Source organism: Fulvimarina uroteuthidis, from assembly GCF_034321785.1.
Classification (GTDB): Bacteria; Pseudomonadota; Alphaproteobacteria; order Rhizobiales; family Rhizobiaceae; genus Fulvimarina; species Fulvimarina uroteuthidis.
The window spans coordinates 337,496-452,838 of sequence record NZ_JAXLPB010000003.1 but is presented as its reverse complement, the minus strand read 5'-3'; the positions used below and the strand labels follow the sequence as shown (position 1 = coordinate 452,838).

General features: G+C 65.2%; 99 protein-coding genes and 2 tRNA genes (2 of these 101 running past the window's edge). 49 read left to right on the top strand and 52 right to left on the bottom strand.

Annotated elements, in window-relative coordinates; all coding sequences use genetic code 11:
* Positions 1-252, top strand: the 3' portion of a protein-coding gene (locus tag U0C82_RS11805) for a Crp/Fnr family transcriptional regulator (RefSeq protein WP_322187319.1). Its footprint begins 546 nt before the window's first position; the window shows 252 of its 798 coding nt (coding positions 547-798); its start codon lies beyond the left edge, outside the window; the stop codon is at positions 250-252.
* A 148-nt stretch (positions 253-400) separates the two neighbouring features.
* On the opposite strand, the gene U0C82_RS11800 is transcribed toward U0C82_RS11805, so the two are convergent.
* The gene (locus U0C82_RS11800) at positions 401-1,030 is read right to left on the bottom strand and encodes a hemerythrin domain-containing protein (RefSeq protein ID WP_322187318.1); all 630 of its coding nucleotides are present in this window, start codon (positions 1,028-1,030) and stop codon (positions 401-403) included.
* An 86-nt stretch (positions 1,031-1,116) separates the two neighbouring features.
* On the opposite strand from U0C82_RS11800, the gene ccoN reads away from it, so the two are divergent.
* The 10 genes from ccoN (at position 1,117) to ald (ending at position 11,881) form a co-directional block, all read left to right on the top strand.
* On the top strand, positions 1,117-2,793 hold the full coding sequence (ccoN, locus tag U0C82_RS11795; protein ID WP_322187316.1) for a cytochrome-c oxidase, cbb3-type subunit I: 1,677 nt from the start codon (positions 1,117-1,119) through the stop codon (positions 2,791-2,793).
* Between the two features lie 41 nt (positions 2,794-2,834).
* A complete protein-coding gene (gene ccoO / locus U0C82_RS11790) occupies positions 2,835-3,608 on the top strand; it encodes a cytochrome-c oxidase, cbb3-type subunit II (RefSeq protein ID WP_322187439.1) in 774 nt (257 codons plus the stop codon).
* 4 nt (positions 3,609-3,612) lie between these two features.
* A complete protein-coding gene (locus U0C82_RS11785; RefSeq protein ID WP_322187315.1) occupies positions 3,613-3,768 on the top strand; it encodes a cbb3-type cytochrome oxidase subunit 3 in 156 nt (51 codons plus the stop codon).
* A 3-nt stretch (positions 3,769-3,771) separates the two neighbouring features.
* Positions 3,772-4,668, top strand: coding sequence for a cytochrome-c oxidase, cbb3-type subunit III (gene ccoP / locus U0C82_RS11780; RefSeq protein WP_322187314.1), 897 nt, complete (start codon positions 3,772-3,774; stop codon positions 4,666-4,668).
* A 164-nt stretch (positions 4,669-4,832) separates the two neighbouring features.
* The gene (ccoG, locus tag U0C82_RS11775; protein WP_322187313.1) at positions 4,833-6,407 is read left to right on the top strand and encodes a cytochrome c oxidase accessory protein CcoG; all 1,575 of its coding nucleotides are present in this window, start codon (positions 4,833-4,835) and stop codon (positions 6,405-6,407) included.
* 24 nt (positions 6,408-6,431) lie between these two features.
* On the top strand, positions 6,432-6,935 hold the full coding sequence (locus tag U0C82_RS11770; RefSeq protein ID WP_322187312.1) for a FixH family protein: 504 nt from the start codon (positions 6,432-6,434) through the stop codon (positions 6,933-6,935).
* Positions 6,932-9,232 (top strand): heavy metal translocating P-type ATPase, encoded by a 2,301-nt coding sequence (locus tag U0C82_RS11765; RefSeq protein WP_322187311.1) that lies wholly within the window; start codon positions 6,932-6,934, stop codon positions 9,230-9,232. Before U0C82_RS11770 ends, U0C82_RS11765 begins: the two co-directional genes overlap by 4 nt.
* Positions 9,229-9,375 carry a cbb3-type cytochrome oxidase assembly protein CcoS gene (gene ccoS, locus U0C82_RS11760; protein ID WP_322187310.1) on the top strand — a complete coding sequence of 49 codons (147 nt, stop codon included), beginning with the start codon at positions 9,229-9,231 and terminating at the stop codon, positions 9,373-9,375. The genes U0C82_RS11765 and ccoS overlap by 4 nt, the downstream gene beginning before the upstream one ends.
* Before the next feature lie 180 nt (positions 9,376-9,555).
* On the top strand, positions 9,556-10,659 hold the full coding sequence (locus U0C82_RS11755) for a diguanylate cyclase domain-containing protein (RefSeq protein WP_322187309.1): 1,104 nt from the start codon (positions 9,556-9,558) through the stop codon (positions 10,657-10,659).
* A gap of 106 nt (positions 10,660-10,765) precedes the next feature.
* Positions 10,766-11,881, top strand: a complete 1,116-nt coding sequence (gene ald / locus U0C82_RS11750; protein ID WP_322187308.1) for an alanine dehydrogenase — start codon at positions 10,766-10,768, stop codon at positions 11,879-11,881.
* Positions 11,882-11,909: 28 nt separating this feature from the next.
* Here ald and U0C82_RS11745 read toward each other — a convergent pair whose 3' ends face one another.
* A complete protein-coding gene (locus U0C82_RS11745) occupies positions 11,910-13,298 on the bottom strand; it encodes an aminotransferase family protein (RefSeq protein ID WP_322187307.1) in 1,389 nt (462 codons plus the stop codon).
* A 176-nt stretch (positions 13,299-13,474) separates the two neighbouring features.
* Between U0C82_RS11745 and U0C82_RS11740 the strand changes: the two genes are divergently transcribed.
* Positions 13,475-14,833: an NAD(P)-dependent oxidoreductase gene (locus U0C82_RS11740; protein ID WP_322187306.1), complete on the top strand. Its 1,359-nt coding sequence runs from the start codon at positions 13,475-13,477 to the stop codon at positions 14,831-14,833.
* Between the two features lie 15 nt (positions 14,834-14,848).
* Here the strand turns inward: U0C82_RS11740 and U0C82_RS18960 are convergent, their stop codons facing one another.
* Positions 14,849-15,085: a type II toxin-antitoxin system HicA family toxin gene (locus U0C82_RS18960; RefSeq protein ID WP_416186668.1), complete on the bottom strand. Its 237-nt coding sequence runs from the start codon at positions 15,083-15,085 to the stop codon at positions 14,849-14,851.
* A gap of 1 nt (position 15,086) precedes the next feature.
* Positions 15,087-15,317 carry a type II toxin-antitoxin system HicB family antitoxin gene (locus tag U0C82_RS11735; RefSeq protein ID WP_322187305.1) on the bottom strand — a complete coding sequence of 77 codons (231 nt, stop codon included), beginning with the start codon at positions 15,315-15,317 and terminating at the stop codon, positions 15,087-15,089.
* A gap of 187 nt (positions 15,318-15,504) precedes the next feature.
* Here U0C82_RS11735 and preA point away from each other — a divergent pair, with 187 nt between their 5' ends.
* The 5 genes from preA (at position 15,505) to U0C82_RS11710 (ending at position 20,900) form a co-directional block, all read left to right on the top strand.
* A complete protein-coding gene (preA, locus tag U0C82_RS11730) occupies positions 15,505-16,842 on the top strand; it encodes an NAD-dependent dihydropyrimidine dehydrogenase subunit PreA (protein ID WP_322187304.1) in 1,338 nt (445 codons plus the stop codon).
* A 108-nt stretch (positions 16,843-16,950) separates the two neighbouring features.
* Positions 16,951-17,877: a class I SAM-dependent methyltransferase gene (locus U0C82_RS11725; RefSeq protein ID WP_322187303.1), complete on the top strand. Its 927-nt coding sequence runs from the start codon at positions 16,951-16,953 to the stop codon at positions 17,875-17,877.
* Positions 17,874-18,608 carry a pseudouridine synthase gene (locus U0C82_RS11720; protein ID WP_322187302.1) on the top strand — a complete coding sequence of 245 codons (735 nt, stop codon included), beginning with the start codon at positions 17,874-17,876 and terminating at the stop codon, positions 18,606-18,608. Before U0C82_RS11725 ends, U0C82_RS11720 begins: the two co-directional genes overlap by 4 nt.
* Positions 18,609-18,870: 262 nt before the next feature.
* On the top strand, positions 18,871-20,064 hold the full coding sequence (locus U0C82_RS11715; protein ID WP_322187301.1) for a hypothetical protein: 1,194 nt from the start codon (positions 18,871-18,873) through the stop codon (positions 20,062-20,064).
* 2 nt (positions 20,065-20,066) lie between these two features.
* The gene (locus U0C82_RS11710; protein WP_322187300.1) at positions 20,067-20,900 is read left to right on the top strand and encodes a mechanosensitive ion channel family protein; all 834 of its coding nucleotides are present in this window, start codon (positions 20,067-20,069) and stop codon (positions 20,898-20,900) included.
* A gap of 25 nt (positions 20,901-20,925) precedes the next feature.
* On the opposite strand, the gene U0C82_RS11705 is transcribed toward U0C82_RS11710, so the two are convergent.
* Positions 20,926-21,567: a TetR family transcriptional regulator C-terminal domain-containing protein gene (locus tag U0C82_RS11705; RefSeq protein WP_322187299.1), complete on the bottom strand. Its 642-nt coding sequence runs from the start codon at positions 21,565-21,567 to the stop codon at positions 20,926-20,928.
* A gap of 169 nt (positions 21,568-21,736) precedes the next feature.
* Here U0C82_RS11705 and U0C82_RS11700 point away from each other — a divergent pair, with 169 nt between their 5' ends.
* From U0C82_RS11700 to U0C82_RS11665, 8 genes are all read left to right on the top strand, one after another.
* The gene (locus U0C82_RS11700) at positions 21,737-22,984 is read left to right on the top strand and encodes a Zn-dependent hydrolase (protein WP_322187298.1); all 1,248 of its coding nucleotides are present in this window, start codon (positions 21,737-21,739) and stop codon (positions 22,982-22,984) included.
* A gap of 33 nt (positions 22,985-23,017) precedes the next feature.
* Positions 23,018-23,221, top strand: coding sequence for a hypothetical protein (locus tag U0C82_RS11695; protein ID WP_322187297.1), 204 nt, complete (start codon positions 23,018-23,020; stop codon positions 23,219-23,221).
* A complete protein-coding gene (locus U0C82_RS11690; protein ID WP_322187295.1) occupies positions 23,206-23,589 on the top strand; it encodes a type II toxin-antitoxin system PemK/MazF family toxin in 384 nt (127 codons plus the stop codon). Before U0C82_RS11695 ends, U0C82_RS11690 begins: the two co-directional genes overlap by 16 nt.
* A gap of 2 nt (positions 23,590-23,591) precedes the next feature.
* On the top strand, positions 23,592-25,043 hold the full coding sequence (hydA, locus tag U0C82_RS11685) for a dihydropyrimidinase (protein ID WP_322187294.1): 1,452 nt from the start codon (positions 23,592-23,594) through the stop codon (positions 25,041-25,043).
* Between the two features lie 208 nt (positions 25,044-25,251).
* On the top strand, positions 25,252-26,025 hold the full coding sequence (locus U0C82_RS11680) for an ABC transporter ATP-binding protein (RefSeq protein ID WP_322187292.1): 774 nt from the start codon (positions 25,252-25,254) through the stop codon (positions 26,023-26,025).
* Positions 26,018-26,968, top strand: a complete 951-nt coding sequence (locus U0C82_RS11675) for an ABC transporter permease (protein WP_322187291.1) — start codon at positions 26,018-26,020, stop codon at positions 26,966-26,968. Before U0C82_RS11680 ends, U0C82_RS11675 begins: the two co-directional genes overlap by 8 nt.
* Positions 26,965-27,933: an ABC transporter permease gene (locus U0C82_RS11670; protein WP_322187290.1), complete on the top strand. Its 969-nt coding sequence runs from the start codon at positions 26,965-26,967 to the stop codon at positions 27,931-27,933. The genes U0C82_RS11675 and U0C82_RS11670 overlap by 4 nt, the downstream gene beginning before the upstream one ends.
* A gap of 60 nt (positions 27,934-27,993) precedes the next feature.
* Positions 27,994-28,995 carry an ABC transporter substrate-binding protein gene (locus tag U0C82_RS11665; protein ID WP_416186673.1) on the top strand — a complete coding sequence of 334 codons (1,002 nt, stop codon included), beginning with the start codon at positions 27,994-27,996 and terminating at the stop codon, positions 28,993-28,995.
* Between the two features lie 42 nt (positions 28,996-29,037).
* On the opposite strand, the gene U0C82_RS11660 is transcribed toward U0C82_RS11665, so the two are convergent.
* From U0C82_RS11660 to U0C82_RS11630, 7 genes are all read right to left on the bottom strand, one after another.
* Positions 29,038-29,868, bottom strand: coding sequence for a tetratricopeptide repeat protein (locus U0C82_RS11660; protein WP_322187288.1), 831 nt, complete (start codon positions 29,866-29,868; stop codon positions 29,038-29,040).
* A complete protein-coding gene (gene ilvD, locus U0C82_RS11655) occupies positions 29,855-31,579 on the bottom strand; it encodes a dihydroxy-acid dehydratase (protein WP_322187287.1) in 1,725 nt (574 codons plus the stop codon). The genes U0C82_RS11660 and ilvD overlap by 14 nt, the downstream gene beginning before the upstream one ends.
* 253 nt (positions 31,580-31,832) lie before the next feature.
* Complete coding sequence (locus tag U0C82_RS11650; RefSeq protein WP_322187286.1) at positions 31,833-33,254, bottom strand: long-chain fatty acid transporter; 1,422 nt, start codon at positions 33,252-33,254, stop codon at positions 31,833-31,835.
* 263 nt (positions 33,255-33,517) lie between these two features.
* Positions 33,518-36,415 (bottom strand): valine--tRNA ligase, encoded by a 2,898-nt coding sequence (locus U0C82_RS11645; protein WP_322187285.1) that lies wholly within the window; start codon positions 36,413-36,415, stop codon positions 33,518-33,520.
* A gap of 140 nt (positions 36,416-36,555) precedes the next feature.
* Positions 36,556-37,680 (bottom strand): DUF2497 domain-containing protein, encoded by a 1,125-nt coding sequence (locus tag U0C82_RS11640; RefSeq protein WP_322187283.1) that lies wholly within the window; start codon positions 37,678-37,680, stop codon positions 36,556-36,558.
* Positions 37,681-37,884: 204 nt separating this feature from the next.
* Positions 37,885-39,423: a TolC family outer membrane protein gene (locus tag U0C82_RS11635; RefSeq protein WP_322187282.1), complete on the bottom strand. Its 1,539-nt coding sequence runs from the start codon at positions 39,421-39,423 to the stop codon at positions 37,885-37,887.
* 196 nt (positions 39,424-39,619) lie between these two features.
* Positions 39,620-40,273, bottom strand: coding sequence for a protein-L-isoaspartate O-methyltransferase family protein (locus tag U0C82_RS11630; RefSeq protein ID WP_322187281.1), 654 nt, complete (start codon positions 40,271-40,273; stop codon positions 39,620-39,622).
* A 223-nt stretch (positions 40,274-40,496) separates the two neighbouring features.
* Here U0C82_RS11630 and U0C82_RS11625 point away from each other — a divergent pair.
* Positions 40,497-40,570 (top strand) — tRNA-Cys (locus U0C82_RS11625).
* A 112-nt stretch (positions 40,571-40,682) separates the two neighbouring features.
* Here U0C82_RS11625 and U0C82_RS18955 read toward each other — a convergent pair.
* Positions 40,683-41,087, bottom strand: a complete 405-nt coding sequence (locus U0C82_RS18955; protein WP_416186667.1) for a hypothetical protein — start codon at positions 41,085-41,087, stop codon at positions 40,683-40,685.
* Between the two features lie 187 nt (positions 41,088-41,274).
* Between U0C82_RS18955 and U0C82_RS11615 the strand changes: the two genes are divergently transcribed.
* Positions 41,275-41,349: transfer RNA gene (locus tag U0C82_RS11615), tRNA-Asn, on the top strand.
* 138 nt (positions 41,350-41,487) lie between these two features.
* Positions 41,488-42,966 (top strand): cryptochrome/photolyase family protein, encoded by a 1,479-nt coding sequence (locus tag U0C82_RS11610; protein WP_322187279.1) that lies wholly within the window; start codon positions 41,488-41,490, stop codon positions 42,964-42,966.
* A 299-nt stretch (positions 42,967-43,265) separates the two neighbouring features.
* Here the strand turns inward: U0C82_RS11610 and U0C82_RS11605 are convergent, their stop codons facing one another.
* The 13 genes from U0C82_RS11605 to U0C82_RS11545 all read right to left on the bottom strand — a co-directional run bounded on the left by U0C82_RS11605 (position 43,266) and on the right by U0C82_RS11545 (position 53,937).
* The gene (locus U0C82_RS11605) at positions 43,266-43,424 is read right to left on the bottom strand and encodes a hypothetical protein (protein WP_322187278.1); all 159 of its coding nucleotides are present in this window, start codon (positions 43,422-43,424) and stop codon (positions 43,266-43,268) included.
* Complete coding sequence (locus U0C82_RS11600; RefSeq protein ID WP_322187277.1) at positions 43,421-44,677, bottom strand: amidase family protein; 1,257 nt, start codon at positions 44,675-44,677, stop codon at positions 43,421-43,423. Before U0C82_RS11600 ends, U0C82_RS11605 begins: the two co-directional genes overlap by 4 nt.
* 24 nt (positions 44,678-44,701) lie before the next feature.
* Entirely contained in the window at positions 44,702-46,120 is a 1,419-nt protein-coding gene (locus tag U0C82_RS11595) for a TRAP transporter large permease (RefSeq protein ID WP_322187276.1), read from the bottom strand.
* Complete coding sequence (locus U0C82_RS11590) at positions 46,117-46,701, bottom strand: TRAP transporter small permease subunit (RefSeq protein ID WP_322187275.1); 585 nt, start codon at positions 46,699-46,701, stop codon at positions 46,117-46,119. Before U0C82_RS11590 ends, U0C82_RS11595 begins: the two co-directional genes overlap by 4 nt.
* 129 nt (positions 46,702-46,830) lie before the next feature.
* On the bottom strand, positions 46,831-47,973 hold the full coding sequence (locus U0C82_RS11585; RefSeq protein ID WP_322187274.1) for a TRAP transporter substrate-binding protein: 1,143 nt from the start codon (positions 47,971-47,973) through the stop codon (positions 46,831-46,833).
* A 339-nt stretch (positions 47,974-48,312) separates the two neighbouring features.
* Positions 48,313-48,855 (bottom strand): isoprenylcysteine carboxyl methyltransferase family protein, encoded by a 543-nt coding sequence (locus tag U0C82_RS11580; RefSeq protein ID WP_322187273.1) that lies wholly within the window; start codon positions 48,853-48,855, stop codon positions 48,313-48,315.
* Positions 48,848-49,906: a type III polyketide synthase gene (locus tag U0C82_RS11575; protein WP_322187271.1), complete on the bottom strand. Its 1,059-nt coding sequence runs from the start codon at positions 49,904-49,906 to the stop codon at positions 48,848-48,850. The genes U0C82_RS11580 and U0C82_RS11575 overlap by 8 nt, the downstream gene beginning before the upstream one ends.
* 202 nt (positions 49,907-50,108) lie before the next feature.
* A complete protein-coding gene (locus U0C82_RS11570; protein WP_322187270.1) occupies positions 50,109-50,345 on the bottom strand; it encodes a hypothetical protein in 237 nt (78 codons plus the stop codon).
* Between the two features lie 176 nt (positions 50,346-50,521).
* Positions 50,522-50,854 carry a chorismate mutase family protein gene (locus U0C82_RS11565; RefSeq protein WP_322187269.1) on the bottom strand — a complete coding sequence of 111 codons (333 nt, stop codon included), beginning with the start codon at positions 50,852-50,854 and terminating at the stop codon, positions 50,522-50,524.
* A gap of 12 nt (positions 50,855-50,866) precedes the next feature.
* Positions 50,867-52,348: an Asp-tRNA(Asn)/Glu-tRNA(Gln) amidotransferase subunit GatA gene (gene gatA / locus U0C82_RS11560; protein WP_322187268.1), complete on the bottom strand. Its 1,482-nt coding sequence runs from the start codon at positions 52,346-52,348 to the stop codon at positions 50,867-50,869.
* Complete coding sequence (locus tag U0C82_RS11555; RefSeq protein WP_322187267.1) at positions 52,345-52,815, bottom strand: GNAT family N-acetyltransferase; 471 nt, start codon at positions 52,813-52,815, stop codon at positions 52,345-52,347. The genes gatA and U0C82_RS11555 overlap by 4 nt, the downstream gene beginning before the upstream one ends.
* 6 nt (positions 52,816-52,821) lie before the next feature.
* On the bottom strand, positions 52,822-53,109 hold the full coding sequence (gene gatC / locus U0C82_RS11550; protein WP_322187266.1) for an Asp-tRNA(Asn)/Glu-tRNA(Gln) amidotransferase subunit GatC: 288 nt from the start codon (positions 53,107-53,109) through the stop codon (positions 52,822-52,824).
* A gap of 126 nt (positions 53,110-53,235) precedes the next feature.
* Positions 53,236-53,937, bottom strand: coding sequence for a metal-dependent hydrolase (locus U0C82_RS11545; protein ID WP_322187265.1), 702 nt, complete (start codon positions 53,935-53,937; stop codon positions 53,236-53,238).
* Between the two features lie 179 nt (positions 53,938-54,116).
* Between U0C82_RS11545 and ruvX the strand changes: the two genes are divergently transcribed.
* Positions 54,117-54,599 carry a Holliday junction resolvase RuvX gene (gene ruvX / locus U0C82_RS11540; protein WP_322187263.1) on the top strand — a complete coding sequence of 161 codons (483 nt, stop codon included), beginning with the start codon at positions 54,117-54,119 and terminating at the stop codon, positions 54,597-54,599.
* On the opposite strand, the gene U0C82_RS11535 is transcribed toward ruvX, so the two are convergent.
* Both U0C82_RS11535 and U0C82_RS11530 read right to left on the bottom strand, forming a co-directional pair.
* The gene (locus U0C82_RS11535; RefSeq protein WP_322187262.1) at positions 54,558-54,914 is read right to left on the bottom strand and encodes a DUF6105 family protein; all 357 of its coding nucleotides are present in this window, start codon (positions 54,912-54,914) and stop codon (positions 54,558-54,560) included. The two genes, ruvX and U0C82_RS11535, sit on opposite strands and share 42 nt — an antisense overlap.
* 2 nt (positions 54,915-54,916) lie before the next feature.
* The gene (locus U0C82_RS11530) at positions 54,917-55,441 is read right to left on the bottom strand and encodes a hypothetical protein (protein WP_322187261.1); all 525 of its coding nucleotides are present in this window, start codon (positions 55,439-55,441) and stop codon (positions 54,917-54,919) included.
* A gap of 144 nt (positions 55,442-55,585) precedes the next feature.
* Here U0C82_RS11530 and U0C82_RS11525 point away from each other — a divergent pair, with 144 nt between their 5' ends.
* The 4 genes from U0C82_RS11525 to dprA are packed head-to-tail and all read left to right on the top strand — an operon-like array spanning position 55,586 to position 59,618.
* Positions 55,586-56,536, top strand: coding sequence for an aspartate carbamoyltransferase catalytic subunit (locus U0C82_RS11525; RefSeq protein WP_322187260.1), 951 nt, complete (start codon positions 55,586-55,588; stop codon positions 56,534-56,536).
* The gene (locus U0C82_RS11520; RefSeq protein WP_322187259.1) at positions 56,533-57,864 is read left to right on the top strand and encodes a dihydroorotase; all 1,332 of its coding nucleotides are present in this window, start codon (positions 56,533-56,535) and stop codon (positions 57,862-57,864) included. Before U0C82_RS11525 ends, U0C82_RS11520 begins: the two co-directional genes overlap by 4 nt.
* A gap of 15 nt (positions 57,865-57,879) precedes the next feature.
* Positions 57,880-58,482: a glycerol-3-phosphate 1-O-acyltransferase PlsY gene (gene plsY, locus U0C82_RS11515; protein WP_322187258.1), complete on the top strand. Its 603-nt coding sequence runs from the start codon at positions 57,880-57,882 to the stop codon at positions 58,480-58,482.
* The gene (gene dprA, locus U0C82_RS11510) at positions 58,479-59,618 is read left to right on the top strand and encodes a DNA-processing protein DprA (protein WP_322187257.1); all 1,140 of its coding nucleotides are present in this window, start codon (positions 58,479-58,481) and stop codon (positions 59,616-59,618) included. Before plsY ends, dprA begins: the two co-directional genes overlap by 4 nt.
* Here dprA and U0C82_RS11505 read toward each other — a convergent pair.
* Positions 59,585-59,923 (bottom strand): hypothetical protein, encoded by a 339-nt coding sequence (locus U0C82_RS11505; RefSeq protein WP_322187256.1) that lies wholly within the window; start codon positions 59,921-59,923, stop codon positions 59,585-59,587. The two genes, dprA and U0C82_RS11505, sit on opposite strands and share 34 nt — an antisense overlap.
* A 137-nt stretch (positions 59,924-60,060) precedes the next feature.
* Here U0C82_RS11505 and topA point away from each other — a divergent pair, with 137 nt between their 5' ends.
* From topA to U0C82_RS11480, 5 genes are read left to right on the top strand one after another with little or no spacing between them, the layout of a single operon-like run.
* The gene (topA, locus tag U0C82_RS11500) at positions 60,061-62,802 is read left to right on the top strand and encodes a type I DNA topoisomerase (protein ID WP_322187255.1); all 2,742 of its coding nucleotides are present in this window, start codon (positions 60,061-60,063) and stop codon (positions 62,800-62,802) included.
* A 5-nt stretch (positions 62,803-62,807) separates the two neighbouring features.
* The gene (gene rnr, locus U0C82_RS11495) at positions 62,808-65,069 is read left to right on the top strand and encodes a ribonuclease R (RefSeq protein ID WP_322187254.1); all 2,262 of its coding nucleotides are present in this window, start codon (positions 62,808-62,810) and stop codon (positions 65,067-65,069) included.
* Positions 65,066-65,506, top strand: coding sequence for a DUF983 domain-containing protein (locus U0C82_RS11490; RefSeq protein ID WP_322187253.1), 441 nt, complete (start codon positions 65,066-65,068; stop codon positions 65,504-65,506). Before rnr ends, U0C82_RS11490 begins: the two co-directional genes overlap by 4 nt.
* Complete coding sequence (locus U0C82_RS11485) at positions 65,503-66,249, top strand: NUDIX hydrolase (RefSeq protein WP_322187252.1); 747 nt, start codon at positions 65,503-65,505, stop codon at positions 66,247-66,249. The genes U0C82_RS11490 and U0C82_RS11485 overlap by 4 nt, the downstream gene beginning before the upstream one ends.
* A 26-nt stretch (positions 66,250-66,275) precedes the next feature.
* Positions 66,276-67,469 (top strand): MFS transporter, encoded by a 1,194-nt coding sequence (locus tag U0C82_RS11480; protein ID WP_322187251.1) that lies wholly within the window; start codon positions 66,276-66,278, stop codon positions 67,467-67,469.
* A 33-nt stretch (positions 67,470-67,502) separates the two neighbouring features.
* On the opposite strand, the gene U0C82_RS11475 is transcribed toward U0C82_RS11480, so the two are convergent.
* From U0C82_RS11475 to U0C82_RS11465, 3 genes are all read right to left on the bottom strand, one after another.
* The gene (locus U0C82_RS11475) at positions 67,503-67,997 is read right to left on the bottom strand and encodes a cupin domain-containing protein (RefSeq protein WP_322187250.1); all 495 of its coding nucleotides are present in this window, start codon (positions 67,995-67,997) and stop codon (positions 67,503-67,505) included.
* A gap of 194 nt (positions 67,998-68,191) precedes the next feature.
* Complete coding sequence (locus U0C82_RS11470; protein ID WP_322187249.1) at positions 68,192-68,620, bottom strand: Ros/MucR family transcriptional regulator; 429 nt, start codon at positions 68,618-68,620, stop codon at positions 68,192-68,194.
* A 1,088-nt stretch (positions 68,621-69,708) separates the two neighbouring features.
* Positions 69,709-70,077 carry a flagellar export protein FliJ gene (locus U0C82_RS11465; protein ID WP_416186666.1) on the bottom strand — a complete coding sequence of 123 codons (369 nt, stop codon included), beginning with the start codon at positions 70,075-70,077 and terminating at the stop codon, positions 69,709-69,711.
* 363 nt (positions 70,078-70,440) lie between these two features.
* Here U0C82_RS11465 and ctrA point away from each other — a divergent pair, with 363 nt between their 5' ends.
* Together ctrA and U0C82_RS11455 are read left to right on the top strand one after the other, a co-directional pair.
* Positions 70,441-71,133 carry a response regulator transcription factor CtrA gene (gene ctrA / locus U0C82_RS11460; RefSeq protein WP_322187248.1) on the top strand — a complete coding sequence of 231 codons (693 nt, stop codon included), beginning with the start codon at positions 70,441-70,443 and terminating at the stop codon, positions 71,131-71,133.
* 269 nt (positions 71,134-71,402) lie between these two features.
* On the top strand, positions 71,403-72,677 hold the full coding sequence (locus tag U0C82_RS11455; protein WP_322187247.1) for an MFS transporter: 1,275 nt from the start codon (positions 71,403-71,405) through the stop codon (positions 72,675-72,677).
* Between the two features lie 6 nt (positions 72,678-72,683).
* On the opposite strand, the gene U0C82_RS11450 is transcribed toward U0C82_RS11455, so the two are convergent.
* Genes U0C82_RS11450 through U0C82_RS11440 form a run of 3 tightly spaced genes read right to left on the bottom strand, consistent with a single transcriptional unit; the run spans position 72,684 to position 75,580 of the window.
* Positions 72,684-73,625, bottom strand: a complete 942-nt coding sequence (locus U0C82_RS11450; protein WP_322187246.1) for a prephenate/arogenate dehydrogenase family protein — start codon at positions 73,623-73,625, stop codon at positions 72,684-72,686.
* A 2-nt stretch (positions 73,626-73,627) separates the two neighbouring features.
* On the bottom strand, positions 73,628-74,716 hold the full coding sequence (gene hisC, locus U0C82_RS11445) for a histidinol-phosphate transaminase (protein ID WP_322187245.1): 1,089 nt from the start codon (positions 74,714-74,716) through the stop codon (positions 73,628-73,630).
* Positions 74,717-74,758: 42 nt separating this feature from the next.
* Positions 74,759-75,580: a chorismate mutase gene (locus tag U0C82_RS11440; protein WP_322187244.1), complete on the bottom strand. Its 822-nt coding sequence runs from the start codon at positions 75,578-75,580 to the stop codon at positions 74,759-74,761.
* Positions 75,581-75,825: 245 nt separating this feature from the next.
* Between U0C82_RS11440 and U0C82_RS11435 the strand changes: the two genes are divergently transcribed.
* Positions 75,826-78,543: an ATP-dependent helicase gene (locus U0C82_RS11435; protein WP_322187243.1), complete on the top strand. Its 2,718-nt coding sequence runs from the start codon at positions 75,826-75,828 to the stop codon at positions 78,541-78,543.
* Positions 78,544-78,556: 13 nt separating this feature from the next.
* Here U0C82_RS11435 and U0C82_RS11430 read toward each other — a convergent pair whose 3' ends face one another.
* Positions 78,557-79,477 carry an NAD(P)-dependent oxidoreductase gene (locus U0C82_RS11430; protein WP_322187241.1) on the bottom strand — a complete coding sequence of 307 codons (921 nt, stop codon included), beginning with the start codon at positions 79,475-79,477 and terminating at the stop codon, positions 78,557-78,559.
* Between the two features lie 218 nt (positions 79,478-79,695).
* Here U0C82_RS11430 and denD point away from each other — a divergent pair, with 218 nt between their 5' ends.
* Positions 79,696-80,664 carry a D-erythronate dehydrogenase gene (denD, locus tag U0C82_RS11425; protein WP_322187239.1) on the top strand — a complete coding sequence of 323 codons (969 nt, stop codon included), beginning with the start codon at positions 79,696-79,698 and terminating at the stop codon, positions 80,662-80,664.
* Here the strand turns inward: denD and U0C82_RS11420 are convergent.
* Both U0C82_RS11420 and U0C82_RS11415 read right to left on the bottom strand, forming a co-directional pair.
* Complete coding sequence (locus tag U0C82_RS11420; RefSeq protein WP_322187238.1) at positions 80,657-81,595, bottom strand: 2-hydroxyacid dehydrogenase; 939 nt, start codon at positions 81,593-81,595, stop codon at positions 80,657-80,659. The genes denD and U0C82_RS11420 overlap by 8 nt on opposite strands.
* Positions 81,596-81,681: 86 nt before the next feature.
* A complete protein-coding gene (locus tag U0C82_RS11415; protein ID WP_322187237.1) occupies positions 81,682-82,749 on the bottom strand; it encodes an aldose epimerase family protein in 1,068 nt (355 codons plus the stop codon).
* 153 nt (positions 82,750-82,902) lie between these two features.
* Here U0C82_RS11415 and U0C82_RS11410 point away from each other — a divergent pair, with 153 nt between their 5' ends.
* The 4 genes from U0C82_RS11410 (at position 82,903) to U0C82_RS11395 (ending at position 89,237) form a co-directional block, all read left to right on the top strand.
* On the top strand, positions 82,903-83,772 hold the full coding sequence (locus U0C82_RS11410) for a DMT family transporter (protein ID WP_322187434.1): 870 nt from the start codon (positions 82,903-82,905) through the stop codon (positions 83,770-83,772).
* 108 nt (positions 83,773-83,880) lie between these two features.
* Entirely contained in the window at positions 83,881-85,122 is a 1,242-nt protein-coding gene (locus U0C82_RS11405; protein WP_322187236.1) for a metallophosphoesterase family protein, read from the top strand.
* A 9-nt stretch (positions 85,123-85,131) separates the two neighbouring features.
* Positions 85,132-88,596, top strand: coding sequence for an AAA family ATPase (locus tag U0C82_RS11400; protein WP_322187235.1), 3,465 nt, complete (start codon positions 85,132-85,134; stop codon positions 88,594-88,596).
* Positions 88,597-88,889: 293 nt separating this feature from the next.
* The gene (locus U0C82_RS11395; RefSeq protein WP_322187234.1) at positions 88,890-89,237 is read left to right on the top strand and encodes a hypothetical protein; all 348 of its coding nucleotides are present in this window, start codon (positions 88,890-88,892) and stop codon (positions 89,235-89,237) included.
* Positions 89,238-89,612: 375 nt separating this feature from the next.
* Here the strand turns inward: U0C82_RS11395 and U0C82_RS11390 are convergent, their stop codons facing one another.
* The 7 genes from U0C82_RS11390 to U0C82_RS11360 form a co-directional block, all read right to left on the bottom strand.
* The gene (locus U0C82_RS11390; RefSeq protein WP_322187233.1) at positions 89,613-90,935 is read right to left on the bottom strand and encodes an HlyD family type I secretion periplasmic adaptor subunit; all 1,323 of its coding nucleotides are present in this window, start codon (positions 90,933-90,935) and stop codon (positions 89,613-89,615) included.
* Between the two features lie 95 nt (positions 90,936-91,030).
* Positions 91,031-92,848, bottom strand: coding sequence for a type I secretion system permease/ATPase (locus tag U0C82_RS11385; RefSeq protein ID WP_322187232.1), 1,818 nt, complete (start codon positions 92,846-92,848; stop codon positions 91,031-91,033).
* Between the two features lie 171 nt (positions 92,849-93,019).
* A complete protein-coding gene (locus U0C82_RS11380; protein WP_322187231.1) occupies positions 93,020-98,206 on the bottom strand; it encodes an Ig-like domain-containing protein in 5,187 nt (1,728 codons plus the stop codon).
* 86 nt (positions 98,207-98,292) lie between these two features.
* Positions 98,293-98,583: a hypothetical protein gene (locus U0C82_RS11375; protein WP_322187230.1), complete on the bottom strand. Its 291-nt coding sequence runs from the start codon at positions 98,581-98,583 to the stop codon at positions 98,293-98,295.
* A 503-nt stretch (positions 98,584-99,086) separates the two neighbouring features.
* Positions 99,087-101,264, bottom strand: coding sequence for a molybdopterin oxidoreductase family protein (locus U0C82_RS11370; RefSeq protein WP_322187229.1), 2,178 nt, complete (start codon positions 101,262-101,264; stop codon positions 99,087-99,089).
* 90 nt (positions 101,265-101,354) lie between these two features.
* Positions 101,355-103,523, bottom strand: coding sequence for a DUF1217 domain-containing protein (locus tag U0C82_RS11365; RefSeq protein ID WP_322187228.1), 2,169 nt, complete (start codon positions 103,521-103,523; stop codon positions 101,355-101,357).
* A 281-nt stretch (positions 103,524-103,804) separates the two neighbouring features.
* Complete coding sequence (locus U0C82_RS11360; protein ID WP_322187227.1) at positions 103,805-104,914, bottom strand: alkene reductase; 1,110 nt, start codon at positions 104,912-104,914, stop codon at positions 103,805-103,807.
* Between the two features lie 160 nt (positions 104,915-105,074).
* Between U0C82_RS11360 and U0C82_RS11355 the strand changes: the two genes are divergently transcribed.
* The 3 genes from U0C82_RS11355 to U0C82_RS11345 all read left to right on the top strand — a co-directional run bounded on the left by U0C82_RS11355 (position 105,075) and on the right by U0C82_RS11345 (position 107,275).
* The gene (locus U0C82_RS11355; protein WP_322187226.1) at positions 105,075-105,908 is read left to right on the top strand and encodes a 23S rRNA (adenine(2030)-N(6))-methyltransferase RlmJ; all 834 of its coding nucleotides are present in this window, start codon (positions 105,075-105,077) and stop codon (positions 105,906-105,908) included.
* A gap of 82 nt (positions 105,909-105,990) precedes the next feature.
* Entirely contained in the window at positions 105,991-106,536 is a 546-nt protein-coding gene (locus tag U0C82_RS11350) for a hypothetical protein (protein WP_322187225.1), read from the top strand.
* Positions 106,537-106,675: 139 nt separating this feature from the next.
* Entirely contained in the window at positions 106,676-107,275 is a 600-nt protein-coding gene (locus tag U0C82_RS11345) for a glutathione S-transferase N-terminal domain-containing protein (RefSeq protein WP_322187224.1), read from the top strand.
* Between the two features lie 57 nt (positions 107,276-107,332).
* Here U0C82_RS11345 and lpxB read toward each other — a convergent pair whose 3' ends face one another.
* The 7 genes from lpxB to rseP form a co-directional block, all read right to left on the bottom strand.
* Complete coding sequence (gene lpxB, locus U0C82_RS11340; RefSeq protein WP_322187223.1) at positions 107,333-108,481, bottom strand: lipid-A-disaccharide synthase; 1,149 nt, start codon at positions 108,479-108,481, stop codon at positions 107,333-107,335.
* Positions 108,478-109,365 carry an LpxI family protein gene (locus tag U0C82_RS11335; RefSeq protein WP_322187222.1) on the bottom strand — a complete coding sequence of 296 codons (888 nt, stop codon included), beginning with the start codon at positions 109,363-109,365 and terminating at the stop codon, positions 108,478-108,480. Before U0C82_RS11335 ends, lpxB begins: the two co-directional genes overlap by 4 nt.
* Positions 109,366-109,371: 6 nt before the next feature.
* The gene (gene lpxA, locus U0C82_RS11330) at positions 109,372-110,187 is read right to left on the bottom strand and encodes an acyl-ACP--UDP-N-acetylglucosamine O-acyltransferase (protein ID WP_322187221.1); all 816 of its coding nucleotides are present in this window, start codon (positions 110,185-110,187) and stop codon (positions 109,372-109,374) included.
* Positions 110,184-110,654, bottom strand: coding sequence for a 3-hydroxyacyl-ACP dehydratase FabZ (fabZ, locus tag U0C82_RS11325; protein WP_322187220.1), 471 nt, complete (start codon positions 110,652-110,654; stop codon positions 110,184-110,186). The genes lpxA and fabZ overlap by 4 nt, the downstream gene beginning before the upstream one ends.
* Complete coding sequence (gene lpxD, locus U0C82_RS11320; RefSeq protein ID WP_322187219.1) at positions 110,647-111,708, bottom strand: UDP-3-O-(3-hydroxymyristoyl)glucosamine N-acyltransferase; 1,062 nt, start codon at positions 111,706-111,708, stop codon at positions 110,647-110,649. Before lpxD ends, fabZ begins: the two co-directional genes overlap by 8 nt.
* A 187-nt stretch (positions 111,709-111,895) precedes the next feature.
* Positions 111,896-114,373 carry an outer membrane protein assembly factor BamA gene (bamA, locus tag U0C82_RS11315; RefSeq protein WP_322187218.1) on the bottom strand — a complete coding sequence of 826 codons (2,478 nt, stop codon included), beginning with the start codon at positions 114,371-114,373 and terminating at the stop codon, positions 111,896-111,898.
* A 193-nt stretch (positions 114,374-114,566) separates the two neighbouring features.
* Positions 114,567-115,343, bottom strand: the 3' portion of a protein-coding gene (gene rseP, locus U0C82_RS11310) for an RIP metalloprotease RseP (RefSeq protein WP_322187217.1). 369 nt of this gene lie beyond the right edge of the window; 777 of the gene's 1,146 nt are visible here — the last part of the coding sequence; the start codon falls outside the window, past its right edge; its stop codon occupies positions 114,567-114,569.

The following is a 115,343-nucleotide window of genomic DNA, read 5'->3' as shown; positions in this document are numbered from 1 at the left end:
GAAAAGGTCGCGAGCTTCCTCTATCTGATCGCCACCCATATCGATCCGGAGGTCGACCTCGTCCATGGCGGCATCCGCTTCGATCTTCCGTTGAAGCGTGCCGACATCGCCGATTTTCTCGGCCTGACCATCGAGACCGTGTCGCGCCAGCTCACCAAGTTGCGCAAGGCGAACATCATCGAGATCGAGATGAACCGCACGGTGATCGTGCCGAACGTCGAACGGCTCAAGGCTGCCTGCGCGGCAAGCTGAGCGAGCCGGATGGCCTGGCTGACGCCTGATGCGGCGAAAAAGGGCTGTCGCCGCGCGGTCGATTTCGCAAACGCCGCGGCTCACGTCGCCAGGACCGAAACGGTGACCGCCGGCCGGCCAGACGCATGAGACGTGCGCACGGGGCCGGTCAGACGTGGGTCGGACCCGTCTCGCTGGCGATAAGGCGCGGCAGAACGCATTCCCGCTCGAAGGCGATGTGCCGGCGCATGGATTCGAAGAAGCCGCGAAGCATGTAGCCGAGCCCCTCGCTCCGGGAGGTCTCGAGGGTCTGCAGCCGCCGCATCGAGATGGCTTCCGCGATCTCGTCGGCATAGCTCTCGTCCTCCATATGTTCCCATTCCAGGCGCGCGATCGACTGGACGATCCCGTCGTCTGCGTTCGCGCCCTTCGACAGGAGCGGAAAGATGCGTTCCTCCTCGAACCGGTGCGCCTTGCGCACGGCGAGGCCGAGACTGCTGGCGAGCCTGTCGCAGCGCAGCCAGCACACGCCGTTCGGCAATTCATCGGCGACCGCCTCGAGCTGGTCGCAGAGGCGCTCCTGCTGGTCGAGCAAATCGACGAACTGCTCGGAGAGGCTCGCCCGCGGCACATGGGTGCCGATCGCCATCTGGGTCATGCCGGGCTTGCGGTGAAGGATGACGACGTCGCCGTGCATGATGGTTTGAAACTCCTGGTCGAACCGTTCGACACCCCGACTGTTCATGATCGCTGCCCCGGCCGCATTGATCCAGATCAATGCGGCCGGCGCTCTTGCCATGCGATCGGTTCGGCCAGCGCCGCAGCCGAGGCATTCCCACCCTTCAGAGCGGAATGATCGGCGCGGCTGTTCGGAGACCATCAGCCATGAAACACCATACCGAAGCGATCGGCCTCTTGATCGCCACCCTTGTTGCCTTCGTAGCGGCCGGATACGCCGAGGATGCGGGCTTTGCCGCCCACGCCTGGGTGCTGTTTTTCGTGTTCGCGGCCGCATCCCTCGTCCTGCTCAACCGCGTCTCGTTCGACGAGCAGAAGGCAATTCCCTTCTCGTCCGGTGCGCACGCACGCACCGACGCCGTCCACGGCACGTCGCTCGCCGCACAGGATCGAACGGCCGGCTATCAGGACGATGTCGTCCGCTTCGGCATCATCGCGACGGCGCTGTGGGGCACGGTCGGATTTCTGGTCGGCACGATCGCGGCGGTGCAGCTTGCCTGGCCCGACTTCAACATCGAGCCCTGGCTCAACTTCGGGCGTGTGCGACCGCTCCATACCTCGGCGGTGATCTTCGCATTCGGTGGAAACGCCCTGATCGCGACTTCGTTCTACATCGTCCAGCGGACCTCCCGGGCGCGGCTGTGGGGCGGCAATCTGGCCTGGTTCGTCTTCTGGGGATACCAGCTCTTCATCGTCCTGGCGGCGACCGGCTATCTTCTCGGCATCACCCAGAGCCGCGAATATGCCGAGCCCGAATGGTATGTGGATCTCTGGCTCACGATCGTCTGGCTCGCTTATCTCGCGGTCTTCGTCGGCACGCTGGTGAAGCGCAAGGAGCCGCACATCTATGTGGCGAACTGGTTCTTTCTCGCCTTCATCGTCACCATCGCCATGCTGCACGTGGTCAACAATCTGGCCGTGCCGGTCTCCTTCCTGGGGGCGAAGAGCTACTCGGCCTTCTCGGGCGTCCAGGACGCGCTGACCCAGTGGTGGTACGGCCATAACGCGGTCGGCTTCTTCCTGACCGCCGGCTTCCTCGGCATGATGTATTACTTCATTCCCAAGCAGGCCAACCGGCCGGTCTATTCCTACCGGCTGTCGATCATCCACTTCTGGAGCCTGATCTTCCTCTACATCTGGGCGGGCCCCCATCACCTTCACTACACCGCCCTGCCCGACTGGGCGCAGACGCTGGGCATGGTGTTCTCGATCATGCTGTGGATGCCCTCCTGGGGCGGCATGATCAACGGCCTGATGACGCTTTCGGGCGCGTGGGACAAGCTCAGAACCGATCCGATCCTGCGCATGCTCGCAATGTCGGTCGCCTTCTACGGCATGTCGACCTTCGAGGGGCCGATGCTCTCGATCAAGGCGGTGAACTCCCTCAGCCACTATACCGACTGGACCATCGGGCACGTGCATTCGGGCGCGCTCGGCTGGAACGGCATGATCACCTTCGGCGCGATCTACTTCCTCGTTCCCAGGCTGTGGAACCGCGAACGGCTCTACTCGCTGCGGCTGGTCAACTGGCACTTCTGGCTCGCGACCCTCAGCATCGTGATCTACGCGGCCGTCATGTGGGTCTCGGGCATCATGCAGGGCCTGATGTGGCGCGAATACGGGACCGACGGCTACCTCGTCTACTCCTTCGCCGAGACCGTCGAAGCCATGCATCCCTACTACGTCACGCGGGCCTTCGCCGGCGTTCTCTTCCTGTCCGGCGCGCTGGTGATGCTCTTTAACATCTACAGGACGATCCTCGGCGACGTGCGGGTCGAAGAACCGATGGGCGGCCGCAGGGCCGTCCTCCAACCGGCCGAATGAGGGGCGAACCCATGTCAGAAAAACCAGACGCCCACGATCCGATGGATGGCGCACGGCCGATCGTGAAGAAGGACCCCGTGGCGCGCTCGATCCTGACGCGCCACGACAGGATCGAGAAGAACGTGACCCTGCTCCTCGTCCTCTCCCTGGTGACCGTCACCATCGGCGGTCTGGTGGAGATCGCGCCGCTGTTCTATCTCGACAACACAATCGAGAAGGTCGAAGGCATGCGGCCTTACTCGCCGCTGGAGCTGGCCGGACGCAACATCTACGTCCGCGAGGGCTGCTATGTCTGCCATAGCCAGATGATCCGTCCCTTCCGCGACGAGGTGGAGCGGTACGGCCATTATTCCCTGGCCGCCGAAAGCATGTACGACCATTCGTTCCAGTGGGGCTCCAAGCGGACCGGGCCGGACCTTGCCCGCGTGGGCGGGCGCTATTCCAACGAATGGCACGTGCAGCATCTGGCAGAACCGCGCTCGGTCGTGCCGGAATCGATCATGCCGGGCTACGGCTTTCTCGGCACCACACCCTTGGTCGTCGAAGATCCCGAAGGCCACCTGAAAGCCAATCGCGCCGTCGGCGTTCCCTATTCGGACGCGATGATCGGGGCCGCGCAGGCCGATCTCCTGACCCAGGCGAGCGCGACCGCCGACAATACCGGGCTTCTCGAGCGCTATCCCAAGGCGGTGACCGGAGACTTCGACGGCAATGCCGACGCCGTCACCGAGATGGATGCGCTGATCGCCTACCTGCAGATGCTCGGGACTCTGGTCGACTTCTCGACCTTCGAGCCGGAAACCACGGGACGCTAGCGAAATGGATTTCGATTATCAGGCCCTGCGCACCTTCGCGGACAGCTGGGGCCTCCTCTACATGCTGGCGATCTTCCTGATCGTCGTCGTCGTCGCATTTCGCCCGGGCTCGCGGTCCATCGCACAGGATGCGGCGAACATCCCATTCAGGGAGGAATGAGCCGTGGCTGACAAGGACAAGCCGGTCGACGAGGTCACAGGCGTCGAGATGACCGGCCATGAATGGGACGGCATCACCGAACTCAACAATCCTCTGCCCCGCTGGTGGCTGACCCTCTTCTACGCCTGCATCGCGTTCGCGGCCGTCTATACGCTTCTCTACCCCGCCTGGCCGCTCGTGAACTCGGCGACCGCCGGCCTTCTGGGCTGGTCGAGCCGCACCACCTACGAGGGCCGGGCCACCGAAGCCGAAATGCGCAAGGAAGGCATTCTCGAACGCATCGCCGAACGTTCGCCGGAAGAGATCGCGGCCGACCCCGAACTGCGGATCCACGCGATCGCGGCGGGACGGGCAGCCTTCAAGGTCAACTGCGTGCAGTGCCACGGCTCGGGCGCGGCGGGCGGGGGCGGCTATCCCAATCTCAACGACGACGACTGGATCTGGGGCGGCTCGCTCGACGCGATCTACACGACGATCCTGCACGGCATTCGCTATGGCGCGGACGAGGATTCGCGGATCTCCGAGATGCCGGCGTTCGGGCGGGACGAAATCCTTGCCCGCGACGAGATCGTCGCCATCGCCCATCACGTCCGGGCCCTGTCCGGTCAGGAGGCGGATGCGGCATTGGCGACACGGGGCGAGACGCTCTTTGCCGACAATTGCGCCGCCTGCCACGGCGAGACCGGCGGCGGCGGTCCCGAGCTCGGCGCCCCTGCCCTCGACGATGCGATCTGGCTCTATGGCGGCTCGCTGCAGGCCATCAGGGCGCAGATCCAGGCGCCGCAGCATGGCGTCATGCCCGGCTGGGTCGACCGTTTGGGTGAGACGAGCGTGAAGCAACTGGCCGTCTACGTGCATTCGCTGGGTGGCGGCGAGACCGAGACAGCCGAGGCCCGGTAAAGTCCGGGCCTTCGTTCGGGCGGCGACGGGTCCCGACCCGCTCGCCGCCTCGGCCCCGACCGGCAAAACCCTTGATCGAGATCAAGGCAAGCCTCCCGTTTCCCGTCCAAGCACGGGAGACGAACGCCCCTTCGCGGGGCTCATCAGACGAAGCGGCGGCAGACATGGACAGCCAGACGGACGGACGAGACGCGAACGATGTCCAGACCTTCACCGACAGCGCCACCCATGCGGTCGGTGCCAGCGCGCCGCTCTACGCCAAGCGCACCAAGATCTTTCCCAAGCGCGCGGAGGGCCGCTTTCGCCGGCTGAAATGGATCGTCATGGCGGCGACGCTCGGCGTCTACTATTTGACGCCCTGGCTGCGCTGGGATCGCGGACCCTACGCCCCCGATCAGGCGGTGCTTCTCGATCTCGCCAACCGGCGCTTCTACTTCTTCTTCATCGAGATCTGGCCGCAGGAATTTTTCTACGTCGCCGGCCTTCTGGTGATGGCGGGCATCGGCCTTTTTCTCGTCACGTCGGTCGTCGGGCGGGCGTGGTGCGGCTATGCCTGCCCGCAGACGGTCTGGACCGACCTGTTCCTCACGGTGGAACGGGCGGTGGAAGGCGACCGCAACGCGCGCATGCGCCTCGACAAGGCACCCTACGACGCTGCCAAGATTGCGAAGCGCGTGCTGAAGCACGCGATCTGGATCGTGATCTCGGTCGCCACGGGCGGCGCCTGGATCTTCTACTTCGCCGACGCCCCGACCCTGATGCGCGACGTGGTAACGCTGAACGCGCCCTTCGTCGCCTACGCCACGATCGGCATCCTCACCTTCACCACCTACTGCCTCGGCGGCCTGATGCGCGAACAGGTGTGCATCTACATGTGTCCCTGGCCACGCATCCAGGCGGCGATGCTCGACGAGCATTCGCTGACGGTCACCTACAATGACTGGCGCGGCGAGCCGCGCTCGCGCCATCGCAAGCGGGCGGCGGCGGCCGGCGAACCGGTCGGCGACTGCATCGACTGCAATGCCTGCGTGGCCGTCTGCCCGACGGGCATCGACATTCGCGAGGGCCAGCAGCTCGGCTGCATCACCTGTGCCCTGTGCATCGATGCCTGCGACGCGGTGATGGACAAAATCGGCAAGGAACGCGGGCTGATCGCCTACGCCACCTTCAACGATTACGAGACCAACATGGCGCTGGCGAGCGACCCGGTCACGGGCCAGATCGTGCCGTCGCGCGTGCGCGATGCCTCCGGTCGTTTCGCGAAGGCGTTCAGGCATTTCGACTGGCGGATCATGATCCGGGCGCGCACCCTGATCTATCTCGCCGCCTGGTGCGCCATCGGTCTCGCCCTCGTCACCGCCCTGTCGCTGAGAAGCCGCCTCGACCTCAACGTGCAGCACGACCGAAACCCTGTCTTCGTCACCCTGAAGGACGGCTCCACCCGCAACGGCTACACCGTGAAGCTGCTGAACATGGTGCCCGAGCCGCGCACACTCACGCTCGCCATTGCCGGTCTCGACGGAGCCCTGATGAGCATTCCCGATCTCGGTCTCGACGGGGTAAGCGAGGCGGACGTCCCGGTCGAGCCGGATCTCCTCCGCAGCATCAAGGTGTTCATCTCCCAAGCGCCGGACGCGGCCGAGCCGGGGTCGAGCGAATTTCGCTTCACGGCCGTCGACAGGGCCTCCGGCGAGGCCGATCGCTACGACGCGATCTTCGAAACCCCCGACCGGCCCTGAACCGGGCCACCAAGGATCGTCAGCATGCTCGATATTCTTCTCGCACGGCGCGCATTCACCGGCTGGCACATGCTGGCCATCATGGTCCTCTTCTTCGGAACCGTCATTACCGTCAACGTCTACATGGCGTCCCGGGCCCTTTCCACGTGGAGCGGGCTCGTGGTGGAAAACAGCTATGTGGCAAGCCAGACCTTCGACACCGATGTCGCCGACCGGCGGCGGCAGGTCGAGCTCGGCTATGCGCTCGAAGCGTCCTATGCCGACGAGACCGTGACCATCGCCCTGATGCGGGACGACACGCCCCTCAGGATCGCCTCGGCGGAAGGGTTCGCCGGGCGGCCCGTGACGGCCATGGAGGACCGGCCGCTCGCCTTCACGATCGACGGAACGGGAACCGCGACCGCCGCGATGCACCTGCCGTCGGGAAGCTGGAAGGCCGACGTGACGGTCGTCACCATCGATGGCGAAATCCTGCGGCGCGCACTGCGCTTCGTCGTGACCGAAGCCGAAGCAAGGGTGGCACGATGAGCTGTTGCAGCGCGGCCCTCGCCGGCGACATCGCGGGCCTCAATGCCGACCCGCAGGCCATGCGCCGGCGCGAAGAGCTCCGCCATGCCGGGCGCGTCCTGGCGGACGGCGGCGCGGACTATGTCCTCTCAGTTCCAGCCATCCATTGCGGGAAATGCATATCCGTCGTCGAGGACGGGCTCGCGGGCCTCGACGGGGTCGAGACGGTGCGGGTCAATCTTACCTTGAAGCGCGTCAGCGTCCGGGTCGCCGCATCGCTCGCCGCCGATCCGCTTGCCCTTCTTGAGAGGCTCGACGCGCTCGGCTATCCCGCGACGCCGGTCGACCTCGGCGATCTCTCGGCGCATGGCGAGGCGCTTCATTCGACCGAACTCCTCAAGGCGCTGGCGGTCGCGGGCTTCGGCAGCGCCAACGTGATGCTCCTGTCGGTCTCGGTCTGGTCCGGCGCCGACGCAGCGACGCGCGACGCGTTCCATCTCGTCTCCGCCCTCATCACCGTGCCCGCCATCGCCTATAGCGGCCGCGTCTTCTTCCGCTCGGCGATCTCCGCCCTTCGCCAGGGCCGGCTCAACATGGACGTGCCGATCTCGCTCGCCATTCTCCTCGCCGTCGGCATGAGCCTGGGAGAAACCCTGACCGGGGGCAAGACGGCCTATTTCGATGCCGCCCTGATGCTGACCTTCTTCCTGCTGATCGGGCGCTGTCTGGACGAGCGCATGCGCGAGCGGGCGCGGAGCGCCGTCACGGCCCTGGCGCGACTGTCGGCCAAGGGCGCGACGATCGTGGAGGGAAACCAGCTGCGCTATGCGCCCCTCGACGAGATCCGGCCCGGCACGCGGCTTCGCTTCGTCGCGGGCGAGCGGCTCGCCGTGGACGCGGTCGTCGTCGCCGGTACGGGCTTCATCGATCGATCGCTCGTCACGGGCGAAAGCGTGCCGGTCGCCGTCCAGCCGGGCGACCGTCTGGAAGCGGGCGTCCTGAACCTTTCGGGACCCATCGAGGTCGAGGCGCTGCGCGATGCGGGGCACTCGTTCCTCGCCGAGATCCAACGCATGATGACGGCCGCCGAAGTCGGTCGCGGTCGCAGATCGCGCATCGCCGACGAGATCGCGCGGATCTACGCCCCGGCCGTCCACCTGATCGCCGCCGCGACGTTCCTTCTCTGGATCATTGCCGGCGGCGGCTGGTACGAGGCGACCTATGCGGCGATTTCGGTTCTCATCGTCACATGTCCCTGTGCGCTCGCCCTTGCGGTTCCCGTCGTCCACGTGGTGGCCGCGAGCCGGTTGTTCGAGCACGGCATCCTGATGAAGGACGGCACGGGCCTCGAAAAGCTCAACGGCATCACCCACGCCATCTTCGACAAGACGGGAACGCTCACCCAGACGGTTGCCCAATCGCCGATCACCGTCCTGCCCTTGCGCGAAAGACGGATCGCCGCCGCCCTCACCCGCTCCTCGTCGCATCCGGTCTGTCTTGCCCTCGCCGATCGCCTGAAGACGGAACAGCGCGTGGCGCTCGACGCCGTCCGCGAATATCCGGGCCTCGGCCTCGAGGCCCGCTATGGCGCCCTGCGCGTCCGCCTCGGTCGTGGCGACTGGGTCGCGGAAATCGCCGCCGATCCGTCCGGCGCCATCGACATGATCGACGGGACGGCTCTGGCCATCGAAGGCGAGACGGTGATCGGCCTGGCGATTGCGGAGCGTCTGCGCGACGGCGCGCGGGACACGATCCCAGAGCTCGCGTCGAAAGGCATTTCTGCCGAGATCCTGTCCGGTGATGCCGACGGGCCCGTGCGCCGCATCGCCTCGCTCCTGAAAATCCCGTATCGCGCGGGGCAGACGCCGAAGCAGAAGCTCCTGCGGATCGAAGCCTTGAAGGGTGCCGGCGCGCGCGTCCTGATGGTCGGCGACGGCCTCAACGATGCGCCGAGCCTGTCGGCCGGCGATGTCTCGATGGCACCGGGATCGGCCTGCGACATCGGGCGGCTCGCCGCCGATTTCGTGTTCACGCGCGACGATCTGTCGAGCGTGACGACGGCGCTGGAGATCGCACGCAGGGCCCATCGCCTCGTCGCCCAGAACTTCGCGATGGCGTTCGGCTACAATGTGATCGCCGTACCGCTCGCGGTCGCCGGTCTCATCACGCCGCTCATCGCCGCCATCGCCATGTCGCTCTCCTCGATCCTCGTCGTCGCCAACAGCCTGCGGCTCGCATCGACCGGCGCCCCATGGCCGGTGAAGACGCAGGTCCGCGCGCCGTCCGTTTCCCTGAAGACCGCAGAGGTGAGCGCTTGAACGTCCTGATCTATCTCGTGCCGATCGCCCTCGGTCTCGGAGGGCTCGGCCTCGCCGCATTCTTCTGGAGCCTGAAGAGCGGCCAGTATGACGATCTGGAGGGCGCGGGAGAGCGCGTCCTCAAGGATGACGACGCCCTCTAGGACAAGCCGCGCAGAACGGGTCCAAGCCTCATGGACCGCCGGACGTCGCGTTTCGATCGCGGCGCCGCGTTCTTCCGAAGCGAAAGGGGTTTTCGTCAGCAAAGCGCATAATCAGTCGGTTTACGTTGACTTTAGGCGCACGGGCTAACCTATGATCCGGCGAACATATCGAACTGGGTCGTGAGCTTGTCCAACAGTCCATCCTATCACGCGGTACGGTCCGGCAAGCGGACTCCCGACCATTCGCTCGCACGCCCATCGCTCCTCGCATCGCTGATCGATCGGGCAAGGGGATGGAAGGTCGAGTTCAACCGCAAGAACGCGCTCATCCAGCAGCAAAAGGCGGAGCTCGCGCGCAGCCGCAAGATCTTCGATCGCGCATCGGAAGCTGCCCGGATCGGCGTATGGGAATGCGAGTTGAGCGATTGCAGCTTGCGCTGGACCGACGTCGTCTACGACATTTTCGAGCTTCCCCGGGGATCCGCCCTCGATCGGTCGGCCACGCTCCAATTCTATCCCGAGGCCTCGCGCGCCCGCCTCGAAGACATTCGCTCGCGGGCGATCGCCGAGAAGACCGGCTTTACGCACGACGCCCTGATCACGACCGCAAACGGCAACAAGCGCTGGATCCGCATCACCGCGTCGGTGGAATGCGAAGACGGGGAACCGGTCCGCATCTTCGGCATGAAGCAGGACATCACCGCCGAGAAGACCGCCGTGCTGCGGCTTCGGCACCTCGCCGATTTCGATTCCCTGACCGGGCTTGCCAGTCGCAGCCGCTTCCAGACCCATGTTGCGGGCGATCCCGACGGTGGCATGGCCGCCGCGCCGCTGAGCGCCATCGTGCTGATCGATCTCGATCGGTTCAAGGCCGTCAACGACGAGTTCGGCCATGTGGTGGGCGACGAATGCCTACAGGAAACGGGCCGGCGGCTCGCACTGCTGGAGCCCCGGGCGGATCTCCTCGCACGCATCGGCGGCGATGAATTCGCGGCGGTCTTCGGCCCGGCTGCCTCGCGGGAAACGGTCGGACGCTTCGGGGAATCTGTGGTCCGGATCATGCGGCGACCGATCCAGGCATCCGGTCATTCGATCGGCCTCGGCGCATCGGTCGGCATCGTGTTTTCCAGTGACGCGGCCGACTATGCCCGGGCCGATGCCGCACTGTACCGGGCGAAAGCCGCCGGTCGCGGCACGGTGTGCGTCTTCGGCGAGGAGGAAACGTCACGCCCGGCGCCAGGACCTGTCGCAAGCAAAGCCGCAAAACCCGGTGGTCCGGCATGAGCGACGCGGCGCGCGGCGCGCGAAATGCGGAACGTCCGCCAAGACATTTCGCGCAGGCCGATGCACAATGGCCGGGCCTTTCACACTCGCCCAAAGGGATGAAGTCATGCGCGTCGGTTGCCCGAAGGAAATCAAGAATCACGAATACCGGGTCGGCCTGACGCCGGCAGCCGTCCGCGAATATGTGGCGCATGGTCATCAGGTGCTGATCGAGACGGGCGCCGGCGCCGGCATCGATGCGGCCGACACTGCCTACGAAGCCGCAGGCGCCGCCATCGTGGGAACCGCCGAGGAAATCTTCGCAACCTCGGACATGGTCGTGAAGGTGAAGGAACCGCAGCCGGGCGAATGGGCGCAACTGCGCGAGAACCAGATCCTCTACACCTACCTTCACCTCGCTCCGGATGCCGAACAGACCAGGGGCCTCGCCGGATCCGGCGTCACCGCCGTCGCCTACGAGACCGTGACGGATTTACGCGGCGGGCTTCCGCTGCTCGCGCCCATGTCGGAAGTCGCCGGCCGGCTTTCGGTCCAGGCCGGTGCCCGTGCGCTGGAGAAGGCCCATGGCGGGCGTGGCGTACTTCTGGGCGGCGTTCCCGGCGTCGGCGCCGGCAAGGTCGCGATCATCGGCGGCGGCGTGGTCGGCAAGGAAGCGGCGAAGATGGCGATCGGCCTCGGCGCCATCGTCACCATTCTCGATCGTTCGATCCCGCGCCTCCGCGAACTCGAGGACCTGTTCGAAGGCCGGGTGATGACGCGCTTTTCGACGCCGACGGCCATCGACGAGTGCGTCTTCGACGCCGATCTCGTCATCGGCGCCGTGCTCATTCCGGGTGCCGCCGCACCCAAACTGGTGACGCGCGCGATGCTCTCGTCCATGAAGAAGGGCGCCGTGCTCGTCGACGTGGCGATCGACCAGGGCGGCTGCTTCGAAACATCCCACGCCACCACCCATGCCGAACCCACCTTCGAGGTCGACGGCATCGTCCACTATTGCGTCGCCAACATGCCGGGCGCGGTGCCGATCACCTCGGCCTACGCGCTGAACAATGCGACGCTGCCCTTCGGGCTTTCGCTCGCCGACCGGGGGCTGGACGCGCTGGTCCAGGACCCGCACCTTTTAGCCGGTCTCAACGTCCATCGCGGCATGATCACCAACCGCGCCGTCGCCGACGCGCTGGGACGGGAATTCACCGAAGGTCTGTCGGCCCTCCAGGGCTGAGACGCCGTCCGTTTCGCGCGCCCGTGCGTCAGTGCGTGAAGACGCGTCCCAGCGCGTGGTCCACGCAATCGGTGATCGCGTCGATATCGTCCTTCGTCGCGATCAGGGCGGGGGCGAACAGCAGCGCATTGTTCATGCCGCCGGCCAGCGATCGGTTCTGGGCGCCGATCATCACGCCGTTCGCCATGCATTCGGCAACGACAGCCTTGACCATCGCTTCGGGGACCGGCTCCTTCGTCGTGCGGTCGGCCACCAGTTCGAGGCCCGCGAACAGCCCCTTGCCGCGGGCCTCGCCGACGACCGCGTGCTTTTCCATCAGGCCCTGGAGATTGGCGAGCAGCCGATCGCCCATCCTCGCCGAATTCTCGAGAAGATTCTCGTCCTCCAGGATCCGCATGTTCTCGAGCGCCGCCGCCGGCCCGGAGGTGCAGCCGCCGAAGGTGGAGATGTCGCGGAAGAAGCTCAGCGGATCGTCCGCATCGTCCTTGAAATGGTCGAACACGGCTTCGCTCGTCACGGTGCACGAGATCGCGGCATAGCCGGAGGCCACGCCCTTCGCCATGGTGACGAAGTCCGGCTCGACGCCGTAATGCTGGTAGCCGAACCATGTTCCGGTGCGGCCCATGCCGCAAACCACTTCGTCGATATGCAGGAGGATCTCGTACCGGCGGCAGATCTCCTGGACCCGCTCCCAATAGCCGGCCGGCGGCACGATGGCCCCGCCCCCCGCGGTGATCGGCTCGAGACACAGGCCGCCCACCGTGTCCGGCCCTTCGCGCAGGATCACCGCCTCGATCGCATCGGCGGCACGCTCCCCGTAATTTTCGATCGCACCCCACTGGCTGCGATATTCCAGACAGTGGGGCACTTCGACGAAACCGGGCACGAAGGGGCCGTACTGGGCATTGCGCTGGGCATGGCCGCCGGCGGACAAGGTGCCGAACGTCGTGCCGTGATAGTCGCGCTCGCGGAACAGGATCTTGGCCTTGCGGCCGCCATGGTGGCGGTGCGAGATCTGCCGGATCATTTTCCAAACCTTCTCGTTCGCCTCCGATCCGGAGTTCGAATAGAAGACCCGGCTCATGCCGGGCATTTTCCCGACCAGCCGTTCGGCGAACAGCGCTCCGGGAACGGTGCCGGCGGCACCGGCGAAATAGTTCAGCTTCAGCACCTGATCGCGGATGACGTTCGCCATGCTCTCGCGGCCATAGCCGATGTTCACCGTCCACACGCCGCCCGAAACCGCATCGAGGATCTCCTTGCCGGTCGCGTCCCAGACGCGCATGCCGCGCCCCTCGATGATGACGCGCGGATCGCTCGTCTCGTAGGGCTTGTGCTGGGTGAGATGGTGCCAGACATGGCGCCGATCCGCCTCGACAACGGCGCTGATATCGTTGGGTGCTGTGTGCTGGTTCACGTCGATCCCCTTTGGCTGACACCCATCCGGACCGAGGCGGCCAGGCGGGATCGGTCCATTCTGCCTCTATACGGGCACTTTAGCGAATTGCACAAAATACGGAAGAAATGAATTTGACCTTTCGGTAAAAAATGACAGAGTGCGGGACTGGCCCGCGACACTCCGGAGACGCCCCCATGAGCACACTGTCCACGCCGCAGGATATCCGCCCGGGCCGACTGGACGCCGAGACCCTGGCGACGAACTTCTCCGATCTTCATCCCGCCCTCACCCGCCACGAAGCGCTGGTCGAGGCCGACCGGTGCTATTTCTGCTACGATGCGCCCTGCCTGAACGCCTGCCCGACCGGCATCGACATCCCGCTCTTCATCCGGCAGATCGGTGCGGACAATCCGACGGGCGCTGCCCGGACCATTCTGGAGGAAAACATCTTCGGCGCCATGTGCGCCCGGGTCTGCCCCACGGAAACGCTGTGCGAGGAGGTGTGCGTCCGCGAGATCGCCAAAGGCAAGCCTGTGCGCATCGGCGATCTCCAGCGTTACGCGACGGATCATCTGCTGGCGACAGCGACGCGCCATCCGTTCGAGCGGGCGGACCCGACGGGCAAGCGGATCGCCGTCGTCGGCGCGGGACCGGCGGGGCTTTCCTGCGCCCATCGACTGGCCATGCGCGGCCACGCGGTGACGGTGTTCGAAGCGCGCGAGAAGCCGGGCGGCCTGAACGAGTACGGCATTGCCGCCTACAAGGCGACGAGCGCCATCGCAGAGGCCGAAGTCGCGTTCCTCCTCGGCATCGGCGGCATCACCGTCGAGACCGGCATGGCGCTCGGCCGGGATCTTCACCTCAATGCTCTCGCGCGCGACTACGATGCCGTCTTCCTCGGCATGGGCCTTGCCGGCGTCAACGCGCTCGCCGCCGACGGCCACGACGCCGAAGGTTCGATGGACGCCGTCGGCTGGATCGCCAACCTGCGCCAGACGAGCGATCTGGCAAGCCTGCCGGTCGGGCGCCGCGTCGTCGTCATCGGCGGCGGCATGACGGCGGTGGACGCGGCGGTCCAGGCGAAGAACCTCGGGGCAGAAGAGGTGACGATCGCCTATCGCCGCGGCCGCGACGCCATGGGCGCTTCCGCATACGAGCAGGAGGTCGCCGCCACGCGCGGCGTCCACCTTCGCTTCAATCTCCAGCCCTTGCGCATCCATGCGCAGAGCGGCCTCGTCACCGGGATCAGCTTCGAGAAGACGGTGACAGGCTCCGATGGCACGCTTGCCGGAACCGGCGAGACCGTGACCATCGAAGCCGACCAGATCTTCAAGGCGATCGGACAAAGCTTCGTGCCGGACGGCGTATCGCAGGAAGCGGCGAAACTGGAACTTCAGTCGGGCCGCATCGCCGTCGACACCGATCGGCGCACCTCGATGGCGAACGTCTGGGCCGGCGGCGACTGCATCTTCGGAGGCTCCGACCTCACGGTCGTTGCTGTCGAAGACGGCAAGCGGGCGGCGGAGAGCATCCATGCGGTGTTGGTGGGATGAGATGACCAGCCGGCCTCAAAGGAGCGCGGTGAACTCTTCCGGGCTGAGGCCTGCCTGCTCGAGAATCCCGTCCAATGTGCCAATCTTCAAGGGGTTGGATCCGTGTTGGGGAACGGTCGTCTTTCGTGTGGCGTCTTCTGCATGGACAAGCCTGACATGGCTGCCTTTCTGCCGAACGACCTCGAAGCCAGCCTTTTTGAGCGCACGAGTGACATCTCGCCCTGTCGCGACAGGCAAACGCCGCGGGTTCATGCTACGCGGCCACGTGCAAGTCCTCGACGACAGGCCTGACATTTTCGGGCGCTTCACGACCTTCGTCACGGTAACATTCCAGAACGAGTTCGATCGCTTCACGGGCCATGGCGAGCGCTTCTTCCCGCGTTTCGCCCTCCGTCACCACTTCCGGCAAAGCCGGCACGCGAACGGTATAGCCACCCTCGGCTTGGGGAATGAGCGTGACGGTGTAGTCTCGACCTTCAGCCATCTGTGCAATCTCCAGCCGCTCTTACGTCGTTCTTACCATCGCCTAAGATGCCACGCCAGCTCACAGGACGCGTGGCAAGAAGACGGCCCAGGGAACGGTTCGGCCCGTGGCAGGCCTTCCACATCGCCGACCTTCGTCCACACATTAGCACCGCCCTCAGCGACCCGCCAGAACAGGAGCCGCCCCCATGGCTGACCTTTCCACCTCCTTCCTCGGCATCTCCTCGCCCAACCCGTTCTGGCTCGCCTCCGCGCCGCCGACGGACAAGCAGTACAATGTGGAGCGGGCGTTTCGGGCCGGCTGGGGCGGGGTCGTCTGGAAGACCCTCGGCGAGGCGGGTCCGCCCGTCGTCAACGTCAACGGCCCCCGCTACGGCGCGATCCACGGCGGCGACCGCCGGCTTCTCGGCCTCAACAACATCGAACTGATCACCGATCGCGATCTCGACACCAACCTTCGCGAGATCGAAGCGGTCAAGAAGGCCTGGCCGGACCGGGCGATGATCGTGTCGCTGATGGTCCCGTGCGAGGAGGACGCCTGGAAAGCGATCCTGAAGCGGGTGGAAACCACCGGCTGCGACGGGGTGGAGCTCAATTTCGGTTGTCCGCACGGCATGAGCGAGCGTGGCATGGGCTCGGCCGTCGGCCAGGTGCCCGAATATATCGAGATGGTCGCGCGCTGGTGCAAGCAGCATTCCGCGCTGCCGGTCATCGTCAAGCTGACGCCGAACATCACCGACATTCGCCAGCCGGCCGAAGCGGCCCGACGCGGCGGGGCCGATGCCGTATCCCTGATCAACACAATCAACTCGATCACCGCCGTCGATCTCGACAGCTTCGCCCCTGAACCCACCATCGACGGCAAGGGCAGCCATGGCGGCTATTGCGGACCGGCGGTCAAGCCCATCGCCCTTTCCATGGTCTCGGAAATCGCCCGCAATCCGGCGACGCAGGGGCTGCCCATTTCCGGCATCGGCGGCGTCACCACGTGGCGCGATGCGGCCGAGTTCATCGCGCTCGGCTGCGGCACGGTGCAGGTCTGCACGGCGGCGATGACCTACGGGTTCCACGTGGTGCAGGAGATGATCACCGGCCTTTCCAACTACATGGACGAGAAGGGCTTCTCCTCGATCGAGGCGTTCCGGGGTCGCGCGGTTCCGAACGTCACCGACTGGCAGCACCTCAATCTCAGATATGTGACGAAGGCGCGGATCGACCAAGATCTCTGCATCAAGTGCGGGCGCTGCCACATCGCGTGCGAGGATACCTCGCATCAGGCGATCACCCGGCAGGTCGATGGCCGGCGCCACTTCGAGGTGATCGACGCCGAATGCGTCGGCTGCAATCTCTGCGTCAATGTCTGCCCGGTCGAGGACTGCATCACCATGGAAGCCATCTCCGGCATCGACCCGCGCACCGGCAAGCCGGCGAACGACGGCTACGCCAACTGGACGACCCATCCCAACAATCCGTCCGCGCGGCCGACGGAGCATGCGCTTCAATTCGCGCCGGATGCCGCGGAGTAGTCCGGCGCGGCGTGGCGCACCGGCGGACGGGGTGAAAATAGACGGGGAGCGGCTCGACCTCGGCCGAGCCGCTTTTTCCAACCGCGCCAAAGCTGCTATGGCACGGCCATGAAGAATATCGATCGCTCTTCGCCGCCCCAATCTGCCGTTTACGGCGCGCCGCCAACGGACCTCGTGGAGGTGCCGGACGGCGCCGTGCAGCTTTCGCCCCTGCGGCCCGGAGCACAGGCGCTCGAAGCGCTGCCCGATGCATGCCTCGATGCCATCACCGTCGCGGCGCCCGCCGGTTCGGTCGAGCGCTCCTTCGTGCTGGCGCACGCTCTCCGTGTGCTCGCGCCGGGCGGAACGGTGACGGCCACAGCGGCCAAGGACAAAGGCGGCCTTCGCCTTCGCCGCGAGTTGGAAGGCTTCGGGTGCGCCGTCGCCGAGCGCTTCAAGGCCCGGCAGCGCATCTGTACGGCGCACCGGCCGCACACGCTCGTCGGCGTTGCGGACGCGATCGCGGCGGGCGGGCCCGTCTGGATCGACGAGATCGGCTTTTACTCGCAGCCCGGCATCTTCGCCTGGAACCGGGTGGATGCGGGAACGGCGTTTCTGCTGAAGCATCTTCCCCCCCTCGCCGGGCGCGGGGTGGATCTGGGCGCAGGTCTCGGCATTCTGTCGCGCGCCGTTCTCGCATCGCCGACGGTGACGGCGCTGACGCTCGTCGAACTCGATCGACGCGCGGTCGAGGCGGCGAAGGCGAACGTGAAGGATCTACGGGCGCGCTTTTCCTGGTCCGATGCCCGCGAGGCCGGGTTCACCGATCTCGATTTCGTCGTGTCGAACCCGCCCTTCCACGCCGAAGGACTGGAGGATCGCACGCTCGGCCAGGCCTTCATCGCGTCCGCTGGACGGATGCTGCGCCGGTCCGGCTCGTTCCATCTCGTCGCCAATCGGCATATGCCCTACGAGGATGGGCTGCGCGCAGCGTTCCGAAGCGTCAAGACACTGGCGGACGAAGGCGGCTACAAGGTGATCGAGGCCCGCAAGTGACCAAGGCGCCAACCTCCCGGCTCGACAAGCTGCTTTCAAACATGAGCTATGCCTCGCGCCGCGAAATCCAGCTCCTGGCCAGGAACGGGCGCATCCTGCTCGATGGCGTCCCCGTGCAAAGAGCCGACATGCGGATCGCGCTGACGCCGGATCTCGAAACCCGGCTCCTCGTCGACGGCGAGGCGCTCGATCCCCTGCCCGGTTTTGCCCTGATGCTGAACAAGCCGCTGGGCGTCACCTGTTCGCGAAAGGAGGCGGGACCTCTGGTCTACGATCTCCTGCCGCCGCGCTGGCGCTGGCGCGACCCTGCCATCTCGACGGTCGGCCGCCTCGACAAGGAGACCTCGGGCCTCCTGCTGATGACCGACGACGGCGCGCTTCTTCACCGCATCATCTCGCCGAAGCACCATGTCGCCAAGCGCTACCGCGTTCAGCTTGCCCGCCCGATGGCCGGCGGCGAGGCCGCGCTCTTCGCATCCGGCACCCTGATGCTCGAAGGCGAGGACAAGCCCCTCGCCCCGGCCGAGCTCGTCGTGATCTCTCCGCAGGAAGCGGTGCTGGAGGTGCGCGAGGGACGCTATCATCAGGTGCGCCGCATGTTCGCGGCAGCCGGCAACCATGTGGAGGCGTTGCATCGCGAATCGATCGGCGCACTCGCCTTGCCCGCCGATCTTTCGCCCGGCGAGATCCGCCGCCTGAGCGATGCGGACCTTGCGGCGATCTTTCGATGAAGGCAGGGCGGGAGCCGTCGATGGCTCCGCGCGGGTCGCCTCCGCCTTCGCGCCGAACGCAGGCGCAACCCGCCGCTCGCGGACCGGTGCCGACCGCCGTTCGCAAGCCCGACGACGATGAAGGCTGGATAAGTCGGCATGCGAGCCCATCTGTCGTCGGATCGAACGATGAGGGGGCGGACACGCGGCATGCCGCTGGCCCCGATCGCCTCGGCCCGAAGCAGAACGACAAGATCAGACGCCAGACCGGTCCTTCCCAGCCATGACATCACCTCCCAGCACCGGCGCTGCGGGAAAGCCCGCGACATTCATTCCGATCGACGAATATCGGCGACCGCCCCTGCCGACCGAGGAGACGTTCCGGCGGCTCTATTCGAAGATCCTGGCAATGGTCCAGCGCTCGAAGCCCGACCCGATCATGGCCGAGGAGCAGCTGCAGAAGGCGACGCTCGAACTTCTCGACGATGTCGTCGCCCCCCCGGCGGCCGGACCGGTCATCGGCGAGCTGCAGGCGACGCTCGGGCCCTGGCTCGCCGAGAAGAAGCCAGTGCGCCACATCGCGACGATCGTGCTGCCGCCTTGCGACGAGAACGGCATCATCGAGACCTGGGCCCGCCGCCACGGCCACGGGATCGTCGAAGCACCTGCGCGCGGCGATCTGCTGTCGTCCTTCGGCGACCCCGTGCTGCCCGATCTGACCGGCGAAGGGCCGCTCGTGATCCCCCGGCTGGAGCGATGGTTCCTGCGCCATCGCGACGGGCTGAAGACGGTTCGCGGGCTTCTGGCGGCAATCGACGTGGTCGACCGACAGGTCGTCGTGGGGTGCAACAGCTGGGCGTTCGAATTCCTTTCCATGGCTGTCGGCGCCAACATGATCCTGCCCGAAGGCAAGACGTTCCAGGCCTTCGACGAAATGCGGCTCTACGACTGGATTTCGGAGCTTTCGCAGGCGGAAGAAAGCACCAACATCACGTTCCGCCTGCCGCAGAACGGGAAGAACGTGATGGACCTCGACGAGGACGGGACATTGCGCGCCGATACGTTCAAGACCCTTGCCGGCAGGAGCCTCGGCATTCCGTGGGTCGCGTGGCATATGTGGCGTCGCAGCCTGCGCCTGGGCAGCGACCCGGATCTTGAGATCGAAACCGACGCGGACGGCCGATCAGAGACCGACGAGCAGGTTCTCTGGGTCGCCGCGCTCGACGAATATGTGCTTCCCGCCGACCGCGACCAGACGGTCCTGCTCGTGCTTCATGCCCTGATTCTGCATGGCGGACTGACGGCCGACGAGCTTCGGCTGGTGCTTCCGTCCGTCGGCGAGAGCAACGTCGTCTCGGCGCTGATCAGCGCCGGCTTTGTCCAGCGCCACGACACCCTCCTGAAATGCCGGGCCGCCGCCTATCCGGCGATCCGCGAAGGATTGATGTCGGCAGGCTTCCCGATGGACAGGCTCTGACGATGGACGGTTCGGACCAGAGCGGCGAGCAGGCCGCCAAACTCCTCAACGATCTGCAGGACATCAGCTTCTGGCAGATCGGGCTCGTCATCGTGACCGCCTGGCTGGTCATCGCCGGGGCGCGGCTGATCCTTCCTTACGTCGCCGACCGGGGACCGAGCCAGTTCCGCCTCTACTTCCTCGGCGCGGTGCCGATCGTGCGCCTCGTCGTCCTGTTCGCGGCGATCCTGTGGATCATCCCGATCGTCTTCGACATCACGTTCCAGAACTTCCTCGTCATCGCCGGCGCGGCCAGCGTTGCGATCGGTTTTGCATTCAAGGATTATGTCTCGAGCCTGATCGCGGGCCTCGTCGCCGTGTTCGAACGGCCCTACCGTCCCGGCGACTGGGTACAGATCGGCGATGATTACGGGGAAGTCCGCAAGGTCGGCATGCGCGCGGTGAGCATCCAGACACCCGCCGACAACGCCGTCACCATTCCCCATTCCCGGATCTGGACGGACAATATCTCCAACTCCAACGACGGTGCCCGCACCTTGATGTGCATCGCCGATTTCTACCTTGATCCGCGCCACGACGCTGCCTTGATGCGCTCCGTCCTCAAGGATGTCGCGCTCACGAGCGCCTATCTCGATTATGCAAGGCCGGTGCTCGTGATGCTCAGCGAGAAGCCGTTCGGCACCCATTACCAGCTGAAGGCCTATCCGTTCGACCAGCGCGACCAGTTCGACTTCGTCAGCGATCTCACCGTGCGCGGCAAGCTGGCGATCGCGGCCGCCGGTGGCAAGGAAAGCGTCGCCGCCGCGGTCGCCGACATGACCTCCGCCGCCGGCTGATCCGCCGCGCGACTGATGTCTCGGCTCAGCGCGGCGTGACGCCGTTCAGGACGAGGCCGAGAACCGCCTCCGCAGCCTCCTCCCGAAACCCCGGCCTGCCGGCCCGGTCCCCGAGGACCGCGCGGATCTGAGCATCGAAATCGGCATAGTGCTGGGTGATCGCCCAGATGGCGAAGATCAGATGATGCGGATCGATCGGCGCGAGCCGGCCCTGCGCCACCCATGCTTCGATCGTCCTGGCCTTGCGGGCCACGATGTCCCTCAGCTCCGTCGAGAGAAAGCCATGGATGTTCGGCGCGCCGGCGATGATTTCGCCGGCAAACAGCCGCGACGCCTGGGGATGCATGTTCGAAAGCTGCATCTTCGCGACGATGTAGCGCCGAAGCTCCTCGACCGGATCGCCCTCGGGATCGAGCGCATGGAGCGGCGAGAGCCAGTCGGCCAGCACCTCTTCGAGAACGGCCTTGTAAAGATCGGTCTTCCGGCGAAAGTAGTAGAGAAGGTTGGGCTTGGACATGCCGGCGGTGCGGGCGATCTCGTCCAGCGTCGCGCCCCGCAGGCCATGACGCGCAAACACTTCGCGCCCGGCCGAAAGGATTGCCTCGCGGTTGCGAGCCTGGATGCGGGTCGGAACCTCGTCGGCGGCGGAAACGTTCGGCAGATCCATCAAAGGCGTCCCTTTTTCCCAACCGGACCCCCTCCGCTGCACAACGGAGAGGCAGCCTCAAGCGGCGCACAATAAGAGAGCGAACGCGCCTTGACCGGTCGCGCCTGCTTTCATAGGTTCGTTTTTGACCAAACAGTCAAGAACATCCCTGCCGTCGAAGAGGTGCCCGATGAGCCTTCAGTCCAACATGCGGATCGACGCGGACCGGCTCTGGAACAGCATTCACGAAATGGCGAAGATCGGCCCGGGCATTGCCGGCGGCAGCAATCGCCAGACATTGACGGATGATGATGCGAAGGGTCGCAAGCTCTTCCAGACATGGTGCGAGGATGCGGGCCTCACCATGGGCGTGGACCAGATGGGCACGATGTTCATGCGCCGCGAGGGAACCGACCCTGACGCGCTGCCCGTCTATGTGGGCAGCCATCTCGACACCCAGCCCACGGGCGGTCGCTACGATGGCGTGCTGGGCGTTCTCGGCGCGCTCGAGATCGTGCGGACCCTCAACGATCTCGGCATCAGGACCCGGCACCCGATCGTCCTCACCAACTGGACGAACGAGGAAGGCACCCGCTTTGCCCCGGCGATGATGGCATCGGGCGTCTTTGCCGGCGTCATGTCGCTGGAAGAGGCCTACGCGAAGACCGATGCCAAAGGCGCGACCTTCGGCGACGAGCTCGCCCGCATCGGCTGGAAGGGCGAGGAGGCGGTCGGCGCGCGCAAGATGCGCGCCTTTCTCGAACTTCATATCGAACAGGGTCCGATCCTGGAGGCCGAACAGGTCGATATCGGCGTCGTCACCCATGGCCAGGGCCTGCGTTGGATCCAGTGCACGGTGACCGGCAAGGAGAGCCATACCGGTTCGACCCCCATGCCCATGCGCAGGAATGCCGGGCGCGGCCTTGCCCAGATCATCGAGCTCGTCCACGCGATCGCCATGGACAACGTCCCGAACGCCGTCGGCGCGATCGGTCATATCGACGTCTATCCCAATTCGCGCAACATCATTCCCGGCAAGGTCGTCTTCACGATCGATTTCCGCTCGCACGAAATCGACCGGCTGAACGCCATGGTGGAGCGCTTCGAACGGGAAGCGCCGAAGCTGTGCGAGGCGCTCGGCGTTGAGCTTGCCTATGAAACCGTCGGCCAGTTCGACCCGCCGGCGTTCGACAGGACCCTCGTCCAGTCGATCCGCGATGGGGCAGAGCGGCTCGGCTACAGCCACAGGGACATCGTCTCGGGCGCCGGCCACGATGCCTGCTGGATCAACAATGTCGCGCCGACCGCGATGATCATGTGCCCCTGCGTCGACGGCCTGTCGCACAACGAAGCCGAAGAGATCACAAGGGACTGGGCCAAGGCCGGGGCCGATGTGCTGCTGCATGCGGTGCTGGAGACGGCGGAGATCGTGGAGTAGGGTATCAACACCCGCTATTTGGGAGAGATCTCTATGGACGACCCATCAGACGTTACGACAATCGCTTCGCAAAACGAAAACATCTCCACCGTTGCGCAATGGCGCGCTGCGAAACACGCTGCGAGCTATCTCGAAACTGCCGATCATCAAGCGCGTTCAGCCGCTCAAGCCGATGTGGAAGACCGGGTGATGGAATGGTGTGAGGGCATAGCCGCAGAAGCTTGGGACGACCTTTGAATTTGCGGCGGGGAGACTTTGTGACGGCAAGCTTTCCAGGCGACCTGAAGAAGCCACGGCCGGGGCTCATCATCCAGGCAGATGAATTCATCGACGGACATCGAACGCTTCTCCTTTGCCCTCTGACAACTTTCGCATCCGAATCGCGTTTGTTTCGACCGGTTTTCCTGCCGTCTGCGCAAAACGGCCTCGAACATCGATCCGAAGCGATGATCGACAAGCTCAGCCCGGTTCGAAAGGACGGAATTCGTCAACGCATCGGTACCGCAACCCATGAAGAACTGCTGACGGTCGAACTCGCGCTGATTACGATAGCGGGATTGGACCGATATCTCGTTTTCGACGACCCGATTGAGAAGGAAGCTTAACCATGACACTCGTCATCAAGGGCGGCACGATCGTCACCGCCGATCTCACCTACGAGGCCGACATTCTCGTCTCGGACGGCAGGATCGCCCAGATCGGTCCGGACCTTGCCGGCGATGAGATCGTCGATGCCTCGGGCGCCTACGTCATGCCGGGCGGGATCGATCCGCACACCCACATGGAGATGCCCTTCATGGGCACGTTCTCGGCGGACGATTTCGACAGCGGCACGGCGGCGGCGCTGGCCGGCGGCACGACGATGACGGTGGATTTCTGCCTGCCGGGACCGGACGAGAGCCCGCTCGAGGCGCTGCAGACCTGGTTCCAGAAGGCCGGCCCCGCCCGCACCGACTACGGCTTCCACATGGGGGTGACCTGGTGGGGCCGGCAGTTCTTCGACGAGATGCCGAAGGTGGTCGAAGCGGGCGTCAACACCTTCAAGCACTTCATGGCCTACAAGGGCGCGCTGATGGTGAACGACGACGAGATGTTCGCCTCGTTCTCGCGCTGCGCCGAGATCGGCGCGATGCCGCTGGTCCACGCGGAAAACGGCGACGTCGTCGCCTTTCTTCAACAGAAGCTGATGAGCGAGGGCAATGACGGGCCGGAAGGGCACGCCTATTCGCGTCCGCCCGAAGTCGAGGGAGAGGCCACCAATCGCGCGATCATGATCGCCGATCAGGCCGGCGTCCCGCTCTATGTGGTGCACACCTCCTGCGAACAGAGCCACGAGGCGATCCGCCGGGCGCGCCAGAAGGGCATGCGGGTCTACGGCGAACCGCTGATCCAGCATCTGGTGCTCGACGAGAGCGAATACGCCCATCCCGACTGGGACCATGCGGCCCGCCGGGTCATGAGCCCGCCCTTCCGTGACAAGAGCCACCAGGATTCGCTCTGGGCCGGGCTTGCGAGCGGGTCGCTGCAGGTCGTCGCGACCGACCATTGCGCCTTCACCACCGAGCAGAAGCGCATGGGCCTCAACGATTTCACCAAGATCCCCAACGGCACCGGCGGGCTGGAAGACCGGCTCGCCGTGCTGTGGACCAAGGGCGTGACCACGGGGCGCCTGACCATGAACGAGTTCGTCGCGGTCACCTCGACCAACATCGCCAAGATCCTCAATGTCTACCCCCGGAAGGGCGGGATTCTCGTCGGCGCCGACGCCGATCTCGTCATTTTCGATCCGGCCGCGACGAAGCGGATCTCCGCCAAGACCCAGAAATCGGCCATCGACTACAATGTCTTCGAAGGCCTCGAAGTCACGGGCCTGCCGGTGATCACCATCTCGCGCGGCAAGATCGCTTACAAGGAGGGCGATGTGCGCGCCGAAAAAGGCGACGGCCGCTTCGTCGAGCGTCCGGCGAACGCACCTGTGAACAGGGCGCTTTCCACATGGAAAGAGCTCACCGCGCCCCGTAAGGTGGTGCGCACGGGCATCCCCATGAGCGGAGTTTGAGTGTGGACCAGATCGCCATCGCCACCATAGCGCGATCCGGCATGGGCGCCGGAGCCGTGCGCGGACTTGTCGACGACGGGTTCGAGGTCGCGTCCCCATGGGGACGAGATCAACGGAGCGGCGTCATGTCGGTGGCCACCGCGTCGGACGGCGCCAGGTCCATCACCGGAGGACATCTGCGCGTCGCCGGGGGTTTGACACGGTTCGTATGAGCGTCATCTCCGCCGAAAATCTCGATCTCGTCTTCCAGACCGACGACGGTCCGGTCCAGGCGCTGTCCGCAATCGACCTCGACATCGAAAAGGGCGAATTCGTCTCGCTGATCGGCCCCTCGGGCTGCGGCAAGACGACGTTGCTGCGCGTCATCGCCGATCTGGAAACACCGACCGGCGGCACGATCACCGTCAATGGAATGACGCCGGGCGAAGCGCGCGAGAAGCGCGCCTACGGCTATGTCTTCCAGGCTTCCGCCCTGTTTCCGTGGCGCACGATCGCGGCCAATATCGCCCTGCCGCTCGAGGTGATGGGCATCGACAGGGCCGAGCGCGAACGCCGGATCGAGGACAATCTCGCCCTCGTCGATCTGTCCGGCTTCGGCAACAGGTTTCCCTGGCAATTGTCCGGCGGCATGCAGCAGCGGGCATCGATCGCCCGCGCTCTTGCCGTCCAGCCGGACATGCTCCTGATGGACGAACCGTTCGGCGCGCTCGACGAGATCGTCCGAGACCATCTCAACGAAGAGCTGCTGAAGCTCTGGGCGAAGACCGGCAAGACCGTCGTCTTCGTCACCCATTCGATCCCCGAGGCGGTGTTCCTGTCGACACGGATCGTCGTGATGAGCCCGCGGCCCGGCCGCATCCACGAAATCGTGAACTGCGATCTCGGCCCCGACCGGCCGCTCGACATTCGCGATACGCCCGAATTTCTGGCGATCGCCCATCGGGTTCGAGACGGTCTGCGCGCCGGTCACGGCTATGACTGAGGCGGGCGCGCCGATCGCTGAGCCGGGTGCCGGCATCGGCTATCAGGGGCCGCTCCGGCGATTGGGAACGCGGTTGGCGGCCGGGCGTACCGTGCCGATCCTGACGGTGCTCGCCGCAATCGTCGTCCTCTGGTACGCCGCCGCCATCGGCATGAACTTCGCGACGGAGACCGCCAAGCTCGATCGGGCCGCCGCGCCCTACACTCTCGCCGACACGATTGCCGCGACGTGGGGTTCCGAACGCCCGATTCTGCCCGCGCCGCACCAGATCGTCGTGGAGCTCTACACCTCGACGGTCCTCGTCAGGCCGTCGTCGCCGCGCTCGCTGCTCTTCCATGCCTGGGTCACCCTGTCCTCAACCCTTCTCGGCTTCGTGCTCGGCACGCTCCTCGGAGTGGCGCTCGCCATTGGCATCCTGCATTCGCGCACGCTCGACAAGAGCCTGATGCCCTGGATCATCACCTCCCAGACGATCCCGATCCTCGCCATCGCGCCGATGATCATCGTGGTGCTGAACGCGGTCGGCGTTCAGGGGCTTTTGCCGAAGGCGTTCATCTCGACCTATCTGTCGTTCTTTCCTGTCACCGTCGGCATGGTGAAGGGCCTGCGCTCGCCCGACCGGATGCTGATCGACCTGATGCACACCTATTCCGCAAGCCGGAGCCAGACGCTCGTGAAGCTGCGCTGGCCGGCGTCCATGCCCTTCCTGTTCACCTCCATGAAAGTCGGCGTCGCCGCTGCCCTCGTCGGGGCGATCGTCGGCGAGCTGCCGACCGGCGCTGTCGCCGGGCTCGGCGCCCGGCTTCTTGCCGGCTCCTATTACGGACAGACGATCCAGATCTGGTCTGCGCTGTTTGCCGCCGCCTTCATGGCCGGCATTCTCGTCTGGCTGGTCGGCCTTGCCGAGACAGCGTCGCTCAAGCGCATGGGAGCGAAGCGATGAGCGCGGCGCCAAACCCTTCTCCTGCGACTTTGGCGAATCTTCTGCTCACCGGGCTTCTGGCACTCGGCGTTCTGGCGGCGGCGTTTGCCGTTCTGGCCTCCGGCGGCTGGCTGCTCCTCATCCTGGCGCTGCTCTTCTGGGCTCTCGCATGGCGGCTGACGGCGGCGCTGTCGGCGATCGAACCGTCGAGCCGAGGCGCCAGAACCGCCCTCGCCATTCTCATCCCGGCACTGTTCGGGGCGACGCTTCTCCTCCTGTGGGAACTTGCCGTACGCGGGCTCGCGGTTCCGTCGATTCTCCTGCCCCCGCCATCGGCGATCGGTGAGACCATCGCCGCCACCACCTCGCTTCTATGGGCCGATTTCGTCCAGACCGTGCTGAAGGCGGTGCTGGCGGGCTATGCGATGGGGTGCGGTGCGGGCTTTATCACCGCGCTTCTCGTCGACCGCTCGCCGTTCATGAAGCGGGGGCTCCTGCCGATCGCCAATCTGATGTCCGCCCTGCCGATCATCGGTGTCGCGCCGATCATGGTGATGTGGTTCGGCTTCGACTGGTCGTCGAAAGCCGCGGTCGTCGTGGTGATGACGTTCTTTCCGATGCTCGTGAACACGGTCGCGGGACTCGATGCCGCCGGATCCATGGAGCGCGACCTGATGCGCACCTATGGCGCAAGTCCCGGCCAGAGCCTCCTGAAACTGCGGCTCCCGGCCGCCATGCCCTTCATCTTCAACGCCCTCAAGATCAACACGACGCTGGCGCTGATCGGGGCCATCGTCGCCGAATTCTTCGGCACGCCCATCGTCGGCATGGGTTTTCGCATCTCGGCGGAGATCGGACGCATGAACACGCCCATGGTATGGGCGGAGATCGCGGTCGCCGCGCTCGTCGGCTCGCTCTCCTACGGTCTCGTCGCCTTGCTGGAACGCCGCGTCACCTTCTGGCATCCTTCCGTGCGGAGGGACTGACCCTTCGCCTTCGCATCGCCCTGCAACAACAAGGACAATCTTATGCCGAACCTCTCGATGATGACGTCCGCCGCCGCCCTCGCCCTCGGGCTTTCCGCCGTCGCGATGCCGGCCTTCGCGCAGGATGCGACGCCGCTGACCCTGCAGCTCAAATGGGTCACGCAAGGCCAGTTCGCCGGCTATTACGTGGCCCAGGAGAAAGGCTTCTACGAGGAGGCCGGACTTGACGTCACGATCAAGCCGGGTGGCCCGGACATCGCCCCCGAACAGGTGATCGCGGGCGGCGGTGCCGATATCATCGTCGACTGGATGCCCGCCGCGCTCGCCGCCCGCGAGAAGGGTCTCGACATCGTCAACATCGCCCAGCCGTTCAAGAAATCCGGCATGGAGCTCACCTGCCGGAAGGACACCGGCATCGAGACGCCGGAGGATTTCAAGGGCAAGACGCTCGGCGTCTGGTTCTCGGGCAACGAATATCCGTTCCTGTCCTGGATGTCGAAGCTCGGCCTGTCCACCGAAGGCGGCCCGGACGGCGTCACCGTCATCAAGCAGGGATTCAACGTCGATCCGCTGATCCAGGAGCAGGCCGACTGCATCTCGACGATGACCTACAATGAATATTGGCAGGTCATCGATGCCGGCATTCCCGAGAGCGAGCTGACGGTCTTCAAATACGAGGATCAGGGCGTCGCAACGCTCGAAGACGGGCTCTACGTGATGGGCGAGGACCTGTCCGATCCCAAGATGGTGGAGGCCTACGCCAAGTTCGTCGCGGCTTCGATGAAGGGCTGGGCCTATGCTGCCGAAAACCCGGACGAGGCCGCGACGATCGTTCTCGACAACGACATGACGGGCGCCCAGACCGAACAGCACCAGAAGCGGATGGTCTCGGAAATCAACAAGCTGGTCGACGGGTCCGATGGAACGCTCGACACGTCGGCGGCCGAGAACACGGTCGCTGTGCTGATGGGGGGCGGTTCGGACCCGGTCATCACCAAGCAGCCGGAAGGTGCCTGGGTGTCGACGGTGACGGACAAGATGAAGGAACTCTCGCCGCAGTGATCCGAGGGGACGAAAGACGCGCCGACCGGTCGTCGGCGCGTCTCAGTTCTGCAGCAGGGGCCCGCTCGCGGACGCCATCTGCTGGTCGGCGTAGGACTGCGCGGTCCGGCGGGTCGCCTCGCTCGCAATGCCGAAGGCCTGTTCCTGCAGACCGCGGATCCAGGCCCGGTCGTCGGGTTTGGCGCGCTTCAGCGCCATGGTGAGCATGGCGAGCCCGCGCACCGGTTCGGCTTCGATCGCGATGGTCTTGCCGTCGAAGAGAAGATAGCCGAGCAGCGCCTGCGCGCCGATATGCCCCTTGGACGCGGCCAGCTTCAGCCAGCGCGCCGCTTGCTTGGAATTGACCCGGCCGCCCTCGCCCTCCAGCATCATGCGGCCGAGTTCGAACTGGGCTTTCGGATTGCCGAAATAGCTCGCGGCATGAAAGTAGAACTGGCGCGCGCGCGGCAGGTCGGTCTCGACATGGCCCGGAATGCCGCGGCGCAGATAATCGCCCAACGCGACCACCGCGCTCGCAACGTAGGCCGCATTGGTGCCGTTGGCACCGGTCTCCTCGGGATCGCGGACGATCGTCTCGAAGAGGCGGAACGCTTCGTAATCGTCCTCGGGAACGCCGTCGCCGTCCGCATACATGCGCGCCAGCTTCCAGCAGGCGCCGCGATGGCCCTTGTCGGCGGCATATCTGAGGCTCTGGAACGCGACATCCTTTTCGCCGCGCTTGTAGGCCTGGAACCCGTGAGCGAAGAGCTCGATCGGGCTCGCATTCGGATCGGCCATGGCGCCCGGATCGAGGGCGAAGGCTTTCGCCGCCGGGACGGCCGCAAACAGCGTCCCCGCGACGCAGGCCAGGAGAAGGCGACTAGATGTCCGCATAACAATGCTTTTCGGCAGCGCCGCCGGGATGGGTAACTGCGCCGAGACGCGCGGTACCGACCTGTTGGGCATATTTCCACAATGCGCCCGACTGATAGTCGGTTTCTCGCGCCGTCCACGCCTTCCGGCGTGCTTCGAGTTCCTCATCGCTCAGTTCGACTTCCAACGTTCCCGCCTCGGCGTCGATGGTGATCGTGTCACCGTCCTTCAGCAGCCCGATCGGGCCGGCGACTGCCGCCTCCGGTCCGACATGGCCGATGCAGAAGCCGCGGGTCGCGCCCGAGAAGCGACCGTCGGTGATCAGGGCGACCTTATCGCCCATGCCTTGGCCGTAGATTGCGGCGGTGGTCTGCAGCATTTCGCGCATGCCGGGGCCGCCCTTCGGGCCTTCGTAGCGGATGACGAGAACCTCGCCTTCCTTGTAGTCGCGCGCCGACACCGCCTTGAAGCATTCCTCTTCCGAATCGAAGCAGCGCGCCGGCCCGGAAAACTTGAGCGACTTCATGCCCGCGACCTTCACGATCGCGCCGTCCGGCGCCAGATTGCCCTTCAGCCCGACGACGCCGCCGGTCTTCGTGATCGGGTTGTTGGCCGGACGCACGACGTCCTGTTCGTCGTTCCAGGCGACCTTTTCCATGTTTTCCGCAAGCGTGCGGCCGGTCACCGTCATGCAATCGCCGTGCAGATAGCCGTGCTCGAGCATGGTCTTCATGAGGAGCGGAATGCCGCCGGCCTCGAACATGTCCTTCGCGACGTATTTTCCGCCGGGCTTGAGATCGGCGATATAGGGCGTCTTCTTGAAGATCTCGGCGACGTCGAACAGATCGAACTCGATACCGCACTCGTGGGCGATGGCCGGCAGATGCAGGGCGCCATTGGTCGAGCCGCCGGTCGCGGCCACCACCGCCGCCGCGTTTTCCAAAGCCTTGCGGGTCACGATGTCGCGCGGCCGGATATTGCGCTTCAACAGCTCCATCACGATCTCGCCGGACGCGTAGCAGAACCGGTCGCGGATCTCGTACGGGGCCGGTGCGCCGCAGGAATATGGCAGGGCAAGGCCGATCGCCTCGGCGACCGTCGCCATGGTGTTGGCGGTGAACTGGGCGCCGCAGGAGCCGGCGGACGGGCAGGCGACCTGTTCGATCTCGTCGAGATCCTCATCGGACATCTGGCCGGCCGAATGCTGGCCGACGGCCTCGAAAATGTCCTGGACGGTGACCTGGCGTCCCTTGAAGGTGCCGGGAAGGATCGAACCGCCATAGATGAAGACCGACGGCACGTTGAGGCGCACCATCGACATCATCATGCCGGGCAGCGACTTGTCGCAGCCGGCCAGGCCGACGAGCGCATCGTAGGAGTGGCCGCGCATCGTCAGCTCGACCGAGTCGGCGATGAGGTCGCGCGAGGCCAGCGAGGACTTCATGCCCTGGTGGCCCATGGCGATGCCGTCGGTGACGGTGATGGTGCAGAATTCCCGCGGCGTGCCGCGAGCGGCCGCGACCCCCTTCTTGACGACCTGCGCCTGGCGCATCAGCGAGATGTTGCAGGGCGCCGCTTCGTTCCAGCAGGATGCGACACCGACCAGCGGCTGATGGATCTCTTCCTTCGAAAGACCCATGGCGTAGAGGTAGGAGCGATGCGGGGCGCGGGTCGGCCCTTCCGTCACGTGACGGCTCGGCAAATTGCTCTTGTCGATTACGGTCGTGCCCATCATGTCCTCGCTTGCAAGTCTTTTTCTTGATCTGGTCTTGGTCCCGATTCCGCCGAACGACGGGACACCCTATGAAGTGTCGGTGTTTTGTGGCGGCAACGGGGCATGTTCGAATGGTTCCCGACGACGCGATGCAACAGCGCAATACTGTTGCGGGAACATCACGTTTCCAGGCACGCGCAATGGAAGACGCCGCAGCGGGAACGTCCCAACTGCGGCGTTGTCACCTAGAAATATGAATGCGTTCAGAAGCTTACCAGGTGAACTTCAGGCTCGCATTGCCGGCATAGACGACATCGTCGCCGACCGTACCGTTGAAGTACGCGCCTTCCGACGTGTTCTGTTCGCCATCCGTCCAGTAGCCGACGAGCGCGCCGACGCGGATTTCAGCCCATTCCGCACCCTTGAGCGAAAGGCCGCCGGAGAGGGAATAGAGATCGGTATAGGTGGTTTCCGCGCCGGTCGAGACGCCGCGATCGTAGCCGACGGAAAGCGCACCGGAAATCTGCTCGTTGAACGCGCGGCCGATTCCCAGCGAACCGGTATAGCCGTCACGCCAGAAGTATGGCTGGTAGGACGATGTGGTTCCGAGGCGGCTGGACAGCGTGTTCACCACCGCATTGTTCGTGCTCCAGTCGGTCCAGCGGAAGGCGGCGAGAAGCAGCGTGCCCTCGGCAATGCCGGTCTGGAGCTTGACGTCGAGATATTGCGGGCTCGTCACGTCCGACAGGGAGGCCGAGAAATCGGTGGCGTTGATCCCGGCCGTGGCCTGGGCGCCTGCGCCGGCAATGCCCAGAAGCGCAACATTCGGCAAAGGCACGCTCGTGCGCACGCCGTTGACGGAGACGAAGGCGGTATCGACGACCGACACGTCGGCCGTGCCGGAAATGCCGTCATGGATCACTTCGGACCGGTAGAGGACCTGCGCCCGCAGCGCGATGTCGGGCAGTTCGTAGGCCGCACCGACGCGCCAGCCCGTGTCGAACCCGCTTTCGACATTCGTGTCGATGCGGGTCGGCAGCGTCGCCTGCAGACCGGACCGGTTCAGGAGACCGGCGAGAAACGCGCCCTGCGGGCCGCCATTGGCGATCTGCGGATTGAGATTGGTGAAGCCGAAGCTCGAACCTTCGAACTGGAAGTTCTCGAAGAAGACGCCGCCCAGAAGGCTGAACCGGCCGTAATCATTGGCGTAGCTGGCGCGGCAGGTCGAACCGAACTCGTCCGATTCGAAGTCGATGGTGCGGGTGCGCGACAGGGACGCGGCGCCCGGATTGCTCGCCACGAGACGGTCGGCATTGTTTGCGCTTTGGGTCGAGGACACCTGCAGCGGCAACGCGCCGCCGGGCGATCCCGTATAGTCCGCCTCGGCCGCGAACGACTTCGTGTAGTGGACCGAACAGGCGAGATTCTCGCCGCCGAACGACAGGGACATGGAGGGAATGGTGTATTCCTGGACGTAATCGTCGTAATTGCCGCTCTGGCCTTCGATGCTGTCGAACCCGCGCTGCGGATCGACATAGGTCAGCCCCCAACGCAGGGACGTCGTGCCTGGCTCGAACAGGACGTCCGTGTCCGGCGTGCCGCGCTGGAAACCTGCCGCAAGTGCGGAAGAAGCCATGAGCGTTGCGATCATCGCGCCGCCCAGAACGGTTTTACTCAAAGAATTCATAGCCATCCCCAAGAGACGTTCGTCTCGTTACCGGCTCCCCCAAACGAGCCGTTGACGAAAACGTAACTTGGAAAGACGCGGGACGAAAGAACCGGCTTTCGCCCGACGGCAGATCTGTGGCCAAATCGTCACGGAAACTTGGTGCTTTCGGGTTACACCAAGCAAACCCGAACGCATCCGCCGGCCGAGGAGAATAGGCGGACCGGTTACACTGCAGCGCAGCATGGCTGACGCAACAGACCGGCCCGCCCAGTCTTCGGCACGGCAGATTATCCGAGCCGTGCCAGCGCCGCCTTCAGGCTTTCCGTTTCCAGCCGATACGCATCGCGCTTCTCGCGCTCCTGCTCGACGACCTCGTCCGGCGCGTTCGCCACGAACTTGTCGTTGCCGAGCTTCTTGTCGATCCGCGAAACCTCGCCTTCGTTCTTCTTTACCGCCTTGGCAAGCCGCGCCTTTTCCGCCTCGATGTCGATGACACCGGCGAGCGGAATGGCGAAGGTGATGCCGTCGACGACGATCTGGGCCGACTGCCCCGGAACCTCGCCGGAGGTCTCGACGGCCTCGAGCCGGGCAAGCCGCGTCAGCTGCGGGCCGTGTCGCTTCAGCCGGTCCGCGGTGAGCGGATCGGGCGAGATCGCGACCATGGTGACCTTCGCCGATGCTGGAACGTTCATCTCGGCACGCACGGAGCGGACGGCGCTGACGATCTCGATCAGCCAGTTGATGTCGTCGGCCGATTCGGGCGCGTTGAAGTCGATGCCCGCCCACTCCGTGTGGCACAGCAGCGTCTCGCGTTCGCCGTCCATTGTCTCGGCCCACAGTTCCTCGGTCAGGAACGGCATGAAGGGATGCAGCAGCACGAAGATCCGGTCGAGAACGTAACCGGTCACCACGCGAACCTCGCCGGCAGCGTCCGCATCGGACCCGGAAAGGGTCGGCTTGGAGAGCTCCACATACCAGTCGCAGAACAGGTTCCAGACGAAGCGGTAAAGCACGGCCGACGCGTCGTTGAAGCGGAAGGCTTCCAGTGCCGCGGTCGTCTCGCGCTCGGCTTTCGAAAGCTCCGTGACGATCCAACGGTTGAGCGGCAGCTGCAGCGAGGCAGGTTCCACCCGAATGCCGTGGCGAGCCTCGTTGAGCTGCGCAAATCGCGTCGCGTTCCAGAGCTTGGTGCAGAAATTGCGATAGCCGGAGATCCGCGCCGGATCGAGCTTCACGTCGCGCCCCTGAACCGCGAGCGCGGCGAGCGTGAACCGCAACGCGTCGGCGCCCACCTCGTCGATCAGCTCCAGCGGATCGATGCCGTTGCCCTTCGACTTCGACATCTTGGCGCCGGTCTTGTCGCGCACGAGCGGGTGCATGTAGACCGTGTGGAACGGCTCGGTTCCGGTGAAATGCAGGCCCATCATCATCATCCGGGCAACCCAGAAGAAGATGATGTCGAACGCGGTCGAAAGCACGGAGGTCGGATAGTATCTCTCGAGCTCGGCGGTGTCCTTCGGCCAGCCCATGGTCGAGAACGGCCAGAGCGCGGACGAGAACCAGGTGTCGAGAACGTCCTCGTCGCGTGCAAGCGCGACGCGGGCGCCGTAATGGGCGTCCGCTTTTTCGTAGGCGGCGTCTTCGCTGCGCGCGACGAACACCGCCCCGTCCGGCCCGTACCATGCCGGAATGCGGTGGCCCCACCAGAGCTGGCGCGAGATGCACCAGGGCTGGATGTTCTCCATCCAGTGAAAATAGGTGTTCTCCCATTGCTGGGGCACGAACTTGGTGCGGCCCTCGCGCACCGATGCGATCGCGGGCCGTGCCAGCGTCTCGGCATCGCAGAACCACTGATCCGTCAGCATCGGCTCGATGACGACGCCGGAGCGGTCGCCGAAAGGCTGCATGATCTTCTTGGCCTCGACCAGCGGCACCAGAGCGCGCGTTTCCCCGCCCTCCTCCGGCGCGACCGGCGCCTTGACGGGGCCGAGGCGCGGATCGGTTTCCGGCACCATGATGGCCAGACCTTCGGCCGTGATGGCGGCGACGACCCTGTCGCGCGCCTCGAACCGGTCGAGACCGCGATACTCGTCCGGAACGAGATTGATGGTGTCCACATGCGCCCTGTCCGGCGTGCCGCCCGCCTCGCGCACCGCTTTCGCCATCGCGACGGCATCGGCATAGGGTGCGCCGTCGGCCCGCATGGCGGCGTGCTCGTCCATCAGACGATAAAGCGGAATGCCGTTGCGCTTCGCCACGCCGTAATCGTTGAAGTCGTGAGCGCCGGTGATCTTCACCGCACCCGAACCGAAATCGGGATCGGGATATTCGTCGGTGATGATCGGAATCAACCGGCGATGCTCCTTCGGTCCGACCGGGATCTCGCACAGCTTGCCGACGATCGCCGCATAACGGGCGTCCGACGGGTGGACGGCGACCGCGCCGTCGCCGAGCATCGTCTCGGGCCGCGTCGTCGCAATCGCGATATAGTCGCGCGTCTCCCGGAACAGGACGTTGCCGTCTTCGTCCTTCTCGACATATTCGTAGGTCTCGCCGCCCGCCAGCGGATATTTGAAATGCCACATATGGCCGTCGACTTCGCGGCTCTCGACCTCGAGATCGGAGATCGAGGTCTGGAAATGCGGATCCCAGTTGACGAGGCGCTTGTCGCGATAGATCAGGCCTTCCTCGTGCAGCCGGACGAAGACCTCGAGCACGGCTTCGGAAAGCCCCTCATCCATGGTGAAACGCTCGCGCGACCAGTCGAGCGAAGCGCCGAGGCGCTTCAACTGGTTGGCGATATTGCCGCCGCTCTCGGCCTTCCATTGCCAGATGCGTTCGACGAACGCCTCGCGGCCCATATCCCGGCGGGAGCGGCTTTCGCCGCTGGCCGCCATCTGGCGCTCCACCACCATCTGGGTCGCGATGCCGGCATGGTCGGTGCCGGGCTGCCACAGCACGTCCTTGCCGCGCATGCGCTCGAAGCGCACGAGAATGTCCTGCAGCGTGTTGTTGAGCGCATGGCCCATATGCAGGGAACCGGTGACGTTGGGCGGCGGGATGACGATCGAGAAGGCGGGCTCGCCATCCCGCTTGCCGGCTCCGGCCTTGAAGGCTTCGGCCTCGGTCCAGCGGGCGGAAATGCGCGGCTCGATCGCCGCTGCGTCATAGGTCTTGTCGATCATGAAATGTCCAGTCGCGCGCAATTCTCTGCGATTCTCGCGCCGGATTTGGACCGAACCTTCCGGACTGTCAACGCGCGAAAGGCGCCTCGCCTGCCCGGCGACGCGCCTTTCCCATCAATGGCGGAACGGTCTCTTCAGGCTCAGGCGCGGCGCGGACCGCGGGCGACCCGCTCGATTTCCTCGCGCACGAGGCGCTCGACGATCAGCGGAAGATTGTCTTCCAGCCAGTCGCTCAGCATCGGCTGCAGCATGTCGCGGACGGTTTCGTCCATGCGCTGCCTCTGCTCGTCGCGAAGGACGGTGGCAAGCTCGGTGAAGGACGAATTGATCTTCGATTCGGCATTGCCCGAAATCAGGGAAACGAGCATGCCCTGCGTCGCCATATCGGCCGCGTCCGGCGAAGTGGCGGCCTCTGGCGCAGTGGCGAGGGACGGCGATGGTGCCTCGGTCGCCTCGTCCGCGATCGCATGCGTGTCGGCGGCGTCGGCGCTCGTCTCGACCCGGTCGAGCGTCGCCGCGTCGATGGCGAACGGCAGGGAGGTTTCCGCCTCGACCTCTTCGGCGGGGCTCTGGGGATAAGCCAGGCGAAGCTTCACCGCTTCGGCGGGGGCGACCGAAGCCGGCTGATCGTGATATTCGGGCAGCAGACCGGCATTGGCCAGCAGCTCGTTCGCGAAGGCGGTTTCATCGAACTCGTCGACAAAGGCGTTGGCGGCCCGTTCGATCGGAGCCTCATCGGGCGCGATCCCGCGCTCGTCGCCCCGACCATTGCGCCGGAAGCCACGCACGGCGTCTTCGAGCGAAGCTGCCCTCATCCGCGCAACCGAAAGCGTCGCGAGCTCTTCCATCTGTGAGGCGACTTCGCGCTCGACGGCCGACGTCTTCGAACCGGCGAAGGGCGTCGTGCCCTCATCGTTCACGGCTTTCGGGACAAGCGGGCGGGCGGGCGGCACCTCGGCGCCGGCGGGCACGCTCCGGGCTTCCGGCGCCACGATCGGCGCGGTGTCGACCAGGGGGGGCTTCAAAGCAGGGGCTTCGGAAACGGCGTGTTCGGCAAGGCTGGCCAGCGCGGGACCGGTCGATGGAACGGCGGCTTCAGCGCGATGCGATACGGTCTCGGCCTGGCCTTCGGCCCTTGCCGGATCGGCGGCGGAGGCGAGCGCCTCGACGGCCTTCAGCTCGGACTTCCTGGCAGGCAGCGGCGCAAGCTCGGGTTCGTCACGCCCTTCGATAATACGGCGAATGGAGGCGAGGATTTCATCCATCGTCGGCTCTTGTACCGGTAGCGCGTTACCCATCGGCTGGCTCCTGCGTGATCATCACCAAAACCGTTAGCGATCGAATCATGCGCGAAACCTACGGCTCCCCAGGGCCGAAGTGAATCCTCCCACGGCAGGTTTCGCGAATTTTCCCGTGATTTCGCGTGCCGGCGGACAAGGGAGACCGCAAAGGGGAAAAGCGGCAGACGATCACCGGCCGTCTGGCGTGCGAAGACCGAACCATTTGTCCTCGACCTGAACGTAATGGTCGTTCGGCTGGTATGTCTTGCCCGAAAGCGTGAGCCGCTCCTTGGACAGACGACCGATCGACGACAGAAGCGCGAAGCCAGCGACGACTTCGTCGCGTTGGGATCCGACGAGGAGGATGCGCGCCGTGATCACGTCGGCCTGAGCGTCGAGAACGTCGAGCGTCGTGCGCTGACCGACGTTCCGCTCCTCGATGACACCGTTGAGCGCGAGCTGCGCGGCGCGCACCTGCGCATTGTAGCCCGCGATATTGGCTTTCGCGGCCTGGAACTGCGCCCAGGAGGTCGCGACGGCCGCCCTCACCTGATCGCGGGTTCCGTCGACCTCGATCCGGCGCTGGCCCAGCACTTCCTTCTGCTGGCGAACGACGGAGGACGCCAGCCCGCCCTGATAGATCGGAACGGTGAGCTGCGCCCCGATCGTGGCGCTGAGTTGGTTCTGGTTCTGCGAGGAATCGACGATGATGCGCGAACCGCGCGTGCTGTCGACGCCCGGCAGATTGTTGATGTTGCCCGATGAGAACTGGTTGGTGGACTGGTCCTGGCCCGTGTCGGAATATTCGTTCTGAACGGAGGCCTGAAGCTCCACGGTCGGCAGGAGCGCGCCCTCTGCGGACTTCACCTGGAACGCGGCGGCATCGACGGCGGCGAGCGTTGCCCGGATCGCCGGATGCTCGCGCTGCGAGATTTCATAGGCCGTCGTCACGGAATCGGGAAGACCGGCCGGAATGCGCCCGGCATCCAGTTCGCGCGGCGCATCGCCGATCACGTCGAAATAGGTCGCTTCGCTCGACGCCACCTGGGACAGCGCGCTGTTGAGCAGCGCCGTCGCCAGCGCCTCCTGCGATTCGGCCTGGCTGACGTCGGTCCGGGTGCCCTCGCCCACTTCGAAACGCGCGCGGGCCGCACGGACCTGCTCGCTGAGGAAGGACAGGTTCTGCCGGCGCAAGGCCGCGATCTGGCGGTCGCGGAGCACGTCCATATAGGCGGACGCGGCGTCGAACAGCGTGTTCTGCTCGGTGTTGGACAGATTGTACTGTCCGGCACGAACCTGCGCCTGTGCGGCGCTGACATTGTTCGGCGTCCGGAAGCCGTCGAACAGGGTCTGGCTCAACTGGATCCCGACGGTCGCCGAGAGAACGTCGGATTCTCCGTTGACGACGCTTTTCTGGAACTGGCTGAGATTTTGCGACTGGCCACCGGAATTGATGTTCTGGCGGGTCCGGGACGTGGACGTGGAATCGGTGTTGATCCGGCTGGCCGAGGCGCTGCCGATGCCGGTGACGCGCGGCCGCATGCCCGCCCGGGCCTGGGTGACGTTCTCATCGGTCGCGCGCAATCCGGCACGCGCCCCGTTCAGGTCCTGACTGTTCTGGTACGCCTTTGCGAGCGCGCCCTGCAGCGATTCCGCGTTGGCCGACACGGGCACGGCCAGCAGAAGTCCGACCGTGGCAAGCGTTCTGAACAATGATTTTGCGGACAAATGTGTAACTCCAGTCAGATACCCCACCGTCGCGCCTCCGCGTGCCGCTGGGATGGAGGCACGGTCGGGCGATGGCAGGCTTGCCCCATTCATCAGGTGAAGCTGTCAACAATCAACCTATTTCGGGACGGCCGGAGCAGATTGGGACCGGAGCGGGGCAATCATGCAACGAAAACTTGCTCGGGACTTGTCCCTCCTAGAAGACGAATTCCGCCGCCTTGGAAAAGCCCGGCAAGGGTTTGATCGCGCAATTGAAACCGAATCGATCCGAGACGTTCCCCTCATCGTCCTTGACGAACAGGCGGGCCTGCGCCGAAAGTCCGCGCCCGATGACGGCGACCATGCGCCCACCGGTCTTCAGCTGATCCAGAAAGGTCTGCGGAAGCGTCTCGATGGAGCCTTCGAACACGATGACGTCGAACGGCGCCTCGTCCTTGTAGCCCTCGTTGAGCGGACCGGTGACGACCGTACAGGTGACGAAATCATGGCGGTTCAGAACGTCCGTCGCCGTTGCCGCGAGTTCCTCGTCCTCCTCGAGCGCGACGACCGCGCTCGACAGCATCGACAGGATGGCCGCGCCATATCCCGTGCCGCATCCGACGTCGAGAACCACGTCGTCCTCGGAAATCGCGGCGAGCTGGAGCAGCTTGGCGAACGGCGAAGCTTCCATCAGGTAACGGCCGTTGCCGATCGCCAGGTCCTCGTCGATATAGGCGAGCGGCCGCTTGGCGGCGGGTACGAACTCCTCGCGGGGCACGGTCAGGAACGCGGTCAGGATCGGATGGGACGATACGTCGGTCGTCCTGATCTGATTGTCGACCAGTTTTGTCCGGGCGTCTTTGAAATCCATGAGACCGTCGATCCTCTTGCTTCGCCCTGGCCGAGCGCGCCATGGCTGACGACCTCCATATTATCACGCTTGCCCGACCGCAAGGCGACAGACGCCGACAGTGGTCGCCTCCGGGCGACCACGAACGCGAACCCGGCCGCCGATCCGGGCGGGGCGACCGTGTCCGATCGGCAAAACGCCCCTTGCACAACAGGAAGGGACTGAGTAGGTAGACGCCGCACGGGGCCTCGTGGCGGAGTGGTTACGCAGAGGACTGCAAATCCTTGCACGGGGGTTCGATTCCCTCCGAGGCCTCCAGCACTTCAGCACTTCAGCATTCGACTTTTCCCGGACCGTCCCATCCGTTGCCATCGGCCGATAGCGCGGGTTTGTCACGATGATGCGACATCGGGCGCAACGCACCGGTCGGTCAGCGCCGCGCGCGCTTGGCCCGCCATGCCTTGTATTTCCGGATTCCCCAGACTTCGAATCGCCGGCGGAACCGCCGCACGTAAGGCAGGTCGATCGACAGAACGACGAGACCGACAGGGACCATCCAGAAGCCGAGAATCGGCAGGAAGCCGAGAAGCCCCCCGAGGACCATGAGGACGCCGATCGTCATGCGCAGCCACCGGCTCTGCGGCAGCGGGACGCGTCGTCCGAGGATCGACATGGATTTCAGCGCCGGCAACACGGCTTCCGGCTCGACCGTCGGCGTCCTGGCGCTCTCGCGGCCATCGGGCCCTTCGATCGCGCGGCCGTTCCGGGCGCGGTCCTGAGACGAAGGGGGCTTTGAAGGTTCCCCGGCCTTCGTCTGGTTCAGTCGCTCATCCATCGTCCGCTGCCTCAACGCCCCGTCATCGCGATAAACTCTATGAGGCCGAAAGGGTTCGATGTCCTGCGTTTTCTTGCAAAGACGAGAATGTCGAAAATTTCCGGCTTCCATGGCTTGGCAAATCGCCCGGCTCTTTGCTATAGCCACCTCAACGCACTGCAGCGCCCCGCGCCGCACCGCTGCGTATTCCCCGGTAGCTCAGTGGTAGAGCACTCGACTGTTAATCGATCGGTCGCTGGTTCGAATCCGGCCCGGGGAGCCACTTTCTCTTTTCATTGCAACAGTCTGTCGCGGTTTTCTCGCAAACCCGTGCGGCATTCCAACTCAGGCACGGGTTCCAAGGCCCGATCGCGGCCACAGTTATGGCGTCGGCAGATCAACCGACACGAAACGAGATGGCATGACGCGCGAGACGACCCCGGAAATAAGGACGGCGGACAAGGATGACGGACCCATCGTCGTCTGGCTTCGCGACGATCTGAGACTCGACGACAACCCCGCCCTCGCATTGGCCGCCGAGACCAAGCGTCCGATCGTTCCGCTGGTGGTTCTCGACGAAGAATCGGACGGTGTTCGGGCCCTTGGCGGCGCGCACAAATGGTGGCTGCACCATTCGCTCGAACGCTTCGCCGCCTCCTTGCGCGGGATCGGATCGCAATTGACGCTTCGGCGCGGCAAGGCGCTGGACCACGTCACGCAGATCGTCGAGGAGACCGGCGCGACTGCCCTCTTCTTCAACCGCCGTTACGATCCGGCTTCCCGGGCCGTCGACGATGCGATCGAAGAAGCGCTCGGCGGCGACGTCGTCGTCGAACGGTTCACCGCCAATATTCTGCACGACCCCGAAAACGTCCAGACAAAGACCGGTGGCTATTACAAGGTCTACACGCCGTTCTGGAAGAACGTGTCGCAGAGCGAACCGCGCGATCCGATGGATCCGCCCAAGGGCCTCAAACAGCCGGACGGGTTTCCGAAATCGGACGATCTGGCGGACTGGAACCTCCTGCCGTCCAAGCCCGACTGGTCCGGCGGGTTTTCGGACCTCTGGGAACCCGGCGAAAAAACCGCGCATGAACGGTTCGAGACGTTCTGCGACGATCTTCTCGAAGACTACCACAATGGCCGCGAGCGCCCGCGCGACGACGCGACCACACGCATGTCGCCCCATCTGCGCTGGGGCGAGATCTCACCCTACCGGCTCTGGCACTCCGCGCGCACCTATTCGAACCGGCGCAAGACGATACCGGAGGAGGCGATCAAGACGTTTCTCCAGGAGCTCGTCTGGCGCGATTTCAACTATCATCTGCTGTTTCATTTCGGTGCGCTTGCGACCGACAATTTCAACGACCGCTTCGACACGTTTCCCTGGCGCTCGTCGAAACAGGACCTGACGGCCTGGCAGAAGGGGTTGACCGGCTATCCGATCGTCGATGCCGGCATGCGCCAGCTCTGGCAGAAAGGATGGATGCACAACCGCGTGCGGATGATCGTCGGATCGTTCCTGACGAAGGACCTGCTGATCGACTGGCGCGACGGAGAGCGGTGGTTCTGGGACACGCTGGTCGATGGCGACATCGCCTCGAACACCTCGCAGTGGCAATGGATCGGCGGATCGGGCGCCGATGCGCAGCCCTTCTTCCGCATCTTCAACCCCATCACGCAAAGCGAGCGCTTCGACAAGAAGGGCGCGTATATCCGCCAGTTCGTCCCCGAACTGCGCGACATGCCGGACAAGCACATCCACGCGCCGTGGAAGGCCGGACGGGACGTTCTGGAAAAGGCAGGCGTCAAGCTCGGCGAGACCTATCCCGAACCCGTGGTCGATCACTCGGACGCACGCGACCGGGCGCTCTCGGCCTATGACGAGGTCAAGGGCTGAGCGGCGATCGTTCGCCGGCCCTCCGGCCTACCGCCTCGGGCGACATATCAACATCGCCCGAGACTGTAGGCTTATCGCCTGGCGCGCCGGGCCGGTCGACAAACCGAATTCCGTTTTTCGCCCGGCGCTCCACCTGACGGACGCGCGGATTTCCGCCGCGCGGCGGCGTCTCGCAGGTTGGCCGAGGGCGCGCGCTCCGGCATGGAAGCGTCGCTCGGCACCCGCATCGCGGGGTTCCGTTCACGACTTGCCACGCGACACGACAGCAAAACGCCGGGCCTCGACCAGACAGGGCGAACTCACTCCGGCTTGTGGATGAACAAATCGTATGCGGCCAGAAGCAAGGTCACTGCGAGAACGGCACCGAGATCGAGCAGTGGCACATATCGGATCAGAAACGACAGGAACACGCACAGCAGGATAAAGGCAACGATCGACAGGAATTTCTCAAGGCTCATGCGTCCTCTCCATTCAGGGTCTGCAGCAGCCAGGCTGCCGTCTGTATCAGGCGGGCGTCCTCACCGTCGCGTGCGATCAGCGTCACGCCAAGAGGTTTTCCGTCGGGCGCTTCGAGAATGGGCAATGTCACGGCGGGCAGGCGCAGGAAGGCGGCCAGCGATTCGCCCGAAACCCCACCCCCCTCGCCCGCGATGGGCCCGATCATGGCGGCGACGTTGCAGCGGGCGAAGATTTCCGTCATCCCGGCACGAAGCACGGGTATGAAATCGAGCGCACGCAGATAGTCGACCGCGCTGATTGCCTCGCCCTCGGTGATGAACGTCCGAATGCGATCCGGAAGCGCGTCCGTGAACCGACGCTCGAACGGCTTCAGGCATTTGGCGCCCTCCGCCTTGATCACCCGCTCGCCTTGCGGCCCGACTTCCTCGAAGAGCGTGGGGAGCGGAACCTTGAAGGCGCGCTCGCCGAAGAGCCCGGCGAGCTCTCCGGCCGCTGCATTTGCGTTCTCACGTCCATCGGTGAGGAAGCCGATCGTCGGCGCCATCGGCGGCGGGGTCCGGCTCGCATCGTCCAGTCGGGGTTTCGGCAACGGCTCGGATCGGGCGTCGCCCGCGTCGAACGTCGCCAGTACGTCGCCCAGCGCGGCGACATTGCCGAGTTCGCCCGCAAGCAGCGTCACCGCGTCGAGGCTCGGCGCGATATCGAGAAGGCCCGTCCTCGGCACCATGCCGGCACTCGGCCGGTACCCGAAGACGCCCGAAAGCGCCGCCGAGCGCAGCGCGCCGCCATCGGCATCGACGCAAACGGCGAGCGGGAAGCAACGACGCGCGACCAGCGAAGCGGCACCAGGATCGCCTTCCCCGACCCGCAGGGCGGGGATCGCCGACTTGGCGAACAGTTGGGCGCCCGCCGCCCGAAGGCTGGAGGCAACGGCGGAGTCGCGCTCGCTCAGGGCCCCTTCGAGCGCCGCGAACCCCCTCGTCATCGGCACGCGGGCGATGTCGAACGCATCGTCGACGAGCACCGGCACCCCGTGGAGGGCGCCCAGCGCCTTTGCCCTGCCCCGGAACGCGTCCCGGCTTCCGGCAACGCGCCGAGCATAGTCCTCGTCGAGCCATGCAAGCTGCGCCGTGCCCTCTTCGAGGGAGGCGATGCGCTTGAGCACCGCCTCGGTCACCTCCACCGAACGGGCCGCGCCCTTTGCGAGACGTTCGCGCAGGACCGGCAACGGAAGATCGATGATCTGCGCCATGCCGCTCACGATGCCCACCCTGCCTTACCGGCCATAGAAGTACTCGGGCAGGTAATAGACCGATTGCGGGACGATGTAGACGATCGCCATCGCGATGAAGACCATGGCGAGGAACGGCAGGATCCCCTTGAAGATGTCGGTCAGCTTCACTTCGGGCGGTGCGATGCCCTTCAGATAGTAGGCCGACATCGCCATGGGCGGCGTCAGGAACGAGGTCTGCAGGTTGAGTGCGACGAGGACGCCGAAGAACAGCGGATCGACGTCGAACATCGCGAGCAGCGGCAGGAAGATCGGCACGAAGATGATGATGATCTCCGACCATTCCAGCGGCCAGCCGAGCAGGAAGATGATCAGCTGGGCCAGAAGCAGGAACTGCAGCGGCGTCAGGTCGAGCCCGGTGACGAACTCGGAGATCAGTTCCTCTCCGCCGAGATAGGAGAAAACGGCCGAGAACACGTAGGAACCGACGAACAGCCAGCAGACCATCGCCGTGGTGCGGACGGTCAGATAGACCGATTCACGCAGGCGTTGGAAGGTGAGAGCCCGGTAGCAGATCGCCAGGATCAGGCCGCCGAGCGCACCGATGGCGGCCGCTTCGGTAGGGGTCGCGAAACCGCCGAGGATGGAGCCGAGAACCGCGAGAATGAGCACGGCGAGCGGCAGGAACGAGGTGGCGATCATCCACAGGAGCTTGCCCAGCGGCACGTCCGGCACTTCCTCGCGTGTCGGCTTCGGCGCGACCGAAGGCTGGAGAATCGACCTTGTCACCACATAGGTCATGTAGAGCGCGACGAGGATGAGGCCGGGGATCATCGCGCCGGCGTAGAGCTGCACGATCGAAACGCCCGATGCCGCCGCATAGACGATCAGCATGATCGAGGGCGGGATGAGGATGCCGAGCGTGCCGCCCGCGCAGATGATGCCGGCGGCGAACGAGGGATCGTATCGCGCCTTCAGCATCGCCGGCAGGGCCAGGAGCCCCATCAGCGTGACGACGGCGCCGACGATGCCGGTCGCGGTCGCAAACAGCGCGCAGGTGACGAGCGCCGCGACGCCCATGGATCCCGGCACGTTCTTCGACGCGATGTTGAGGGTGGTGAACAGGCGGTCGACGATATTCGCCCGCTCGACCACATACCCCATGAAGAGGAACAGCGGCACCGCCGTCAGCACCTCGTTGGCCATGACGGTGTAGGTCTGGTTCACGAACAGGTCGAAGACCCGGTTGCTGATGAACCCGTCGAGCCAAGTGGTCCAGCTTTCCCAGCCGGACGCCGTTTCATCGAGACGCTCGAAAGCGCGCCACATGCGCGAGCCGTCGAAATAGGCGTAGTAGCCGAAGCCGATGCCCATCGCCATGAGCGTGAATGCGATCGGAAAGCCCAAGAATACCAGGACGATGAACAGTCCCAGCATCGTCAATGCAAGTTGTGGATCGGTCATGGATGCGGATCGCTTTCGGCTTTGGCTGCCTCTTTCATGATGACATTTTCGGTTTCCTGGACGTCCTCATCGGGCTTCGTCCAATATCCGTCGCGAATGCACTGAATTGCGCGACAGACCTCGGCCAGCCCCTGGATGAAGAGCAGAATACCGGCTGCGACCATGACGGCCTTGAACTGGAAGATCGGAATGCCGGCGGGGCTGTTCACGCTGACCTCGCCATAGCCGTAGGACCGGTCGGCATATTTCCAACCGGCGAGGATCAAGGCGAGGACGCCGGGGAAGAAGAAGAAGAAGTAGAGAACGAGGTCGACCGTCGCCTGGGTCCGCTGGCTCCACAGACGGTAGAGAAAGTCGCCGCGCACGTGGCCGCCGCGCGACAGCGTATAGGCGCCGCCCATCATGAACAGCGTGCCGTACATGATATAGGAGATGTCGTAGGCCCAAGGTGTCGGCGCGTTCATAATGTAGCGCACGAACACTTCGTAGCTCGTACCAAGCGTCATCAACATGATGAGCCAGGCAAACGTCTTGCCGAACGCGGCTGAGAGCGCGTCGGCAAATCGGATGAATGCCAGCATGAAAACCGTTCCGGTTCAGGACGCTACGCGGGCCAGGATCGAGCCTGCCGGCGAAGCTGTCCAATCCTTCTAAAAACGCCCGGCAGCTAGAGCCACCGGGCGCGTTCCAGATGCGATGCTACTCGGGGCTTACGACTGGGTCGGAAGCTTGCCCGGGAAGAAGTGTTCGTAGGCCTTGCGGTAGCTTGGCGTATTGACCAGCTCATAGTAGGTCACGCGCTCGACGAACGAACGCTGCGAGTCGAGGACCTTCTTGATGAACGGGTCTTCCTCAAGCTGAGGAATCATGGCGGACCATGCCTCGAGCTGGGCGTCGAGGATCGCCGGAGGCGTCTCGAGAATGTTCACGCCGTCTTCGTCGCGCAGCTTGGCGAGATCGCTCGAATAGTTCTCGAGCGCGAAGGTCGTGTTCTTGGTCGAGGAGGCCTCGACGGCATGTTCGACGATCGCCCGGAGATCGTCGTCGAGATCTTCCATGAAGTCGCGGTTGAACAGGAACTCGAACGCCTCGGAGGCCTGGTGATAGGAACCGAGATAATAGTTCTTCGCCACGTCCTGCGCGCCGAAGCGACGATCGGACGAAGGATTGTTGAACTCGAACGCGTCGATGACGCCGCGCTCCATCGCCGGAACGATTTCGCCGCCCGGAAGCTGCGTGACGCTCATGCCCATGGACTGCATCAGATCGGCTGCGAGACCGACGGTGCGGTACTTCAGGCCCTTGATGTTCTCGACCGATTCGACCGGGTTGGTGAACCAGCCGAAGGGCTGCGGCGGCATCGGGAAGCCGAGCATGCCGATGACGTTGAGGCCCATATTGTCCTGGGTCAGCTCGCGGAAGAACTCCTGTCCGCCGCCCTCGTAGAACCAGGCCATCATCGTGGTCGGATTGCCGCCGAACACCGGGCCGGTTCCGAACAGGGACGCGGCCTTGTTCTTTCCGTACCAGTAGGCCGAGACCGAATGCGACACGTCAAGAACGCCGTCGGACACGGCGTCGATGACCTGGAATGCGCCCACCACGGCACCGGCCGGAAGGAGATCGACCTTCAGACGGCCACCCGACATCGCCTCGACGCGGTCCGCATATTGCTGCGCCATCGTCTGCCAGATGTCGGATGCGGGCCAGGACGTCTGCATCTTGATGGTCAGGGGCGCCTGCGCGAGCACCGCCGGTGCTGCAAGCGTGGACGCCGCGATCGCGCCACCGCCGATGACGCCCTTCTTCAGGAACGAACGGCGATCGACGGACTTCGTGTTGGTCTCTGTCATGAAATTCTCCTCCCAGTGGTTCCGTGAGCGAACCAGGTCTTTCAAAGGCAAGCCGTACATCGCCCTCCGCAACCCAAGCCGAACGAGAACCGATGCGCCTGCTGCGACGCAGGCGACGGGCGGGTTCGTTCGATCGGGGAGAACAGCGTGAGGGTGATCGATGACGAGCCTCCCAATTCGTCATCGTCGGCAAGCGTATGCGAGCAAGGCCGCCACGACAAGCCCAACGTTGGCCACGATACCGATGAGTAGCCGGACTTTCACCCTGAGATGAATGTCGGGGCGTCCGGTTGCGAAGAAATCCGATCGCCGGCCTTCACACCCTGCGAAACGGCGCTCTCACCCCTCGGGATGATTCGCGGAATAATCCGCGAGCGCGCGGCTTTCGGCAGGGATTCGAATGGCCATCGCCCCGGCGTTCAGCAGCGTGAAGAGGATCGCGATCGCGTAAAGCTGGAAGACGCAAGGCAGGATCGCAATCTCGAGTGCGACGACCAGATAGTTGGGATGGCGCAGGAAGCGGTACGGACCGCGCCGCACCAGCGTTTCGCCGCGCAGTACAATGATCCGCGTCGTCCAGCGGCGGCCGATCGAGGCGAGCGTCCAGATGCGCAGGAGCTGGATGGCCGCGAACACGCCGAGAAGAACGAGATCGACCGGCTCTCCGGGCGCGGTGACCCAGAGCAATGCCAGCCAGGCCATGTGCATCGCGACGATCAGAAAATAATGGGCGGGCGCGATTTCCACGGCGCCCCGCAATTTCAGCCGTGCGGTGTTGCGACGCGCGAACCAGAGTTCGAACACGCGCTGCAGGGTCACGTAACCCAGAATCAGGATCGCCGGCCACACCGGCAGGCCGGCGGCATTATCCACATCAAGCATCGAGACGCACGAAGCTCCCTGTGAAGCCCGGCCCGAGCGCCGAGAGGATACACTTGCCTTGAAGGTCGCCCGCAAGCTTTCTCTTCAGCACGAAGAGAGCGGTCGGCGCGGACATGTTGCCATGGTCGCGAAGAATGTCGCGCTCCGCCGACAGCGCCCCGTCACCGAGCGCGAACGATCGTTCGAGCGCTTCGATGACCTTTCGGCCGCCCGGATGAAAGGCGAAGCCGTCGAGGTCCTGCGGCACCTCGCCGCGTGTCTTCAGGAAAGCGGCGACGGCCGCGTACATCTTCTCGTCGACGAGATCGGGGATCGACGAGGAGAAGATCGCGCCGAACCCGAGCGGATCGACCGACCAGCCCATGATGCCGAGCGTGTCGGGCCACATATGCTCGCCGCTCGCGACGATCCGCGGTCCCTCGCCCGCGTCCGCGGTCAGGACGGCGGCCGCCGCCCCATCGCCGAACAGGGCCGTCGCGACGATATTGCTCTTGGTGAGTTCGTCGGCGCGGAACGCCAATGTGCAGATCTCGACGGCGACGAGGAGCACGCGCGAGCCCGGCACGGAGTCCGCAAGTCTCGACGCGAGCGCAAGACCGGTGACGCCGCCTGCGCAACCGAGACCGAACACCGGCACGCGCCTGACGTCGGCCCGCAGGCCCAGCCGGGCCGATGCGCGCGCCTCGAGCGAGGGCGTGGCGATCCCGGTCGAGCAGACCGTGACCACCGTGTCGATCTCGTCAGCGCGAAAGCCCGAACGCGCGAGTGCGCCCGCAGCGGCCGCGACGAACAAGTCCGTCGCGCCTTCGAGAAACGCGCCGGTCCGGGTCTTCCAGTCCTGCGCCTCGTGAAACCATTCGATGGGCCGCACGGAATATCGGGTGTCGATGCCCGTGTTCTCGAAGACCGGCCGCAACCGTTCGAAATCTCGAAACCGGCGTCCGAATGTCTCGGCGGCATGCGCGACGACGTCTGTCTGCGGTAGCGCGTACGGCGGTAGGCTCGTGGACAATCCCGCAATCCGCGGGTGCAGTCGGTGATCGTGGGTCATGTTCGTTCCAACATGCGACGGGAAAGCCGACGCCTGTCGCAAAGCTAGCGCCGGGGCGTGCCTTTGCGAGCGGCATGGAACGATAAGATGCCGTTTCCACAACGGAATTCGTCACGGGAAAGATCGATGTCAAGAACGGTTCGCGGGCATCCGGGCCCGCGCAGCCCCGGCGGATCTGCCGAATGTCCCGACGGATCGTGCCCTAATGCGCAATCTGCCGCTTGATCTCGTCGCGCTCTTCCTGGAGCGATCCCCTTGCATGGGGCCGGTTGGCGCGATTGTACCAGTAGTCGGCGTTGCCGCGGTCACCTTCGAGACGATGCAGATGGGCGTGGATCCACGCCGCTTCCGGCGAGCAGTCGGCCTGCACGATCTCGTGCGCCCTGTCCCAGTTTCCGGCGTCCAGTGCTTCGAGCGCCGTTGTCAAATCTCTTGCCACAATATCTTCTCCCCGATCAGCGTTTCGAGGCTGCCGCCCGGTCTTGCGACCGGCTCGTGCGCGTTCGGGCCTCCCAGCCCGCGCGTCGATCTGTGGATTCCGGTCGGAGCGACACGCCTTTCAACGAGAAACGTCGTGGGTCGCGCGTTGAAAATCAAGCAGAAATCCGGTCGAACTCATTTGCCCCGGGGGTCGGGCGTCGATGGTTCGCCCAGCATCACCTCTTCGGTCTCGATCGCCCGCGCCACGAGGCGTTCCCAGAAGGAGCCGTAGAGATCGGGATCGAGGCCGCGCGCTTCGGCGTGTCGCCGGGCATTCTCGACCACCGTGCGCACCCGTTCGGGCACGTCCGCCGGAATATTCGACGGCGCCTTGATGGCCGGCGCACGGTGAATATAGGCCATCCGCTCCGCGAAGAGATCGAACAGGGCCGCGTCCACCCGGTCGATCTCGGCGCGCAGTTCGCCCATCGTCTCGCAATCCTGCGGTTCGCGCCGATGCTCACTCATCGGTAAAGCACCTCACCACCACTTCTTCGGCGTGAAGCGCCCGGCCGCCTTTTCGATCACGGAGCCCACCGCAAACAGCGTCTCCTCGTCGAACGGACGCCCGATCAACTGCAGGCCCAGCGGCAGGCCGTCGCCGGAAAGCCCGGCCGGGACCGCTATTCCGGGAAGCCCCGCCATGTTCACGGTCACCGTGAAGATATCGTTGAGATACATCTTCACCGGATCCGAGTTCATCTCTTCGTCGCCGATCCCGAACGCCGCCGAAGGCGTCGCGGGCGTCAGGAGCGCGTCGATGCCGTCGGCGTAGACCGTCTCGAAGTCGCGCTTGATCAGCGTGCGGACCTTCTGGGCCCGCAGGTAATAGGCGTCGTAATAGCCGGCCGAGAGAACATAGGTGCCGATCATGATGCGACGCTTCACCTCGCGACCGAAGCCTTCGGCGCGGGTGTTCTCGTACATCTCCGCAATGTTGCTGCCCGGCACGCGCAGGCCGTAGCGAACCCCGTCATAGCGCGCCAGATTGGACGAGGCCTCCGCCGGCGCGACGATGTAATAGGCCGGCAGCGCGTATCGGGTGTGAGGCAGGGACACGTCGACGATCTGCGCGCCCGCATCCTTCAGCCAGTCGATCCCCTGCTGCCACAGGGTTTCGATCTCGCCCGGCATGCCCTCGACGCGATATTCCTTCGGGATGCCGATCTTCAGGCCCCTCACCGAACGCCCGACGGCCGCCTCGTAGTCCGGAACGGGCCGATCGACGGATGTCGTGTCCTTGGCGTCGGTCGAAGCCATCGAGGTCAGCATGATCGCCGCATCGCGCACGTCGCGCGATATCGGTCCCGCCTGGTCGAGCGAGGACGCGAAGGCGGCGATGCCCCAGCGCGAGCAGCGGCCGTAGGTCGGCTTGATGCCGACGGTTCCGGTGAGCGCCGCCGGCTGGCGGATCGAGCCGCCCGTATCGGTCGCCGTGGCACCCGCACAGAGGTGGGCGGCAACCGCGGCGGCGGAGCCGCCGGACGAGCCGCCCGGGACGAGATCGACGGTCGAGCCGGTCTTGCGCCACGGGTTCTTCACCGGGCCGTAATAGGACGTCTCGTTGGACGAGCCCATGGCGAACTCGTCCATGTTCAGCTTGCCCAGCATGACGGCCCCATCGGCCCACAGGTTCGCCGTGACGGTCGATTCGTAGCGGGGCTCGAAGCCGTCGAGGATGTGGCTGGCGGACTGGGTGTGGACACCCTGCGTCGCATAGAGATCCTTGATGCCGAGCGGGATGCCTTCGAGCGCCCCGGCCTCTCCCCCGGCGATCTTCTCGTCGGATGCTTTCGCCATCGCGCGCGCCTTGTCCGGCGTGATGCAGACATAGGCGTTCAGCGCGCCGTTGGCGCCCTCGATGGCGTCGATGTAGGCTTCGGTCAGTTCGGCCGCGCTGATCTCTTTGCGGGTCAGCTTTTCGCGCGCTTCTGCGATGGTGAGGCTGGTGAGATCGGTCATGCTTCAAGGGTCTTTTCGTAATAGCGGCTGTGGTCCGTGACGGCGTAGTCGAGCACCGTGTCGCAGGGTGTGAAACCGAAACTTTCGTAAAGGATACGGGCGGGACGATATTCTTCCTGCGCCCCCGTCTCGATGACGAGCCGCGTCATGCCGCGCGCCATGGCGCTGTCGATGATGGCCTTAAGGATCTTGCGGGCGAGACCGCGCCGGCGCAGCGCCGGATCGGTATACATGCGCTTCACCTCGCCCGTGCCGCACGGATGCGTCTTCAGCGTTCCCATCGCCACGGCCTCGCCCTCGGAATTGCGGCAGACGAACACCTTGAAGTCGCGGCGCGTCATCTCCTCGAAATTGAGGCCGAACCGGTATTTTCGCGGCGCCACGGGCCGCAGGTCGTCGTCGAGCTTGATGACGAGCCCCCTCACATCGTCTCCGAGGAAACGCTCTGCACGAACGGCAAACGTCATGCTCGGCTACTCCACCACTTTCGGAACCATGAAGAAATTGTCTTCCGAGACCGGCGCGTTGGCGACGATGTCCGCGGCCTTGTCGCCATCCGTGACCTCGTCCTTGCGCTTTTTCATTTCCATCGGCGTGACCGAGGTCATCGGTTCGACGCCGGAGACATCGACTTGCGAAAGCTGCTCGACGAAGCCGAGGATCGCGTTGAGTTCGGCCTGCATGGCAGGCACGTCCTCTTCGGGAACTGCGATACGGGCGAGCCGGGCTACGCGGCGGACGGTAACGGCGTCGACGGACATGCCTCACCTTTCCTCATGCAAATGTCTTGAATGGCTGGCGGGAGCTATAAACACCGCGTTCGCAACGCGCAACGCCGGTGCCGCATGGTTGGCGCGGCACCGGCCCCGATCACGCAAGGCGTGCCGTCAGACCTCGAACGGCTCGCCGATGGCCGGCGTCTTCACCTTCGTGCTCTCGCCCTCCATGGCGGCGACGAACCGGTCCGGATTGTCGTCGAGGATCGGCAAGGTGCCGTAATGCGCCGGAATCACCATATCGAAGTTGAAATAGCGCCGGCAGGCGATCGCAGCGACGGCGCCGCCCATCGTCAGCCGGTCGCCGACGGGCACGATGCCGATCTTCGGCTGGTGCAGCTCCTCGATCAGGGCCATGTCGCCGAAAATGTCGGTATCGCCCATGTGATAGAGCGTCGGTCCATTGTCGAAATGAAGGACGATCCCGTTCGGCTGGCCGAGATAGGTGACCGTGCCGTCCTCCTCGACGTGACCGGAGGAGTGGAACGCCTGGACGAGCGTGGCGGTGAAGTCGTCGAACTTCGCCGTGCCGCCCGTGTTGGCGGGCTGCGCGTTCTCGACGCCTTTCTTCGCGAGCCATTGCGACAGCTCGAAGGTCGCGACGACCGTCGCGCCGGTGCGCTTGGCGATCTCGACGGTATCGCCGACATGATCGAAATGGCCGTGGGTCAGGACGATGTGCGTCGTGCCCTCGGTCGCGGCCTTGGCGTCACCCTCGAAATGGGGATTGTCGCTGAGGAATGGATCGATCAGGATGACGGACGATCCGGTGTCGATCCTGAAGGCGGAATGGCCGAAATAGGTGATTTTCATAAGGTGACATGCCTTTTGCAGTTCTGATCGCAAGGTCTGGGCGAGCCCCGTCGGACGCCCGATGGCGCTCGCCCTTGCGCGGGTAAGTGCGGAGGGCTAGCCACGCGTCAAGATATCAGGACATGCGCCGACGCCCGGAGCGAGGGTCCGGCGTCGTCACAACCAGAGACGAGTTCGACATGGCGATCGTGACGATCGAGGAGTTTTCAGAGGGCCTGACCTCGGGCCGGCCGATCGCCGGCCTCGATCTCGGCACCAAGACGATCGGCATCGCGGTATCGGATCGATCCTACGCCTTCGCCAATCCGCGCCCGGTGCTGTCGCGCCGGAAGTTCACCGAGGACGCCGTGCGACTGAAGGCGATCCTCGACAGGGACGAGGTGACGGCGATCGTTCTCGGCCTGCCGCTCAACATGGATGGTTCGTCCGGACCGCGGGCGCAGGCCACCCGGACGTTCGCCCGGCTTTACGGACCGATCGACGACCGGCCTCTTCTCCTGTGGGACGAACGGCTCTCAACGGTCGCCGCGGAACGGAACCTGCTCGAGATGGACATGTCGCGGAAGAAGCGGGCGACGCGGATCGATTCGGCGGCCGCCGCCATCATCCTGCAAGGCGTGCTAGACCGCCTCGCCCATCTTGCCCGACCTGTCGGCGATTGAATCGAGCCTGCGCGCGTAGCGTGCGCCGGCTGCTTCCGGGGCGGCGGTCCGGAAACTGCGCACAAAGGCGATGATCTTCCTGCGACGACGGAACGCCAGGATGGCGAGAATGATGGCGCTGTCGAGAATGATCGCATCGAGAATCAGCCAGGCGATCTGATCGGAGTTGAGGCCGAGCATTCTCTCATAGACCGCGAATGTCTGGTCGAAGACCTCGCGCGAGAACAGGACGAAACCGAGATCGGCCTTCGCGCCGAAGAACCAGCCCCAGAAGGCGGCGAGCGGGAGAACCCAGAACAGGAAGAACTTGCGCATGATCAGAGGTCTCCATTGTCGTTGTTGCCGTTCGAGCGGTTCTCGATCCGGCGCATCACCGCCTCGAATGCTTCGTCGCTCTCGCTTTCGTCGGCGTGCATCATGTGATCGAACACCAGCGCGCCGAGCGTGACGGCGAGCGCCAGACAGACGCCCGAGCCGCTGCCGAACAGCGTCGCGATCGGCGAGCCGGCGATTTCGGCCGACAGCCAGAAGGCGAAGATCGCCGCAAGTCCGGCCATCGCCGTCTGCTCGCCGGTGGCTGCGATCGGGCGGTGCCAGGAGTTCAGTCGGACGATCGAGGCACCCAGGACGATCGCGATCGCGACCAGGAGACCGGAGAACGCAAGCACGGCGGATGCATCGATCCCGACCGGACCGCCCTGCCGCGCCATCAGCATCAGTTCGTCGCCGAGAGTCTGGAGCCCGGCGGGCAAGGCCCCCGCCTCGATGAGAAGCCGCATCGCACCGATCGCGAGAAAGGCGGTCCAGGCGGCCAGACATACCGTTGAAGCCGTTCGCAGCACTGACTGTCTCCCGTTCCCGAAAAAGCTAACGAAGTCTTAACGCCGTTGTCGCGCTTCGGGTCCCGGCCATCAAGCTTAAGCTTCCGTTAACCCTAACGGCCGGCGCTTGCCTGCCACGCCCGGCTCGCTTATTCACCGCAGCCAATGAGCACCCTCGACAGCCCTTTCGATCACCGCCACCTGCTTGGCATCAACGGCCTCCAGCCGCACGAGATCCTTTATCTTCTCGACCGTGCCGACGAGGCGGTCGCGATCAGCCGCCGGCCGGACAAGAAGAATTCCATCCTGAAGGGCCGAACCCAGATCAACCTGTTCTTCGAAGCCTCGACGCGGACGCAGGCAAGCTTCGAGATCGCCGGCAAGCGCCTCGGTGCCGACGTGATGAACATGTCGGTCGCGAACTCGTCCGTGAAGAAGGGCGAGACGCTGGTCGACACGGCGATGACGCTCAATGCCATGCGGCCCGACATCCTGATCGTGCGTCACCATTCGGCCGGCGCGGTCGCCCTCCTCTCCCAGAAGGTGGCGTGCTCGGTGGTCAATGCGGGCGACGGCCAGCACGAGCATCCGACGCAGGCCCTGCTCGATGCGCTGACCATCCGCCGGCACAAGGGAACGCAGTTCGAACACCTGACCGTCGTCATTTGCGGCGACGTCCTGCACAGCCGCGTGGCGCGCTCGAACATCCTCCTTCTCAACGCCCTCGGGGCGCGCGTGCGCGTGGTCGCGCCGACCACCTTGTTGCCGCGCGGGATCGAACGGATGGGCGTCGAGATCTTCCAGGACATGCGACAAGGGCTACAAGGCGCCGACGTGGTCATGATGCTGCGGCTGCAACGCGAGCGGATGGAAGGCGCGTTCGTGCCCTCGGTTCGCGAATATTTCCGCTATTTCGGCCTCGATGCCGAGAAGCTGACCTTCGCCAAGCCCGATGCCCTCGTCATGCATCCCGGCCCGATGAATCGCGGCGTCGAGATCGCTTCCGACGTCGCCGACGGCCCCCAGAGCGTGATCGAGGAACAGGTGGAGATGGGCGTTGCGGTGCGCATGGCCGTCATCGAAACCCTGTGCGGACAGATGGGAGCTCCCCAATGATCGCCTCCGCCCACCGGCTCCCACCGCAGCAACCGGACCGGCCGCTTCTCGTCGAGAACGTCCGCATCGTCGATCCGTCGCGCCGGCTCGACGGGATCGGCAGTCTTCTTACCACGGACGGAACCATCGTCGCCTGCGGCCCGGACGCTGCGAACCAGGGCGCGCCGGACGGCACGAAGCGCATCGATGGCAGGGGCCTGACGCTCCTGCCCGGTCTCGTCGACGCGCGCGTCTTCATCGGGGAGCCCGGCGGCGAGCATCTCGAAACGATCCGGACGGCCTCCCTCGCCGCTGCCGCCGGCGGCGTCACCTCGATCCTCACCATGCCCGACACGAAGCCGGTGATCGACGACGTGGCCATCGCCGAGTTCGTCATGCGCACGGCACGGGACAATGCGGTGGTCAACGTCTTCCCCGCCGCGGCCCTCACCAAGGGCCTCGAAGGCCGGGACATGACCGAGATCGGTCTTCTGAAGGATGCCGGGGTCGCCGCGTTCACGGACGGTCGCCACACCATCTCCGATCCGGCTCTCCTGCGCCGCATCATGACCTATGCGAAAGACCGCGACGCGCTCGTCATGCATTCGACGCAGGATGCCCGCCTCACCGGACGCGGCGTCATGAACGAGGGGCTGTTCGCCTCCTGGCTGGGGCTTCCTGGCGCACCCGGCGAGGCCGAGATCATACCGCTCGAGCGCGATCTGCGGCTCGCGGCGCTGACGGGATGCCGCTATCACGCGGCCGAACTCTCGCTCGCCGAATCGGCGCAGGTTCTACGAACCGCCAAGCGGCGACACGTGAACGTATCGGGCGGCGTCTCGATCAACCATCTGTCGCTCAACGAAAACGATATCGGCGAATATCGCACCTTCTTCCGTCTCTCCCCGCCCCTGCGCGGCGAGGACGACCGGTTGGCCCTCGTCGAAGCGGTTCGGGACGGGACGATCGACGTCATCCATTCCGCCCACGACCCGCAGGACGCCGAGGGCAAGCGCCGTCCGTTCACCGAGGCCGAGAGCGGCGCGATCGGGCTCGAGACCCTGCTGGCGGCGGCGCTGCGGCTTCACTTCACGTCCGACGTGTCCCTGATGCGCCTCGTCGAGACGATGAGCACGGCACCGGCCAGGCTGCTGGGCCTCGACCGCGGAACCTTGCAGCCCGGCCGGCCGGCCGATTTCGCCCTGGTCGACCTCGACGCGCCGTTCCTCTTCGACGAGACGATGATCCGGTCCAAGTCGAAGAACACCGTGTTCGAGAACGCTCGATTCCAGGGTCGCGTCGTGCAAACCTATGTCGGTGGGCACCTCGTCTACGACGCCGAATCATAAGGACAGGACCGACGCATGGACATGCTGGCCGAACCGTTGCAATGGGCACTGGCAGCCTTCGTCGGCTATCTCTCCGGCTCCGTGCCCTACGGTCTCCTGTTCGCGCGGCTCTTCGGTCTCGGCGACATCCGCAAGATCGGCTCGGGCAATATCGGGGCGACCAACGCGCTGCGCACCGGCAACAAGACGATGGCCTTCCTCACCCTTCTGGGCGACGTGTTCAAGGCGACCGTGCCGGTTCTCATCTTCATGCCGTACGGCGTCACGCTCGCCGCCATCGCCGGCCTTGCCGCCTTCATCGGCCATTGCTACCCGGTCTGGTTGAGATTCGGCGGCGGCAAGGGCGTCGCCACCTATATCGGCGTTCTGTTCGGACTGTCGCTCTGGCTTTCCCTCGTCTTCGCGCTCGTCTGGATCGTCCTTGCCTATGTGTCGCGTTACTCGTCACTGGCCGCCCTGGCGGCCACGCTCGCCGTGCCTCTGGCGGCGCTGATGCTCGGCCTGCCCGTCGTCGCGCTCTATACCGGGCTGATGACGGCCCTCGTCTTCTGGCGCCACCGGGCGAACATCAGACGGCTCGTCGACGGCCGCGAGGGCAAGATCGGAGCCAAGGGATGAACGTGGCGGGCGGCCGCAAGAAGGGCGTCCCCTTCAGCCGCGACATGCAGATCGCCTGGCTGCGCCTGTTCCGAAGCGACAATGTCGGCCCCGTCACCTTCCGCCAGCTGATCAACCGCTATGGGGGCGCCGATGCCGCCCTCGATGCCCTGCCAGGCCTTGCCGAACGAGGCGGCCGGCGAATCGAGGTCGCCGACCGCGGCTCGATCGAACGCGAGTTCGAGCGGGCGACGAAAATGGGCGCGGTGTTCTCATGTCTCGGCGAGCCCGACTTCCCGCAGATGCTGGCGCAGGACGCGCACGCTCCGCCCGTGATCGCACGAATGGGCGACCCTGCCCTCTTCGCACGTCCGGCGGTCGCCGTCGTCGGCGCACGCAACGCGTCGCTGTCGGGTATCAAGCTGACGAAACGCTTTTCGGCGGACCTCGGCCAGGCCGGCTACGTCATCGTCTCCGGCTTTGCCCGTGGCATCGACGCCGCCGCCCACGAGGCGTCCCTGCCCACGGGCACGATCGGCGTGTTCGCCGGCGGGCTCGACAAACCCTACCCGCCCGAGAACAAGCCGCTGATGCGCCGGGTCGTGGACGAGGGTGGCTGTATCGTGTCCGCGCGCCCGTTCGGCTGGGAGCCCCGCGCAAAGGATTTCCCGCGACGCAACCGGATCGTGGCGACGCTGTGCCACGGCCTCCTGGTCGTCGAGGCGGCCCAGCGTTCCGGCTCGCTGATCTCGGCCCGCGTCGCCAACGAGATCGGCCGGCTGGTCTTTGCCGTACCCGGCTCGCCGCTCGATCCGCGTGCCGGTGGCAGCAACCAGCTGCTGAAGGACGGGGCGATCCTCGTGACCCAGACCAGCGACATCATCGAGGCGCTGCGCCCGCTCGACCACCGGATCCGGGCGCTCGGCCAGGACGATCTCGACGAAGCGGAAGGCGGCATGATCGATATGAGCGACGAACCGGCCGAAGACGAACGGGCACGCATCCAAGAGACCCTTGGCCCGACACCCGTCTTCATCGACGACATCGTGCAGCACACCGGAGCGTCGCCCGGGGCGGTCCAGCTCGTGATCATCGAACTCGAACTGGCCGGCCGGCTGGAGCGTCACGGCGACGGATCGGTCTCGCTGCTGCTCTGATCGGCCGTACCCGCCAACGGCTTCGTCCGCCGTTCGATCTCGAATTCGACCTCCATCCGGGCCATGTCGAGGAGATGGGGCAGCACGGTGCCGTGCGGCATTCCGACGATCTTTTTCAATTGCGGAAGCATTTCGCGAACATAGCGAAGCGCCGCCACCGAATTATCGTCCTGTCCGTCCTGCATCGCGCCCATGCCTTTCACCGTGCTCCTCTGCTCCCGGCGATCTGCAATCGACGGATACAGCGAGCAAACTAGACGCGAAAGTGATAATATAAATCTACCATTGGTTGCAACCATTCCCATGCGGTTTTCCGCGCGCTCTTGACCGTGAGAGGCGCTGTGTCCATGTGACATTGCGATCTGAGCCGATGTTCGGACGCGAGAAGCAGGCGGCAGGCGCTCGCTTTCATGGTCACCATTATTTGCAGGACATTGTTTTCATGGATGTTGTCATCGTCGAATCGCCGGCAAAAGCGAAGACGATCAACAAATATTTGGGCAGCGGGTACACGGTGCTCGCTTCCTACGGGCACGTGCGCGATCTTCCGCCGAAGGACGGTTCCGTGCGGCCGGACGAAGATTTCCAGATGAGCTGGGAGGTCGGGAAGCCGTCCCAGAAACGCATGACCGAAATTGCACAGGCTGTCCGCTCGGCCGACGCCGTCATTCTCGCGACCGATCCCGATCGCGAGGGAGAGGCGATCTCGTGGCATGTGCTGGAGGTCCTGAACCAGAAGAAGGTGATCGGCTCGAAGCCGGTCAGCCGCGTCGTCTTCAACGCCATCACCAAGAAGGCGGTACTCGATGCGATCGCCAATCCACGCCAGATCGACGGGCCGCTGGTCGATGCCTATCTGGCGCGCCGCGCGCTCGACTATCTCGTCGGCTTCACGCTGTCGCCGGTTCTGTGGCGCAAGCTGCCCGGCGCCCGGTCGGCGGGGCGTGTGCAGTCCGTGGCGCTACGCCTCGTCTGCGACCGCGAGAACGAGATCGAGCGCTTCAAGCCGCAGGAATACTGGCAGGTGGTGGCTCATCTTGCGACGGAGCGCGGCGAGGCGTTCGACGCACGCCTGACGGCCTTCGGCAGCGACCGCATCCAGCGCCTGACCGTGAACAATGGCGAGCGCGCGAACGACATCAAGGCGATGCTCGAATCGGCGTCGTTTTCCGTCGAGAGCGTCGAGGCGAAGCCCACCCGCCGCAATCCCGGCCCGCCCTTCACCACGTCGAGCCTCCAGCAGGCGGCGTCGGCAAAGCTCGGCTTTTCGGCCTCGCGGACCATGCAGGTCGCCCAGAAGCTCTATGAGGGGTTCGACATTGGCGGCGAGACCACCGGTCTCATCACCTATATGCGAACCGACGGCGTGCAGATGGCGCCGGAAGCCATCGACAATGCCCGCGAAGCGATCGGCGAGGGTTTCGGCAAGCGTTACCTTCCCGAAAAGGCACGCCACTATTCCACCAAGGCAAAGAACGCCCAGGAAGCCCACGAAGCCATTCGCCCGACGAGCTTCACGCGCGCCCCCAAGGATGTCGAGAAATATCTCGATCGCGACCAGATCCGCCTCTACGAGCTCATCTGGAAGCGCGGCATCGCCAGCCAGATGGCATCGGCCGAGATCGAGCGGACGACGGTGGAGATTCTCGCCGAATCCAACGGTCGCACCGCCAAGCTCCGTGCCAGCGGGCAGGTGATCAAGTTCGACGGCTTCCTCGCCGCCTATGTCGACCACCGCGACGATTCGAAGAACGCCTCCGACACTGACGACGAAACCGAGGACGACGCCAACCGCCTTCCCGCGATCAATGCAAAGGAGCGTGCGGAGCGCAGGTCGATCGATGCGAGCCAGCACTTCACCGAGCCGCCGCCGCGCTATTCAGAAGCCTCGCTGATCAAGCGGATGGAAGAACTCGGGATCGGCCGTCCGTCCACCTACGCCGCGACGCTCCAGACGCTGCAGGACCGCGACTACATCGTCATCGACAAGCGCAAGATCCTGCCGGACGCAAAGGGTCGGCTCGTGACCGCCTTCCTGCAGAACTTCTTCGATCGGTATGTCGAATATGATTTCACCGCCGATCTGGAGGAGAAGCTCGACAAGATCTCGGCCGGAGAGCTCGACTGGAAGGACGTCCTGCGGGAGTTCTGGAGGGATTTTTCGGTCCACGTCGACAGCACGAAGGAACTGCGCGTCTCCGACGTGCTCGACGCTCTGAACGAGGACCTCGCCCCGCTCGTCTTCCCCGAGCGGGAGGACGGAACGGAGCCGCGCGCCTGCCCGCGCTGCGACAGTGGCAAGCTGTCGCTCAAGCTCGGCAAGTACGGCGCGTTCGTCGGTTGTTCCAACTATCCCGAATGCGGCTTCACGCGGCAGTTGGGAACGAGCCTTGCCGTAGACGGCGCGGATGCGGGGACCGACGACGGCCCGCGCGATCTCGGCGTCGATCCCGAAACCCAGGAGCCGGTCACCCTGCGCACCGGCCGCTTCGGCCCCTATGTGCAGCGCGGCGAGGGCAAGGAAGCCTCGAGAACGTCGATCCCGAAGGGATGGGAGGTCGCGTCCATCGATCTTGAGAAGGCGCTGAAGCTCCTGACGCTGCCGCGCGAGGTGGGCAAGCATCCCGAAGACGGCGAACCCATGATCGTCAATCTGGGACGCTACGGCCCCTACGTTCAGCATGGGAAAACCTACGCCAATGTCGACACGGTGGAGGACCTGTTCGAGATGGGTGCCAACCGCGCCGTCGCGCTGATCGCGGAAAAACGCGAAAAGGGCGGACGGGGACGCGGCGCACCGGCTTCCCTCAAGTCGCTCGGCGAACATCCGACGTTCGGGGGCACGATCGAGGTGAAGGACGGCAGGTTCGGACCTTACGTTACGGTCGCGAAGATCAACGCGACCCTGCCCAAGGGCACCGATCCGCAATCCGTCACGCTCGAACAGGCCGTCGAGCTGATCAACGCGCGCGCCGAGAAGACCGGCAAGACGCCGGCCGCGAAGAAGAAGGCGGCGCCGAAGAAGACGCCCGCCAAGAAGGCGGCTGCGAAATCGGGCGACGCGGCGAAGACGGCGCCGAAGAAGAAGGCGGCACCGAAGAAGGCGCCCGCCGCCAAGACGGCTTCGAAAGCGAAGGCAAAGGTGGATACGAGCGACGACAACGTGCCCTGGGGCGCCGATTGAGCGCCATGGCACGCAAGGGACCCCGCTCGCAGACACCCGAGTTCAACCGCGAATCCGTGCTTCGGTTCATCGCCGACAATCCCGGACGCTCCAGCAAGCGCGACATTGCGAAAGCGTTCGACATCAAGGGCGATCGCCGGATCGTCCTGAAGGATCTTCTGGCCGATCTGCAGGCCGAGGGGCTGTTGTCCGGTTCGCGCAAGAGCTTCCAGCGGCCGGGCGAACTGCCTTCGGTCACGGTTCTGGAAATCCGCTCGCGCGATGCCGACGGCGGGCTCCTCGCCGAGCCCGCCGAATGGGACGAGACGCAGGGCGAGCGCCCTCGCCTGCCCGTTCGCCAGAACGACAGGACGCAGACCGCCGGGCTCGGCGAACGCATCCTCGCCAAGATCGAGGACGCGGAGGACGGCACGAAGCTCGCCCGCGTCATCCGCGTCCTGCAGAAATCCCGTTCGCTTATGCTCGGCGTGTTTCGCGCCGACAAGCATGGCGGGGGGCGCGTCGAACCCGTCGAACGCAAGCAGAACGAGATTCTCATCCGGCCGGGCGATGAGAACGGCGCCCGGGACGGAGATCTCGTCGAAGCCGACACGCCGAAACAGAAGCGGCTGGGACTTGCCCTCGGGCGCATCGTCGAAGTCGTCGGCTCGTCGGGCTCCGAGCGTGCGATCTCCGCGATCGCGCTTCACGCGCATGGCATTCCCCACATCTTTCCGGAAAACGTGCTGAGCGAAGCGGATGCGGCGACCGCGGCGACGATGGAGAACCGCGAGGACTGGCGCAGCCTGCCGCTGGTGACCATCGATCCGGTGGACGCGAAGGACCACGACGACGCCGTTCATGCCGTCCACGACGAGGATCCGGCCAATCCCGGCGGCATGATCGTGACCGTCGCGATCGCCGACGTGTCGGCCTATGTCAGATCCGGCACGAAGCTCGATGCCGAAGCAAGGTTGCGCGGCAATTCGGTCTACTTCCCGGATCGGGTCGTGCCGATGCTGCCCGAGCGCATCTCCAACGACCTCTGCTCGCTGAAAGAGGGCGTCGACCGCCCGGCCCTCGCGGTGCGCATGGTGATCGGCGGCGACGGCAGGAAGCGTTCGCACAGTTTCCACCGCATCATGATGACCAGCCGGGCCAAGCTCGCCTACGAGGCCGCCCAGGCCGCCATCGACGACACGCCCAACGAGGTGGCGGACGAGGTTCGCGAGACGATGCTCCGTCCGCTCTGGGACGCCTATCGCCTGGTCTCGCGCGCCCGCGACGCGCGCGGGCCGCTTGCGCTGGAATTGCCCGAACGCAAGCTGAAGCTCGACGAGACCGGCCGCGTCAAGCATGTGGTGACGCCCGAGCGTCTCGACGCCCATCGGCTGATCGAGGAGTTCATGATCCTGGCCAACGTCTCGGCGGCCGAGACGCTCGAAGCCAAGCGCCAGGCGCTGATCTACCGCGTCCACGACACGCCGGCGCTCGCCAAGCTCGAATCCTTGCGCGAGTTCCTGAAGACGCTGGAAATTTCGTTGGCCAAGAGCGGTGCGCTGCGCCCCTCCCATTTCAACGGCATCCTGCAGCAGGTGAAGGCGACCGACCATGAAAGCCTGGTTAACGAGGTCGTTCTGCGCACTCAGTCCCAGGCCGTCTACCAGCCCGAGAATATCGGCCATTTCGGCCTCAATCTCGCACGTTACGCCCACTTCACCTCGCCGATACGCCGCTATGCCGACCTGATCGTCCACCGTGCGTTGGTGACGGCGCTCGATCTGGGCGACGACGGGCTGACGAAGGCAGAGGAAGCCGATCTGGTCGAAACGGCCGAAGCCATCAGCCAGGCCGAGCGGCGCGCCATGGCGGCCGAGCGCGACACGGTCGACAGGCTGATCGCGCATTTCCTTGCCGATCAGGTCGGCGAGGATTTCGCCGGCCGCATCACCGGCGTGACGAGAGCCGGTCTTTTCGTCGCACTTCCGGCCTATGGAGCGGACGGATTCGTCCCCATATCGACCTTGGGCGCGGAATATTTCCGCCATGACGAAGCGGCCCGCACGATCGCCGGCGAACGCAGCGGCAAGGGCTGGCGACTCGGCGACGCGGTCGAGGTGCGCATTGTCGACGTCGTGCCCTTGGCCGGCTCGATGCAGTTCGAGATGTTGACGGAGCCCCGCGCGCTGCCGCGTGGGACCCAGTCCTTTCACAAGGCCCAGCGAAGCACGCGCAATCACCAGCGCGCCGCCAAGAGCCCGGGCGCAAAAGCGAGAAAACGCCGATGAGCGATATCAGCCATTACAGTGCGAGCCGCAGCGCCGTTCGAAGCGCGAACGATCTTGAGGCGGAACGCAATCTCGGCAGCGCGCTGCTGCGCGGCCTTGCCTGCAAGTGCCCGAACTGCGGCGAGGGCAAGCTGTTCAAGGGGTTCGTCAAGAGCGTCGACGCGTGCGAGGCCTGCGGGCAGGAGATCCATCACCACCGCGCCGACGATCTGCCCCCCTACATCACGATCTTCATCGTCGGGCACATCGTCGTGGCCCTGTTCATGGGGGCGGAGGCCGCGGTCGAACTGTCGCTCTGGGCCCATCTCGCCATCTGGGTTCCCGTCACCATCCTCCTGTCGCTCGTCCTCATGCAGCCATTCAAGGGTGCAACCATCGGGCTTCAGTGGGCGCTGCGGATGGGCGGTTTCGGCGGGGCGAGCGAGGACCCCGTGTGACCGCCACCGCCGGTTCGTCGATCGACCGGAGGAGCGCTCCCGAGACGAAGGCCGTGCCGGTCTCACCCTTTGCGGTACCGCGACATGCGGCAAGCCTCATCGCGGTGGACGAAGGCGGAGGGGCGCCGCGCTTCCTGATGGGGTGCCGCAACCGCGCGCACCGGTTCATGCCCGGCGTCTACGTCTTTCCGGGCGGCGGGGTCGAAGCGGGCGACATGACGTTGAGCCTGACGGCGCGCCTTTGCGAAGCGGTCCGTCTGCGTCTGTCGCCATACGCGGCTCTCGACGAGCGCCATCTCGCCGCGCTTCCGCTCGCAGCGATCCGTGAAACCTTCGAGGAGACAGGCTTCCTCTTGGGCTCACCGGCAGTGTTCGACGATGCTCCGGCGAACTGGCGGGACTTTGCCAAAATCGGGTTTCGTCCCGCCTACGAACATCTCGTTCCGGTCGGCCGTGCGATTACCCCGCCCCATTACCCGGTTCGTTATGATGCACGGTTCTTCGCCGTCTCGCGCGCTCGTCTTCTCGCGCCGCAGGAAAAGCCCTGCGACCCATCGGACGAACTCGACGATATCGGCTGGTTCAGTCTCGACGAACTCGGCGGAATGCCGCTTGCTGACATCACGCGGCGTATCCTAAGTGACGTCGCAGACCGCATCGCAGCGGCGACACTGTTCGACCCGCTGCTGACGATGCCCTTCTATAGCCACGAGGATGGCGTCTCGAAGCGCAATCTCATCTGACGCGTCCGGGCCAGGAGGCCGGCTCCATGGCAAAGCCGAAATCGGAAACGATCATCGACGAGGCGGAAGCCCGTCTGGAGCGGATCGACTGGCTGTCCGCATCCGCGGCCATCGCATCGATCAGCGCGGTCGGCATCGCCCTCGGCCTCGGGCTGCCGCTGCTCAGCGTGATTCTCGAACGACGGGGCATCTCGGCCAGCCTCATCGGCCTGAACACGGCCGTCGCCGGCTTTGCCTCGATCATCGCCGCCCCTCTCATCACCCCGATCGCCCGGCGCTTCTCCGTGCGCCTCACCATGCTGGTGGCGATTTTCGCCAGCGCCCTGTCGGCGGTCGGCTTCTACGTCTTCGAAGCGTTCTGGACCTGGTTTCCGCTCCGCCTCGTCTTTCATTTCTCGATCACCGCCCTGTTCATCCTGTCGGAGTTCTGGATCAGCGCGGCCGCCCCGCCGCGATCGCGCGGCTTCGTGCTCGGCATCTACGCAACCGTCCTTTCGCTCGGCTTTGCCGCCGGCCCCTACATCTTCTCGATCGTCGGATCGGAGGGATTCCTGCCGTTCGGCATCGGCGCGAGCGTCATCGCCTTTGCCGCAATTCCGCTGATTCTGGCCTGGAACCGGCAACCTGCGCTCGACAGGCGCGGCAACGATCGCTCGTTCTGGCGCTATATCTGGCTGATCCCGACGGCCACGGGCGCCGTTCTCGTGTTCGGTGCCGTCGAGGCCGGCGGCTTCGCGTTGTTCCCGGTCTTCGGCAATCGCATCGGCTTCACCGAAGCCGAGGCGGCTCAGCTTCTCACCGCCATCGGCCTTGGAAACGTGCTGATGCAGATTCCGATCGGACTGATGTCCGACCGGGTCAAGGATCGACGCTCGCTGCTGCTGGTCTTCGCCGTGGTCGGCTTGACCGGATCCTTGTTCCTGCCCTCGCTGTCGACCGACTGGACGATGATGGCGGCTGTCCTGTTCCTGTGGGGCGGCGTCGTGGCGGGCCTCTACACGGTCGGGCTCGCCCATCTGGGCTCCAAGCTTTCCGGCTCCGATCTTGCGGCAGCCAATGCCGCGTTCATCTTCTGCTATTCCGCCGGAATGCTGGTCGGTCCGCAGGTCATCGGGTCCAGCATGGACATTTTCGGCCCCGACGGCTTTGCCTGGGCGCTCGCCCTGTTCTTCGGCCTCTATCTCATCCTGGTCGGAAGCCGGCGCCTGTTCTCGCGCTGATCCGGGCGGGCTGCGAGCAGGGCCGCCCGCGTCTCAGGCCGTGTCCGGATGGGCGTGGATCGGATCGATCCAGTAGACCTCTTCCGGCTTTTCCACCGGTTCGACGCCCTCGATGTTCACCACGACCGCGTCGTTGCCGGACCGCATGAGGATGCATTCGAGCGTTTCGTTCGGTTCCGCGTTGATTTCCTGATGGGGCACGAAAGGCGGGACGAAGATGAAGTCGCCGGGACCGGCCTCGGCGACATATTCGAGATGCTCGCCCCAGCGCATCCGCGCTCTGCCGCTCAGCACGTAGATGACGCTCTCGAGTTCGCCATGATGATGGACGCCGGTCTTGGCGTCCGGCGCGATGGAGACGGTTCCGGCCCAGATCTTCTGAGCGCCGACGCGCGCCTTGTCGATCGCGGCCTGGCGGTACATTCCCGGCGTCTGGGGCGTGTTGTCGTCGAGCGCGTCGCCCCGGATGACCTTGACGCCGTTCCGTTTCCAGTCGGTGTGTGAATGGTCGGTTGAATGGGTTCCCATCGTCGCGCCTTTCCTGCGATATCGTGCATTTTCCGCAGACAAGCACGGAACAGGAGGCGTGCCTATCGCAAAGCGCGCGACATCCGTCGGCCAGACCTCACGCGCACACGAAAAAAGCGCGGCCGATGGAGCCGCGCCTTGAATGGCGATGGGGAACCGGGCCCGAAAAGCCCGGTTCGAAATCGGACGTCTTCCTACCGCCCGCGACGGCGCTTGTGGCCGAGGCCCATCTGCTTGGCGAGGCGCGAACGGGCGGCCGCATAATTGGGAGCGACCATCGGATAATCGGTCGGCAGATCCCACTTCTCGCGATATTCTTCGGGCGAGAGGCTGTAATGCGTCATCAGGTGACGCTTCAGCGATTTGAACTTCTTCCCGTCTTCGAGACAGATGATGTAATCGTCCGTCACGGACTTCTTCACCGGCACTGCGGGCTTCGGCTTCTCGGCCTGCGGCTCCTGCGCAGGCGCGCTCGTGCGGCCGAGCGCGCCGTAGACATCGGAGATCAGCGCCGGAAGCTCCGAAACCGGCAAGGAATTATTACTGACGTAAGCGGCGACAACTTCAGCAGTCAGCTCCATCAGCATTTCGTTGTTGTCTACCAATGGCTCGATCTGATCCATGTCGGGCGTCCTTATCTCTTCAATCGGCCCCAATTCACGGGACATTGTTGTCCGGTCCGTGGTTCGCAGATCTCAACTGAGAAAGGCCGCGCCAAATGTCCGGTGTAATCGGCTGTTCCCAATGGTATTGTTATTCCATTACTTTCTGTCAAGCCCCGATAGCGTTTTTCCATAGGTTTGCTTCGTCACTTTTTAATAAATCACGGAACGTGCACGCCTTCCGCCCAAGCATGCAGACCGATCAAGTGCGGCTGAACCAAGGCGACTGAAGCAGCGATGGGGGCACGGAAGCCTTGTAAGACATGGAGAATTCTTCCCGATCGCATCCAGACTGCGGCTTTGCCCGGTCTGAGCCCTTGGTCGCGCCTTGAAATGACGAAATGGCGCAGTGTCGCCGAAGATCTTAAGCTGAACTTTGTATTTTGCTGTGCGCCTGTTCCCATTCCACCGGCCCGATTTCGCGCGGGACGGTAACGGAACATCGAACCCACTGTTTCGCCGTGGGGGACCAATACAATCGCAGGGCGAAATGTTGCACGCCTTACATGGCCGTGGGCCTGCGTGGTCTTCGACGGTGGGCCCCTGTTTCGGCGTGTTCGAACGACGATCGGCCGCCGGACGCTTCCCCGACGCGCCGGGTCGCGCGACCTGCCGCCTGCCGCGTCCAAGGCAGGTCGTTGCGCACCGCACGGAAATAAAACGGCACGCTCCCGCCGGACGCCCCCACGGGACGGATGGTTGGGCGGCTTTCCAGGTGCAATCGAAAGCGCTGATTTGCTTCGTGAAATGAATGTCGGACGCGCAAGGCTCGACATTTGCCGGTCGGCCGCAACCCGCGTTTTCCGATGTCGCTTGTCGCTGTAGGCCTGTCCCGTCCCCGCACGACCTGATCGGGGACGAAGGCGCCAGACCCGCCACGCCGACGAAACGGCGCATGTCTCCTCGAAGCAAACGGCGCGGGAGACGGCGACGGCTGCGCGTGGCATGCCGGCCTCAACCTATGGACGTGACCGCGTGTTGCCGGGACGCGGACCCGAATCACGCAGGCGGCTCTCTCAAGCCGATGAGAGAGCCGGTCGCATCGGAACCTAGCTGGCGGCCTGTTTCGGGATCTCGGCTTCTTCGCGCATCGTCTCGCGCTGCTGCAGCTTTTCGGCATGCTCGAATTCGGCTTCCGCCTCTTCGAGAGCAATCTTCGCGGCATTGATCTGGACGCGCAAATCGTTGACGGAGTTGCCCAGATTTTCGCGGCGCTGGCGGGCGGCCTTCGCGAACATCGGATAGGCGAAATGAGTCTGGTCGGTGATACCGCTTTTCTTTTCTTCGGAAATGACCTGTGCTTCCAGATCGGCGCACATGCGGTCGAACTCGGCCATCATCAGTTCGAGCTGCTCGACCTGTCGGCGCTTCTCGTTCAGTTTGAACCGTGCAAGCCGTGTCAGATTGTCTTTTCTCATCAGTCTTTCCTCAAGATCTTCGGTGCTCCCGGGGTGAGAGTCCGGACCCATACGCCACTGGTTCGGACAAGGCTCGATTGCTACGCCTTAACCATCTGTTTACGCGCAGGGTTAATCATAGGGACGAGGTTTTAAGGGCGAGTAAACCGAGACGTCAGGGATTGTCGCTCGAAGACGATCGTTTCGGACCGGAGTGAAGAAACATCACTCTTTCTGATCGTCCGCACATGCCTGCGGCTTGGTCCATGATGGGCCGATAGCATTTGTTAACCATCTCGTGCCAACATGGTGGCCGAACTAAGACAGAACAGAGCTTTGCCGAATCGAAGGGATTTTGGCTCGGCCGGCTGAGAGGAATTTCTGATGCGCGTTCTTTTGATTGAAGACGACAGTGCGGTTGCGCAGAGCATCGAACTGATGCTGAAATCCGAAAGCTTCAACGTTTACACGACGGACCTGGGCGAAGAAGGCGTCGATCTGGGGAAGCTCTACGACTACGATCTGATTCTACTCGATCTCAACCTTCCCGACATGTCCGGTTATGAAGTTCTGCGCACCCTCCGTCTCTCCAAGGTGAAGACGCCCATCCTCATCCTGTCCGGCATGGCGGGAATCGAGGACAAGGTGCGCGGTCTCGGTTTCGGCGCCGACGACTACATGACAAAGCCGTTCCACAAGGATGAGTTGATCGCCCGCATCCATGCGATCGTCCGCCGCTCCAAGGGTCACGCCCAGTCGGTCATCAACACAGGCGACCTGACGGTCAATCTCGATGCCAAGACGGTCGAAGTGGGCGGCCAGCGCGTTCACCTGACCGGCAAGGAATATGCGATGCTGGAGCTGCTCTCGCTGCGCAAGGGCACGACCCTCACCAAGGAGATGTTCCTGAACCATCTCTACGGCGGCATGGACGAGCCGGAGCTGAAGATCATCGACGTCTTCATCTGCAAGCTCCGCAAGAAGCTCGCCAATGCCACCGGCGGAAAGAACTACATCGAAACCGTCTGGGGCCGCGGCTACGTGCTTCGCGAGATCGAGGAAGAAGTCGCCGCCTGATCGAAAGCCGAAGCTTTCGACCGACCATCAAAACCCGCCCGGCGCCCGCCGGACGGGTTTTTCTTTGTCCGATTCGACCCGCCGCACGCCGTCCGGCGCGGTCAGACGAACTTTTCCACAGGGACTTTTCTGCTCGAGGACCGCCCTATCTGGTTTCGTGGGAGCCGTGGAGCGATCGGGAGAATGACAATGCGGGAGGCGCCGACCGTTGCCGAGGCCCTGCGGGGCGCTCCGGGGAGGATGCAGGCTTCGAACAGCGGGCAAGTGGCGTGAGCGCGCGACCGACGCAAGGCGCGGCCTCGGGACGGAAGCCCACGGCGTCGGCGCGCGATGCGCCGGATCCGGGCCGCTGGCGCATGCTGGGGCTCGTCTCGATCGCCATCGTCCTCGCGCTCACGGTCTGGTTTTCAGCCACCGCTGTCATTCCCGAACTCACCCGGGTCTACGATCTGTCCCCCTCGCAGGCGGCATGGCTGACGAACGGGGTCCAGATCGGTTTCGTGATCGGCGCCGTCGCCGCGAGCTTCGTCAACCTGCCGGACATCGTGCCGGTCGGGCGCCTCATCGGGATCGGCGCCTGCGTTGCGGCTCTTGCGAACGCCGCGCTTCTGGCCGCGCCCGATGCTGGCGTCCTCATCGCGGCCCGGATCGTGACGGGAATGGCGCTCGCCTCGGTCTATCCGCCGGCGATGAAATTCATCTCCACCTGGTTCCGGGCCGGCCGCGGGCTCGCCCTCGGCGCGGTGATCGGCGCTTTGACGCTTGGTTCCGCCGCCCCTCATCTTCTGCGTGCCGTCACCGATGGGCTCGACTGGCGGGCCGTGATTCTGGCCTCGTCCAGCCTCACCTTTCTCGGCGGAGTGCTGTTCTGGCGCGTGGCCCGCGACGGCCCCTATCCGTTTTCCAGGGCGGTCTTTTCACCCCGGCAGATCGGAAAGGTGTTTGCCAACCGCCCGCTGATGCTCGCGAATCTCGGCTATTTCGGACATATGTGGGAGCTTTACGCGCTCTGGGGCTGGTTTCTCGTCTATGCCGGCGAAGCGCTGTCCACCCAAGGGATCGCCTCGCCGCTTCCCGCCTCCTACCTCACCTTCGCGGTCATCGGCATCGGCGCGGTCGGCTGCCTCGTCGGCGGCGTCCTGTCCGACCGGATCGGGCGCTGCACGACGACGATCGGCATGCTGGCGGTGTCCGGGCTCTGCGCCGCCCTGATCGGCGTCACCTTCGAGGGCCCGACGATCATGTTCGGTCTCGTCGCTCTCGTGTGGGGAATGGCGGTCGTCGGCGACTCGGCGCAGTTCTCGGCCTGCGTCACCGAAATCTCCGATCCGCGCTATGTCGGGACCGCCCTCACCCTGCAGATGGGCCTCGGGTTCGCGCTGACGGTGCTTGCGATCTGGGTCACGCCGCAGGTCGCGCTATGGCTCGGTTCGTGGCAGTGGACCTTCCTCATCCTGCTTCCGGGCCCGGCGATCGGCATCGCCGCAATGGCGATGCTGAGGCGCGAACCGGCGGCGGCGAAGATCGCCGGAGGACTGCGATGAGGGCCTTCAGCCCTCCCACTTCTTCGGCGGCTTGTTGCGACCGAAATTCGGCTTCGCGGTTTCCTGGCCCGCCTCGATGATCTGGCGGCGGATGGCGCGGGTCTTGGTGAAGGTCTCGAAGAGCTGCTCGCCCCGGCCGTCGCGAATGGCCCGCTGAAGGGTCGACAGATCCTCCGAAAAACGGGCGAGCATTTCGAGCGTCGCCTCGCGATTGTTGAGGAACACATCGCGCCACATGGTGGGATCGGACGATGCCAGACGGGTGAAATCGCGAAAGCCGGACGCGGAATATTTCACCACCTCGGACTGGGTGACCTCCTCCAGATCGTAGGCCGTGCCCACGATGTTGTAGGCGATGAGATGCGGCAGGTGACTGGTGATCGCCAGAACCAGATCGTGATGGTCGGCCGCCATCTCCTCCACGTCCGAACCGCAGGCTTCCCAGAACGCCTTGAGCCGCGCGACGGCCGCCATGTTCGAGCCCTCGATCGGCGTCAGAATGCACCAGCGTTTCTCGAAAAGTTCGAGAAAGCCCGCATCCGGTCCGGACTGCTCGGTGCCGGCGATCGGGTGGGCCGGCACCAGATGCACGCCCTCGGGCACATGGGGCGACATCTGCGCGACGATCGAGCCCTTGACCGATCCGACGTCGGACAGGATCGAACCCGGCTTCAGATCGTTTGCGATATGCTGGGTCACCGCGCCGACGGATCCGACGGGAACGCACAGGATGACGAGATCGGCATCCCTCACCGCCTCTGCCGCATCGCGGTGATAGCTGTCGCCCAGGCCGAGTTCCTCGGCCCGCGCAAGGGTCTGCGCACTGCGCGTCGAGATCGCGATATGCCTGGCGAGCCCGCGCGCCTTCGCATTGATCGCGATCGACGAACCGATCAGGCCGATGCCGATCAGCGCCAGCCGGCCGAACGGAGAAAAGTCGTCGCTCATGGCTACGCTCCCAGAAACGCCGCGAGATGATCGACGACGCCGCGATTGGCCTCTTCCGTGCCGATCGACATTCTGAGCGCATTGGGAAAGCCATAGCCGGTCACGCGGCGCAGAATGTAGCCTCTGGCCGTGAGATAGGCATCGGCATCGGCTGCGGTGCGGCCGTCCCCGTCCGGAAAGTGCACGAGGATGAAATTTCCCACGCTGGGCGTCACCCGCAGCCCGAGCGCTTCCAGCTCGCGGGTCGTCCAGTCCAGCCAGTGCGCATTGTGGTCGGCCGCCTTTTCGACAAAGGCCCGATCCATGATGGCCGCGGCGCCCGCCGCGATCGCGGCGGCGTTGAGATTGAACGGACCGCGCACCCGGTCGAGCACCGAGACGATCGCCTCCGGTGCGTACATCCAGCCGATCCGCAGGGCCGCAAGACCGTAGATCTTGGAGAAGGTTCGCGTCATGACGACGTTCTCCGCCTCGGACACGAGTTCGATCCCCGAGGCATAATCGTTGCGCCGGACATATTCGGCATAGGCCGCGTCGAGAACGAGGATCGTCGATTTCGGAAGACCGGCATGCAGCCGTCTCACCTCGTCGAACGGTAGATAGGTGCCGGTCGGATTGTTGGGATTGGCGAGGAAGACGAGCTTCGTCTTCTCGCCGACCCGTTCGAGGATCGCGTCGACGTCGGCCGTGGCATCGACCTCCGGCGCGACGATCGGCACCGCGCCGCGCGCCCGGATCTGGATGTTGTAAACGAGGAACCCGTGCTCGGAGTGGATCGCCTCGTCGCCGGGCGCGAGAAAGCACTGGCACAGAAGCCCGAGAAGCTCGTCGGAACCGTTGCCGCACAGAATGTTCTGGGGGCGAAGCCCGTGCACCTCGGCGATCGCCGCCCTCAGCGCGCTCGCCTGACCGTCGGGATAGACCTCGAGCGCGCGCAAAGCCGCGTGCGCCGCCTCGATCGCCTTGGGAGACGCGCCCAGCGGGGTCTCGTTGGAGGAGAGCTTGTGCAGCGTCACGCCTTCGGGCGCCTTGCTCTTGCCCGGAACATAAGGCTCGATGTCGAGAATGCCGGAATTGGGTTCGGGTCGCATGGGGGTCGGCTTTTCGAATGGAGAAAGGTCGGGGTCGAAATCTTACCCTGAATAGGGCCAGTGGAGCGGCGGCGCAAACCCGCCGATCTGTGCCAGATCGATGCCTTCGCCAAGCGCGGTCCGGATCGCCCTTTCCTCGTGCCGCGTCGCGATCAGCGCACTGAACAGTCCGGTGCCGTAGGGGGCCTGGGCAAGGATCGTCATGTCCTCGCCGCCGCCCGCCATCGCCTTGAGACCGTCGACGCGCCAGCAACCGATCTCGGGCGTCACCGGATCGGCGAGCGGGGGCGCGATCACCACGGCACGTTTCGCGATCGGATGATCCTCGGTGTCGATGAACGGCAGGGCGCAGACGATCGCGGCGTTTCGCAGGCCCTGCCACCATGGATGGAGCCCGTCGAGCGGCAGGACGCCAAGCCGGTCCCCGCCCTCCTCGATCCGCGCCACCACGTCCTGCGTGGCGTCCGCGAGAGTCACCGGCACGGTAAATCCGAAATAGAATCGCGCCGTCTCGACGGAGGCGACCAGATCGCCCTCGAACGGGCAGGTGACGACCTCGTAGGGCGCCTGGAGGTGGGTGAAGGTGGAGATGATCTCGCGCCAGAAATGTTCGATGGTCGCGATTGGAAGATGACCCTGGTGGCGCGCCGCGATCTCCCGCATCATGGACGCCTCGCGGCCCGGCCTGAACGCCGCGCCGTCGCGCACCGTGCCCTTCACCTCGATCAGCGCATCGATCACGCTCGCGCGCTGCATCAAAAGTCGATGAACCGATTCGTCGATCGCGTCGATCTTGGCGCGAAGCTCCAGAAGCCGCGCCGGATCGCCCGATGCCGTGTTCCTCGTCTCAACCGTCTTCTGCACCGACCGATCCCTCGCTTCACGCCCAAGCGGTTCGTTACTAGATCATGACACATCAAAGGGGAAACCGGTTTTGCCGCGGTGCCGGCAAATATCGGCTAGGCCGCGCCACCCGTGCCCGGGTCGGCGAAGGTCGCCGGGTCGGCCGGGGGGCAAAAGGCGATCACCGTCGCGCGATGTAAGCCCATCGCAATGCGCGACAGTTTCGAACTCTAGTGTTCTCAGGCGCATGGGATTAGTTAAGGCCCATGACGGATTTCGACGAATCGACGCCCCGAAGCGCACCCAAACCCGGCAGCATCGCCGCCCGGGCCATGGCCGCGCGCGGCAGCCAGAGCCCGGACTATCTGGCCGGCCTCAACCCCGAACAGCGCGCCGCCGTCGAAACGACGGAAGGGCCGGTTCTCGTTCTGGCCGGGGCCGGCACCGGAAAGACCCGGGTTCTGACCACCCGCATCGCGCACATCGTGTCCACCGGACGCGCATGGCCGAGCCAGATCCTGGCGGTGACGTTCACCAACAAGGCCGCGCGCGAGATGAAGACGCGGATCGGCCTGCTTCTGGGCGGCCAGGTGGAAGGCATGCCGTGGCTCGGCACGTTCCACTCCATCGGCGTGAAGATCCTGCGCCGGCATGCCGAACTCGTCGGGCTGAAGTCGAACTTCACGATCCTCGACACCGACGACCAGATCCGCCTGATCAAGCAGCTGATCCAGGCGGAAAATCTCGACGACAAGCGCTGGCCGGCCCGCACCTTCGCCAACATGCTGGACGCATGGAAGAACAAGGGCCTGGAGCCCGCCAACATTCCCGAAGGCGACGCCCGTGCGTTCGGCAACGGCAAGGGCCGCGAACTCTACAAGGCCTACCAGGACCGGCTGAAGAGCCTCAATGCGTGCGATTTCGGCGATCTCCTGATGCACCCGATCGCGATCTTCCGCGCCCATCCCGACGTCCTGGCCGACTATCACCGCCGCTTCCGCTACATTCTGGTGGACGAGTACCAGGACACCAACGTCGCCCAATATCTCTGGCTGCGCCTGCTCGCGCAGCGCTCGGCCTTGCAGACCGCGACGGGCGGCGAAGGCGAGACCGATCCGTTCGACGATACGGGTCCGCGCGCGATCGACGACGATCCCGACGCCCATGACGGCATGTGGGACGACGAGGCTTCGCCCGCCGAAGCAGCGGAAGGCAGCCCGCCCGCCGGGTCCGACGATGCGGGCCGTGCGGTGGACCGAAAGGGACAGCCGCCGCGGATCAACATCTGCTGCGTCGGCGACGACGACCAGTCGATCTATGGCTGGCGCGGGGCGGAGGTGGACAATATCCTGCGCTTCGACAAGGACTTTCCCGGCGCGACCGTCATCCGGCTCGAACGCAACTACCGCTCGACGGGCCATATTCTCGGGGCTGCCTCCCATCTCATCGGCCACAATGAGGACCGGCTCGGCAAGACCCTCTTCACCGATCATCCCGATCCCGACGATCCGAAGGTGGAAGTCAATGCCGGCTGGGATTCGGAGGAGGAGGCCCGCGCCATCGGCGAGGCGATCGAGGATCTTCAGCGCCGCGAGGATCATGACCTCAACGACATGGCGATCCTCGTGCGGGCCTCGTTCCAGATGCGCACCTTCGAGGACCGGTTCGTCACCATGGGCCTCAACTACCGCGTCATCGGCGGCCCGCGCTTCTACGAGCGGATGGAGATTCGCGATGCGATGGCCTATTTCCGATGCGTGTGCCAGCCGGCCGACGATCTCGCCTTCGAGCGGATCGTCAACACCCCCAAGCGCGGGCTCGGTGACGCGACCATCCGCCTGCTGCACGACTATGCCCGCGCCAGAGGTGTGCCGCTGATCGCGGCGGCCATGCAGATGGTCGAGACCGAGGAGCTGAAGCCCAAGCCGCGCAACACCTTGCGCCGGGTCGTCACCGATTTCCTGCGCTGGTCGGAGCTCCTGCCGAACACCAAGCACACGGAACTGGCTGAACAGATCCTCGAAGAGAGCGGCTACACCGAGATGTGGCAGAACGACCGGTCCGCCGAAGCGCCGGGCCGGCTCGAGAATTTGAAGGAGCTGATCCGCTCGATGGAGGAATACGAGTCCCTGCCCTCGTTCCTCGAACATGTCGCGCTCGTCATGGACACCGAACAGAACGCGGAGATGGACGCGGTCTCGATCATGACGCTCCATTCGGCCAAGGGGCTCGAATTCGAGACCGTCTTTCTGCCAGGCTGGGAGGAAGGGCTGTTTCCCCACCAGCGTTCGCTCGACGAAGGCGGGCGTTCGGGTCTCGAGGAAGAACGGCGTCTTGCCTATGTCGGCATCACCCGCGGCAAGCGCCGCGTGAAGATCTGGTTCGTCTCCAACCGGCGGATCCACGGCCTCTGGCAGTCGACGATCCCCTCGCGCTTTCTCGACGAGTTGCCCGAGGCGCATGTGGACGTGATGGAAGCCAACACCTCCTATGGCGGCTATGGCGCGGGCGGATTCGGCGCCTACGGCTCGTCGCGCTGGGACGGCGCGGCCGCCTTCAACGAGGGGGCCTACAAGACCCCGGGCTGGCGGCGCGCCCAGGCCGCAAAGGCCGGTTTTGCCGAAGGCGGCGCCGGCCAGCCGGGCGGGCGCGGCGGCGATGGCTGGTCGGGCGGGCGCTCTCGCGAGATCGACTATGATGCCGGCGCATCCGGGGCGCGCGCCGGGCGTGGCCACAACCAGCCCGCCCGCCAGGGGCTCGGGCTCCATGCGTCGGCCAGGCGCGGTGGTCCGCGCGAGATCGAGGGCGAACTCGTCGCCAAATCGGTGTCCACCGACCAGAGCCGCTTCGATGCCGGCGACCGGGTGTTCCACCTCAAGTTCGGACCCGGCACGGTCGCGCTCGTCGACGGCAACAAGCTCACCGTCGACTTCGACAAGGCCGGCCAAAAGCGGGTCCTGGAAGGCTTCGTCGAAAGCGCCTGACGAGGGTTTTCCGTCAGCGGGGCTTCTTCACCTCTTCGGCGAGATCGATGCCGTTGAGGCGGGCCACATGGTCGGCGATCATCGGGACGTAGTCGCCGCCTGCTCCGGTCGCGTCGGCCTGCGCGAAATAATAGCGCGCCGCCGGGGCCATCACGCCCACGGTATCGAACGCCGCCGCCATTGCGTTGAGATAGCGCAGATCCTTCGAGGCGTTGGCGATGGTGAACTTGTGGGCGTCCCTGTCGCGGTCGACCGCATAGCGCATGAACGTGTCGAAGAAGCCGTTCGACAGCCGGCTCGAACCGATGACGTCGCGCACCGTCTCGGGATGGATGCCGGCCTTAGCGGCGGTCACCGTGGCCTCCGCATAGAGCGCGGCATAGCCCATGGAGATGAAGTTCATGATGAGCTTCATCTTGTGGCCGGACCCGACCGGCCCGACATGGCGGATGTTCCCGGCCCAGCACTGGATGATGGGCTTGACCGCCTCGAACGTCTCCGGCGCGCCGCCCACCATGCAGTCGAGCGTGCCCGCCTCGGCCTCCTTCGGCGTGCGCCCGAGCGGCGCGTCGACGAGCGTGGCGCCCTTTTCGGCAAGCGCCCCGGCAAGCCGAAGCGTCGAGGCGGGGTCGGCCGTCGTCGCATCGATGACGACGAGCCCCTTGCGGGCGCCGGCCAGAAGCCCGTCCTCGCCCTCCATGACGGCTTCCACCTCCGGCGAGTTCGAAAGGCAGAGATGGATGACGTCGCAGCGCTCGGCCATCTCACGCGCGGTATCGGCCTCGCTCGCACCCATGGCGAGAAGGCTCTCGACCGGCTGCCGGTTGCGATTGCCCTTCACGACGAGCCGATAGCCGTTCCCGATCAGGTTTTTGGCCATGCCGTGGCCCATATAGCCGACGCCGATGAAACCGATGATTGGTCGTTCGCTCATGGATCGATCCTCCCCTTTGACGTAACCCATCGTCCCGAGATGGGACGTCGTTTCGAATCGGCGACCCCCTCGCAGACATGGATCCCCGGCCTCGAACCGGTGTAGCATCGGCGGCAACGCCTTAAGAAGACCCGTCCGGCACAGCTTTCTCGGCCGGGACCGGGCGCGGAAACGGGGATATCCATCGAGCCCCCGCGCAAAAACAACGGGGAGACGACATGAACGTTCTGATCATCGGCGGTGGCGGCGTCATCGGCCAGAAGCTCGCACGGCGGCTCGTGCGGGACGGCACGTTGGACGGGCGCGAGATCACCGGGCTGACGCTTGCGGACATCGTCGAACCCGCGCCGGTCGAGGGAGCGCGGACCGCCCTCTGCAACATCGCCGATCCGGCCTCGCTCGCGGCCGTCGTCACGGCCGAAACCGACATGATCTACCTGTTGGCCGCCGTCGTCTCCGCCCATGCCGAAGAGCGGTTCGACGAGGGCATGGCCGTCAATTTCTACGGCGTCCTCAACGTCCTCGAACGCGCGCGTCATCTCGGCACGCGACCGCGGATCGTCTTTACCTCATCGATCGCGGTCTATGGCGGAGAGGTCTGCGATCCCCTGACCGGCGAGACCTTTCTCAACCCGCAAACCTCCTATGGAACGCAGAAGGCGATCGGCGAACTTCTCCTCAACGATTATTCGCGCAAAGGTTTCATCGACGGCCGCGGCTTCCGCCTGCCGACCATCACGGTGCGGCCGGGAAAGCCCAACCGCGCCGCGTCGAGCTTCATGTCCTCGATCTTTCGCGAGCCCCTGAACGGACAGGAGGCGATCTGTCCGGTCGGGCGGGACTTCCCGCACTACTACCTGTCGCCGCGCCGATGCGTGGAAAACCTCGTCAGGGGCGCGGCGATCCCCGAAGCGGACCTCGGCCAGAACCGCTGCATGATCATGCCGGGGCGCAGCCTTACGATCGGCGCGATGATCGATGCGATGACGGCGGTGGCCGGGAACGCGCCGTCAAAGCTCATCCGCTTCGAGAGCCAGCCGGAGATCGAGCCTATCCTCAAGGGCTGGCGCTCGGATTTCAGGGCGGACAAGGCGCGTGCGCTCGGCCTCGAAGCCGATGCCGGCTTCGAGGACAATATCCGCTACTATCTGGAGGACGACATGCCCGCCGGGCGTGCGGTCAGTTGACCGGGGTCAGGAGCGGCTTGCCGGCCAGAAACGCCTCGATATTGTCGCGCTGAAGCTGCCCCATGTCGGCGCGTGTCTCCACCGTCGCGGACGCCTGATGCGGCTGCAGGAGGACATTGTCCATCTCGTAGAAGCGCTTGTCGGCGTGCGGCTCGTTGAGGAAGACGTCGAGGCACGCACCGCCGAGGCGGCCATCCTGCAGCGCCGCGATCATCGCCTCCTCGTCGATCGTCGAACCGCGAGAGATATTGACGAGAACGCCGCGGCTTCCGAGCGCCTCGATCATCTCCCGTGTCACGAAGCCTTCGGTCGCGGGGCCGCCGACGAGCGCGACGACGGCGAAATCGACCGCCTTCATCATCGCGGCGGCATCCTCATGGTAGGTCCAGGCGGCCGGCGTCTGCTTGGGCGAGCGCGACCAGTAATGCACCTCCATCTTGAAGGCGGCGAGGCGATCGGCGATTTCGTGTCCGATCCGTCCGAGACCGAGAATGCCGACCTTCTGGCCGGTCATCTTGCGCTGCAGGGGGAACGGCTCCTTCCTGTCCCAGGCGCCCGAGCGCACGTGCCGATCCGCCTCGGGCACCTTGCGAAGGTGCGCGAGCAGCATGGCGACGGCGAGATCGGCGACGTCGTCGGACAGGACGTCCGGCGTGTTGGTCACCTTGATGCCGCGCTTCGAGGCGGCGTCGACATCGATGGCGTCGTAGCCGACGCCGAAATTGGCGATGATGCCGAGATTGGGCAGGAGATCCATCGTCGCGCCGTCGAACGGATGGTGTCCGAGATAGGCGACGGCGACGATCTCGCTGCGTTCGGCTTCACCCAGTTCGCCCGCTTCCTTCATCGAGGGCTGGCGCAGCCATCCCTTCTCCTCGATCGCCTTTGTGCTGCTTGCATCGAACCGACCGACCGCCAGAACCTTCGTCATGTAAGTACTTCCTCCACTTGCGATAGTGCGCGCTGCCGGGGCTGGGCGCCCCGCCCACCGAGCGCGGGCGATTTCGTCCGAACGCGTCAGCGCGCGGAAAACCTGTAGGTCGAGGTTTGACGGAAGGTCTCTCCCGGATCAAGCCGCGCCGAGGGAAAGCTCGGACGATTGGGCGTGTCGGGAAACAGCTGCGGCTCGAGACAGACCGCGTCGCCCATGCGCGTCAGCCGGCCACCCTTGCCGGCGATCCCGCCGAAGAGAAAGTTTCCCGAATAGAACTGAAGCCCCGGCGCCGTCGTCGCGAAATCGAGGACGCGGCCACTGTCTTCGTCCTCGAGCCGCGCGGCGAACCGCGGCGCCTCGAGATTTTCCTCGCCGAGCACCATGCAGTGATCGAAACCGCGCACGAGGCGAATCTGGTCGTCGAGACCGTCGCGCGCGCCGTCCCCGATCGCCTTGCCGCGCCTGAAGTCGAAGACCGACCCTTCGACCGACCGGATCTCGCCCGTCGGGATCGCGGTTTGGTCGACCGGCAGATAGTGGTCGGCGGCGATCGTCAGCCTGTGGCCGAGCACGTCCGTCTCGTGCGGCACACCGCCGAGATTGAAATAGACATGGTTGGTGAGGTTCACGATGGTCGGCGCATCGCTCGTCGCCTCGTAGACGAGCGTCAGTTCGCCGGTTCCCGTCAGCGCGTAATGGGCGCGGGCTTCCAGCGCGCCGGGATAGCCGGCGTCGCCGTCCGGGCTCGTCAGCGCGAACGTCACGAAGGGATGGGGCGTCTCGCCGAAGGCTTCGACGCGCCAGTTGGTGACGCCGAACCCGGACGACCCGCCATGCAGATGATTGGGGCCATCGTTCGTCTCGAGGGTGTAGCTTTTGCCGTCGAGGGAAAAGCGGCCCCCGGCGATCCTGTTCGCGAACCGTCCGACGGACACGCCGAAATGTTGGGGACGGGTCTCGTACGGGGCCAGTGCGTCGTAGCCGAGCGTGACATCGGCGCGGTGCCCGTGACGATCGGGCACGCGCACCGCCTGCAGCGCGGCGCCGAACGAGAGTAGCGTCACGGATATGCCATCGCGTTCGAGATCGAAGGCGACGACGTCCTCGCCCGTCGAAAGCTGTCCGAACATGCGGCGCTGGATCTGTGTCATGCAGTTTCACCCTTACGGTTTTTGCCAGCCTCTGCGATATCGAAGAAAGCGGGCCGAAGAACTCCGTCCGCGTCCTACCTAGTGGAAGAAGCCTTGAGAACGACCCGCGCGAAACCGCAGAAGACACTGGATGGCGGAACCCTCGGCATCGCGATGATGGCGTTCGGGATCTTCCTCTTCATGGCGAACGATGCGCTCGGCAAGTTCCTCGTCGAAACCTACTCGGTCGGCCAGGTCCTGTTCATGCGCTCGGCCGCGGCCCTCGTCATCCTGATCCCGCTGGTGCAACGGGTCGGGTTCCGCGCGCTGATCGAAGTGGAGCGGCCGGGCCAGCAGGTTCTGCGCAGTTTCTTCGCGACCGCCGAGGTGACGGCCTTCTATGCGGCGATCGTCTACCTGCCACTGGCCGCGACCCTGTCGTTCTGGCTTGCCGCCCCGATCTTCGTCGCCGCCCTCGCGCCGGTCTTTCTCGGCGAGAAGGTGGGCCTACGCCGCTGGACGGCCATCCTCATCGGCTTCGTCGGCGTTCTCATCGTCCTGCGCCCCTCCTCCGAGACCTTTTCGGGCGGCGCCCCGATCGCCATCTTCGGCAGCTTCGCATTCGCGCTGATGATGCTGACGACGCGCTCGCTGCGGGGAACGCCCGACGCGGTGCTGGTCTTCTGGCAGACCGCGTCCGCGCTCCTTGCCGGTCTCGTCCTGTCCTTTTTCGCCTGGACGCCGCTGACCGTTGCCGGCTTCCTTTCCCTGAGCATTCTCGGCGTCGTGGCGATGGCCGCCCATCTGTGCATCGCCCGCGCCTTCAAGCTTGCGGATGCGGCGACGATCGCACCGCTGCAATATACGATGCTGCCCTGGGCGACCCTCTTCGGCTTCATGTTCTTCGACGAGATCCCCCAGTGGACGACGCTTCTGGGCGCCACCGTCATCATCGGATCGGGGCTCTACATCTTCTTTCGCGAACGCCAGCTCTTACGGCGCGGCCCGACGATCGCGAAAGCCGCGTTGCCGCCGGGCGGCTGAGACCGCGCGGATGGCGCCGTCCCGCGCCAGAACCGGATTTGATCCTGCCGGACGTCAAACCCGTGTAGACTGGCCGGCGAATCGAACCATTGCGTGACAGGCCCTTTCTTGTCGACATTCACGTTCATCCATGCCGCCGACCTCCACCTCGGCAGCCCGTTCCAGAGCCTTGCCGTCAAGGAGGCCGCGATCGCGGTCCGCTTCGCGCAGGCGACGCGGACCGCGTTCACCAAGCTCGTCGATCAGGCGATCGCGCGCGACGTCGACTTCATGGTCATCGCGGGAGACGTTTACGACGGCGAATGGAAAGACAATTCCATCGGCCTGTTCTTCAACCGGGAAGTCGCGCGGCTGGCGAAAGCCGACATTCCGGTGATCTATCTTCGCGGAAACCACGATGCCGACAGCGTCGTCACGAAAAGCGTGCCGCTGCCCGACACCGTGCACCAGTTCCCGACCAACAAGCCTTCGACCATCCGGCTCGATCCTGTCGGCGTTGCGCTGCACGGCCAGGGGTTTGCCGAGCGGGCCGCCACGGACAATCTTGCCCTTGCCTATCCGGCGCCGGTCGCCGGCGCGTTCAATATCGGCGTTCTCCACACCTCCCTCACCGGCCGCCCGCCGCACGACGTCTACGCGCCCTGTACGGTCTCGGACCTGCAGAGCCGAGGCTATGATTACTGGGCGCTCGGCCATGTCCACGAATTCGAGATCGTCTCGCACGATCCGCATATCGTCTTTCCGGGCAATCTCCAGGGCCGCAGCATCCGCGAGGAAGGCGAGAAGGGCGCGCTTCTCGTCCGCGTCGCGGATGGCCGGATCGCCGGCACCGAGCGCCTGATCCTCGACGAGGCCCGCTGGGCCCGGCTCTGCGTCGACATTGGCTGTCATGAGGGAACGGCGACCATCGCCGGCGCCGTCGCCGATGCGTTGAAACCGCTTGCGGAGGCGGCCGGCGAACGGCTTCTCGCCCTGCGCATCGAACTTGCCGGATCCTGCGCCTTCCGCAGGAAACTCATCGCGGAGCGCGAATTCCTCACCGACGAGATCCAGGCGGCCTGCCACCATGTCCATCCCGATGCCTGGCTCGAAAAGCTCGTCATCGCCGTCGTCGAGCCGGATGGGCGGGGCGTCGGCGCGGGCGCCGATCGCAGCATCGATCTCGAGGCCATGCTTGCCGACATCACCTGCGACGCCGACGTTCATCACGATGTCGATGCGATCGTCGAAGCCATCGCCTCGAAGCTGCCGGGCGGCATCGCGGCCGGCAATGCGCCGCTCGGCGACCCGGACGAACTCTTGAGCGAGGCGCGCGACCTGCTTCTTTCGCACGCCGATGCACGGGCCTGAGGACGAACGATGCGCTTTGAACGCCTTCATCTCCTGCGCTACGGCGCATTCGACGGCCGCCAGATCGTTTTCCGCCCCGGCGCCAAGCTCCATATCGTCTACGGGCCGAACGAGGCCGGAAAGTCGACGACGCTTTCGGCCCTGTCGGCCCTTCTGTTCGGCTTTCCGCACCAGACGGCCCACGACTTCCTGCACAAGGCAAGCACGCTGCGCATCGCAGCGACCCTGTCGGCAAGCGACGGCTCGCAGATCGGCTTTCGCCGTCGCAAGGGAACGAAGGCGACGCTTCTGGCCGACGACGACACCGAGACGCCCCTGCGCGACGATGCGCTGGCGGCCTATCTCGGCGGCCTGACGAAAACGGTGTTCGAAAACGCCTTCGGTCTCGATTCGGAGCGGCTGCGCGCCGGGGCGGATGCGATGCTGGCCGATGACGGGGAACTGGGCGGCACGCTGCTTGCGGCCTCGTCCGGGCTGACTGGCCTCAAGGACCTGCGCACCCGTTTCGACGACGAGGCCGCCGAACTCTATGCGCCGCGGGCGAGCAAGAAGACGTTTAACGCCCTCAAGGATCGGTGGGACGACGCACGCTCCCGAGCGCGCGAGAGCGAACTCCGGTCCGGCGACTGGAAAAAGCTCAACGACGACATCAGGCGCCTCGCCGAAAAGCACGAGGACGAGAAGGACCGGCTCGCGGAACTTGCCCGGCGCCGTGGCGAACTCGAAAAGCTGGTGACGCTCGAACCGGTCGTGAGCGCGATCGATGCCGATCTTCGTAAGCTCGGGACATTCGACGATCTGGACGGGTTGCCCGCCGGGTTCGCCGAGCAGCTCTCGGACGCGCTCATGCGCCGATCGCACGAGGCGAGCCTCCTGGACGAGGCGAACAGGCGGGTCCGCGCGGCACAGGACGCGGTCGCCGACATTCGTCTCGACGAGACCGTACTCGCCCATGCCAAGGCCATCAGCGCCCTTCACGCGCGGGTGGGCAATTACCGCAAGGCGCTGGAGGATGCGCCCGGTGTCGACCGCGAACGGCGTGGCTTCGAGCACGAGATCGAGGATCGCAAGCAGCGCCTCGGTCTTTCCGCGGCCGCCGCGCACGTGCCGCAGCCGACGGATGCGAGCCTCGCGCTCGCCGGGCAACTCGCCGAGGAAGGCAGGGCCCTGGCGCGCGAGGCGGCCCTTCTGAAGAAGGGCCTGGAGACCGAACGCGACAAGGCCGCTTATCTGGAACGCCAGGAACCGGCCGTCCGGCTGACCGATCCCAAACCCCTTCGGGACCGCATGAACGCGCTGAAGGCGGAGATCGAAGCCGTCGAGCAACGGACCGCGCTCGAATCGCGCCATCGGAGCGAAGCGCGCCGCATCCGCGACGAGGCTCTCGACCTCGTGCCGCCCGTGACGGATTTCGGCAGGCTCTCGGCGATCGCGCTTCCGTCGATCGAGAGCGTGACCCGTCACCGGGACCGGCTGGCTGCGTGCGAGGCGCAGATCGGACGGACGCGCGACGAGCGGGGGCGCCTCGCGAACGAGATCGCGCGCAACGACAAGATCCTGCGCGAGAGCGAGCGGGCGGGCGACATTCCGAGCCGCGCGGCGATCGAAGCGGCGCGGTCGGAGCGGGACGAAACCTTCGCTCCCATCGCCTCGATCGTCGCGGGAACCGCAAAACCGCCGGAGGCGAGCGACGCGCTCCTTGCGCGCTTCCGCTCCCGTGTACGAAGCGCCGACACGCTTGCCGACTCGGCCTTCGCGGACATCGAACGCGTGCAGCGGCACGCCGATCTCAGCGCGCGCAACGAAGAGCTTTCGGCCCTCGTGACGTCCATCGAACGCGAACGCGACGCTTATTGCGCGCAGAAGGCGACGATCCTTGCCGAATTCGCCGCGCCGTTCGAGCGGATGGGCGTTGCGGCGACCGATCCGGACGGCATGATCGTCTGGCTTCACGCCATGCGGCAATTGCGGGAAGCAGACCGCGCCAATGCAGATCTCGCAGATCAGCTGGCCGCACTCGCGATCCGCGAAGAGGCGCTGCGGCCGCAGCTTTCGAAACTCGGCGAAGCGCTTTGGGTCGAAGACGCGGCCGGGCTTGCGACGGGTCCGCTCGCCCGGTCGCTCGAGCGGCGACTCGACGAGATCTCGGAGGCCTGGCTGACCAGCCGGGGCCATGCCGCGAGCAAGAAGGATACGCAGGACCGGATCGCGCGCCTCGAAGCGCAGAGCGCCGCCGCGGCGCATGAGCGGCAGGCCTGGCGAACCCGCGCCGACGCCGCCTTCGCAAGGCTCGGCCTCGCCGAGGGCGCGACACCCGATCAGGTCGAGGCGACGATCTCGCTCTGGCGCGAGCTGCCCGCCCTCGAAAGCCAGCGGGTCAACCGGGCCGAACGCGTCGCCGGCATGAGGCGCGATGCGCACGGCTTCGAAGCCGATACCCGCGCGCTCGTGGCCCTCGTGGCGCCGCATCTTGCGGACCTGACGGCGGAACGCGCCGTCGACGAACTGCTGGACGCCAGCGAGATCGCCTCCCGGGCAAGCGCCAAGCTGCAGGAGCGTCGCGAGGCGCTCGATCGTGCCCAGCGCGACGTCCAGCAGCGCCAGGAGATCGCCGCAACGGCGGACGCCAGACTTGCGGGCCTGATGAACCGATGCCCGGCCGGCGCCGAGCCGGCGGCGCTGGTGGAACGGCTCACCGCCCGGGACGCGATGGTGCAAAGCCTTGCCCAATGCCGGGCGCGGCTCGTCGATATCGCGCCCGACTGGTCGGAGAGCGACGTGCGGTCAGCATTGGCCACGTTCGAGCCCTCGCGCGCCGATCTCGATATTGCGGACATCCGCAAGGACGAACGGGATCTCGACGCGCAATCCAACGAAACCTATGCCGAATTGCGGGACCGGACTCGCGAACGCCAGGCCCTGAGCGAAGGGGGCGGCGCGGAAGGCGCCGTTTTCGAGCAGCGGGCGGTGGAGGCGGAGCTGACGGCCCTCGCCCGGCGTTGGGCGGTCCTGAAGATCGCCGCCAATCTGGCTTCGGAAACGCTCGAACGGCACCGCCGGAACCAGGACGCACCGCTGATGCGAAGGGCCGGAGAGCGGCTGTCGCGATTGACGGACGGCGCCTTCGCGTCCCTGTCCCAACAGTTCGGCGACAATGACGAGGCCGAACTCGTGGCGGTGCGCGACAATGGCGAGCGCTTGCGGATCTCCGCGCTCAGCGACGGAACGCGGGACCAGTTGTTCCTGGCGCTGCGGCTCGCCTTTATCGAGGATTATGCCATGCGCAACGAACCAATCCCCTTCATCGGCGACGACATCTTCCAGACATTCGACGACGCGCGCACGGCGGCCGGTCTCCTGACGCTCGCCGATGTCAGCGAGCACACCCAGCCGATCCTCTTCGCCCACCATCGAAGCGTCACGGAGATCGCCCGCGACGAGCTCGCGGACGCGGTCGATATCATCGAGATATGACAGGGTCGCGACGGTCATGGCCGACGCTTGCGCGGGCCATGGCCGGGTAGCCGAACCCTACCCGAACGGCAGTGCAGCAATGCCCGTGAGGAAGTTATAACTCCCTGATCTGCATGGCTTTTCATCCGATTTGGCAAGTCATGCACTGACGGCAAGCCAGACATTCCGATCCGGGGATTGTGCGGCGCAACATCGCCTCGTAAGTGTGGAGGCAAGCAAGGCGGCCAATAATTTTCGGTTCCATCCTGGGGATCGACGCTGCACTTGCTTCTCAGTCATGAGGACTTCCGATCATGAAAACCATTCTTCTCGCAGCCGCTGCGACGCTCGTTCTCTCGATGTCCGCTTCGGCCGAAGACGTCAGCGCCCTGCACGGCCGCCACGTGACCGTCGGCGACGTCAACGGCTCGGTCTACTACACCGAAGTGTCGGACGAATTCGCGGTCGTCGCCACGCTCTCGTCCGGCGACAGCGACCGTTCGATCCGCACGCGCGCCAATCTGCGCGACGGACAGTCGATGACCGTCGAAGTGCCTGGCCGTTCCGGCGCAAATACCGACATGGTCACGATCTCGCGCACCGGCGACACGCTCACCATCGAGCCCCAGGCCGATCTGCGCGCCGCACTCGATATCAAGTAAGCAAAGCCTCCCAAGCTGACCCTTCGCGCTCCCGACGATTTTATCGCCGGGAGCGTTTTCGTATGCGAGACCGGAAATCGCCCGGTTCACCTCGCCGCATCCCGGATCGCGACGCGTTCCGACAGAAACAGGGGTCGCATCGGCGGCGCGCTCGGCTTCCGGGTTGGCTGATGGATCGGCGGCGATCGCCGCGCTCTGCGCAGACGTGGCTTCCGCCCGCGGCTTCGGCGTGCCGAAGGCGCACGATCCGGCCGGCCCGCCGGGGGAACCCGATGGCCGTAACCGCCGCTCAGGTCGAGGCCGGGCGGACGTCGCGATGGACGCGGAACCGGCCGAAGCGGGGTCGACCGGCAGGAAGCGGCGACGCGAACCGGGTCATTGCCATTCGCGGAAGGCGTGGCGGTAGCCGTCGAGAAGCGGCTGCAGGACATAGGCGAAGAAGCTGCGCGTCGGCCCCGCGATATAAGCCGTTCCGACCATGCCGGCGCGCAGGACGGCGTCGGTGGATCCCGCGTCGATGGCAAGCTTCGCGAAGTAGAACTGCTCCCCGGTCCGCTCGTCCTCGCTGGTGTCGGCCGACACGTAGACGACCGTTCCCCCGATCCTGTCCGTCAGGCGCATGTTGAACGCCGTCACCTCGATCTCCGCCGGCTGGCCGACGCGCACATGGTCGATGTCCTTGGGCAGCAAGCGGGCCTGGAAGATCATGCGACCGTCCTCGGGAACGATCTCCGCCAGCGTCTCGCCGCCGCGTGCGACGCCCCCTTCGGTGGACAGTGCCGAATTGACGAGGATGCCGGTCATCGGCGCACGCAGGCTGACCTGCTCGAAGGAGCGCTCGGCCGCGGCGATCTGGTCCTCGATCTGGCCGAGTTCGCCGATGATCTCGGTGAGCTGCTGGGCGTCGTCGCGCGCGTTCTCGCCGCGCAGCCGCCGGCCGTCGGCCGACAGTTCCCCCAGCCGTTCGCCGGCCACCGCCCGCTCGGCCAGAAGGGCCGACAGGCGGGAGCGGGCATCGAGGAGCTGATTTTCGCTCGTCCAGAGCTCGCGGCGCGCGATGTGACCGGCCGAGACGAGACGTCTGACGCCGTCGGTCTGGTCCTGATAGATGGCGATCTGGCTTTGGAGATCGGCAATCCGGCGCTCGAACCCGTCGCGCTGGGCCCTGGTCGCATCCGCCTGCCGGTCCAGGGCCTCGAGGCTGGCGTCGAGGCTGATGCGGTCCTGAAGACGCGTCCGGAGCTGCTCGAGGCGAAGCATGTCGTCGAGAGACGGGGTCGCCGCATCGGTCAGGCGAAGCGGCGCGTTGGCCACCTGCCCCGTGCCGGCATCCCGGCCCCGGCGCCCGGCCTCGAGACGATCCTTCATTGCGGCAAGGGTCGCGCGGCGTGCCTTCAGCCGGGTCAGTTCGGCCTTTATCGGCGCCGGATCGAGACGGGCGATGACCTCGCCCTCCGCCACGCGGTCGCCGTCCCTGGCGAGGATCGCGACGACGGTTCCCCCCGATGGATGCTGCACGAGCTGGTTCGACCCGCTGGAGACGAGAGAGCCCGAGGCGATGATGGCCGAGGACAGGGGAAAGGCCGCGCCCCAGACGGCGAAGAGCCCGGCGCACAGGAGGATGATGACGGAAACGCCGCCGAGAATGTCGGAAAGGCCGGTCTCGACGCCGGGATCGCCGCCCGGCGCGATCGTCATGACGTCGCCCTGATCCGGCTTCGGCGGTTCCCCGGCGTTCGCACCGCCCCTTCGCCGGAACAACGATCTCAAATGGATGAGAGCATGCGGGGCCATCAGTCCTGCCCCACCGCACGGTCGAGGGCGAGGGCGGCCGACCGATGCTGCACCTCGACAGCCTGTGCCTCGAACGCCTGTGCCGTGCTCGCCGCGGGCCGGAATGCGGAACCTGGCGCGGCAGCCCCGCCCGCCGGACGGGCGACGACCGCCGGGCCTTGACGCCCGGCATCAGCCTTTGGCCGTTCGACCTGCACCGTTTGGACCGTTCCGTCGCGGACCATCAGCACCTGACTGGCGCGGCGGACCATCGCATGCTTCTGGCAGACGACGACGAACGAGGTTCCCTCTGCCCGCATGGACTCGATCGTCTCCATGAGACGCGCCTGCAGAGCCGTGTCGAGATGGTTGAGCGGTTCGTCGAGAACGACGAGACGCGGCCGGCCGATCAGGGCCCGGGCGAGCGCGATCCTTTGCACCAGGCCCGCCGGGATCTCGCATTCGGGTCGCCCGACGATCTCCTGATAGCCGTTGGCGAGGGACAGGATCGCCTGATGCGCCCCGGCGCGGCTGGCGGCCTGGTAGATCGCGGGCATATCGACGTCCCTGCGGAAGCGCGCGATATTGCTGGCGATCGTTCCCTGGAAGAGGTTCGGCATCTGTGGCTGGTAGCCGGAGATCGACGCCCATTGGTGGCGCGGATAGCGCATCGTGGGAATGCCGTCCATCGTCACGCGCCCGGCATCGGCCTCGCTCGCGCCGGCTATGATCCGGGCAAGCAGGCTCTTGCCCTCGCCGGACGGGCCGATCAGCACGAGGAGCATGCCGGGTGCAAGTTCGAGACTGACGTCCCGAAGGACCGGATGGCGTCCGCTCGAGCGGTGATCGACGCGGATCTGCGAGAGATGAAGCACGCCCGTCGGCTCGCCGAGATCCGGCAGGGTGCGGGGCGGCTCGCGCCTCGCGATCGTCGCCTCGATGGATTTGTAGGCGGCATTCGCGCGGATCATCTGGTCCCAGCCGCCGATCAGGGCGTCGATCGGGGCCAGCAGGCGTCCCGAAACCATGGAAGCGAGAAAGATCAGGCCGGCGCTCATCGCCCCCTCCAGGACCAGCCAGCCGCCGAGCGCCATGACGAGAACCTGGATGGTCAGGCGCAGCGTGCGGCTGGCGGCGGCATAGGGCGCGCTGACCTCGCTGGCCGTTTCCGCCGCGTTCAGAGCCGCGGCGATCTTCGAGGTCCAGGTGTCCATCAGGGTGTGCAGGAGCCCCATCGCGCGCACATCCTCGGCACGCTGGAACACCGATTGGGCAAAGCCCATGGTATCGGCATCGGCCTTCTGCGCCTCCTCGCGGCTTTTCCGCGTCGCGACCGAATTCAGCCAGGCGAGGAAGAGGATCGCGGCGATCCCGAGGGCGCCGAGGACGCCGATCGACCAGTGAACGAGAGCCAGGAGCGCCAGGTAGAAGGGCACGAAGGGCAGGTCGAAGCAGGCGGTGAACAGCTTCGAGCCGATGAACTGGCGCACCGCCGAGAAGTCGCGCATCGCGGAGGCCCGCGTCGTGGCGCCGGCTTTCGCCTGGGCGAGTTCGGCAAACAGGATGGCGCTGCGCCGCATCGTGTAGTCGGCGGCCAGACGAGAAGCGATGCGACTGCGGACGAACTCGCAGAGCCCGTAGACAGACAGGACGATCAGCACCGCGACGGTCACGCCGACGAGCGTCGCCACGCTGCCGGACGCCAGCACGCGATCGTAGATCTGCAGCATGTGCAGGGATGGCCCGAGCACGGCCACATTGGCAAGAAGCGTGAACAGGATCAGCGCCCGCCTGTGGGGCCTCGGCATGGCGCCTATCAAACTCAGGATTGCGGGCATCGCGGTCTCCATCCTGCCTTTCGGGTTACAGGAGGACGGTTAACGAAGCCCGAATCCTTCCCTCATCCGGGCATTCGACACGCTCTGCGATCGGCGGGTCCGAGAGCCATTCCGGCGCGATCGCGGCCTTGCGGGCGGTGCGCCCGCGCCGAAGGCGGGGCGCGGGCCGGATCAGGCGGCCGCCTGATCCGGCGGAATGGCGGCGTCGAGGCCAAGCCCGTCATCCTCGACCATCGGAACGGCAAGGGCCGCATCGGAGAAATCCGACTGGGCGAAGGCGATCTGGTCGAGACTGCCCGCCGAGGGATCGATCGGCCCCCGTGCGCCGTCGATCGTCAGATGGACGGTCGCCGTGTCGGTCCCGCCCTTCCCGTCGGAGATCGTGTATCCGACCGTGTCGTCGATCTGCAGGCCCTGCCCGAGCGCCGACAGTTCGACGGACACCGTCGGATCGTAATCGACCGCGTCGAACACGCCGTCGCCATCGCTGTCGCGCAGTCTCACCGCCGCCCCACGCGCGCTGAACGCGTCGATCGAGGTCACCTGGAGACGGTCGCCGTCGGGATCGGCGTCGTTTGAGAGCATGAAGGCGGTTTCGCCGGTGACGGCCTCGCCCGCGCTGAGGGAGAACCACAGGGTGTCGTCCCCGGCGGTCGGCACGCCGTTGACCACCGGATCGCCCTCCTTGCCGGGTTCGGCGATCCCGTCGACGGTCAGATGAACGGTCGCCGTGTCGGTCCCGCCCTTGCCGTCGGAGATCGTGTATCCGACCGTGTCGCCGATCTGCACGCCCCGTCCGAGTGCGGCCAGCTCGAGGGATACCGTCGGATCGTAGTCGATGGCGTCGAACACGCCGTCGCCATCGCTGTCGCGCAGCCTGACCGCCGCTCCGCGCGCGCTGTAGGCGTCGACGGAGATCACCTGGAGCGGATCGCCGTCGGGATCGCTGTCGTTGTAGAGCATGAAGCCGGTCTCGCCGGTGACGGCTTCGCCCGCGCTCAGCGAGAACCAGAGCGAATCGTCCTCGGCGACCGGCGCGGTGCCGACGGCCGGCCCGTCGTCCTTCGCCAGCGCCTTGACCTCCTCGATCGCATAGGTGCGACGGTCCTGCGGGAAGACGACGGATTCGATGTTCCGCAGCGTCTTGACGGTCGGCAGGGCGGCCGTGGCGTCCGTCAGGCGGACCGCCCCATCCGCCAGGATTTCGACCCTATAGTCTTCGAGGCGACCATCGAGCTCGACCGTGTCGCTGCCCTTGCCGCCATCGATGACGTCGCGGCCGGTGCTGCGTTCGAACCGGTCGTCGCCATCGGTGCCGACCAGACCGTCATCGCCCGGCGAGCCGCGGAAAACCTCGCCGTCGCGGTCCTCGGCGCCGACGAGCGTGACCGTCACCGTCTCCACCGTCTGGCCGCCGCGCCCGTCCGAAACGGTGACCGCATAGCGCTGCACGAGGCTCTCGCCGGCGCCGAGCGCGTCGAGTTCGCCATCGGCGACGGTGAACGTCCACCGGAGCGAGCCGTCCTGCACGGGGTCGAGCCGGATGGCGCCGAGATATGTCTCGCCCAGCGCTCGAACGTCGGCCGTCAGCGCGTCCTTGTCAGCATCGCTCACGGCGATCGTGCCGGTCGCGGTCAACTGTGCGGTGGTCTCGCCGTCGGCCCTGTCCGCAAGCTCCGCGACGCTGCCGGCGAGCACCGAGATGCCGGTATCGACGATCGGGTCGCGGTTCGCCACGACAGGCGGCTTCTCCGGCGCTGTCAGCTCGATGATCGTCCGTATCCGTCCGCCCGCCGTGCCGTCGAGATCGTTCCAGAGACCGTCGGAGCGCATCGCGACGAAGTCCTCGTTGCCGTAATTGTTCGGCTCGCCTGGCGCGAAATTCAGATAGGTCGCGTCCGTGCCGTCCTGGTTGCGCCAGCTGCCTTCGGTCCTGACATCGTCGATGCCGAGCCAGATCTCGTTCGCGCCGCCGAAGCGTTCCCGCAGGAAGGCGTTCTCCTCGGCGCTGCCGACCTCGACGAGCTTTCCGCCCATCGCCTTCGCCTCGGCTTCGGCCTGCTCGCGGGTCAGGCCGGGCGTGCCCTCGATATAGATGGAGGTTCCCAGGCGATGAAAGGCCGGGGCCGCCGCATCGGCGCCGAAGCTCGTGGTCGAGCGGCCGAACCCCGGACCGTTCCAGTCGAGCTTCAGCCCGGCGCTTTCGCGCAGTTCGAAATAGCGCACCTCGATCGTGTGCGTGCTGGCGGAGAGATCGATCGTCGCGCTCCGCGTCGTCAGCGGCTTCAGGCCGTCATTGTCGATGACGAGCTTGCCGTCGATGAACAGGCACGATCCGTCGTCGCTGGACAGGTGGAAGGTGTGGGTGCCCGCCGTCTCGACGACGAACTGCCCGGTGTAGCGCGCCGCGAAAAGGTCCGTCGGACCGCCCTCGTAGAACGCCTTGGTTCCGACGAGCCGGTCGATCGACGTCACGCTCGCCGAATGGATCGGGACGCCCTCGAAATCGATGTCCGCAAGGCTCTTCGCCTGGCCCGGCGCGTTGAAGAAGTCGACCTTGAGGGGCTGCGCGGCGGCGTCCGTTTCGTCGAAGACGAAGGCGCTCGCTTCGAGCGGGCCGGCGGCACGCGCCTGGGTGAGGTCGCTCAGGGCGACGGAGATCTTCTCCATCGGGCCGCGGGCAGCGTCGCCGCCGACGGTCAGCACGATCTCGGCGCTGCGCTGGCCAGCCGGGATGACGATTTGCGTGGGGCCGGTGGCATCGCCGGAAATGGTAATCCTGGCGGTGACGACGCTCGGCGCGGCCTGATCGAGTTCGACGCGGAAGACCATCTGTCCGGCCTCGCCATCCTCGCTCACCAGCACGTGCTGCGCGGGCGTCAGCGAGAGTTTCGGCAGGCCGAGATGGACATATTCGGGCTGGTCGCCCTCGTTCACGATCTCGAGGAAGCGGACCATGCCCTTCAGCGGCGTGGTGCCCGGCCAGTTGGATTCGCCCGCGAGGTTGGCGCCGCGATCGACGTCGCGCGGTACGGCGCCCTGCCCTTCGGCGACGAGCGCGTCGTCCTTCCACAGACGCATGAAGCCGGTGTCGCTGACCGAGACCGACCATTTGGCGACGACCCCTTCCTCGATCACGTTGCGCGCGACGAGCTTGTGGGGGGTCGCGCCGACGAAGACGGCGAACTCGATATCCGTCGTGTTCGCGACCTGCGACAGGTAGACATTGTCGCTGGCCGCGCCTTTGGCGAAATCGAAGACCCGCTGCCAACTGCCGCCCGCCACGTCGTCGAACCGCGCCTCGACGGTCAGATCGAAGGGACCGTCGATCGGATCGTCGTCGATGCCGTAGACGTCGCGCTGCGCATCCTTGCCGAGGATCGGAGCGGTCCTGACCACCGGCGCCATGTCGACGCCGAGCATGGCGCCCATGGACGGCACACCGGCCTTGTCGAGCGCGAAGAGCATCCAGGACCCATTGAGCATGCTGGAGCCCGGCGCGGTCACCTCGATCGTCGTGGCGTCGATGACGGTGAAATCGAGTTCCAGAAAGCGTGCGTCGGAATTGACCGAATGGGTGAAGGCACCGTTGCGTTGTGCGGTGAGACGGGCGATGTCGCTCGTATCATCCACCGTGATGCGGAAATTCGAGGCGGAGTCGATGTTGAGCGGCGCATCGGTGATTTCGGGCCTGTCCGCAAGCTTGCCGCTCTCATCGTAGAAATAGCTCGGCGCGTAGAATTCCACATTGGTGTTGGTGAGCGGGCCCGGCGCGCCGCCTCCGCCCACCCAGACCGTGCCGTTCGGCATCATCTGGAAGCTGGAATGGTAGAGGCGCGCGGTCTGCAGCCCACCCACCTCGACAACCTCGTTGGTGTCGGGATTCCAGATGTCGACCGAATAGTCGGCGGCGTTCAGCTGATTGTCGACCCGTGCCCCGCCGGCGATCAGGACGCGCCCGTCCGGCAGGATCACCATGCCGCCATCGTGCCGCGTGCCGTCGAGATCGGCGACCTTCGTGAAACCCAGCCAGGAGGCGTTGAGATCCATGGTGTAGAGATCGCCATCCTCCTTCAGGATGACGATCTTGTCTTCGCGATACATGATGGCCGGAGTGTTGATGCCCATGTTGAACTCGACCGTGCCGACCCGCTGGCTCGATCCCTGTCCGTCGGTCTCGATGGCGAAGACGCCACCTTCCTTCGACATCACGATGACCTTGCCGTCGCTGCGCACGAAGCTCTTGGGATACCAGTAGTCCACGCCGATGCGTGCATTGTTCAGGGTCCGCATGCCGGTCTCGGCATTGTAGACCTCCGGAATGTCGTCGCCGCCGCCCGAGCCGCCGATGATGAAGATCTCGCCGTTCTGGAGAGTGACGGAGGTGCCGTACCAGCGATCATATTGCATGTCGCCGCTTTCGGCATTGCGGATGGTCTGCGTGGTGTAGTCGAAGATCACGACATCGTTGACGCCGCCATTGACCGGACCGCCTCTGCCGCGGGAATCGCCGCCCAGGATAATGACGTTCCCGGTGGTCGGGTCGAGCGACATGTTGGAGCAGAAGAGGTCGACGCCGGTGGTGTTGGGCAGGATCTTGTCGATGCCGGTGATCGGGTCGTAGAGGCTGTAGATGAACTGGCCGGTCTGGGTGCCGTCCTCGTTGGTGCCGAAGCTCAGCACCTTGCCGTCGGGCAGCACCATGGCATGAAGGGGGATGAGGCCGAGCGACTGGACCTGGCTCCATTCGCCGTCGCCCTCGGCGTCCGTCGTGGAGATCCGCGTCGCGGAGTTCTCGCCCGCGATCACCTCTCCCTGGGGCGCCAGCGTATCGCAGAAGCAGCGCACCTCGCCGGTCGTCGCGCAGGGGCTGCCCTGATAGGCCGGATCGAGTTCGTCGACATTGCCGTAATTGGCGATCTTCAGATTGAGCACGAGACCGGCGAGATCGGCATCGGCCGGGTCGCTCGACGTGCCGATCAGCTGGTTCGTGCGCACCACGTCCGCCGGCAGGACGGCATCGCCCTTGGCACTCTCGACCAGCAGCTCCTGGTTCTTGGCGATCCGCATGATGCCGTTCGGATCGATGCCGACGCGCCAGGTGGCGAGTTCACCCTCGACGATCGCGCCCTTGGCGACGAGGCGATGTTCGACGCCGCTGCGGACGATGACGAACTCGACATCGCTCGAACCGCCGACCTGGCCGAAGGCGATGGTGTCGATATTGGTCCCGTTGTTGAAATCGAAGATCTTCTGCCCGTTTCCGGCGCCCAGATCGTCGAAACGCGCATCGACCGCGAGCGCGAACGCTCCCGTGATCTGTTCCTTGTCGATGGTGGACGAGATGATGTCGGCCATGCTTCAGACCTTTCGCTGGGGGCCGGCAAGACGCGGCCATGGGACCCCGTTCGGGGCTTTTGGCGAGATTGGGTGGCGGCGGACTGTCAGGCGGCGATCGGGAGAACCGCCGGCTTTGCGGGCTGTGATAGCGGGTGCAGGAGACATCCGAGGGATGCCACGAACAGGCCGGCCAGCAGCGTCGGGCATCCGGGACAGTGCCCGCCTGCGCTGACGTGAGCGAGCAGAAGCTCGAGCGTGACGGGATCGCCGCACACCGAGCCGGCGGCAAGGCCGGCATTCGCGATCTGCCAGGCCCCCGCAAAGGCCGCGGCGACACCCGCCGGAATGATCGAGGCGGCGATCGGCGCCGCGGAAAAGAAACCCGCAATCGACATGGTCATTCCCCATCTGTTGGTGCCGGGACGACCCGGCCCGCAACGGGCCCAAACACCCGGCATGGGTCGATCCTATACATCCAAACGTGCAGTCGAGGGGTTAACCGGGCGGGGATTTACTTGCGATGGTAAATACAGACAAATCTCCGCATCCCTGCCCGGGCCACCGTCCAACCGGTCGCGCTACGGAATGTCTCGTTGATCCAGACAGTTGCCGGTTCGGCAAGACAGCGATCGCGCGCCTTTCGGCCAGCCGTGCGCGGGATCGGCGCGGGACATTGCGTCCCGCGGGCGATCCGACCGCGACCGAACGGACCTTCGTCGCGCCCCGTCCGAAGCGCCGGCAGGATGACGCTCCGGCACGTAGGCGGGGGGCGTCGGTCCGGGCGCCGGACAAGCGCCCGGGCAGGACGAGTTCGCAGGAACGGGCGAACGAAGGATCGCGATGCGCCGATCTTCGGGCTCGGGGACGTCGACGGTCTGGAACGGACTTGCGACGGCGCTCAGCGTTCCGTCCGCACCGGTCCTTCGTACCGGCGCTCGAGAAGCCCGGCTTGGGTTCGATGCTCCTCCCCGGAGATCCGCAGCCAGACGGACGTGTCGTGAAAGGCGGCGCCGCCATGGGGCGCGACGGGGTCGGCCGAGGTCAGGACATTGATCCCCTCGCCGTCCAGAAAATCCGAATTGGGCCAGAGCCCCTCATGGACGAGGACGCCGGGCCGGACGGCTCGGGTGATCGCCACCGGAAGGCGCACCGAGCCGCGCCGGTTTCCGATTTCGACGAGCATCCCGTCGCCGAGGCCTTCCCGGCCGGCATCGTCCGGGTGAATCATCAGGGTCGGCCGGCCTTCGCGCGAGCGCGCACCTTTCGTTTCGGAAAAGGACGAGTTGAGGAACTGGCGGGCCGGCGATGTCGCCAGCTTGTAGGGATGGTCTGTGTCTTGAGCCTCCGGAACGTCCATGTGATCGGGAAAGGTCGGCAACGCCTCGACGGGGCCAAGCAGGCCCACCGACGCGGGGGGGCGATTGGGCGCCGGCGTGCCGCGCCAGTCGGGCCTGAACCGGAACTTGCCGTCCGGGTGGCCGAACCCGTTGAGAAAATGCGCCTCTTCGAAGGAGACCGCCTTGTCGATCCATCGCTCCTGCGCCAGATCGCCGAAATCGCGTTCCAGCCCCGAGCGGTGCAGCAGATCGTCGATCAGCTGGCGTTCCGAAAGGCCGAATCCCGGCCGGTCGGAGACGCCGAGGCGCTTGGCGAGCGCCTCGACGACGAAATGATTCGTGCGCACGCCGGATGGCGGTTCGGTGAGCTTGGGCCCGAGCACGATATGGCTCTGGCCGCCGCCGCGATAGATGTCGTCATGCTCGGCGAACATCGTTGCCGGCAGGACGAGATCGGCAAGCTTTGCCGTATCGGTCATGAAATGCTCGTGGACGCACAGGAAGAGATCGTCGCGCGAAAGACCCTCGATCACCTTGCGCTGATCCGGGCAGACATTGGCCGGATTGGTGTTCTGGACGAGCATCGCCGTCACCGGCGGGCCGCCCATGAGCGCGGCCGCCTCCCCCGTCAGCACCGCGCCGATGCGGCTCTGGTCGAGATGGCGCACGGTGGGATCGGCGTCCGCCGCCCCCTGGATGGTCGATCCGTCGATGCCGAAGATTCCGCTGTTGGAATGAAACGCGCCGCCGCCTTCATACTGCCAGTGGCCGTAGACCGCCGGCACGCAGAGCGCGGCATGCATCGCCGCCGCGCCGTTGCGCTGGCGGGTGAAACCGTAGCCCAGCCGGAAGAACGTCCGGTCCGTCCGGCCGATCAGCGCCGCGAACGCCTCGATCTCGTCGACGGCAAGCCCGGTGATCGCCGAGGCCCATCGCGGCCCGCGCGTGGAAAGATGGGTTTCGAGCCCGGCGGGATCGTCGGTGTAACGCGCCAGATAGGCGCGGTCCGCGCTGCCGTCCCGAAACGCGATGTGCATGAGGGCGGCTGCGAGCGCGCCGTCGGTGCCCGGCTTCAGCTTCAGCGCCAGATCGGCCTGCGCCATGGTCGCATTGTCGTAGATGTCGACGACGACGATCTTCGCGCCCCGGCTCTTTCGCGCCTTCATCGCATGGGTCATCACATTGACCTGCGTGGCCACCGCATTCGTGCCCCAGATCACCACGCAATCCGATTGCGCCATTTCGCGCGGGTTCGAGCCACGCAGGGCGCCCGCGCCCATCATCCACCCGGTCCAGGCCATGTTGGTGCAGATCGTGGAGAACTGATTGGAATAGCGCTTGGCATGGGTCAGCCGCTTAATGCCGTCGCGCTGAACCAGGCCCATCGTGCCGGCGTAGAAGTAGGGCCAGACGGTCTCGGATCCGAACCGTTGCTCGGCCGAAACGAACCGCTCGGCGATAAGGTCGAGCGCATCGTCCCAGGCGATCTCGCAAAACGCGCCGGCGCCCTTTTCGCCCACCCGCCGCAGCGGTTTCAGGAGACGATCCGGATGGTGGATCCGCTCGGCGTAACGGGCGACCTTGGCGCAGATCACCCCGGCGGTGTAGTCGTTGCCGGCCGCTCCGCGCACCCGCCCCACCCTGCCGTCGGCGCCGATCTCGACGTCGAGCGCGCAGGTTGACGGACAGTCGTGCGGGCAGGCGGAATGACCGACGGAAGCGGGAAGCGGCATGTTCATGCGGCCAAGGTTACCCCGTGCGAACCGCCAAAGCCAACGGGAATCGGGCTCGCCCCCCGATCATGGCGCCGGTCGACCGCGTGCATCCTGTCAGAACATGCCGAGCGATCCGCCGCCGCCGCCCAACAGGATCGTGGCCGGGTTAATGCTTCCGGCCCCGCCCCCGTTCTCGATATCGTAAAGGGCGACGAAGCGATTGATGAAGCGCGAAAGTTCGTCGGGGTCCTTGAGGCTTTCGAAGTCGAGACGCTTCTCGATCGTCCGGCTCTGCGCCTCGATCGTGGACTGTCCCGATTCGGAGGGAATTCCGGTCGCAATCTGAACGACCTTGAGAAGCGCCGGATCGGCCAGGATATCGAAGGCGTTCCGGATATCGGCCGCGCTGCGCTTGAAATAGAGCGCCAGCCGGGCACCGTCGCTTTCCAGACCGGCCTGTTCTTCGTACTTCTGGCGCAGGAACAGATTGTCGACGCGGATGCGGTCCGCCTTGGACTGGGCATTCGGTTCGGCTCGTGCAAGACCGCCGACATTGGTGAACTGGAACGCGGCGCGCAGGTCGAAGATCCGCTGGTCGTCGAACTTGGCCATGACGCTTTCCGGATCGTCGAAATCGCTCGTCAGGATGCCGGACAGCGTCTTGGCATCGAGCTTGAAGTCGCCGAGGTCGAAGGCGGTCGTGATGTAGTCCACGATGGCCTCGTTGGACACCAGATCGGAAATGGTGACGATCTCGGCGATGGCGTCCCGGTATTCGCTGGTGATCTTCTTGATCTGCAGCTTGTCGTTTTCGGTTGGCTTCTCGCGATAGTTCTTGGAATAACGCTCGATCGTGTCGGCGAACGCCGGATCGGACTGGGCGACGCGCCTTGCGGCGATCTTCCCGTTTTCGTCGAAATTGAAAGCCGCCGCCAGGGCGACGAACCCTTCGTTGCCGCTTTTGCGGGCGTAGGACTTCGGATCGCCCGGATCGCTGCGCAGGACGTTGAGGATCTCGGTCCGCGAGGTCGTCGCTGGATCGATTCCGAACGCCTTCAACGCATATTCGTAGACATGCGGAATCAAAGCGAACTGGGAGACCGTCTTGATGTTCGAGATGCTGACATTGTAGAGCGCTTTCGCCACCCTGTCCGAGGATGCGGTGCGGTCCGCATTGCGATCCAGATAGGTGCTGAACAGTCTGCCTTCGTCGTCCGCAGCGACAGGGCCGGTCGCGCCGGCTTTCAAGGTTCCGTCGGTTTCGAACTGGAACAAGGCGTGGAATTCGCGGTACTTTTCCTTCAAGGCCTTGTCGGCATCGCTCTTCTCCGACATCTGGTTGAGGACACTGCCGGAATCGTTGACATCGCTCGTCAGAACCTGCCAGACGAAGGCGGTCGACTGAATGCTCGCATCGATCCCGACCGAGTACAGCGCGACTTCCATCAGACGCGGGTCTTGGGTGAATTGGTCCGCGGTCTTGATCTCGGGAATCCGCAGCTTCCAGTAATCAATATCGTTCGTCGCCGAAGAGGCGCTGGCGACGAGATCCTTCTGTTCGTAGAACATGCGGAGCGTCTCGTTCGTCTCGATCGCGGACTGAACGCCAGTTGCCGCTGCGGTTCCATCGGCTTGAAAGTTGAACATCGCCTTCAGTTTGAGGAATCGCTTGTCGCCGCCCTCGGCGACCTCATCGGCAATGTCCGTCGTGAAGACATCACGAATGAAATCCTTCGAAGCGATTTTCGGGTCCAGGCCGGCAGCGGTCAGGGCCGTCTCGTAAACGGATTTGGAATCCAGAAACTGATCGACGTCGGCAATATCGCCGATCGCCTTCCGATACTGGTCGAGCTGTCCCTTGGCCGCGTTCGCCGCGGAAATTCGATGAACGCTGTACGCCTCGACCGTTCGATCGTTCTGCGACGCCGATTGGGCGGCGATCGTAGCCGTTTCGCCCTTCCGGCCGAAGTTGAAGGCCTTGTGCAGCTCCCGATAGCGATCGTCGCCCATCTTGTTCACGAGGCTCAGCGGCTGGCTCATGTCACTTTCGAGCACTTTCCTGATCAGGCCGGGGGATCCGATCTGTTCGGAGAGACCGAAGGCGGTGAGCGCGTGCGAGTACAGCCGATAGTCGGACATGAAGTCGTCGACCGTTTTGACCTTCGCAATGTTCTCGCGATAATATTCGACGCTGCGCTTGTTGATCGGATCGGCCTCGATCCGCTCCATGATACGAGCCGTATTCCGGGTGTACATCTGGAAGGTCTGGAGTGTCGACATCATGGTGTGCTCCGCAAAGCCGTGCAATACCCCGCAAGCAACGGGTTCGGGGCCGACGCTAGCAATCGAACCGCACCTCGACCTTGAGATGCCGCATCTGCGATGGGCATAACGAAAGCAGGCCCGCCGGACCATTCCGACGAGCCTTTCATGTGCGGCACGATATCTTAACATTCCGTGATGATCCGGCGGACCATCCTCCACGAACGCTCTGCCGAGGGCGGACCGGTCCGGTCGAACCCTCAGCCGGCCGGCGCCGCCAAGAGACCCGGCAACCTGCCGGATCAGGCGGCCTTTGCCGTCCGGCGCTCCTCGTCTGTCAGGAACGGATAGTCGGTATAGCCCTTTTCGTCGCCGCCGTAGAACGTGTCCTTGTCCGGCTCGTTCATCGGTGCGTCGAGTGCGAGGCGCTCGACGAGATCCGGATTGGCGATATAGGGCCGACCGAAGCAGGCAAGATCGATCTTGCCGCTATTCACGCGTTCGATCGCGACCTCGCGCGTATATTCGTTGTTGCCCATGTAGGCGCCGTCGAACAGGGCGCGCAGACCGTCCATGTCGAACGTGCCTTTTTCCCGGTCCTGCCAGATCAGGCCCTCGATCACGTGGAGATAGGCGAGCCCGCGCTCGTTCAGCGCCTTGACATAGGTCGTGAACAGCTCTTCCGGATTGCTCTCGGAGATGTCGTTCGCGCCCGAGCCCGGCGAGATGCGCACGCCCACCCTGTCCGCGCCCCAGACCTTCACCACCGCATCGATGACTTCGAGCGGAAAGCGCATGCGGTTCTCGATCGAGCCGCCATACGCATCCTCGCGCCTGTTCGTGCCGTCCTGCAGGAACTGGTCGAGAAGGTAGCCGTTCGCCGAATGAACCTCGACACCGTCGAAGCCCGCCTTCTTGGCGTTTTCCGATGCCTTCACGAAATCCTCGACGACGCGGGGCAATTCATCGGTTTCGAGCGCGCGCGGCGTCGGAATCTCCTTGAAACCGTTCTCGGTGAAGGCTTCGCCCTCAGGCTTCACCGCCGAGGCCGAGACGGGAAGCCTGCCGCCATCCTGAAGATCGGGATGGGAGATGCGGCCGACATGCCAGAGCTGGAGGAAAATCTTGCCGCCCTCGGCGTGGACATTGTCGGTCACCTTCTTCCATGCCGCGACCTGTTCGTCGCTGTAGATCCCGGGCGTCCACGCATAGCCCTTGCCCTCGTTCGAGATCTGCGTCGCTTCGGCGATGATCAGCCCGGCGGATGCGCGCTGCCCGTAATAGGTGACGTGCATGTCCTTGGGCGTGTCGTTCCCGTCAGCGCGCGAGCGCGTCAAAGGCGCCATGACGACGCGGTTCTGCAAGCGGTTGGGTCCGAGATCGAACGGTTCGAAGAGTTTTTCTGCTGTCATTGACGAGTTTCCATCTGTTCGAGGCAGCCCTTCGGCTGCGTTTGATCCCGAATGTGGGTTGATGGCGCGCTTCGTGTAGTGTCTTGAACGCAGCGTCGCCCAAATGTCCGAAAACGGAACTTTTGCGCGATGCGACCCCGGAACCCTCGACGAGACACCTTTGAACTATCGCCACGCCTATCACGCAGGAAACTTCGCGGACGTGGTCAAGCATGCACTGCTCGTGCGTCTGATCGCCTATCTGAAGCGCAAGGACAAAGCCTTCCGGGTCTACGACACCCATGCCGGGCGCGGCCGCTACGATCTCAAGGCCGACGAAGCGCTGCGCACCGGCGAGGCGCACGCCGGCATCCTCAGGCTCGCCGCCGATCCTGACCTTCGCGGCGAGCCCCTCTTCGCGGATTATTTCGCGGCGATCGAGGCCGATCTCGCCGAGGGCTTCTATCCCGGGTCGCCACTGATCGCGCGCCGCTGCCTGCGCGCGATCGATCGGCTGTCGGCCTACGAACTGCACCCGAAGGACGGCGAAGCGCTGCGCCACCTCTTCGCCGGCGATATCCAGACGAAGGCGATGCTTCTCGACGGATGGCTGGCGCTCGGCGCCCATCTGCCGCCGAAGGAAAAGCGCGGGCTCGTTCTGATCGATCCGCCCTTCGAGAAGACCAGCGAGGTGGACGATATTCTCGCAGGTCTCGACAAGGCGCTCGGCCGCTGGCGCGGCGGGATCTATGCGGTCTGGTATCCGATCAAGAAGAAAGCCCTGGCCGAACGGCTTCTGAGCGGCATCCGCGCGCTCGCGCCGGACGAGGCGCTGGCCGTGGAAGCCCGGTTCGAAAGCGAGGCACAAGAGGAAGAGCGTTTCGTGGGCACCGGCCTTGCCGTGATCAATCCGCCCTACCTGTTTGCCGGGGAGGCCGAAACGATCGTCAACCGTCTCGTGCCCGCCCTGAAAAGAGACAAGTCGGCAACAGGCTCGGTTTTTGCGTTGACCTGACCGTGCAACCGACCCCAAGGCTCCGGAAACTCGTGCTATCGTCCTGACGAGATTCAACGATCGAAACATAGGCCCGTAGTCGATGCGCCAGTTCCTCTCCATCATGCTCGCCACAGCGATCGGGACCACCATGCTTGCAGGTCCCGCGGCCGCGGCGGACCTTCAGCAGGGAATGGCACCCGTCGCCGGCCAGCTGGTTCCGCGCTGCGACGATCCCGCCGTGCTGGCCGAGGTCGAAGATCAGTTCGAATACGGCGCGCCGCGCGTCCTCGAAGCCGATCTCGAGATTCTCGAATTCTCGAACCTTCAGGAAAAGGCCTATGAGCCGCAGATTCTCGCCGACGAGATCCCGCCGCCCCAGCCGATCGAGCGCCGCTGGTGCCAGGGAACGGCCCTGATCTCCGACCACGAGCGCCGCACGATCTACTACATCATCGAATATCCCATGGGATATGCGGCGGCCGGCAGCTTTCTCGGCTTCCTGGGCGGCGCCAACCCGGTCAAGGCCTGGCGGGCGGAAGGCTGCGTTCTCGGCCTCGACGAATGGCATGTCTACGGCGCCAATTGCCAGTCGCTGCGCCGGTTCCCGCCGGAAGCGCGCACCGGCTACGGTTACGTGTCGAAGTAGGCCGGCTCCGCCCGCCGGTCTTCCCGACCAACGCCAATTCCGACGCGCGCCGCAGAATCGACTTGCATGTCGGCGGCGTGCGGACCTATCCGTTCTTCCGGTGGCTGCGAGAGCGGCACGGTGCGAAGGATAGAATTCGATGCGACTACTCGGCACAAGCGCTTCGCCATTCGTGGCGAAGGTGAGAATGGCAGCGGTCCTCTGCGGTATCGAACTGGAGTTCGTGTCCGCCGAGACGATGGAGCCTTCCGATACCCTCCTTTCGGCCAATCCCCTCGGCAAGGTCCCGGTCCTGACGACCGAGACCGGCGATCAGGTCTTCGACAGTTCGGTCATCTGCGAAATGCTCGACCGGATGAGCGGCAATCAGCTCATTCCCCAGACGCTCGATGCCTTCACCAGGACCCGCACGTTCGAAGCCGCGGCGAGCGGCGTCAAGGACGCGCTGATCCTTTGTCTTTACGAAGAGCGGTTCCGCCCGGAAGACAAGCGGCATGCGGCCTGGACCGAGCGCCAGATGGCCAAGGCCGAACGCGGCCTGGCATGGCTCGAGGCGCATCTCGACGATCTGAACGAGGATCCGAGCGTGGCCTATTGCGCCCTCGCCGCTCTGGTCGGCTGGATGGACCTGCGCTTCGCGGGCAAGGTGGCAAGCCAAGCCCCCAAAGTTCGCGCCTGGACGGACGCCTTCTTCGCGGCGCATCCGGAACTGGCCGCCGTCAAGCCGCATCTAGCCTGATCGGCCCCGCGGCAAAGGGCCGGGGGCGTGGCATCGTCCCTGCCCTGCTTCGCGGGTTCAGCCCCGCTTCAGCACGCTCAAGACGATCTCGGCCGCGGCCTCGCCGGGCGGCCTGTCGATCGCCATCTTCTCGCGGATGTCCTGGAACCCCTGAAGCTGTGCCCGGCGCTCGATCGTGTCGGTCAGCAGGCGCTCGAGCCGCCGGGCGAGAAGTTCGGGCCGCACCACCTCGTGGAAATGCTCCGGCACGAGCGGATGGCCGACGATGAAATTCGGCAGGGCGGCCGTCCACGCCGTCATCAGGTGACGCAGGCGATAGCCGATCGGATCGAGCTTGTAGGCGAGCACCATGGGGACGCCCGCCAGCGCCAGTTCCAGCGAGACCGTCCCGGACGCGGCGAGCGCGGCGTCGGCGTTCGCGAACGCCGCCCATTTCTCGTCCTCGCCCGTCACCACCTTCGGCTTCACCGGCCAGTCGGCGATCCCGGTCTCGATGCGGGCGCGGTGGCGCGCCAGCGTCGGGATGGTGGCGCCGAGGCCCGGCATCGTCCGGCAAAGGCGCTCATAGGTCTTTCCGAAATCGGCCAGCAGGCGGTCGATTTCGCTTCGCCGGGAGCCCGGGAGGATCAGGAGACGGGGCGACGCGCTCGCCGTCTTCCCGGCAAGCGACCTGTTCAGGAGCGGCTTCAGATGCGGCTCGGAAAGAATCGGATGGCCGACATAGGTCGCCGGCGGTCCGTCGAGCCGCGCATAGACCTCGGGCTCGAAGGGAAAGGTGCAGATCGCCTGGTCCACATAGGCCCGCATCTTCGCGGCCCGCTCTTCCCGCCAAGCCCAGACGGTGGGCGGAATGTAGTTGACGATCGGGATATCCGGCCGCGCGGCGCGCAATCGCCTGGCGATCCGGTGGGAGAAGGTCGGGCTGTCGATCACGACGAGCGCATCGGGTGCGGCATCGATCACGGCTTTCGCGGTCTGCGACACGCGGCGTACGAGTTGCGGTAGCCGTGCGACGATAGCGCTCACCCCGATGATCGAGAGCTCCTCGATATCGAACAGGCTGACGAGGCCCTGGCGCGCCATCTCCTCGCCGCCGAGTCCGAAGACGTCGAGATCGTCGCCGAGCGCGGCTCTGAGGTGGAGGATGAGGTCCGCGCCGATCCGGTCGCCCGATGGCTCGCCGACGATGAAGGCGATCTTCGTCATGCCCGCGCCCCGTCCTGAACGTCGTTCGTCGAAAGCCCGGTCAGCGCGATGCCGGCCCGGTTGGCGGCATCCAGAACGTCCTCGAAGCCGATGATCAGGCTGCCGAGGGCCGAAACGCCGATCGAGGTGATGCCGGCGGCAACCGCCTCCTCGATGGTCATGATGCCGATGCTGGGAAGATCGAACCGCTGGTCCTGTCCGGGCTTCAGCGCCTTGACGAGCGCCAGTTTCTCGGCCCGGCCGATCTTGCGCACGGCCCGAAGCTCGGCCACCCGCTGCATCATGTCGCGCGTTCCCTCGATCCCCTCCATCGCGATGATCCGCTCGTTGGAAGCGACCACCGCCTGCCCCGCATCGAGCGCGCCCAAAGTGACCGCCGCCCGATGCGCCTTCCGCAGCGCCGCGCGCTCCGCATCGTTTGGCGCACGGCTCGTCAGGAGACCTTCCGGCGCCAGAAGACGCGGCGCGATCTCCTGCACGGGCAGAAGCTCGAACCCCTTGCCCTCGAGAAAGCGCGATCCCTTGCGAAGCATGGAATCATCCCCGCCCCGCGTGATCGCGAACATGGCCGGCAGGCTGGCGAGCGTGCGCAAGGACGGCAGGACCGAGCGAAAGTCGGGTCGGCTCGAAATCGTGCCGCACATCACGAGCTTGGTGACCTTCTCCCGCCTCAGCCATTCGATGGCATCGCCGACCTCGCCCCAGGTGAACGCCCGCGAGGGACCCTCGATCGAGCCGTTCGTGATGCCGTCGGAAAAGCGCGCGAAGATCGGGTCCATGCCGCGCTCGCGCGCGGCCTTCGCCACGATCATCGGCAAGGACCCGCCACCGGCGACGATGCCGATCCGCTCGGTAACGGCGCGCTCGTTGGGAAATCCGTCCATCGTCGGCTAACCGGCTGGCGTGTGACGCGGCGTGCAGAGCGAGCGATCGCCTCCCGAGCGGATGAAGCCGAGAAGGTCGTTCACCAGCGGATCCTCGGGAAATTCCTGGGTCACCTCGTCGAGGTTCTCCTTGAACGTCTGGTCGAAGGAGAAGAGCATGCGGTAGGCGCGGCGGACGTTGCGCACGGCCTCGCGGTTGAAGCCCGCCCGCTTCATGCCGATCACGTTGAGACCGGACAGATAGGCGCGGTTGCCGAGCACCATGCCGAAGGGAATGACGTCGCCCTCGACCGCCGCGATGCCGCCGATATAGGCGTGATGGCCGACACGGGTGAACTGGTGGATGCCGGAGCCGCCGGCGATGGTGGCAAAGTCGCCGACGGTGCAATGGCCGGCGAGCATGACATTGTTGATCAGCGTCACATTGTTGCCCACGACGCAGTCATGGGCGACATGGGCTCCGGTGAAGAAGGAGCAATCGTTGCCGATCGTGGTTTCGGAACGGCCCTGGATCGTGCCGGGATTCATCGTCACGTGCTCGCGGATCAGGGCGTTGCGCCCGATGACGAGCCGCGTGTCCTCGCCGCGATATTTCAGGTGCTGCGGCGCGTGACCGATCGACGCGAATGGCCAGATCTGCGCATTCTCGCCGATCTCGGTATTGCCCCACAGAACGGCGTGGGACCGCAGGCGCGAGCCCGCGCCGAGGCGGACCTGCGGACCGATGTGGCAGAAGGGGCCGATCTCGCAGCCCGCGCCGATCTCGGCGCCGTCCTCGATGACGGCGGACGGATGGATGATCGTCTCCCGTGTCTCGCTCATGCCGCCTCGACCGGCGGAACCAGCATGGCGCTGACCGTGGCTTCGGCGACCTTGTTGCCGTCGACCTTGGCGATGCAGTCGAACTTCCAGATATTGCCCCGCTTCTTCGATTGGACCACGTGATATTCCAGGCGGTCCCCCGGCACCACGGGCTTGCGGAACTTGGCATTGTCGATCGTCATGAAATAGACGACCGAGGGCTTGGCCTCGCCCTTGCTGATGGTGCAGATCGCGCCCGCCGTCTGCGCCATGCCCTCGATGATGAGGACGCCAGGCATCACCGGGTTGCCGGGAAAATGGCCCATGAAGTGCGGCTCGTTCGCTGTCACGTTCTTGACCCCGATCGCCGAGCGATCGTGGTCGATCTCGATGATCCGGTCGACCATCAGGAACGGATAGCGATGCGGCAGCACCTCCATGATCTTCAAAATATCGGCGCTCTCCAGCACCTTGGGCGCTTCACTCATCGTTCTTTCCTGCTGATCGTCGCTTTTTCGCCAATTCCGTGAGCGTCATGATTTCGCGGAACCATTCCTTGACCGGCTTGGCCGGCACGCCGCCCCAGCGAGCGCCGGGCGGCACGTCTCCCTGGACGGTCGAGACCGCGGCGATCTGGGCACCGTCGCCGACCGTCACATGGCCATTGACCCCCGACTGCCCGCCGATCATGACCCCGTCGCCGAGCGTCGAACTTCCCGAAAGTCCGACCTGGCCGACGATCACGCAGTGGCGACCGATCACCACATTGTGGGCGATCTGAACCTGATTATCGATCTTGGTGCCCTCGCCGATCACCGTGTCGCGGATCGCGCCGCGGTCGATCGTCGTGTTGGCACCGATCTCCACATCGTCCTGGATGACGACCCGTCCGATCTGCACCGACTTGACGAGCCCTGCAGGTCCCGCGACATAGCCGAACCCGTCCTGCCCGCAGCTGACGCCCGGATGGATGAGAACCCGGTTGCCGAGCAGCGTGTGGGACAGAGACACGTTGGCGCCGATCCGGCAGTCGCGGCCGATCCGGCATCCGGAGGCGATCTTCGCCCCCGCCGCGACGATCGTGCCCGCGCCGATCTCGACGCCGGGACCGATCACGGCGAAGGCCTCGACGGTGACGCCGTCCTCGAGCTCCGCGTCCGGATCGACGAAGGCCCTGTCCGAGATGCCGGTCCCGCCCAGAACGGATGCCGGCGCAAGCGCCGACGGGAACAGCGTCCGGCCGACGCTGGCGAACGCATGGTCGGCCCGTCTGGCGACGAGCGCCGCCGTTCCCTCGGGAACGGCGTGCGAGCCGAATCGATGGCCGAGAATGACGCAGCCCGCCTGGGTCGATGCGAGGCCCTCCACATAGCGGATATTGTCGAAGAAGGTGATGTCGTCGGGACCGGCTTCGTCGAGGGACGCGATGCCGGTCATCCGGCGCTCCCGATCCGGTGCGTTGCGGATGTCTGCGCCAATCAGATCGGCGATCTCGGCGATCGTCTTTCCGGGGCCGCGCGGGAAGAATACGGCTGGAGCCATGATGCCTCCCAATCTCCTGACCTGTGACGCCGGACGTTCGCGCCTTGCCGAACCATCCCGCACGAGGGCGGGACGCAGCGAGGCCGGAAGCCCGTCCGGGGCGCCCTGCTTTGTTGCAAGCACTAAACGAAGACGGCCGCTTCGCCAAGCGAAACGGCCGTCTTGGGACATTCGATAGGGGAACCGCCTAGAAGCGCGAGGAGAAACCGAACGAGAACTCTTCGGTCTCGTCGAAATCTTCCTTGGCGAGCGGCTCGGCGTAGTTCACCCGGAGCGGACCGAAGGGCGAGTCCCAGATGAGGCCGACGCCGACGGAGGCGCGCAGCGTGGCGTCCGTTCCGACGACGTTGCGCTGGCCCTCGAACTCGGAGCCCCAGAGCGTGCCGGCATCGGCAAAGACCGCGCCGCGGAATCCGAGATCCCGCGAGATGACAGGCAACGGGAACGTTGCCTCGGCCTGAGCGCCGGCAAATTGCGTGCCGCCGATCGAGACGCCGTTCTGACGGGGACCGAAACCCTTCGATTCGAAGCCGCGAACGAGATCCTTGCCCTTGAAGAAATTGTCGAACACGCGAAGCTCGTTGCCGCCGATCGACGTGACGTGGCCGCCGGACGCCGAAACCGATCCGATCAGGTCATATTCGTCGTTGATGAGCGCGAACGCGCTTCCCTTCGCCGTCGTCTTCAGGAATTCGGCGTCGCCGCCCAGACCCGCATATTCCTGGCCGGCCTGCAGAAGGAAGCCTTCCCGCGGCTGCGTCGCGCTGTCGAGCGTGTTGTAGACCAGCGCGTAGGAGACGGACGATGTCGTGTACGGGCTGTCGCAGATCGCTTCGTTGATGATCGGGCTGTCGGTGAAGCGCGGCGCGGTCGCCGCATTGCCGTTCTGGTCGAGCACGGGTCCGCCGAAAGCGGCCGAGTAGGCCGACGGGTTCGGATCGCCGCACGTGCTGCGGATCGGGTTGTTGTTGGCGTCTTCGAAGCGAGCGCCGGTCACCGGGTTCAGGAGATCGATGCCGATCTGGTCGCCGAATTCCTCCTGCTTCAGGTTGTAGGCGACCTGGGCGGTGAGATTTTCGGTGATCGGCGCCGCGACGCGGATGTCGCCGCCGGTGCGCAGGGTGTCGTAATCGCCCGACGTCGTCTCGGAGCGATAGACGTCGAAGCCGACCGCCAGGCGCTGGCCGAGGAAATAAGGCTCCGTGAACGACAAATTGTAGTTCCGCGACTCGGTGCCGAAACCGGCCGAGACCTTGATGAACTGGCCGCGTCCGAGGAAGTTTCGCTCGGTCACGCCGATCTCCGCGACCGGCCCTTCCGAATCGCCGCCGGTCGTGTAGCCGCCGCCGAGGGACAGTTCGCCCGTCGGCTTCTCGACGACGTCGACGATGACGATGACGCGATCGGGCTCGTTGCCGGGCGCGGTCGAAACCTTGACGGACTCGAAATATCCGAGATTTTCCAGGCGCTGCTTGGCACGCTGGACGAGAACCTGGTTGAAGGCGTCGCCTTCCGAGACGTCGAACTCGCGGCGGATGACGTAGTCGCGGGTCTTGTCGTTGCCTCGGATCTCGAGACGCTCGACATAGGCGCGCGGACCCTGGTCGATCACATAGTCGACGCCGATCGTGCGGCTGGCGAAATCGCGGTTGCCGCGCGGCGTCACCTGGGCGAAGGCGAAGCCCGAGCCGGCCAGGCGGTCAGTCAGGTTGACCAGGGTTTCTTCCACGTCTTCCGCGCTGTAGACCTCGCCGGAGCGGGTCTCGAGTTCGCTGTAAAGCGCCTCGGCATCGACGCCGTCGACGGTCGAATCGATCCGGACGTCGCCGAAGGTGTAGCGCTCGCCCTCGTCCACCGTGATGGTGATGAAATAGGTATTGTCGTTCGGATCGAGCTGCGCGTTCGAGGAGATCACCCGGAAATCGGCGAAGCCGCGATTGTAATAGAATTTGCGGAGCGCTTCCTCGTCCATGCGAAGACGCTCTTCGGCATAGATGTCGTTGCGCTGGATGAAGCTGAGAATGCCGCTTTCGCGCAGCGCGATCACCTGCTTCAGGCGCGAATCGCCATAGAAGCTGTTCCCGACGAAGCTGATCTGGGCGATCTTCGTGCGGTCGCCTTCCTGAACGTTGTAGATCACGTTGACGCGGCCAGGGCCGACCTGCTGGACCTGCGCGCTGACGAGGGCATCGCTGCGCCCGATCCCGGTATAGGCTTCGCGGATCGCCTCCACGTCGGCATCGACCTGGGCCTTGGAGTAGGCGCCGCGCGGGCTGGTCTGGACCGCCTGGGTCAGCTGCTCGTCCTTGAGTTTGGAATTGCCCTGGAACAGGACCTGGTTGACGATCGCGTTCTCGTCGACCTCGATGATCAGCGTGCCCCCGGACTGGCTGACGCGAACATCGGCGAAGAGCCCGGTCGAGAACAAGCGCTGGACGACCGCGTCCTGGCCGGCTTCGGAAAGATTGGTGCCGGTCTGGACCTGGCTGAAACTGCGGATCGTGTTGTCCTCGACGCGCGTGTTGCCACGCACGTCGATCCGATTGACCACCGCCGCCTCGGCGCTGGCGATCGATCCCGCCTGCATTGCGACAATGGCCAGGGCGAGGACTGCGGTCGAGCTCGCTGCCGAAAGCGATGCACGCAGGATTTTTTCTCCAGCCATCATAGGCTCACATACCTTCCCGTCTTTGACCATGGGTCATCATACCCGGACGTTGGGCTTGTTGTATCCACTTCGCCCGACCACGCAAGCAATGTCGCCCAACTGCGTTGACGTTTTGGAAATGGCGTTGCTCTCCCGTCACGCGCCCTCCGAACATGGTGAACCAATCGTAACCATCGCGCGCCCCCAGGGTTCAGGCGCCGCCGAGCCCGGACAGATCGTTCCAGAAGGCGAACACCATCAGCATCATCACCAAAGCCAGGCCGATCCGGAAACCCACCTCCTGAACCTGCTCGCTGAGCGGACGGCCCCGCACCGCCTCGAAGGCGTAGAACAGGAGATGGCCGCCGTCGAGCATGGGAATCGGCAACAGGTTCAAAAGCCCGATCGAGACCGAGAGCAGAGCGGCGAGGTTGAGAAGGGCGCCGATGCCGAAATTCGAGACCTCGCCGGAGACCTGGGCGATGCGAATCGGCCCGCCGATCTGATCGGCGCTCTGGCGGCCCGTGATGACCTGGCCGATGAAGTCGACGGTCCGCGTCGTCACGAACCAGGTCTGTTCGACGCCGTAGCCGACGGCCGCGACGGGCCCGAGCGATTCGGTCCGGAACGAGGAGGATTCGGCATCCGCGACGAGCCCGATGATCGGAACATTGTAGGTCTTTCCGAATCCGTCGTCCCGCGCCTCGATCTTCGGGGTGACGTCGAGATCGATCTCGCGCCCGCCGCGATCGACGGTCACGGTGATCGGCTGTTCGCCGTGGCCCGTCACATAGTTCTGGAGATCGGAGAAGTAGGTGACAGGCTCGCCGTCCATCGACACGATCCGGTCGCCGGCGGCAAAGCCCGCCGCGGCGGCAGGCGAACCCTCGACGACGCTCGCCACGATCGGATCGGCCACCGTCCGGCCGTTGACGTAGGCGACGCAGGCGAAGATGACGATCGAGAGGATGAAGTTGGCCAGCGGTCC

What these genes read in the sequence shown, in the direction of transcription:
- U0C82_RS18960 (WP_416186668.1), bottom strand. Translation starts at nt 15,085, where the DNA reads ATGAACCCGCGGCGTTTGCCTGTCGCGACAGGGCGAGATGTCACTCGT.
- U0C82_RS11630 (WP_322187281.1), bottom strand. Translation starts at nt 40,273, where the DNA reads ATGGATTTCAAAGACGCCCGGACAAAACTGGTCGACAATCAGATCAGG.
- U0C82_RS11645 (WP_322187285.1), bottom strand. Translation starts at nt 36,415, where the DNA reads ATGATCGACAAGACCTATGACGCAGCGGCGATCGAGCCGCGCATTTCC.
- U0C82_RS11715 (WP_322187301.1), top strand. Translation starts at nt 18,871, where the DNA reads ATGACATCACCTCCCAGCACCGGCGCTGCGGGAAAGCCCGCGACATTC.
- U0C82_RS11505 (WP_322187256.1), bottom strand. Translation starts at nt 59,923, where the DNA reads ATGGGAATGGTTGCAACCAATGGTAGATTTATATTATCACTTTCGCGT.
- U0C82_RS11430 (WP_322187241.1), bottom strand. Translation starts at nt 79,477, where the DNA reads ATGAGCGAACGACCAATCATCGGTTTCATCGGCGTCGGCTATATGGGC.
- hydA (WP_322187294.1), top strand. Translation starts at nt 23,592, where the DNA reads ATGACACTCGTCATCAAGGGCGGCACGATCGTCACCGCCGATCTCACC.
- fabZ (WP_322187220.1), bottom strand. Translation starts at nt 110,654, where the DNA reads ATGAGTGAAGCGCCCAAGGTGCTGGAGAGCGCCGATATTTTGAAGATC.
- U0C82_RS11435 (WP_322187243.1), top strand. Translation starts at nt 75,826, where the DNA reads ATGACGGATTTCGACGAATCGACGCCCCGAAGCGCACCCAAACCCGGC.
- U0C82_RS11450 (WP_322187246.1), bottom strand. Translation starts at nt 73,625, where the DNA reads ATGAGCGACGACTTTTCTCCGTTCGGCCGGCTGGCGCTGATCGGCATC.
- gatC (WP_322187266.1), bottom strand. Translation starts at nt 53,109, where the DNA reads ATGTCCGTCGACGCCGTTACCGTCCGCCGCGTAGCCCGGCTCGCCCGT.
- U0C82_RS11605 (WP_322187278.1), bottom strand. Translation starts at nt 43,424, where the DNA reads ATGAGCCTTGAGAAATTCCTGTCGATCGTTGCCTTTATCCTGCTGTGC.
- lpxD (WP_322187219.1), bottom strand. Translation starts at nt 111,708, where the DNA reads ATGGCTCCAGCCGTATTCTTCCCGCGCGGCCCCGGAAAGACGATCGCC.
- U0C82_RS11350 (WP_322187225.1), top strand. Translation starts at nt 105,991, where the DNA reads ATGCGCCAGTTCCTCTCCATCATGCTCGCCACAGCGATCGGGACCACC.
- ilvD (WP_322187287.1), bottom strand. Translation starts at nt 31,579, where the DNA reads ATGGGCACGACCGTAATCGACAAGAGCAATTTGCCGAGCCGTCACGTG.
- U0C82_RS11565 (WP_322187269.1), bottom strand. Translation starts at nt 50,854, where the DNA reads ATGAGTGAGCATCGGCGCGAACCGCAGGATTGCGAGACGATGGGCGAA.
- U0C82_RS11705 (WP_322187299.1), bottom strand. Translation starts at nt 21,567, where the DNA reads ATGGATCTGCCGAACGTTTCCGCCGCCGACGAGGTTCCGACCCGCATC.
- U0C82_RS11660 (WP_322187288.1), bottom strand. Translation starts at nt 29,868, where the DNA reads ATGCGGACATCTAGTCGCCTTCTCCTGGCCTGCGTCGCGGGGACGCTG.
- U0C82_RS11675 (WP_322187291.1), top strand. Translation starts at nt 26,018, where the DNA reads ATGACTGAGGCGGGCGCGCCGATCGCTGAGCCGGGTGCCGGCATCGGC.
- U0C82_RS11580 (WP_322187273.1), bottom strand. Translation starts at nt 48,855, where the DNA reads ATGCTTGATGTGGATAATGCCGCCGGCCTGCCGGTGTGGCCGGCGATC.
- preA (WP_322187304.1), top strand. Translation starts at nt 15,505, where the DNA reads ATGGCTGACCTTTCCACCTCCTTCCTCGGCATCTCCTCGCCCAACCCG.
- U0C82_RS11385 (WP_322187232.1), bottom strand. Translation starts at nt 92,848, where the DNA reads ATGCCCGCAATCCTGAGTTTGATAGGCGCCATGCCGAGGCCCCACAGG.
- ald (WP_322187308.1), top strand. Translation starts at nt 10,766, where the DNA reads ATGCGCGTCGGTTGCCCGAAGGAAATCAAGAATCACGAATACCGGGTC.
- U0C82_RS11365 (WP_322187228.1), bottom strand. Translation starts at nt 103,523, where the DNA reads ATGATGTCGACACTCCAGACCTTCCAGATGTACACCCGGAATACGGCT.
- denD (WP_322187239.1), top strand. Translation starts at nt 79,696, where the DNA reads ATGAACGTTCTGATCATCGGCGGTGGCGGCGTCATCGGCCAGAAGCTC.
- ccoN (WP_322187316.1), top strand. Translation starts at nt 1,117, where the DNA reads ATGAAACACCATACCGAAGCGATCGGCCTCTTGATCGCCACCCTTGTT.
- lpxA (WP_322187221.1), bottom strand. Translation starts at nt 110,187, where the DNA reads ATGAGCGAGACACGGGAGACGATCATCCATCCGTCCGCCGTCATCGAG.
- U0C82_RS11585 (WP_322187274.1), bottom strand. Translation starts at nt 47,973, where the DNA reads ATGACAGAGACCAACACGAAGTCCGTCGATCGCCGTTCGTTCCTGAAG.
- U0C82_RS11420 (WP_322187238.1), bottom strand. Translation starts at nt 81,595, where the DNA reads ATGACGAAGGTTCTGGCGGTCGGTCGGTTCGATGCAAGCAGCACAAAG.
- U0C82_RS11395 (WP_322187234.1), top strand. Translation starts at nt 88,890, where the DNA reads ATGAAAACCATTCTTCTCGCAGCCGCTGCGACGCTCGTTCTCTCGATG.
- U0C82_RS11595 (WP_322187276.1), bottom strand. Translation starts at nt 46,120, where the DNA reads ATGACCGATCCACAACTTGCATTGACGATGCTGGGACTGTTCATCGTC.
- lpxB (WP_322187223.1), bottom strand. Translation starts at nt 108,481, where the DNA reads ATGACGAAGATCGCCTTCATCGTCGGCGAGCCATCGGGCGACCGGATC.
- U0C82_RS11370 (WP_322187229.1), bottom strand. Translation starts at nt 101,264, where the DNA reads ATGAACATGCCGCTTCCCGCTTCCGTCGGTCATTCCGCCTGCCCGCAC.
- U0C82_RS18955 (WP_416186667.1), bottom strand. Translation starts at nt 41,087, where the DNA reads ATGGATGAGCGACTGAACCAGACGAAGGCCGGGGAACCTTCAAAGCCC.
- U0C82_RS11770 (WP_322187312.1), top strand. Translation starts at nt 6,432, where the DNA reads ATGCTCGATATTCTTCTCGCACGGCGCGCATTCACCGGCTGGCACATG.
- U0C82_RS11465 (WP_416186666.1), bottom strand. Translation starts at nt 70,077, where the DNA reads ATGAGAAAAGACAATCTGACACGGCTTGCACGGTTCAAACTGAACGAG.
- U0C82_RS11695 (WP_322187297.1), top strand. Translation starts at nt 23,018, where the DNA reads ATGGACGACCCATCAGACGTTACGACAATCGCTTCGCAAAACGAAAAC.
- U0C82_RS11520 (WP_322187259.1), top strand. Translation starts at nt 56,533, where the DNA reads ATGATCGCCTCCGCCCACCGGCTCCCACCGCAGCAACCGGACCGGCCG.
- ccoO (WP_322187439.1), top strand. Translation starts at nt 2,835, where the DNA reads ATGGATGGCGCACGGCCGATCGTGAAGAAGGACCCCGTGGCGCGCTCG.
- U0C82_RS11735 (WP_322187305.1), bottom strand. Translation starts at nt 15,317, where the DNA reads ATGGCTGAAGGTCGAGACTACACCGTCACGCTCATTCCCCAAGCCGAG.
- ruvX (WP_322187263.1), top strand. Translation starts at nt 54,117, where the DNA reads ATGGCGATCGTGACGATCGAGGAGTTTTCAGAGGGCCTGACCTCGGGC.
- gatA (WP_322187268.1), bottom strand. Translation starts at nt 52,348, where the DNA reads ATGACCGATCTCACCAGCCTCACCATCGCAGAAGCGCGCGAAAAGCTG.
- U0C82_RS11700 (WP_322187298.1), top strand. Translation starts at nt 21,737, where the DNA reads ATGAGCCTTCAGTCCAACATGCGGATCGACGCGGACCGGCTCTGGAAC.
- U0C82_RS11725 (WP_322187303.1), top strand. Translation starts at nt 16,951, where the DNA reads ATGAAGAATATCGATCGCTCTTCGCCGCCCCAATCTGCCGTTTACGGC.
- topA (WP_322187255.1), top strand. Translation starts at nt 60,061, where the DNA reads ATGGATGTTGTCATCGTCGAATCGCCGGCAAAAGCGAAGACGATCAAC.
- U0C82_RS11345 (WP_322187224.1), top strand. Translation starts at nt 106,676, where the DNA reads ATGCGACTACTCGGCACAAGCGCTTCGCCATTCGTGGCGAAGGTGAGA.
- U0C82_RS11335 (WP_322187222.1), bottom strand. Translation starts at nt 109,365, where the DNA reads ATGGACGGATTTCCCAACGAGCGCGCCGTTACCGAGCGGATCGGCATC.
- U0C82_RS11535 (WP_322187262.1), bottom strand. Translation starts at nt 54,914, where the DNA reads ATGCGCAAGTTCTTCCTGTTCTGGGTTCTCCCGCTCGCCGCCTTCTGG.
- U0C82_RS11600 (WP_322187277.1), bottom strand. Translation starts at nt 44,677, where the DNA reads ATGGCGCAGATCATCGATCTTCCGTTGCCGGTCCTGCGCGAACGTCTC.
- U0C82_RS11650 (WP_322187286.1), bottom strand. Translation starts at nt 33,254, where the DNA reads ATGGCTATGAATTCTTTGAGTAAAACCGTTCTGGGCGGCGCGATGATC.
- U0C82_RS11610 (WP_322187279.1), top strand. Translation starts at nt 41,488, where the DNA reads ATGACGCGCGAGACGACCCCGGAAATAAGGACGGCGGACAAGGATGAC.
- U0C82_RS11555 (WP_322187267.1), bottom strand. Translation starts at nt 52,815, where the DNA reads ATGACGTTTGCCGTTCGTGCAGAGCGTTTCCTCGGAGACGATGTGAGG.
- hisC (WP_322187245.1), bottom strand. Translation starts at nt 74,716, where the DNA reads ATGCGACCCGAACCCAATTCCGGCATTCTCGACATCGAGCCTTATGTT.
- U0C82_RS11375 (WP_322187230.1), bottom strand. Translation starts at nt 98,583, where the DNA reads ATGTCGATTGCGGGTTTCTTTTCCGCGGCGCCGATCGCCGCCTCGATC.
- U0C82_RS11400 (WP_322187235.1), top strand. Translation starts at nt 85,132, where the DNA reads ATGCGCTTTGAACGCCTTCATCTCCTGCGCTACGGCGCATTCGACGGC.
- U0C82_RS11740 (WP_322187306.1), top strand. Translation starts at nt 13,475, where the DNA reads ATGAGCACACTGTCCACGCCGCAGGATATCCGCCCGGGCCGACTGGAC.
- U0C82_RS11710 (WP_322187300.1), top strand. Translation starts at nt 20,067, where the DNA reads ATGGACGGTTCGGACCAGAGCGGCGAGCAGGCCGCCAAACTCCTCAAC.
- ctrA (WP_322187248.1), top strand. Translation starts at nt 70,441, where the DNA reads ATGCGCGTTCTTTTGATTGAAGACGACAGTGCGGTTGCGCAGAGCATC.
- U0C82_RS11360 (WP_322187227.1), bottom strand. Translation starts at nt 104,914, where the DNA reads ATGACAGCAGAAAAACTCTTCGAACCGTTCGATCTCGGACCCAACCGC.
- rnr (WP_322187254.1), top strand. Translation starts at nt 62,808, where the DNA reads ATGGCACGCAAGGGACCCCGCTCGCAGACACCCGAGTTCAACCGCGAA.
- U0C82_RS11545 (WP_322187265.1), bottom strand. Translation starts at nt 53,937, where the DNA reads ATGAAAATCACCTATTTCGGCCATTCCGCCTTCAGGATCGACACCGGA.
- U0C82_RS11415 (WP_322187237.1), bottom strand. Translation starts at nt 82,749, where the DNA reads ATGACACAGATCCAGCGCCGCATGTTCGGACAGCTTTCGACGGGCGAG.
- U0C82_RS11575 (WP_322187271.1), bottom strand. Translation starts at nt 49,906, where the DNA reads ATGACCCACGATCACCGACTGCACCCGCGGATTGCGGGATTGTCCACG.
- U0C82_RS11480 (WP_322187251.1), top strand. Translation starts at nt 66,276, where the DNA reads ATGGCAAAGCCGAAATCGGAAACGATCATCGACGAGGCGGAAGCCCGT.
- U0C82_RS11475 (WP_322187250.1), bottom strand. Translation starts at nt 67,997, where the DNA reads ATGGGAACCCATTCAACCGACCATTCACACACCGACTGGAAACGGAAC.
- U0C82_RS11525 (WP_322187260.1), top strand. Translation starts at nt 55,586, where the DNA reads ATGAGCACCCTCGACAGCCCTTTCGATCACCGCCACCTGCTTGGCATC.
- U0C82_RS11390 (WP_322187233.1), bottom strand. Translation starts at nt 90,935, where the DNA reads ATGACGATCGCGCCGGGCGGCGATCCCGGCGTCGAGACCGGCCTTTCC.
- U0C82_RS11410 (WP_322187434.1), top strand. Translation starts at nt 82,903, where the DNA reads ATGATGGCGTTCGGGATCTTCCTCTTCATGGCGAACGATGCGCTCGGC.
- U0C82_RS11665 (WP_416186673.1), top strand. Translation starts at nt 27,994, where the DNA reads ATGACGTCCGCCGCCGCCCTCGCCCTCGGGCTTTCCGCCGTCGCGATG.
- plsY (WP_322187258.1), top strand. Translation starts at nt 57,880, where the DNA reads ATGGACATGCTGGCCGAACCGTTGCAATGGGCACTGGCAGCCTTCGTC.
- ccoG (WP_322187313.1), top strand. Translation starts at nt 4,833, where the DNA reads ATGGACAGCCAGACGGACGGACGAGACGCGAACGATGTCCAGACCTTC.
- U0C82_RS11470 (WP_322187249.1), bottom strand. Translation starts at nt 68,620, where the DNA reads ATGGATCAGATCGAGCCATTGGTAGACAACAACGAAATGCTGATGGAG.
- bamA (WP_322187218.1), bottom strand. Translation starts at nt 114,373, where the DNA reads ATGGCTGGAGAAAAAATCCTGCGTGCATCGCTTTCGGCAGCGAGCTCG.
- U0C82_RS11380 (WP_322187231.1), bottom strand. Translation starts at nt 98,206, where the DNA reads ATGGCCGACATCATCTCGTCCACCATCGACAAGGAACAGATCACGGGA.
- U0C82_RS11490 (WP_322187253.1), top strand. Translation starts at nt 65,066, where the DNA reads ATGAGCGATATCAGCCATTACAGTGCGAGCCGCAGCGCCGTTCGAAGC.
- U0C82_RS11785 (WP_322187315.1), top strand. Translation starts at nt 3,613, where the DNA reads ATGGATTTCGATTATCAGGCCCTGCGCACCTTCGCGGACAGCTGGGGC.
- U0C82_RS11640 (WP_322187283.1), bottom strand. Translation starts at nt 37,680, where the DNA reads ATGGATGAAATCCTCGCCTCCATTCGCCGTATTATCGAAGGGCGTGAC.
- dprA (WP_322187257.1), top strand. Translation starts at nt 58,479, where the DNA reads ATGAACGTGGCGGGCGGCCGCAAGAAGGGCGTCCCCTTCAGCCGCGAC.
- U0C82_RS11800 (WP_322187318.1), bottom strand. Translation starts at nt 1,030, where the DNA reads ATGGCAAGAGCGCCGGCCGCATTGATCTGGATCAATGCGGCCGGGGCA.
- U0C82_RS11590 (WP_322187275.1), bottom strand. Translation starts at nt 46,701, where the DNA reads ATGCTGGCATTCATCCGATTTGCCGACGCGCTCTCAGCCGCGTTCGGC.
- U0C82_RS11765 (WP_322187311.1), top strand. Translation starts at nt 6,932, where the DNA reads ATGAGCTGTTGCAGCGCGGCCCTCGCCGGCGACATCGCGGGCCTCAAT.
- U0C82_RS11670 (WP_322187290.1), top strand. Translation starts at nt 26,965, where the DNA reads ATGAGCGCGGCGCCAAACCCTTCTCCTGCGACTTTGGCGAATCTTCTG.
- U0C82_RS11680 (WP_322187292.1), top strand. Translation starts at nt 25,252, where the DNA reads ATGAGCGTCATCTCCGCCGAAAATCTCGATCTCGTCTTCCAGACCGAC.